This window comes from Simplicispira psychrophila DSM 11588 (assembly GCF_000688255.1).
Taxonomy (GTDB): Bacteria; Pseudomonadota; Gammaproteobacteria; order Burkholderiales; family Burkholderiaceae_C; genus Simplicispira; species Simplicispira psychrophila.
On sequence record NZ_JHYS01000004.1, the window covers coordinates 55,854 to 166,523 of the forward strand.

The 110,670-nt window shown below is 61.8% G+C and carries 113 protein-coding genes, 1 tRNA gene and 1 pseudogene (2 of these 115 running past the window's edge); 70 read left to right on the top strand and 45 right to left on the bottom strand.

Features of this window, described 5'->3' with window-relative positions:
• Positions 1-5, bottom strand: the beginning of a protein-coding gene (locus Q390_RS0105595; protein WP_342666080.1) for a restriction endonuclease. Its footprint begins 580 nt before the window's first position; 5 of the gene's 585 nt are visible here — the first part of the coding sequence; it begins with the start codon at positions 3-5; its stop codon lies beyond the left edge, outside the window.
• A 104-nt stretch (positions 6-109) separates the two neighbouring features.
• On the opposite strand from Q390_RS0105595, the gene apbC reads away from it, so the two are divergent.
• Together apbC and Q390_RS17645 are read left to right on the top strand one after the other, a co-directional pair.
• Complete coding sequence (gene apbC, locus Q390_RS0105600) at positions 110-1,201, top strand: iron-sulfur cluster carrier protein ApbC (RefSeq protein ID WP_027995182.1); 1,092 nt, start codon at positions 110-112, stop codon at positions 1,199-1,201.
• Positions 1,202-1,283: 82 nt separating this feature from the next.
• A complete protein-coding gene (locus Q390_RS17645) occupies positions 1,284-3,611 on the top strand; it encodes an FdhF/YdeP family oxidoreductase (RefSeq protein ID WP_037472332.1) in 2,328 nt (775 codons plus the stop codon).
• Between the two features lie 180 nt (positions 3,612-3,791).
• Here Q390_RS17645 and Q390_RS17650 read toward each other — a convergent pair whose 3' ends face one another.
• Positions 3,792-5,813: a diguanylate cyclase domain-containing protein gene (locus Q390_RS17650; protein ID WP_051603066.1), complete on the bottom strand. Its 2,022-nt coding sequence runs from the start codon at positions 5,811-5,813 to the stop codon at positions 3,792-3,794.
• A 304-nt stretch (positions 5,814-6,117) separates the two neighbouring features.
• Between Q390_RS17650 and Q390_RS20615 the strand changes: the two genes are divergently transcribed.
• The 5 genes from Q390_RS20615 to Q390_RS0105625 all read left to right on the top strand — a co-directional run bounded on the left by Q390_RS20615 (position 6,118) and on the right by Q390_RS0105625 (position 10,717).
• Positions 6,118-6,381 carry a hypothetical protein gene (locus Q390_RS20615; RefSeq protein ID WP_342666081.1) on the top strand — a complete coding sequence of 88 codons (264 nt, stop codon included), beginning with the start codon at positions 6,118-6,120 and terminating at the stop codon, positions 6,379-6,381.
• Between the two features lie 48 nt (positions 6,382-6,429).
• On the top strand, positions 6,430-7,476 hold the full coding sequence (locus Q390_RS17655) for an ABC transporter substrate-binding protein (RefSeq protein ID WP_342666082.1): 1,047 nt from the start codon (positions 6,430-6,432) through the stop codon (positions 7,474-7,476).
• Positions 7,436-7,624 carry a hypothetical protein gene (locus Q390_RS20620; RefSeq protein ID WP_342666083.1) on the top strand — a complete coding sequence of 63 codons (189 nt, stop codon included), beginning with the start codon at positions 7,436-7,438 and terminating at the stop codon, positions 7,622-7,624. Before Q390_RS17655 ends, Q390_RS20620 begins: the two co-directional genes overlap by 41 nt.
• A gap of 55 nt (positions 7,625-7,679) precedes the next feature.
• Complete coding sequence (locus Q390_RS0105620) at positions 7,680-10,199, top strand: ABC transporter permease (protein WP_027995183.1); 2,520 nt, start codon at positions 7,680-7,682, stop codon at positions 10,197-10,199.
• A gap of 74 nt (positions 10,200-10,273) precedes the next feature.
• Positions 10,274-10,717 (top strand): group II truncated hemoglobin, encoded by a 444-nt coding sequence (locus Q390_RS0105625; protein ID WP_051603067.1) that lies wholly within the window; start codon positions 10,274-10,276, stop codon positions 10,715-10,717.
• Positions 10,718-10,744: 27 nt separating this feature from the next.
• Here Q390_RS0105625 and Q390_RS0105630 read toward each other — a convergent pair whose 3' ends face one another.
• Together Q390_RS0105630 and Q390_RS17660 are read right to left on the bottom strand one after the other, a co-directional pair.
• Entirely contained in the window at positions 10,745-11,761 is a 1,017-nt protein-coding gene (locus tag Q390_RS0105630; RefSeq protein WP_027995185.1) for a helix-turn-helix transcriptional regulator, read from the bottom strand.
• 52 nt (positions 11,762-11,813) lie between these two features.
• Positions 11,814-13,949 carry an AAA family ATPase gene (locus Q390_RS17660; protein ID WP_051603068.1) on the bottom strand — a complete coding sequence of 712 codons (2,136 nt, stop codon included), beginning with the start codon at positions 13,947-13,949 and terminating at the stop codon, positions 11,814-11,816.
• A gap of 219 nt (positions 13,950-14,168) precedes the next feature.
• Here Q390_RS17660 and Q390_RS0105640 point away from each other — a divergent pair, with 219 nt between their 5' ends.
• Positions 14,169-14,762 carry a LemA family protein gene (locus tag Q390_RS0105640; RefSeq protein ID WP_027995186.1) on the top strand — a complete coding sequence of 198 codons (594 nt, stop codon included), beginning with the start codon at positions 14,169-14,171 and terminating at the stop codon, positions 14,760-14,762.
• Positions 14,763-14,771: 9 nt separating this feature from the next.
• Positions 14,772-15,872, top strand: a complete 1,101-nt coding sequence (locus tag Q390_RS0105645; protein WP_027995187.1) for a M48 family metalloprotease — start codon at positions 14,772-14,774, stop codon at positions 15,870-15,872.
• Between the two features lie 6 nt (positions 15,873-15,878).
• On the opposite strand, the gene Q390_RS17665 is transcribed toward Q390_RS0105645, so the two are convergent.
• Genes Q390_RS17665 through Q390_RS19875 form a run of 4 tightly spaced genes read right to left on the bottom strand, consistent with a single transcriptional unit; the run spans position 15,879 to position 17,623 of the window.
• A complete protein-coding gene (locus Q390_RS17665) occupies positions 15,879-16,619 on the bottom strand; it encodes a succinate dehydrogenase iron-sulfur subunit (RefSeq protein ID WP_051603069.1) in 741 nt (246 codons plus the stop codon).
• 48 nt (positions 16,620-16,667) lie between these two features.
• A complete protein-coding gene (gene sdhD / locus Q390_RS0105655; protein WP_084153790.1) occupies positions 16,668-17,033 on the bottom strand; it encodes a succinate dehydrogenase, hydrophobic membrane anchor protein in 366 nt (121 codons plus the stop codon).
• Positions 17,030-17,422, bottom strand: coding sequence for a succinate dehydrogenase, cytochrome b556 subunit (gene sdhC / locus Q390_RS0105660; RefSeq protein WP_027995189.1), 393 nt, complete (start codon positions 17,420-17,422; stop codon positions 17,030-17,032). Before sdhC ends, sdhD begins: the two co-directional genes overlap by 4 nt.
• Before the next feature lie 48 nt (positions 17,423-17,470).
• Positions 17,471-17,623 carry a hypothetical protein gene (locus Q390_RS19875; protein ID WP_156949837.1) on the bottom strand — a complete coding sequence of 51 codons (153 nt, stop codon included), beginning with the start codon at positions 17,621-17,623 and terminating at the stop codon, positions 17,471-17,473.
• 32 nt (positions 17,624-17,655) lie between these two features.
• Between Q390_RS19875 and Q390_RS19040 the strand changes: the two genes are divergently transcribed.
• A complete protein-coding gene (locus Q390_RS19040) occupies positions 17,656-18,108 on the top strand; it encodes a hypothetical protein (RefSeq protein ID WP_211250419.1) in 453 nt (150 codons plus the stop codon).
• A gap of 49 nt (positions 18,109-18,157) precedes the next feature.
• On the opposite strand, the gene Q390_RS0105675 is transcribed toward Q390_RS19040, so the two are convergent.
• Together Q390_RS0105675 and radC are read right to left on the bottom strand one after the other, a co-directional pair.
• The gene (locus Q390_RS0105675; protein WP_027995190.1) at positions 18,158-18,814 is read right to left on the bottom strand and encodes a Smr/MutS family protein; all 657 of its coding nucleotides are present in this window, start codon (positions 18,812-18,814) and stop codon (positions 18,158-18,160) included.
• Between the two features lie 266 nt (positions 18,815-19,080).
• Positions 19,081-19,779 carry a RadC family protein gene (gene radC / locus Q390_RS0105680; RefSeq protein WP_027995191.1) on the bottom strand — a complete coding sequence of 233 codons (699 nt, stop codon included), beginning with the start codon at positions 19,777-19,779 and terminating at the stop codon, positions 19,081-19,083.
• 57 nt (positions 19,780-19,836) lie between these two features.
• Here radC and Q390_RS0105685 point away from each other — a divergent pair, with 57 nt between their 5' ends.
• Both Q390_RS0105685 and ispH read left to right on the top strand, forming a co-directional pair.
• Complete coding sequence (locus Q390_RS0105685) at positions 19,837-20,280, top strand: FKBP-type peptidyl-prolyl cis-trans isomerase (RefSeq protein ID WP_037472288.1); 444 nt, start codon at positions 19,837-19,839, stop codon at positions 20,278-20,280.
• Complete coding sequence (gene ispH / locus Q390_RS0105690; RefSeq protein ID WP_027995192.1) at positions 20,277-21,272, top strand: 4-hydroxy-3-methylbut-2-enyl diphosphate reductase; 996 nt, start codon at positions 20,277-20,279, stop codon at positions 21,270-21,272. Before Q390_RS0105685 ends, ispH begins: the two co-directional genes overlap by 4 nt.
• Positions 21,273-21,321: 49 nt before the next feature.
• Here the strand turns inward: ispH and Q390_RS17675 are convergent, their stop codons facing one another.
• Complete coding sequence (locus tag Q390_RS17675) at positions 21,322-22,062, bottom strand: CBS domain-containing protein (protein WP_051603071.1); 741 nt, start codon at positions 22,060-22,062, stop codon at positions 21,322-21,324.
• Between the two features lie 87 nt (positions 22,063-22,149).
• On the opposite strand from Q390_RS17675, the gene serS reads away from it, so the two are divergent.
• The 8 genes from serS (at position 22,150) to Q390_RS0105735 (ending at position 32,175) form a co-directional block, all read left to right on the top strand.
• Positions 22,150-23,466, top strand: a complete 1,317-nt coding sequence (gene serS, locus Q390_RS0105700; RefSeq protein WP_027995193.1) for a serine--tRNA ligase — start codon at positions 22,150-22,152, stop codon at positions 23,464-23,466.
• Positions 23,467-23,518: 52 nt separating this feature from the next.
• A tRNA-Ser gene (locus Q390_RS0105705) sits at positions 23,519-23,608 on the top strand.
• Between the two features lie 371 nt (positions 23,609-23,979).
• The gene (locus tag Q390_RS0105710) at positions 23,980-26,064 is read left to right on the top strand and encodes a sensor domain-containing diguanylate cyclase (RefSeq protein WP_084153791.1); all 2,085 of its coding nucleotides are present in this window, start codon (positions 23,980-23,982) and stop codon (positions 26,062-26,064) included.
• Positions 26,065-26,201: 137 nt separating this feature from the next.
• On the top strand, positions 26,202-27,806 hold the full coding sequence (locus Q390_RS0105715) for an ABC transporter ATP-binding protein (protein ID WP_027995195.1): 1,605 nt from the start codon (positions 26,202-26,204) through the stop codon (positions 27,804-27,806).
• A complete protein-coding gene (locus Q390_RS0105720) occupies positions 27,793-28,875 on the top strand; it encodes an ABC transporter permease (protein WP_027995196.1) in 1,083 nt (360 codons plus the stop codon). Before Q390_RS0105715 ends, Q390_RS0105720 begins: the two co-directional genes overlap by 14 nt.
• A gap of 1 nt (position 28,876) precedes the next feature.
• Complete coding sequence (locus tag Q390_RS0105725; protein ID WP_027995197.1) at positions 28,877-29,797, top strand: ABC transporter permease; 921 nt, start codon at positions 28,877-28,879, stop codon at positions 29,795-29,797.
• Positions 29,798-29,843: 46 nt separating this feature from the next.
• Positions 29,844-30,998: a BMP family ABC transporter substrate-binding protein gene (locus Q390_RS0105730; protein WP_027995198.1), complete on the top strand. Its 1,155-nt coding sequence runs from the start codon at positions 29,844-29,846 to the stop codon at positions 30,996-30,998.
• A 124-nt stretch (positions 30,999-31,122) separates the two neighbouring features.
• Positions 31,123-32,175 carry an adenosine deaminase gene (locus Q390_RS0105735; RefSeq protein WP_027995199.1) on the top strand — a complete coding sequence of 351 codons (1,053 nt, stop codon included), beginning with the start codon at positions 31,123-31,125 and terminating at the stop codon, positions 32,173-32,175.
• A 46-nt stretch (positions 32,176-32,221) separates the two neighbouring features.
• Here the strand turns inward: Q390_RS0105735 and Q390_RS20625 are convergent.
• A pseudogene (locus Q390_RS20625) lies at positions 32,222-32,431 on the bottom strand (HIT family protein); the annotation flags it as partial.
• Positions 32,432-32,666: 235 nt separating this feature from the next.
• Here Q390_RS20625 and Q390_RS0105745 point away from each other — a divergent pair.
• The 5 genes from Q390_RS0105745 (at position 32,667) to dcd (ending at position 38,264) form a co-directional block, all read left to right on the top strand.
• A complete protein-coding gene (locus Q390_RS0105745; RefSeq protein WP_027995201.1) occupies positions 32,667-33,770 on the top strand; it encodes a BMP family ABC transporter substrate-binding protein in 1,104 nt (367 codons plus the stop codon).
• A gap of 121 nt (positions 33,771-33,891) precedes the next feature.
• Positions 33,892-35,136, top strand: a complete 1,245-nt coding sequence (locus Q390_RS0105750) for a 3-methyl-2-oxobutanoate dehydrogenase (2-methylpropanoyl-transferring) subunit alpha (RefSeq protein ID WP_027995202.1) — start codon at positions 33,892-33,894, stop codon at positions 35,134-35,136.
• 2 nt (positions 35,137-35,138) lie between these two features.
• Positions 35,139-36,197, top strand: a complete 1,059-nt coding sequence (locus Q390_RS0105755) for an alpha-ketoacid dehydrogenase subunit beta (protein ID WP_342666084.1) — start codon at positions 35,139-35,141, stop codon at positions 36,195-36,197.
• Between the two features lie 5 nt (positions 36,198-36,202).
• Complete coding sequence (locus Q390_RS0105760; protein WP_027995204.1) at positions 36,203-37,507, top strand: dihydrolipoamide acetyltransferase family protein; 1,305 nt, start codon at positions 36,203-36,205, stop codon at positions 37,505-37,507.
• 184 nt (positions 37,508-37,691) lie between these two features.
• Positions 37,692-38,264, top strand: coding sequence for a dCTP deaminase (gene dcd / locus Q390_RS0105765; protein ID WP_027995205.1), 573 nt, complete (start codon positions 37,692-37,694; stop codon positions 38,262-38,264).
• A gap of 19 nt (positions 38,265-38,283) precedes the next feature.
• On the opposite strand, the gene Q390_RS0105770 is transcribed toward dcd, so the two are convergent.
• On the bottom strand, positions 38,284-39,642 hold the full coding sequence (locus Q390_RS0105770) for an HD-GYP domain-containing protein (protein WP_027995206.1): 1,359 nt from the start codon (positions 39,640-39,642) through the stop codon (positions 38,284-38,286).
• 110 nt (positions 39,643-39,752) lie between these two features.
• Here Q390_RS0105770 and ypfJ point away from each other — a divergent pair, with 110 nt between their 5' ends.
• Both ypfJ and Q390_RS17680 read left to right on the top strand, forming a co-directional pair.
• Positions 39,753-40,622 (top strand): KPN_02809 family neutral zinc metallopeptidase, encoded by an 870-nt coding sequence (ypfJ, locus tag Q390_RS0105775; protein ID WP_027995207.1) that lies wholly within the window; start codon positions 39,753-39,755, stop codon positions 40,620-40,622.
• A gap of 182 nt (positions 40,623-40,804) precedes the next feature.
• Positions 40,805-42,352 carry a DEAD/DEAH box helicase gene (locus Q390_RS17680; RefSeq protein WP_051603072.1) on the top strand — a complete coding sequence of 516 codons (1,548 nt, stop codon included), beginning with the start codon at positions 40,805-40,807 and terminating at the stop codon, positions 42,350-42,352.
• 94 nt (positions 42,353-42,446) lie between these two features.
• Here the strand turns inward: Q390_RS17680 and Q390_RS17685 are convergent, their stop codons facing one another.
• A complete protein-coding gene (locus Q390_RS17685) occupies positions 42,447-42,908 on the bottom strand; it encodes a hypothetical protein (protein WP_156949839.1) in 462 nt (153 codons plus the stop codon).
• A 27-nt stretch (positions 42,909-42,935) separates the two neighbouring features.
• Between Q390_RS17685 and Q390_RS17690 the strand changes: the two genes are divergently transcribed.
• Both Q390_RS17690 and Q390_RS0105795 read left to right on the top strand, forming a co-directional pair.
• Complete coding sequence (locus tag Q390_RS17690) at positions 42,936-43,430, top strand: hypothetical protein (protein WP_051603073.1); 495 nt, start codon at positions 42,936-42,938, stop codon at positions 43,428-43,430.
• A 4-nt stretch (positions 43,431-43,434) separates the two neighbouring features.
• A complete protein-coding gene (locus Q390_RS0105795; RefSeq protein WP_027995209.1) occupies positions 43,435-43,620 on the top strand; it encodes a hypothetical protein in 186 nt (61 codons plus the stop codon).
• A 6-nt stretch (positions 43,621-43,626) separates the two neighbouring features.
• On the opposite strand, the gene Q390_RS0105800 is transcribed toward Q390_RS0105795, so the two are convergent.
• On the bottom strand, positions 43,627-44,469 hold the full coding sequence (locus tag Q390_RS0105800; RefSeq protein WP_027995210.1) for a symmetrical bis(5'-nucleosyl)-tetraphosphatase: 843 nt from the start codon (positions 44,467-44,469) through the stop codon (positions 43,627-43,629).
• A gap of 25 nt (positions 44,470-44,494) precedes the next feature.
• Here Q390_RS0105800 and Q390_RS0105805 point away from each other — a divergent pair, with 25 nt between their 5' ends.
• The 4 genes from Q390_RS0105805 to Q390_RS0105820 all read left to right on the top strand — a co-directional run bounded on the left by Q390_RS0105805 (position 44,495) and on the right by Q390_RS0105820 (position 50,924).
• Positions 44,495-45,805, top strand: coding sequence for a hemolysin family protein (locus Q390_RS0105805; RefSeq protein WP_027995211.1), 1,311 nt, complete (start codon positions 44,495-44,497; stop codon positions 45,803-45,805).
• Between the two features lie 112 nt (positions 45,806-45,917).
• Positions 45,918-46,217, top strand: a complete 300-nt coding sequence (locus Q390_RS0105810; protein ID WP_027995212.1) for an H-NS histone family protein — start codon at positions 45,918-45,920, stop codon at positions 46,215-46,217.
• Positions 46,218-46,710: 493 nt separating this feature from the next.
• Positions 46,711-49,644 (top strand): aconitate hydratase, encoded by a 2,934-nt coding sequence (locus tag Q390_RS0105815; RefSeq protein WP_027995213.1) that lies wholly within the window; start codon positions 46,711-46,713, stop codon positions 49,642-49,644.
• Between the two features lie 83 nt (positions 49,645-49,727).
• Complete coding sequence (locus Q390_RS0105820; RefSeq protein ID WP_027995214.1) at positions 49,728-50,924, top strand: FAD-dependent monooxygenase; 1,197 nt, start codon at positions 49,728-49,730, stop codon at positions 50,922-50,924.
• Between the two features lie 79 nt (positions 50,925-51,003).
• Here Q390_RS0105820 and Q390_RS0105825 read toward each other — a convergent pair whose 3' ends face one another.
• Positions 51,004-52,206 carry an MFS transporter gene (locus tag Q390_RS0105825; protein ID WP_037472294.1) on the bottom strand — a complete coding sequence of 401 codons (1,203 nt, stop codon included), beginning with the start codon at positions 52,204-52,206 and terminating at the stop codon, positions 51,004-51,006.
• A 315-nt stretch (positions 52,207-52,521) separates the two neighbouring features.
• Here Q390_RS0105825 and Q390_RS17695 point away from each other — a divergent pair, with 315 nt between their 5' ends.
• Genes Q390_RS17695 through Q390_RS17700 form a run of 3 tightly spaced genes read left to right on the top strand, consistent with a single transcriptional unit; the run spans position 52,522 to position 55,018 of the window.
• Positions 52,522-52,896 (top strand): FeoA family protein, encoded by a 375-nt coding sequence (locus tag Q390_RS17695; RefSeq protein ID WP_084153793.1) that lies wholly within the window; start codon positions 52,522-52,524, stop codon positions 52,894-52,896.
• A complete protein-coding gene (gene feoB / locus Q390_RS0105835; protein ID WP_027995216.1) occupies positions 52,893-54,776 on the top strand; it encodes a ferrous iron transporter B in 1,884 nt (627 codons plus the stop codon). The genes Q390_RS17695 and feoB overlap by 4 nt, the downstream gene beginning before the upstream one ends.
• Before the next feature lie 2 nt (positions 54,777-54,778).
• Entirely contained in the window at positions 54,779-55,018 is a 240-nt protein-coding gene (locus tag Q390_RS17700) for a hypothetical protein (protein ID WP_051603074.1), read from the top strand.
• A 10-nt stretch (positions 55,019-55,028) separates the two neighbouring features.
• Here the strand turns inward: Q390_RS17700 and Q390_RS0105845 are convergent, their stop codons facing one another.
• The 4 genes from Q390_RS0105845 to Q390_RS0105860 form a co-directional block, all read right to left on the bottom strand.
• Positions 55,029-55,868, bottom strand: coding sequence for a BPSS1780 family membrane protein (locus Q390_RS0105845; RefSeq protein WP_027995217.1), 840 nt, complete (start codon positions 55,866-55,868; stop codon positions 55,029-55,031).
• A gap of 26 nt (positions 55,869-55,894) precedes the next feature.
• Positions 55,895-56,848: a homoserine kinase gene (locus Q390_RS0105850; RefSeq protein ID WP_027995218.1), complete on the bottom strand. Its 954-nt coding sequence runs from the start codon at positions 56,846-56,848 to the stop codon at positions 55,895-55,897.
• A gap of 92 nt (positions 56,849-56,940) precedes the next feature.
• Positions 56,941-57,294: a hypothetical protein gene (locus Q390_RS0105855; RefSeq protein WP_027995219.1), complete on the bottom strand. Its 354-nt coding sequence runs from the start codon at positions 57,292-57,294 to the stop codon at positions 56,941-56,943.
• A 35-nt stretch (positions 57,295-57,329) separates the two neighbouring features.
• Positions 57,330-57,749 (bottom strand): hypothetical protein, encoded by a 420-nt coding sequence (locus Q390_RS0105860; RefSeq protein WP_027995220.1) that lies wholly within the window; start codon positions 57,747-57,749, stop codon positions 57,330-57,332.
• 85 nt (positions 57,750-57,834) lie between these two features.
• On the opposite strand from Q390_RS0105860, the gene polA reads away from it, so the two are divergent.
• The 11 genes from polA (at position 57,835) to Q390_RS0105920 (ending at position 71,119) form a co-directional block, all read left to right on the top strand.
• Positions 57,835-60,669 carry a DNA polymerase I gene (gene polA / locus Q390_RS0105865; RefSeq protein WP_027995221.1) on the top strand — a complete coding sequence of 945 codons (2,835 nt, stop codon included), beginning with the start codon at positions 57,835-57,837 and terminating at the stop codon, positions 60,667-60,669.
• 105 nt (positions 60,670-60,774) lie between these two features.
• The gene (locus Q390_RS17705) at positions 60,775-61,494 is read left to right on the top strand and encodes an AzlC family ABC transporter permease (RefSeq protein ID WP_245606872.1); all 720 of its coding nucleotides are present in this window, start codon (positions 60,775-60,777) and stop codon (positions 61,492-61,494) included.
• Complete coding sequence (locus Q390_RS0105875; RefSeq protein ID WP_027995222.1) at positions 61,491-61,796, top strand: AzlD domain-containing protein; 306 nt, start codon at positions 61,491-61,493, stop codon at positions 61,794-61,796. Before Q390_RS17705 ends, Q390_RS0105875 begins: the two co-directional genes overlap by 4 nt.
• A complete protein-coding gene (locus tag Q390_RS0105880) occupies positions 61,721-63,604 on the top strand; it encodes a hypothetical protein (RefSeq protein ID WP_211250420.1) in 1,884 nt (627 codons plus the stop codon). Before Q390_RS0105875 ends, Q390_RS0105880 begins: the two co-directional genes overlap by 76 nt.
• 482 nt (positions 63,605-64,086) lie before the next feature.
• Complete coding sequence (locus Q390_RS0105890; RefSeq protein ID WP_027995224.1) at positions 64,087-65,865, top strand: ABC transporter ATP-binding protein; 1,779 nt, start codon at positions 64,087-64,089, stop codon at positions 65,863-65,865.
• A gap of 99 nt (positions 65,866-65,964) precedes the next feature.
• Positions 65,965-66,780 (top strand): EAL domain-containing protein, encoded by an 816-nt coding sequence (locus Q390_RS0105895; RefSeq protein WP_027995225.1) that lies wholly within the window; start codon positions 65,965-65,967, stop codon positions 66,778-66,780.
• A 166-nt stretch (positions 66,781-66,946) separates the two neighbouring features.
• Positions 66,947-67,825, top strand: coding sequence for a glutathione-dependent disulfide-bond oxidoreductase (yghU, locus tag Q390_RS0105900; protein WP_027995226.1), 879 nt, complete (start codon positions 66,947-66,949; stop codon positions 67,823-67,825).
• Positions 67,826-67,860: 35 nt separating this feature from the next.
• Positions 67,861-68,493 (top strand): glutathione S-transferase family protein, encoded by a 633-nt coding sequence (locus Q390_RS0105905; RefSeq protein ID WP_027995227.1) that lies wholly within the window; start codon positions 67,861-67,863, stop codon positions 68,491-68,493.
• A gap of 13 nt (positions 68,494-68,506) precedes the next feature.
• Positions 68,507-69,007, top strand: a complete 501-nt coding sequence (locus Q390_RS0105910) for a flavodoxin family protein (protein WP_027995228.1) — start codon at positions 68,507-68,509, stop codon at positions 69,005-69,007.
• A 215-nt stretch (positions 69,008-69,222) separates the two neighbouring features.
• Positions 69,223-70,119 (top strand): dienelactone hydrolase family protein, encoded by an 897-nt coding sequence (locus Q390_RS0105915; protein WP_027995229.1) that lies wholly within the window; start codon positions 69,223-69,225, stop codon positions 70,117-70,119.
• 175 nt (positions 70,120-70,294) lie between these two features.
• Positions 70,295-71,119, top strand: coding sequence for a ZIP family metal transporter (locus Q390_RS0105920; protein ID WP_027995230.1), 825 nt, complete (start codon positions 70,295-70,297; stop codon positions 71,117-71,119).
• 8 nt (positions 71,120-71,127) lie between these two features.
• Here the strand turns inward: Q390_RS0105920 and Q390_RS0105925 are convergent, their stop codons facing one another.
• Both Q390_RS0105925 and Q390_RS0105930 read right to left on the bottom strand, forming a co-directional pair.
• Positions 71,128-71,916: an SAM-dependent methyltransferase gene (locus Q390_RS0105925; RefSeq protein WP_027995231.1), complete on the bottom strand. Its 789-nt coding sequence runs from the start codon at positions 71,914-71,916 to the stop codon at positions 71,128-71,130.
• Positions 71,913-72,512: a Maf family nucleotide pyrophosphatase gene (locus Q390_RS0105930; RefSeq protein ID WP_027995232.1), complete on the bottom strand. Its 600-nt coding sequence runs from the start codon at positions 72,510-72,512 to the stop codon at positions 71,913-71,915. Before Q390_RS0105930 ends, Q390_RS0105925 begins: the two co-directional genes overlap by 4 nt.
• A gap of 25 nt (positions 72,513-72,537) precedes the next feature.
• Here Q390_RS0105930 and Q390_RS0105935 point away from each other — a divergent pair, with 25 nt between their 5' ends.
• From Q390_RS0105935 to Q390_RS17715, 22 genes are all read left to right on the top strand, one after another.
• Entirely contained in the window at positions 72,538-73,089 is a 552-nt protein-coding gene (locus Q390_RS0105935) for a YceD family protein (protein WP_027995233.1), read from the top strand.
• Between the two features lie 102 nt (positions 73,090-73,191).
• On the top strand, positions 73,192-73,374 hold the full coding sequence (gene rpmF / locus Q390_RS0105940; protein WP_027995234.1) for a 50S ribosomal protein L32: 183 nt from the start codon (positions 73,192-73,194) through the stop codon (positions 73,372-73,374).
• A 114-nt stretch (positions 73,375-73,488) separates the two neighbouring features.
• On the top strand, positions 73,489-74,541 hold the full coding sequence (gene plsX / locus Q390_RS0105945) for a phosphate acyltransferase PlsX (protein ID WP_027995235.1): 1,053 nt from the start codon (positions 73,489-73,491) through the stop codon (positions 74,539-74,541).
• Positions 74,541-75,518 carry a beta-ketoacyl-ACP synthase III gene (locus Q390_RS0105950; protein WP_027995236.1) on the top strand — a complete coding sequence of 326 codons (978 nt, stop codon included), beginning with the start codon at positions 74,541-74,543 and terminating at the stop codon, positions 75,516-75,518. Before plsX ends, Q390_RS0105950 begins: the two co-directional genes overlap by 1 nt.
• Before the next feature lie 61 nt (positions 75,519-75,579).
• Positions 75,580-76,530 carry an ACP S-malonyltransferase gene (fabD, locus tag Q390_RS0105955; RefSeq protein WP_027995237.1) on the top strand — a complete coding sequence of 317 codons (951 nt, stop codon included), beginning with the start codon at positions 75,580-75,582 and terminating at the stop codon, positions 76,528-76,530.
• On the top strand, positions 76,527-77,282 hold the full coding sequence (fabG, locus tag Q390_RS0105960) for a 3-oxoacyl-ACP reductase FabG (RefSeq protein WP_027995238.1): 756 nt from the start codon (positions 76,527-76,529) through the stop codon (positions 77,280-77,282). The genes fabD and fabG overlap by 4 nt, the downstream gene beginning before the upstream one ends.
• Before the next feature lie 105 nt (positions 77,283-77,387).
• Positions 77,388-77,627: an acyl carrier protein gene (acpP, locus tag Q390_RS0105965; RefSeq protein WP_027995239.1), complete on the top strand. Its 240-nt coding sequence runs from the start codon at positions 77,388-77,390 to the stop codon at positions 77,625-77,627.
• 46 nt (positions 77,628-77,673) lie between these two features.
• On the top strand, positions 77,674-78,918 hold the full coding sequence (gene fabF, locus Q390_RS0105970; protein ID WP_027995240.1) for a beta-ketoacyl-ACP synthase II: 1,245 nt from the start codon (positions 77,674-77,676) through the stop codon (positions 78,916-78,918).
• 39 nt (positions 78,919-78,957) lie between these two features.
• Positions 78,958-79,461, top strand: coding sequence for a hypothetical protein (locus tag Q390_RS17710; RefSeq protein WP_051603075.1), 504 nt, complete (start codon positions 78,958-78,960; stop codon positions 79,459-79,461).
• 13 nt (positions 79,462-79,474) lie between these two features.
• Entirely contained in the window at positions 79,475-80,119 is a 645-nt protein-coding gene (gene rpoE, locus Q390_RS0105980) for an RNA polymerase sigma factor RpoE (RefSeq protein WP_027995241.1), read from the top strand.
• A 16-nt stretch (positions 80,120-80,135) separates the two neighbouring features.
• Positions 80,136-80,792 (top strand): sigma-E factor negative regulatory protein, encoded by a 657-nt coding sequence (locus Q390_RS0105985; RefSeq protein ID WP_027995242.1) that lies wholly within the window; start codon positions 80,136-80,138, stop codon positions 80,790-80,792.
• A gap of 160 nt (positions 80,793-80,952) precedes the next feature.
• Positions 80,953-82,452, top strand: a complete 1,500-nt coding sequence (locus Q390_RS0105990; RefSeq protein WP_027995243.1) for a DegQ family serine endoprotease — start codon at positions 80,953-80,955, stop codon at positions 82,450-82,452.
• A 241-nt stretch (positions 82,453-82,693) separates the two neighbouring features.
• On the top strand, positions 82,694-84,502 hold the full coding sequence (gene lepA / locus Q390_RS0105995; RefSeq protein ID WP_027995244.1) for a translation elongation factor 4: 1,809 nt from the start codon (positions 82,694-82,696) through the stop codon (positions 84,500-84,502).
• Complete coding sequence (gene lepB, locus Q390_RS0106000) at positions 84,502-85,476, top strand: signal peptidase I (protein WP_027995245.1); 975 nt, start codon at positions 84,502-84,504, stop codon at positions 85,474-85,476. The genes lepA and lepB overlap by 1 nt, the downstream gene beginning before the upstream one ends.
• Positions 85,477-85,511: 35 nt before the next feature.
• Positions 85,512-85,877: a DUF4845 domain-containing protein gene (locus Q390_RS0106005; RefSeq protein WP_027995246.1), complete on the top strand. Its 366-nt coding sequence runs from the start codon at positions 85,512-85,514 to the stop codon at positions 85,875-85,877.
• Entirely contained in the window at positions 85,878-86,561 is a 684-nt protein-coding gene (gene rnc, locus Q390_RS0106010; RefSeq protein WP_027995247.1) for a ribonuclease III, read from the top strand.
• Positions 86,558-87,649, top strand: coding sequence for a GTPase Era (era, locus tag Q390_RS0106015; protein WP_027995248.1), 1,092 nt, complete (start codon positions 86,558-86,560; stop codon positions 87,647-87,649). The genes rnc and era overlap by 4 nt, the downstream gene beginning before the upstream one ends.
• Before the next feature lie 9 nt (positions 87,650-87,658).
• Positions 87,659-88,447, top strand: a complete 789-nt coding sequence (gene recO, locus Q390_RS0106020; protein WP_027995249.1) for a DNA repair protein RecO — start codon at positions 87,659-87,661, stop codon at positions 88,445-88,447.
• Positions 88,444-89,241: a pyridoxine 5'-phosphate synthase gene (locus tag Q390_RS0106025; RefSeq protein ID WP_037472300.1), complete on the top strand. Its 798-nt coding sequence runs from the start codon at positions 88,444-88,446 to the stop codon at positions 89,239-89,241. Before recO ends, Q390_RS0106025 begins: the two co-directional genes overlap by 4 nt.
• Positions 89,242-89,298: 57 nt before the next feature.
• On the top strand, positions 89,299-89,697 hold the full coding sequence (gene acpS, locus Q390_RS0106030) for a holo-ACP synthase (RefSeq protein WP_027995251.1): 399 nt from the start codon (positions 89,299-89,301) through the stop codon (positions 89,695-89,697).
• Positions 89,698-89,778: 81 nt separating this feature from the next.
• Positions 89,779-90,873 carry a beta-N-acetylhexosaminidase gene (nagZ, locus tag Q390_RS0106035; protein ID WP_027995252.1) on the top strand — a complete coding sequence of 365 codons (1,095 nt, stop codon included), beginning with the start codon at positions 89,779-89,781 and terminating at the stop codon, positions 90,871-90,873.
• Positions 90,874-91,011: 138 nt separating this feature from the next.
• The gene (locus Q390_RS17715) at positions 91,012-92,061 is read left to right on the top strand and encodes a hypothetical protein (protein ID WP_211250421.1); all 1,050 of its coding nucleotides are present in this window, start codon (positions 91,012-91,014) and stop codon (positions 92,059-92,061) included.
• 46 nt (positions 92,062-92,107) lie between these two features.
• On the opposite strand, the gene Q390_RS0106045 is transcribed toward Q390_RS17715, so the two are convergent.
• The 4 genes from Q390_RS0106045 to Q390_RS0106060 form a co-directional block, all read right to left on the bottom strand.
• On the bottom strand, positions 92,108-92,761 hold the full coding sequence (locus Q390_RS0106045; RefSeq protein WP_027995253.1) for a mechanosensitive ion channel family protein: 654 nt from the start codon (positions 92,759-92,761) through the stop codon (positions 92,108-92,110).
• Positions 92,762-92,820: 59 nt separating this feature from the next.
• Positions 92,821-93,858 carry a GGDEF domain-containing response regulator gene (locus Q390_RS0106050; RefSeq protein WP_037472303.1) on the bottom strand — a complete coding sequence of 346 codons (1,038 nt, stop codon included), beginning with the start codon at positions 93,856-93,858 and terminating at the stop codon, positions 92,821-92,823.
• Between the two features lie 17 nt (positions 93,859-93,875).
• Complete coding sequence (gene lysS / locus Q390_RS0106055; protein ID WP_027995255.1) at positions 93,876-95,429, bottom strand: lysine--tRNA ligase; 1,554 nt, start codon at positions 95,427-95,429, stop codon at positions 93,876-93,878.
• An 83-nt stretch (positions 95,430-95,512) separates the two neighbouring features.
• Positions 95,513-96,151: an LON peptidase substrate-binding domain-containing protein gene (locus Q390_RS0106060; RefSeq protein ID WP_027995256.1), complete on the bottom strand. Its 639-nt coding sequence runs from the start codon at positions 96,149-96,151 to the stop codon at positions 95,513-95,515.
• Positions 96,152-96,218: 67 nt separating this feature from the next.
• Here Q390_RS0106060 and Q390_RS0106065 point away from each other — a divergent pair, with 67 nt between their 5' ends.
• Positions 96,219-96,767: a YggT family protein gene (locus tag Q390_RS0106065; protein ID WP_027995257.1), complete on the top strand. Its 549-nt coding sequence runs from the start codon at positions 96,219-96,221 to the stop codon at positions 96,765-96,767.
• Between the two features lie 92 nt (positions 96,768-96,859).
• Here Q390_RS0106065 and Q390_RS0106070 read toward each other — a convergent pair whose 3' ends face one another.
• The 19 genes from Q390_RS0106070 to Q390_RS0106160 all read right to left on the bottom strand — a co-directional run.
• Positions 96,860-97,561 carry a HEPN domain-containing protein gene (locus tag Q390_RS0106070; RefSeq protein WP_051603076.1) on the bottom strand — a complete coding sequence of 234 codons (702 nt, stop codon included), beginning with the start codon at positions 97,559-97,561 and terminating at the stop codon, positions 96,860-96,862.
• Positions 97,562-97,622: 61 nt separating this feature from the next.
• Entirely contained in the window at positions 97,623-97,832 is a 210-nt protein-coding gene (locus Q390_RS17720; protein ID WP_156949842.1) for a hypothetical protein, read from the bottom strand.
• 25 nt (positions 97,833-97,857) lie between these two features.
• Positions 97,858-98,187, bottom strand: coding sequence for a hypothetical protein (locus tag Q390_RS0106080; RefSeq protein ID WP_156949843.1), 330 nt, complete (start codon positions 98,185-98,187; stop codon positions 97,858-97,860).
• Between the two features lie 186 nt (positions 98,188-98,373).
• Entirely contained in the window at positions 98,374-98,793 is a 420-nt protein-coding gene (locus Q390_RS0106085) for a type II toxin-antitoxin system VapC family toxin (RefSeq protein WP_211250422.1), read from the bottom strand.
• A complete protein-coding gene (locus Q390_RS0106090) occupies positions 98,790-99,068 on the bottom strand; it encodes a type II toxin-antitoxin system Phd/YefM family antitoxin (RefSeq protein ID WP_027995261.1) in 279 nt (92 codons plus the stop codon). The genes Q390_RS0106085 and Q390_RS0106090 overlap by 4 nt, the downstream gene beginning before the upstream one ends.
• Before the next feature lie 192 nt (positions 99,069-99,260).
• Positions 99,261-99,614 (bottom strand): hypothetical protein, encoded by a 354-nt coding sequence (locus Q390_RS19880; RefSeq protein ID WP_156949844.1) that lies wholly within the window; start codon positions 99,612-99,614, stop codon positions 99,261-99,263.
• A gap of 119 nt (positions 99,615-99,733) precedes the next feature.
• Complete coding sequence (locus Q390_RS17730; RefSeq protein ID WP_084153805.1) at positions 99,734-100,000, bottom strand: YkgJ family cysteine cluster protein; 267 nt, start codon at positions 99,998-100,000, stop codon at positions 99,734-99,736.
• Positions 100,001-100,019: 19 nt separating this feature from the next.
• Positions 100,020-101,672, bottom strand: a complete 1,653-nt coding sequence (locus Q390_RS0106105; protein ID WP_156949845.1) for a GTPase — start codon at positions 101,670-101,672, stop codon at positions 100,020-100,022.
• 88 nt (positions 101,673-101,760) lie between these two features.
• Positions 101,761-103,506 (bottom strand): dynamin family protein, encoded by a 1,746-nt coding sequence (locus Q390_RS0106110; protein WP_027995264.1) that lies wholly within the window; start codon positions 103,504-103,506, stop codon positions 101,761-101,763.
• Between the two features lie 15 nt (positions 103,507-103,521).
• The gene (locus Q390_RS0106115) at positions 103,522-104,109 is read right to left on the bottom strand and encodes a hypothetical protein (RefSeq protein WP_027995265.1); all 588 of its coding nucleotides are present in this window, start codon (positions 104,107-104,109) and stop codon (positions 103,522-103,524) included.
• A 9-nt stretch (positions 104,110-104,118) separates the two neighbouring features.
• A complete protein-coding gene (locus tag Q390_RS17735) occupies positions 104,119-104,940 on the bottom strand; it encodes a GTPase (protein WP_051603078.1) in 822 nt (273 codons plus the stop codon).
• Positions 104,941-105,168: 228 nt separating this feature from the next.
• Entirely contained in the window at positions 105,169-105,504 is a 336-nt protein-coding gene (locus Q390_RS19885; protein WP_051603079.1) for an SHOCT domain-containing protein, read from the bottom strand.
• Positions 105,505-105,512: 8 nt separating this feature from the next.
• Positions 105,513-106,436: a helix-turn-helix transcriptional regulator gene (locus tag Q390_RS0106130; RefSeq protein ID WP_027995266.1), complete on the bottom strand. Its 924-nt coding sequence runs from the start codon at positions 106,434-106,436 to the stop codon at positions 105,513-105,515.
• 276 nt (positions 106,437-106,712) lie between these two features.
• Complete coding sequence (locus Q390_RS0106135; protein WP_027995267.1) at positions 106,713-107,018, bottom strand: addiction module antidote protein; 306 nt, start codon at positions 107,016-107,018, stop codon at positions 106,713-106,715.
• Between the two features lie 14 nt (positions 107,019-107,032).
• Positions 107,033-107,293, bottom strand: a complete 261-nt coding sequence (locus Q390_RS17745) for a type II toxin-antitoxin system RelE/ParE family toxin (protein ID WP_342666085.1) — start codon at positions 107,291-107,293, stop codon at positions 107,033-107,035.
• A gap of 196 nt (positions 107,294-107,489) precedes the next feature.
• Positions 107,490-108,362 (bottom strand): acetyl-CoA carboxylase, carboxyltransferase subunit beta, encoded by an 873-nt coding sequence (gene accD / locus Q390_RS0106145; protein ID WP_027995268.1) that lies wholly within the window; start codon positions 108,360-108,362, stop codon positions 107,490-107,492.
• A gap of 55 nt (positions 108,363-108,417) precedes the next feature.
• The gene (gene trpA / locus Q390_RS0106150) at positions 108,418-109,227 is read right to left on the bottom strand and encodes a tryptophan synthase subunit alpha (protein WP_027995269.1); all 810 of its coding nucleotides are present in this window, start codon (positions 109,225-109,227) and stop codon (positions 108,418-108,420) included.
• Complete coding sequence (gene trpB / locus Q390_RS0106155; protein WP_027995270.1) at positions 109,224-110,495, bottom strand: tryptophan synthase subunit beta; 1,272 nt, start codon at positions 110,493-110,495, stop codon at positions 109,224-109,226. Before trpB ends, trpA begins: the two co-directional genes overlap by 4 nt.
• Positions 110,473-110,670, bottom strand: partial view of a phosphoribosylanthranilate isomerase gene (locus Q390_RS0106160; protein ID WP_027995271.1) — the end only. It continues 567 nt past the right edge of the window; 198 of the gene's 765 nt are visible here — the last part of the coding sequence; its start codon lies off the right edge, out of view; its stop codon occupies positions 110,473-110,475. Before Q390_RS0106160 ends, trpB begins: the two co-directional genes overlap by 23 nt.

The following is a 110,670-nucleotide window of genomic DNA, read 5'->3' on the forward strand; positions in this document are numbered from 1 at the left end:
TTCACGAAAGTCCTTGTTTACTTTTTGGCAAAGGGGTGCCGCATTGTCAGCGGTAGGCGTGGGGTTGGGGGCTTACGCATAGACTCGCCGCAACTTAGGAGTAATTGGAATGGCTGTATCAGAACAGGATGTATTGCGGGCCTTGGCAGGCGTACTTGACCCGCACACGGGCCAAGATTTTGTCTCGACGCGCGCGCTGCGCAACCTGCATATCAGCGGCGGCGATGTGGCGTTTGACGTGGAGTTGGGCTACCCGGCCAAAAGTTTGATTGCGGCGCTGCGCAGCAGTTTGGTGGCCGCTGCCAAGAGCGTGCCGGGCGTGACCAATGTGTCGGCCAACGTCACCTTCAAGGTGCAGTCGCACGCCGTGCAGCGCGGTGTGCAATTGCTGCCCGGCGTGAAGAATATCGTTGCCGTGGCCTCGGGCAAGGGCGGCGTGGGCAAGAGCACCACTGCCGTCAATCTGGCGCTGGCGCTGGCGGCGGAAGGCGCCAAGGTCGGCCTGCTGGACGCGGACATTTACGGTCCCAGCCAGCCGATGATGATGGGCATTGCGGGCAAGCCCGAGAGCCATGATGGCAAGACCATGGAGCCGCTAACCAATTACGGCGTGCAGGTGATGTCGATTGGCTTCTTGGTCGAGCCCGACCAGGCCATGATCTGGCGCGGCCCGATGGCGACGCAGGCACTCGATCAGCTGCTGCGCCAGACCAACTGGCAAGACCTCGATTACCTGATCGTTGATATGCCGCCCGGCACCGGTGACATCCAGTTGAGCCTGAGCCAGCGCGTGCCGATCACCGGCGCGGTCATCGTCACCACGCCGCAGGACATTGCCTTGCTCGACGCCAAAAAAGGCATCCAGATGTTTGAAAAGGTCGGCGTGCCGATCCTCGGCATCGTCGAAAACATGGCGGTGCATGTTTGTACGAACTGCGGCCACGCTGAGCATATTTTTGGCGAAGGTGGCGGCAAGAAGATGGCCGCAGATTACAAAATGGACTACCTGGGCGCACTGCCGCTGGACATGCAGATCCGCTTGCAGGCCGACAGCGGCAAGCCCACCGTGGTGGCCGACCCAGACGGCGAAGTCGCGCAAATTTACAAGCAGGTCGCGCGCACTGTGGCGGTGAAAATTGCGCAGCAGGCGAAGGATTTTTCTTCCAAATTCCCGACGATCAAGGTGTCGCAGGACACCTGAGGTGTTTTTAAGTAAAAACAGCCTCTAGCCCTTGAGGTGCGTGCGCTAGTAGCTATTAATTTTGATGCCCATGCCCATGCCCATGCCCCAGCCACCAGCGCCCGCAGAAAAAATCGAGTTCTATGCCGCTCCTGCCGGTGGCTGGGGTGCGCTGAACAGCGTCAAAAATACCCTGCTGCGCCACGGCATCGCCATCAAGGGGGCGAAAACGCTGCTGTCGGCCAACCAGCCCGAGGGCTTTGACTGTCCCGGCTGCGCTTGGCCAGACCGCAACCACGCCTCGACCTTTGAGTTTTGTGAAAACGGCGTCAAGGCCGTGGCGGCGGAAGCCACGCTGCGGCACGCTGGCCCCGAGCTGTTTGCGCGCTACACGGTGGCTGAATTGGCGCAGCAAAGCGATTTTTGGCTGGAAGACCAAGGCCGACTGACGCAGCCGATGGTCTACGACGCCACCAGCGATAAATACCAGCCGATTGACTGGGACAACGCCTTTGCCTTGATAGCCCACCACCTGAACGCGCTGCCCGATCCGAACCAAGCCATCTTCTACACCTCGGGCCGTACCAGCAACGAGGCGGCATTTTTGTACCAGTTGTTTGTGCGCCAGTACGGCACCAACAACTTTCCCGACTGCTCGAACATGTGCCACGAGCCCAGCGGCAGTGGCATGAAGCCGCAGATTGGCGTCGGCAAAGGCACGGTGACGCTGCACGACTTTGAGCTGGCGGACGCCATCTTTGTCTTTGGCCAAAACCCTGGCACCAACCACCCGCGCATGGTCGGTGAGCTGCGTGCCGCCCACCGGCGCGGCGCGCGCATTGTCAGCTTTAACCCGCTGCGCGAGCGCGGGCTGGAGCGTTTTGCCGATCCGCAAGACACGCTGGAGATGGCGAGGCTGGGCTCCACACCGATCAGCACGCACTACTTTCAATTGCGCGTCGGCGGTGATTTGGCGGCTGTCAAGGGGATGATGAAGCAGGTGCTGGAGCAGGAGGACGCGCGCGGTGGCGTGCTGGACCAGGCTTTTATCGCTGAACACACTACGGGTTTTGAGGCGCTGGCGGCCGAGCTGCGCAGCGAATCTTGGGCGCTGCTGGAAGAAGAATCCGGTTTGAGCGAGGCGCAGTTGCGCGCTGCGGGCGACCTGTACATCAACGCCCGCAGCGTGATTGCCTGCTGGGGCATGGGCATCACGCAGCACAAGTACGCGGTGCAGACCATCCAGGCCATCGTCAGCCTGCTGCTGCTGCGCGGCAACATTGGCCGACCCGGCGCCGGCCCCTGCCCGGTGCGTGGCCACAGCAATGTGCAGGGCGACCGCACCATGGGGATTTGGGAGAAGCCGCCGGCAGCGCTGCTCGATCGCCTGCGCGACGTCTTTGATTTCGAGCCGCCGCGCGCACCGGGGGTGGACACGGTCGGGGCGATTCGGCTGATGCAAAGTGGGCACGGCAAGGTGTTCATCGGACTGGGCGGCAACTTTGCTGCCGCCACGCCGGACACTTACGCCACCTGGAAGGCGCTGCAGCGCTGCGAGCTGACGGTGCACGTCACCACCAAGCTCAACCGCAGCCAAGTGGTGCATGGCCAAGAGGCGCTGATATTGCCCTGCCTGGGCCGCACGGAAATCGACCTGCAAGTCGGCGGCGCGCAAGGCGTGACGGTGGAAGATTCGATGAGCATGGTGCACCTGTCGGCCGGCATCAACCCACCGGCGTCGGCACATCTGCTGTCCGAGCCGGCCATCGTCGCGCGCTTGGCCGCGGCCACCTTAGCAGGGCGCAGCCGCGTGCCGTGGCGGTGGTTGGTGGAGGACTACCGGCGCATCCGCGACTTGATTGCGCAGGTGTTTCCCGATTTTTACGATTTCAACCAGCGCGTCGCGGTGCCGGGCGGCTTCAGACTGCGCAACGCGGCCAGCGAACGCCTGTGGGAAACACCCGCGGGCAAGGCCCGCTTTTATGCGCCGGTGGTGCCGCGCGATACGCCGTCGCACCAAGCGCGGGCGCGGCACCCCCATCAGATGGTTTTCACGCTGCTGAGCACACGCTCGCACGACCAATACAACACCACCATTTACGGCATGGACGACCGTTATCGCGGCGTGTATGGCCAACGCCGGGTGGTGTTTATCCACCGGCAAGACATCCACGCACTGGGAATGAAAGACGGCGACTGGGTGGATATCCACACCGTCTGGCACGACGATCAACAGCGCAGCGCCGAGCGTTTTCGACTGGTGGCCTACGACATTCCACGCGGCAACCTGGCGGCGTATTACCCCGAAACCAATCCGCTGGTGCCACTGTCTGCCGTGGCCGATGCAGCGGGCACGCCGACATCCAAGTCCATTCCGGTGCTGCTGCGGCCGCATGGAGTGGGGGTCGCCCAGGCGGGCAGCCATGTCTGAAGACGAACCGCTGGCCTGCCGCATCCTGCGCGCCCTGGCGGAAGAATCAGCGGACGACACCGTCGGCATGTCACTGCCGCGCCTGGGCAAACGCCTGGCTCAGAGTGCCAGCGTGCTGATGACGCCCCTCTCGCTGAGGCGCGTTGATGCCGGGGCTGGCAGTGCGTCCCCCTGGGGGCCTCAGGCGGTTTCTGCACTGGGCGTCAGTACCGCCTGCAAAACGGCCCGGTTGCGGCCCTGTTGCTTGGCGGCGTACAGAGCAGCGTCGGCCTGCTCGAACAGGGCCTGGGCCAGCGCGCCATCCAGCGCGTGGGCCAGTTCAGCGTCCAATACGGCGTCATACGCCTGCGCCGTGCTGCCAAATATCGGGTGGATACAGGCCACGCCAATGCTGATGGTGACCCAGGATGCCGTCGGCGAGTCGGCATGTGTGATGCCTGCACCGACCACGGCAGCGCACATTTTTTGTGCCAGGGCCAGTGCCTGTGAGGCTTCACTGTCGGGCAGCACGATGGCAAATTCCTCGCCGCCATAACGCGCCACCAGTTCGTCGGCACGCGAGACCATGCCGGCCAGCATGTGCGCCACGCGCCTGAGACACTCGTCGCCTTCGATGTGGCCGTAGTGGTCGTTGTAGCGCTTGAAGTGATCGACATCGATCATCAGCAGCGACAGCGCCGCGTGGTTGCGCATGGCGCGCTGCCACTGGGTGGCCACATGTTCATCGAGTGCACGGCGGTTGGCCACCTGCGTCAGGGGATCGAGGCGCACCTTTTGTTCGAGTACGGCGCGGTAATCGGCCAGCTCTTGCTCGGTCTGTTTGCGCTCGGTGATGTCCTGCACGGTGCCGGTCAGGCGCGCGACCTGACGTGGCGAAGGGGGGGCTTCATATTCAGCCCACACTTGCACCCAGCGTATCTGCTGGTCATTCGCCCGGCAGATGCCGTATTGAATCTGCACGGGTTGGCGCAGCGCAATGGTCTGTTCATGCAGCGCCACTACTTCCTGGCGGTTGTCGGGGTGGATCAGCTTGATCCATTGATGCCGCAGCATGACGTTGCCGTCCTCCCAGCCAAAGATGGTGCGGGCCATCGAAGACAGGGTGAAGGCGTCAGCAGCTGCGTCATAGGCGAAATAGCCGATGGAGGCCGCTTTTTGTGCCCCTTCGAGCCATAGCATGTTGCGCTGCAGAGCGACTTTCAGGGCTTGTTCCTGCAGCCGGCCGCGCCGCTGCGCAAAAGCAAAAATAATGCCGGTGAGCAACAAACCCAGACTGACTGGCAGGCTTAGCGCCAGCCCTTCGCGCACCCGGGTATCGGCAAAAATTTCCTCGGTGTCGATTTTTGACACCATGTACCAGGGCGATCCAGGCACGGCACTGAGCATGGCCATGGTGTCTTTGCCCCGGTAATCGCGGCTGTAGAAGATGCCGCGCGCGCCAGCTAAGGCTTGCACTGCCGGGTCGCTGTGTTGCGTCAGGGGGATGCGCAAAGTGAACTCTGCCCCGGTGCGGTGGCGCAACGGGCTCAGAAACAGCACGTCATCGCCGTCGCGGCGGACGATGCTGGACTCGGCCGTTTCGCTGGACGTGGGCCAAATTTGCAGCAGGGGAAACAGGCTGGTGCGCACATCGATGACCAGCCACACCGCCCCCAAGGGGTGTGCGCCGTCAAAAATGGGCGCCAGCAGGCTGAAAAAGGGAAAGGCAAAATAATCGTCACGGCGCGGTTCGACCACGCCTGTCTGGGCGGTGGTAAAGGTCTGGTGCAAGGCTTGCAGTTCGGGCCCGGGCATCTGCCATGCCGTGTCCTGGGGCAACAGCAGCCGGCCTTGCGTGTCAACCAGATGGACAGCGGTGTAATTGGATCGTTCTTGCAATATGCGCAGCCGCTCGGTCAGCAGCACTTGGCGCGCCTGCGAGGGCTGGCGCAGCCACTGCGACAGCGCCTGGGCCAGCAGCACGTCATCGGACAGCGCCATGGCATCGGTCAGGCGCTGCTCGCGCCAGGCGCCCACGCTGTGGACCTGCAACTGGTTGATGGCCTGCAGTTCACGCTCTGCCTGGTGGCGGTAATGCGCCAAGCGCTGCTGGTACAGGAGGGTGACGCACCAGACCAGGAGCCCCAAGACGGCCGCAGCGATCAACACAATCGCCTTGCCGGCATGGCTGCGGCATTTCTTCAGCACGGTCGGCAGAAGCATGGTGGGCCTGTGGTGGAGCAGAAGTTATACAAAGGTATTTTTTCAATTTTTGCGAAATAGTTGCCATGCTATCGAATCTTCCTGCGTCTGCCCTGACGCTAAAAGGACTAGCGCCCTCGTCCCTGGCCTCTGTCTGAGTTGGGACTGACCCCGGCTGGCTTGTATCACTTGGCGCTGTCCCAGCGCGACAGGATCGCAACCAGGGCGCAAGAATTAATCTGTCGCAATTTGAAACCAAGATGGAGGGGGTAGTGGCATCGGCCGATTTTGACTGCCCCTGTCTTTTTTCATGTCAGAGGTTTCCATGCCAGTGACCCGCCGCAATGCCCTTCGCCATGCCGCCTTGTTGGGTGGGTGGGCGCTCACAGAGCTGGGTGCCGTACCGGTGCAGGAGGCCCAGACCCGCAAGACGGGCGTGGTGATCAGCATCTCACTGGAGCCCGACAGTCTGGACCCGACCACCTCGCCGACCGCGTCGATTGGGGAGGTGGTGCACTACAACGTTTTCGAGAACCTGCTCAGAATCGCTGAAGACGGCCTGCTGTCCGGGCAGCTGGCGCACGCCTGAAGCCAGGACGCCACCGGCCGGCGCTACACCTTTCAGCTGCGCAAGGACGTGGTGTTTCACGATGGCGCCGTTTTCGACGCGCACGCCGTGCGCTTCAGCCTGGAGCGCGGACGCGCCGCGCAATCGACCAACAAGGCCAAAAAGGCGCTGTTCGACAACATCGCCAGCGTGGAGACACCCGACCCTTACACCGTGGTGCTGATGCTGCACCACGCCAATGCCAGCACCCTGTTCCGACTCGGTGAGAGTACGGCGGTGATTCTGCACCCGGCCAGCGCCGCCCAGGCCGCCATCGCGCCGGTCGGTACCGGGCCGTACCAGTTTGTGGAGTGGAAAAAAGGCTGGGGCGTCACGCTGCTGAAGTCACCCCGCTATCGCCACGCCGCGCAGGTGCCGCTGGAGCAGGCGACGTTCCGCTTCATTGCCGATCCGGCTGTGCAAGCTGCAGCCGTGCAGTCGGGCGAGGTGGATGTGTTCTTCAATATTGCCACCGACAACGCGCTGCGCTTTCGCTCCGATCCGCGCTACCAGGTGCTGGTGGGTGCGTCCAGCGGCAAGGGCATGTTGGCCATCAACCATCGACGCCCCCCGTTAAACGATGTGCGCGTGCGCCGTGCCATCACCCATGCCATCGATCGCGAGGCTTTCATCAAGAGCGTGCTGTATGGACAGGGGCGCGCTATTGGCAGCCATTTTTCACCCACCGATGCCGGCTATGTACACCTGACAGGTGTTTATCCTTTCGATCCGTTGCGTGCCCAGGGGCTGCTCAAGGCCGCCGGCGTGCCATTGCCGTTGAAGCTGTCGCTGACCCTGCCGCCGACGCCCTATGCGCGCGCTGGTGGGCCGGTGTTGGCGCAAGCGCTGGCCCAGGTCGGCATCCAGCTGCACATCGAGCCGGTGGACTGGGCGCAGTGGCTGGCGGGCACCTTCAAGGGTAATTTTGACCTGACGCTGATCAACCACGTCGAGCCGCTGGACTACGCCATCTACACCGACCCGGACTACTACTTCGGCTATGACAGCGCCGATTTTCGGGGTCTGGTGGCAGGCCATGACGCCGCGCCAACAGCGCGCGCGGGTGCTGCTGTTTAACGAAATACAACGCCATCTGGCAGCCGATGCCGCCAACGCATGGATCTTCACGCCGCAGCTGAGCACCGTGGCGCGCAAGGGCCTCAAGGGCCTGTGGATGAACTACCCGATCTTTGCGCACGACATCGCTGCCATGTCCTGGGAATAGACAACCGGCTGCCCGTGGCCGCCGTCCGGCCGATTTGCGCTAAGGTGGCGCTCTCATGAACCTGTCCTTTCTTCGCCTTGGTTGGCGCACGCTGTGGCGCGATCTGCGCGCGGGCGAGTTGCGCCTGTTGCTGGTTGCCGTCACGTTGGCGGTGGCGGCCCTCACTTCAGTGGGCTTTTTTGCCGACCGGCTGCAAAGCGGTTTGCAGCGCGATGCACTGCAACTGCTCGGCGGTGATGTGGTGATCTCCAGCGATGTGCCCACGCCCGCTGTTTTTGTTCAGCGCGCGCAGGCATTGGGCTTGCAGACCGCCACCAGCATGGGCTTTCCGACCATGGCGCGGGCCAGCGAGGTGCAAGGCGGCGCAGCCAAGCTGGTGGCGCTTAAAAGTGTGCAGCCGGGCTACCCGCTGCGCGGCAGCATGCAAGTGGCCGACGCGCCCGGTGTGCCGTCCCACGTGACGCGCGACATTCCAGCGCAGGGTGAAGTCTGGGTGGACGCGCCGCTGTTGGAAGCGCTGGGCTTGCGGATGGAAGACTTCCTGTTGCTGGGGGATACCCAGTTGCGCATTGCGCGGCTGATTGCCCTGGAACCGGACCGGGGCGGTGGTTTTACCAACTTTGCGCCGCGCGCCATGGTCAACGCTGCTGACGTGCCGGCCACCGGCCTGGTGCAACCCGCCAGCCGCGTGACTTATCGTTTTGCCGTAGTCGGGGCGGCGCCGGCGGTGCAGCAGTTTGGCCGCTGGGCGGCGCTGGAGGTCAAAAAGCCCGATGTGCATGGCGTGCGCGTCGAGTCGCTCGACAGCGGCCGTCCCGAGATGAAGCAGACGCTGGAGCGCGCACAAAAATTTCTCAACCTCGTGGCCCTGCTGGCGGCGCTGCTGTCGGCGGTGGCGGTGGCGCTGGCGGCGCGCGGTTTTGCCGCCAGCCACCTGGACGCCTCGGCCCTGCTGCGCGTGCTCGGGCAAAGCCAGCGCACCATTGCCTGGAGCTACACCTTTGAATTTGTGCTGGTTGGCCTGTGCGCCAGCGTGCTGGGCGTGGCGCTGGGTTTTGCCGTGCATTACGTGTTTGTGCTGCTGCTGGCCGGGCTGGTGTCATCGGCCTTGCCGACGGCCAGCCTGTGGCCGGCGGCGCTGGGGCTGGGTGTGGGCTTGACCTTGCTGTTGGCCTTTGGCCTGCCGCCGGTGCTGCAACTGGCGCAGGTGCCACCGCTGCGCGTGATGCGCCGCGATGTCGGCGCGCTGCGGCCGGCCTCGCTGGCGGTGCTGGTGCTGGGCGTGGTCGGGTTTGCCGCGCTGCTGCTGGTGGTCAGCAGCGACTGGATGCTGGGCCTCATCGCCGTCGGTGGCTTTGCCGGCGCGGTGGCGCTGTTTGCCGCACTGGCTTGGGTCGCCGTGCAAGGCTTGCGCCGCAGTGTGCAGGAGGCCAGCGCGCCGCGTTGGCTGGTGTTGGCGACGCGGCAGATTGCCGCCCGTCCGGCCTATGCCGTGGTGCAGGTCAGCAGCTTGGCGGTCGGCCTGTTGGCGCTGGTGCTGCTGGTGTTGATCCGCACCGACTTGCTGGCCAGCTGGCGCCAGGCGACACCGGCCAATGCGCCCAACCGCTTTGTCATCAATGTGCAGCCCGATCAGGCTGAGGCGTTTCAACAGGCTTTGCGCACGGCCGGCGTGACGCAATACGACTGGTACCCGATGATTCGCGGCCGTCTGGTGGCGGTGAATGGCCAGCCCATTGACCCCGCCCGCTACACCGACGACCGCGCTCAGCGCTTGGTGGCACGCGAATTCAACCTCTCTACCGCCGCGCAGGCCCCGGCGCACAACCAGATCGTCGCTGGGCGCTGGACGCCGGACGAAAAGGGCGCCATCAGCCTGGAAGACGGCATTGCCACCACCCTGGGGCTGAAGCTGGGTGATGCGCTGCGTTTTGACATCGGTGGCGTCAGCAAGGACGCACGCATCACCAGCCTGCGCAAGGTGGATTGGGGCTCGATGCGGGCCAACTTCTTTGCCATGTACCCGGTCGAGCATCTGCAGGGCGTGGCCATCACCTACTTGGCCGCCTACCGTGCGCCCACCACGGCAGGTTTTGACAACACCTTGGTGCAGCAGTTTCCGAACATCACCAGCGTGGACCTGGGCGCCACGCTGGCGCAGGTGCAGGGCGTGCTCGATCAGGTGATCCGGGCGGTGGAGTTTTTGTTTACCTTCACACTGGCGGCCGGTCTGGTGGTGCTGTTTGCTGCCGTCACCGCCACACGCGAAGAGCGCGCGCGGGAGTACGCCATCATGCGTGCGCTCGGTGCCCGCGCCAGCCTGCTGCGCCAGGTGCAGCGCGCCGAGCTGGTCGGCGTCGGTTTGCTGGCGGGCTTTCTGGCCAGCGTGGTGGCCGTCGCCGTGGGCTGGGCCTTGGCGCATTACGTGTTTGACTTCACTTGGACGGCCCCGCTGTGGGTGCCCCTGGGGGGCAGTGTGGCGGGTGCTGTGCTGGCGCTGGCTGCCGGCTGGTGGGGCCTGCGCGAAGTGCTGCAACGCCCGGTGATGGACACGCTGCGCCGCGCAGCGGAATAAAATAAAGTCTGTTCAAACTATTATTTTGAGAGCTTTAAGCGCTTGTTGCATAAGCGTTTGAAGCACTTTTGACCATGAATTGCCCGATCAAACACAACGTACCGCCGGTAGCCCCGGCCGCCACCACTGCCGCGGCCCAAGACAGCGCCTTTGCCCTGATCGGCGGTGAGCCGGCCTTGCAGGCGCTGGTGGCGCGCTTTTATGACCTGATGGAGCTGGAGTCGCGCTACACCGAACTGCGCGCCAGCCACGGCAACACGCTAGACGACGCGCGCCAAAATTTGTTCTGGTTTTTGTGCGGCTGGATGGGCGGTCCCGACTACTACCAGGAGCGCTTTGGCCACCCGCGCCTGCGCGGTCGCCATTTGCCGTTTTCCATCGGCATCCGGGAGCGCGACCAGTGGGTGGCCTGCATGGATCAGGCGATGCTCGAGACCCACGTGCCCGAGCCACTGCGCACGCGTCTGTCGGAAAGCTTCATGACCACCGCCGACTTCATGCGCAACCGCAATAACTGAGTTGGATTCAATGCAGCTATTCATAGCTTAAATCGCTGGGTAACTGGCTGCTGCAGGTGTTTTTGGTGTTTGTTGCACCGCCTTGCGGCGCACGTTCCACACGTCCTCGCCAAAGCCGCGCAGCCACCAGGTCAGCATGGCCGAATCGACCACAGTGGCTTTGATGGTGTAGTGCTCGGCGTGCTCCTGCACGCGCTGGTCCTCGGACAGGCGCGCTTCGGTCAGGTGCAGGCCGGCTTGTTTGTCAATGCAAAAGCGTAGGCGAATGCGCTCGCCGTCGCCGTAGCCAAAGCGGCCATCGGCCTCGTAGCGCGCCAGATCGAAGTCGTCTGGGTAGCTGAAGCTGCGCAACTGCGCCTGCGCGGCGGCCATGCGGTGCAGTGCCAGATTGCGCTCGTTGTGGTAACCCTCGAAGCGGCACACCAGATACAGGCTGGTGCCTTGCTGCACCAGGCCCAGCGGCATCACGCAGGCATCGCGCTCTTGTTGCGTGGCGTTGCGGTACTGCACTTGCAGCCAGCGGTTGTCCTGCAACGCAGTGGTGACTTCTTCAAACACTTCGGCATCAATTTTGGGTGGCAGCAGCGGCTGACTGGTCGGTACCACGCGCACTTTGCGCAGCCACTGGCGGGCGCTGCGCGCTTGCGCGTCGCCAGAGTGGGCGCTGGCGTCCAGGTTGCGTCCAGCTTGCTCGAAGTACGGTTCCATCGAGCGCAACAGCCGGGGTGGCAACAGGGCCTGCAGATGCCCATGCGCCAGCTGCAGTAGCAGTGCCTCCTGTGCGGTCAGGCTGGGCAGCGACAGGGCCGGTGCCTGCTCCCTCCAGCAGTAGCCGAAGGGTTTGCTGCGCTCGTCGCGCTCCAGTCCAAACGCCGTGCTCAGGGTGTCGAGGTGGCGCTGGATGGTGCGGATATTGCGGTCGTAGCCGTGCGCGGCCAGTTGTTTTTGTAGGTCAGCGGCGGTAATGCGGCGCTGGCGTGGGATGCGCTTGAGGATTTCCATCAGCAGCAGGGCGGTGTCGAGACTGTCGTTGCGCAGGGCCATGGTCGGAGTTTGCAGGTGCTTGCAAGGGTGGGATGGGAGGGGGACGGAGAACTCAGACAAAGCCGATGCGCCGTCCGGTGTCTTCTTTCAGCGCGCATTCGGCTTGCAGCAATTTCAAGAGGGCTTGGGTATCGGCCAGCGGGGCAAAGCGGTGCTGGCGCATCGCGGCGACAAAGTCGCCGGGGGTGAGTTGCGGCAGTTGGCTCAGCGTGGCGAGGGCGCTGTCGGGCAGTGCCCAGCTTTGCGCAGTGCAGTGGCTTTGCAGCAGCGTTAAGGCCTGCTCGGGGCGCAGCGGGTCAAAGCGCAGCTTCAGGTCAAAACGGCGCAGGGCGGCGGGGTCAAAGCCGTCCATCAGGTTAGTCGAGGCAATGAAGAGGCCCTCAAACTGCTCCATCTGCGTCAGCATTTCGTTCACCTGCGTCACTTCCCAGCTGGCCTTGGCACCGCGCCGGTCGCGTAGAAAGCTGTCGACTTCGTCGATCAGCAGCACCGCGTTGTCGCGCTGGGCACTGTCAAAGGCCTCGGCAATGTTTTTTTCTGCCTGCCCCACCCACTTGGACAGCAGGTCCGAGGCGCGCTTGACCAACAGCGGGCGCTCCAACTGCTCGGCCAGCCACTGCGCAAAAGCAGTTTTTCCGGTGCCGGGGGCGCCGTACAGACACAGGCGGGCACTGCCGGCGCGCGCCAGCCCTTGCAGCAGCCGCTGTGGGTCTTGGTCGGTGTTGATCAGCGCCGGGTCGTAGTGCTCCGAGGGGCGGTGGTTGTGCAACTGGCGCAGCGTGCCGTGGCCTTGGGCCGACAAGGTCTGGTCGATCAGGCGCAGCAGCGCTGGTTCGTGCTGCGCCGGTGTCAGGGTGCTGGCGACGGTGTGCACTACGCGGGCGGCGCGCTCGACCACGGCCGGGGCCAGCACTTCGATGCCAGCCAGGCGCTCCAGTGCCGGGGCGCCCAACAGCGCGCCGGCGGCGTCGGCCAGCAGAGCGCGGCGCTGCGCGCGTGGCGGCGATGCCAGCTCAAACACCATGTCAAAGCGGCGTGTGAAGGCTGCGTCCGGCGAGCCGCTGTTGGACAGCCACACGGTGGGCACCGGGCTGCTTTCCAGCCGCTGGTTCATCCAGCCTTTGCGTTGGATAGCCGTGCTGGGGCCAGAGAACAGGCCGCCGCCGTTGTTGAAGACGTCTTCGGCCTCGTCAAACACCAGCAGTGCACGCTGGCCTTTCAGAAAAATCTGTGCCACCTGCCAGGCGCGCAGCCGACGCTCGCCGTCGATGGGGTCGCCATCGGTGTCCTCGCAGGCCACCTCGTACACCGGACAGGGCATTTGCACGCCCAGCAGGCGCGTCAGCTGCGTCTTGCCGATGCCGGGCGGGCCGTAAATAAAGGCGTTGACGCCGCTGCGCTGCACGTCCAGTGCGTGTTGCAAATAAGGCTCCAAGACCTGCAAATCGGCAGTGATGTGGGCGTAGTCCGTGCTTTGCAGCAGCCCAGCTGGGGCCAGGTGGATCAGGCCGCGCAGCACCTCGATCGGTGCCATCGGGTGGTGCACCATGCGGGCGGCAAACTCCGTCGTCAACAAATCGAACTTGCTGTTCATGAAATGGTTGTTGTGGTCCATGCGCAGCAGACCGCTGCGGTGCAATGGGCTTTGGTGCGCCACCGTGCTGCGCAGCTGCAGCACGGGTACGCCCAGCAGATGCTCCAGTATCGACAGGGCGCGGTTGTCGCTCAGGTCGCCCACGGCGCAGAAGCACTCCTCCAACTGGCTGTCGTTGGCCAGCAGCACGCAAAACGCCAGCACCTGCGCGGCGGTGTGGTCCAGCCCCAACTCTTTGGTCAGGGCGCTGATGTTGCTGGCCAAAGGCTCGGGCAGGGTGTGGCTGGCAGCGTCGGCCTCGGCGCTGTGCAGCAGGCGGCGAATCAAGGACGGAGTCAGGTCGGGAGCGAGGGGTTCGTTGTCTGCCTCGGCGTCCGGGTCCTCGTCTGGGGCGGCCTGCACTGGCACGCCCAAGTGCTGCACCAGTGCGGTGTGGTCGCTGATCTTTCTCATCATCTGGGCCCCACCCCGGCTGAGCAAACGCAAGATCCACAAACATGCGATGGGGGCGCCAATTTCTGGAGTGAATTCAGTGGACAGCGTGTTGGTCACGGTGCCAGAACGGCGACCGCGGCGGTGATGGGCAAGTGCCATGGGAGAGACTCCTGTCGTTGCAATGCCGCCATGGTGCGCTCAGGGTGCGACAGCCGGTGTCGCTGGCAGCGAGGCCTAATAATATTTATTAATGCTATTAAAAACAGAGCTATAAGCGCATGTATATATTGCGTTTAAGGCCTGAAAGGCTCTTAACAGAGACCTGTTTGCCGGCCTTTCCCCTAAGATACGCAGCCATCACACCAAAGGAAACACGACATGTCGATAACCGCTTGGATGCTGGTGGGCCTGTGGGCCGGGGTGCTGCTGTGGGCGGTGGCGGTTTACAACCGGCTGGTGCAGTTGCGCAACCGCATTACCAACGCTTTCGGCCAGATCGATGTGCAGCTCAAGCGCCGCCACGATCTGGTGCCGAACTTGGTGGAAGTGGCACGTGGTTATCTGCAGCATGAGGCATCGACGCTTCAGGCAGTGATTGCCGCACGCGGTCAGGCGCAGGGCGCTGCCCAAGCGGCGCGTGCTGCGCCGACCAGCCCGGCGGCGGTGGGTGCGCTGGCGGTAGCCGAGCAGACTCTGGGCGCCAGTCTGGGGCGGCTGATGGTGGTGGCCGAGGCGTATCCCGACCTCAAGGCCGACGCCACCCTGCAGTCGCTGTCGGAAGCGTTGACCAGCACTGAAAACCGCCTCGGTTTTGCACGCCAGGCGTTCAACGACCAGGCGCTGGAATTCAACAATGCGGCGCTGCAGTTTCCGGCGCTGCTCGTGGCGCGCCTGCTGGGCTTTGCGCCAGCGCCGATGCTGCAAGCGACACAAAACGAGCAAGAGCGCACTGCGCCCCAAGTGCAGTTTTAACCGCGCCCGATGAAGTTCTGGGACCACCAGATCAGCGCGCGCCGCCAGACACGCCGCCTGCTGCGGGTGTTTGCGCTGGCGGTGCTGCTGTTGGTGGCTGGTGTCCACAGCGCGCTGGTGTTGGCGTGGTGGCTGATGGCCGCGGTGTTGCCGGTGCACCTGGGTTTTCCGGCTGGATTTTTGGTGACCAATATCGGTGTGTCGCTGCTGCTGGTGCTGGGCGGTTGGTGGGTGGAGACCGCCAACTTGCGCGCCGGTGGCTTCCTGCTGGCGCAGCGCATGGGCGCGCGCGCAGCACGGCCCGCGCTGTCGCACGCCGAGCAGCGCCTGTGCAACATTGTCGATGAACTGTGCATTGCCGCCCACATGCGGCGCCCACAGGTGATGGTGCTGCCGCGCACTGACGCCATCAACGCCTTTGCCGCCGGCTGGGACGAGGCCGATGCGGTGGTGGCCGTCACCGAGGGTGCACTGCAATGGCTGACCCGCGACGAGTTGCAAGGCATGGTGGCACATGAACTGAGCCACCTGCATGAGGGTGATACGCGCCTGAACATGCGCCTGGGCGGCATGGTGTTCGGGCTGGAGCTGGTGTACCACTTTGGCGAAGCAGTGCGTGAGCGCGGTGGCTTGGCCTGGTGGTTTGGCTCGGCCATCATGCTGGCCGGCTTGGCCGGCTGGCTGACCGGGCGGCTGCTCAAGGCGGCGGTGTCACGCCAGCGAGAATTTCTGGCCGACGCGCGCGCCGTGCAATGGACGCGCAGCCGCGACGGCTTGGGCGGCGTGCTGCGCAAAGTGATGGCACAACGGCGCAGTACCGCGCAAGCCCCCGAGCGCAGCCACTACGGCAACTTGTCGCACCCGGCGTTGCAGCATCTGCTGCTGGTCGATGCGACCCAGCACAGCGCGTTGGAGCGCCGTCTGGACAGCCACCCGCCGCTGGAAGTGCGCGTGCAGCGCATCTATGGCCGGATGATGTCGCCGCTGCCTTTGGTGCCGGTGCCGGATACGCCGGAGCCGGCCTATGAGCGCGCCGCCACAGTTGGGATCGCCGTGCCGGGAGCGGCGTCGCTGGCGTCGCAGGCCGACCCGTTTGCGCGCTTTCTTTGAAGCGCCTTATTTGCCCGCCGGCGAGACGGAATGCGTCGGCAGTGCGCCGCTGTCGCCGGGGTCTTTGAGCATCTTCAGCCGGATCATTTCAATGGCGTGTGACGGCTCCAGCCCTTTGGGACACACCTCCGAGCAATTCATGATGGTGCGGCAGCGAAACAGCCGGTAGGCGCCGCTCAGGTCGTCCAGCCGTGCCTCGGTGGCGGTGTCGCGGCTGTCGAAGATGAAGCGATAGGCCTGGATCAGGCCGGCCGGCCCGACGAACTTGTTCGGGTTCCACCAGAACGACGGGCACTGGCTGCTGCAGCAGGCGCACAAGATGCACTCATAAGCGCCATTGAGTTTTTCGCGCTCTGCTGGCGACTGCAGGCGCTCTTTCTCGGGCGGCGGCTGGTCGTTGATCAGATAGGGCTTGATCGAGTGGTACTGCTGGAAGAAGTTGGTCATGTCAACGATCAGGTCGCGCACGATCGGAAAACTGGGCAGCGGCCGCAATACCACCGATTCTTTGAGGTCGCGCACGCGCGTAATGCAGGCCAGGCCATTGCGCCCGTTGATGTTCATGGCATCTGAGCCGCACACGCCTTCGCGGCAGGATTTGCGCATTGACAGGGTGGGGTCTTGCGCCTTGAGGCGCAGCAGCACGTCCAGCAGCATCCGGTCGCTGGGGAGGAGGTCGATCTCGTAGTCCTGCAGGTACGGTTTGTCGTCTGTATCGGGGTTGTAGCGCGAGATGGAAAATTTCATGGCGGTCTCCGATCACCTGATGACAGATGTTGGTGTGCTTGAAGGTGTTCAGGCGTGCTGGATTGCCAGCAACCAGGCGACGCTGACAGCGCAGGCGCACAGCCCCAGCGCCACCAGCCACAGCAAGGTCTTTTGTAGACCGGCGGGGCGTGCGTAATCCAGCAGCACATCGCGCAGTCCGACCCACATGTGCGACAGCAGCGCAGCAAAAAATACCGCTAGCGCCAACGTGATGGCAGGGCGTGCCACCCAGCTTTTCCACTCGGCGTACGAGTGCAGCGGGTGCACAACAAAGAAGCCGAGCAGAAACACCACGAACAGCAGCAGGTACAGCGCACTGGCGCGTTGCACCAGCCAGGCAGGCAGGCCGGTGGGGCCAGAGCGGGCCGAGCGCGTCATGGGCCGGGGTGTCATGGCAAAGCTCCCAGCGCCAGCAAGGCCACCAGCGCGCCGGCCATGTTGACGGTCCAAGCGCTGCGCCGGGCGGTGTGCAGGGTCGAGCCGATGTTGATGTCAGTCAGCATGTGGCGCACCCCGGCCAACAGGTGGTGTGCCAAAGCCCATACCAGCACGATCACCATGCCCTGAAAAATTCGGTGGTGCAGCAGTGCCATGACCTGTGCAAACCCTGCTTCGCTATCGAGCGAGCGCCACAGCAGGGTGAGGCACAGCGGCACCCCGACGGCCAGCAAAACCCCGCTCAGGCGGTGCAGGATGGAAGTGATGGCGCCGACCGGCATTCGGATCTGCAGCAGATTCAGGAACATCGGGCGTGGCAGGATGCGCGTGGGCGGTTTTTGCATCATCAACCTCGCCATGTCAAAGGATGAAAAGATCGAACAAGTGCGGGCTCAGTGATAACCCACGCCCATCACATAGGCGAACAGCTGCGACTGCTCGTACTGTCCCGCGGCCACCAGAGCGCGCAGAGCATTGCGTGCGTTGACCGTGACCAGCCGCGAGCGCGTGACGGGACTGAGATGGGTGACCCGTGTGGTGTTCATGGATGCTCTCCCAGCCATCCAGTGTCCGGACTATGCCGCCCCAAATTTGTAGGTCAATCACCCATAGTGCCGGGTCAAAAGGCAAAAACGGTGTGGATTCTTGCCAGAATGCAGGTATCAGTTTGTCCTGCCATTTTTTTGAAAGTCAGCTTATGCCGGCCCCTGTATCAAAAAACCTGGAAAACGCACTACAGCCACAAGAGGTGCTGCCGCTCAGCAACGCCGAATTGGTGCAGCTGCAGATTCGCGTGATCGCCCTGGAAAATCTGGTGGTAGCCCTGCTGGCCAATGCACCGGAGCGGCAACTGGAGCTGGTACGCGACATTGCAGCATCGATTTTTCCGCGGCCTGGCGTCGAGCACCGATTGACAGCCCAGGCTGCCGCTCAGATGGAGCACCTGGCACAGCGGTCACGGCGTTTGCAAGGCTGTCTGGCGCCGTCTCCAGACAAGGTGTCCGAGGATGATTTGCATCAAAATCAATAGCTTAAAGCGCTTGATGGGCGAGTCCTACAGGCTGATTTGACTGCTGCCATCAATAGCGACCTTGCGCCATCGGCTGCAACAGCACCAGCAAAGCGCCCGCGCCGCCGTCCATTGGGCGCGCTTGGACAAAGGCCAGTACCTCGTTTTTTTGTACCAGCCAGCGTTGCACCCGGCCTTTGAGCACCGGCGCCTTGCCAGGCGATCCCAGTCCCTTGCCATGCACCACACGCACGCAGCGTACGCCGAGTTTGTTGGCTTGGCGGATGAACTGGCCCAGTGCCTCGCGCGCTTCATCGACGCGCAGGCCGTGCAGGTCGAGCTGGCGCTGGATGCTCCAGTGCCCGGCGCGCAGGCGGTGGGTGATCTCCGCGCCGATGCCCGGTCGGCGAAAACTCAGCTGGTCGTCGGTGTCGAGCAGGGTGCTGACATCAAAGTCGTCGCTGATGGATTCGCGTAGCACCCGTTCTTCGTCTAACCAGTGTTGCACCGGCAGTGGCAGCGTCCGTTCGGGTGCCGTGTCGATCAGATTGCGGCTGCGCAGCGGTGTGATGGCGCCGATGCTGCGGGTGAACAATTGCCGTTCAGCCTGTAGCCGTGCAGCGGCTTCGCGCTGCGCTTTGGCTTGTGCGTCGGCGCGTTCCTGTTCTTCGCGCAAGCGCTGCGCCACGCCGGCCAGATCTTGCAAATCGTGCACGCGCAGGCTGATACGGCGCGGTGCGGCGGCGCTGCGCCGGGGTTTGGCTGGGGTGGGGGGGAGGCTGGGTGCGACGGTGCGCGGCCCCAGGGTGCGGCGTGCTTGTTGGGCGGCGTAGCGTGCGGTGGCGACTGCGCGTCGCAGCGTTCGGGGCGTCTCAGCGGCGGCAGGGAACGGTTGCGAGGCATTGGCGTCAGGCGCTGCGGCGCTGGCGCTGGCGCGCAGCAGCGCCGTGGCCAGTGCGCCTGACAGGGCGGCGGGCAGTTGTGGCGGCGGCATCACACCAACCCCTGTTCAGCCATCGACAGCGCCTGCCCTGGTGCCACGATGATGTGGTCGAGCACGCGCACGTCCACCAGCGCCAGGGTGCTTTTGAGCGTCTGTGTCAGCACCTCATCAGCGCGGCTGGGTTGCACACTGCCGCTGGGGTGGTTGTGCGCCAGGACCACGGCGCTGGCGTGGTGGTGCAACGCGCGCAGCACCACTTCACGCGGGTACACGCTGGTTTGCGTCAGCGTGCCGCGAAACAGTTCTTCGAGTGCGATCAGCCGGTGTTGGCTGTCCAAAAACAGCACGGCAAACACCTCGTGCCTCTTGTGCGCCAAATGCAGTTGCAGGTAGTGCTTGACGGCGTCGGGCGAGTCAAACGCCTCGCGCGTGCGCAGCTGCTGCGCCAGTGCGCGCCGCGCCAGTTCCATCACGGCGATCAGCTCGGCGCACTTGGCGGGGCCGAGGCCTTTGATGCGGGCCAGGTCGTCGCTGCTGGCCTGTAGCAGTCCGGCAATGCCGCCAAAGCCACCTGAACCGTCGTTGGCCGGCGGATCGAGCAACTCTTGCGCCAATTGCAGCACGCCTTTGCCCACAATGCCAGTGCGCAGCAAGATGGCCAGCAGCTCGGCATCGGCCAGCGCCGCCGGGCCGCGTGCCAGCAGCTTTTCGCGCGGCTGCGCGTCGGTGGGAAGGTCTTTCAGGGACATGGTGGGGCAGGGGGCAAAAGTCCAACCGTAAAATGGCGCGAGTTTATAGAGGCATCCATGACAACTGTTCAACCGGGTTCATTTTTGACCCTGCATTACCGTCTGGCCGGCCCCGCTGGCGACGTGATCAACACTTTTAACGACAAACCGGCCACGCTGACGCTGGGCAATGGCGAGCTGTCGCCAGCGCTAGAGCAGCGTTTGCTGGGCCTGGAGGACGGCGCACACGCCACCTTCGATCTGGCCGCTGGCGAGGCCTTTGGCCCACGCAACGCCGAGATGCAGCAGTGGGTGGCACGCCAGATGCTCAATGAATTGGGCGATCCCGACGAGCCATACCAGCTGGGTGATGTCGCTACCTTTCCCACGCCCGACGGCCAGGGCAGCTACGCCGGCTCGGTGATCGAGGTGCGCGAGGACGGCGCGGTGCGCTTTGACTTCAACCACCCGCTGGCGGGCCAGCCGGTGACGTTTGAGGTGCATGTGATCGGCGCGCTGTGAAGCACCCGCAAGAAGTTTTGTTGGCCGCACCACGCGGTTTTTGCGCCGGCGTTGATCGGGCGATCGAGATTGTCGAGCGCGCGCTGGAAAAATTTGGCGCCCCGATCTACGTGCGCCACGAAATCGTCCACAACACCTATGTGGTCAACGACCTGAAGGCCAAGGGCGCGATTTTTATCGAAGAACTCAGCGACGTGCCGCCCGGCGCTACCTTGGTGTTCAGCGCCCACGGCGTCAGCAAAGCGGTGCAACTGGAGGCCCAGGCGCGCGGTTTTAGCATCTTTGATGCCACCTGCCCGCTGGTCACCAAGGTGCATGTCGAAGTCGCCAAGTTGGCCCAAGAGGGTTACGAATTCATCATGATCGGCCACAAGGGCCACCCGGAAGTCGAAGGCACCATGGGCCAGCTGGACCACGGTATTCACTTGGTGGAAGACGTGGCCGGCGTGGCGTTGGTCAAGCCGCTGCAGACCGAGCGGCTGGCGGTGGTCACGCAAACTACGCTCAGCGTGGACGATGCCGCCGAGATCATGGCGGCCGTGCGCGCGCGCTTTCCGAGCGTGCGCGAGCCCAAACAGCAAGACATTTGTTACGCCACGCAAAACCGCCAAGATGCCGTCAAGCTGATGAGCCCGCAGGTCGATTTGGTCGTCGTCGTCGGCAGCCCCACCAGCTCCAACAGCAACCGCCTGCGCGAGTTGGCGGACAAGCTGGGCACCACTGCCTACATGGTCGATAGCGCCGATGAACTGCGCCCTGAGTGGTTTACCGGTATCGCCCGCGTCGGCCTGACGGCGGGCGCCTCCGCCCCAGAAATCTTGGTGCGCCAAGTGATTGAGCGCATCAAGGCGCTGGGCGCGGTGTCGGTGCGCACTATGGACGGCATCGAAGAAACCATCAAGTTTCCGCTGCCCAAGGGACTCAAGATCGATGCTGCCACCGGCCTGGAGCTGTCGCAGCGCAGCCCAGAGACCGGCAGCGCAAGCCACTAAACGCTATTTTTACAATAGCTGGTAGCGCTTGCTGCATAAGGGCTAGAGGCTATTTGACCTCAAATCGTGGCGCATTTCTGCGCCGCTCGGCGTAGCCTACAACCGGCCGACCGCCGCTCCAAATGTCCAGCGGCGGGTCGGCGGCCACGGCCTGCAAGATGTCGTTGCGCGAGATAAAGCCCGACAGCGCGCCAAACTCGTCCGTCACCGGCAGGCCCGGCAAGTCGGCATCCAGCAGCACCCGTGCCACGCGGCGCAACTCGGTGTCCGCAGACACGGTCGGCACGGGGCTGACCATCACTTCAGACACGGGGCGTCCGGCCAGTTCGATCGCTGCCTGCACTGCGCCGGGTTCGGGCAGCAAATCCAGTGGCGCCATGTCGGCGCGCAGCAGCATTCCCACCACCAAGCCCATCGCGTTGACCACCGGCGCCTGCGCAACGTGGTACTGCGCCAGCGTGTGCCATGCGTCGTTGACGCGCACCTCGGGCGGCACGGTCAGCACGCCGGTACTCATCACATCGCGCACGCGGGTCAGTTTCTGGCGCTCTTGCGGCCCTTGCGCGGTTTGAACGTAGGCCGAGACGGCGTCTTGTACGCGCGGACTGATCGGCTCGGGGGGGCGGTTGGCTGGCGGCAGCTGCACCTGCACCGGTTCGTCCTGCGGCGAACCCACGCTGCGCGTGTGCAGCGCCTGGGTGCGCGCCACCCGACGCACCGGTGCCACTTGCATCAGGGCGTCAGGGCCGCCGCGAAACATCTGCCCCGAGGGGCCAAAAACAAAAAACATGGTGAACCTCCCACATCAGGGCCAAGGTCAGCGCCTGTGCTTGCATGGTAGCGCCGCTAGTGTCTGCTGCGCCTCTAAAATCACGCCATGCTTGACATCCTCCTTCTCCGCAAAGACCTCGACACCGCCATCGCGCGGCTGCAGGCCCGCAAAAATCCCCAGCCCTTCCTGAACGTGCCCGCTTTCCAGGCGTTGGAAGCTGAGCGCAAAACGCTGCAGACCCGCACTGAAGAACTGCAGGCGCAGCGCAACCAGCTGTCCAAACAGATTGGCATGTTGATGGGCAAGGGCGACAAGGACGGCGCCGAAGCCGCCAAGGCCCAGGTGGCAGCGTCCAAAACCGAACTGGAGCAATCCGCCACGCGCCTGGAGCAAATCCAGACCGAACTGCAAACCCTGCTGCTGGCCGTGCCCAACCTGCCGCACGAGAGCGTGCCGGTTGGCGCCGGCGAAGACGACAACGTCGAAGTGCGCCGCTGGGGTACGCAGCCGACTTTCAGCTTCGAGCCGAAAGACCACGTCGATGTCGGCACGCCGCTGGGCCTGGACTTTGACATGGGCGTCAAGCTGTCGGGCTCGCGTTTCACCGTCATGAAAGGGCCGATTGCGCGTATGCACCGCGCACTGAGCCAGTTCATGCTCGACGTGCAAACGCAAGAGCACGGCTACACCGAGTGTTACGTGCCCTACGCCGTCAACGTCGATTCGCTCAAAGGCACCGGCCAGTTGCCCAAGTTCGAGGGCGACCTGTTCGCCGCCAAGAAGGGCGGGCAAGACAGCGAACCGGCGCCCGACCACGCTGCGCTCTATCTCATCCCGACCAGCGAAGTGCCGCTGACCAACTTTGTCCGCGATGTGGTGGTGCCAGAGTCTGAATTGCCGATCCAGCTGACAGCGCACACGCCGTGTTTTCGCTCCGAAGCTGGTAGCTACGGCCGCGACACGCGCGGCATGATCCGCCAACACCAGTTCGACAAAGTGGAAATGGTGCAGATCGTCCATCCCGACAAAAGCTACGCAGCACTGGAAGCCATGACCGGCCATGCCGAGGCCGTGCTGCAAAAGCTTGGCCTGCCGTACCGCGTGATGAGCTTGTGCAGCGGCGACATGGGCTTTGGTGCTGCCAAAACCTACGATTTGGAAGTGTGGCTGCCCGGCCAGAACAACTACCGCGAAATCAGCTCGATTAGCAACTGCGAAGCCTTCCAGGCGCGCCGCCTGCAGGCACGTTTCAAGAACGCCCAAGGCAAAAACGAGTTGGTGCACACCTTGAACGGCTCGGGCCTGGCCGTGGGCCGCACGCTGGTGGCGGTGCTGGAAAACTACCAGCAAGCCGACGGCAGCGTCACTGTGCCCGAAGCCCTGCGTCCCTACATGGGCGGCATTGAGGTTTTGACACCCTGAGTCGTCTGGGATAAGGCAAAAAGCCTGCTAGAATCGCAGGCTTCGACACCTAGGAGAGGTGGCAGAGTGGTCGAATGTACCTGACTCGAAATCAGGCGTGGTAGCAATATCACCGTGGGTTCGAATCCCACCCTCTCCGCCAGTATGCACAAGGCTTTGCTGCTATTTATTTAGCAGCAAAGCCTTTTTGCTTTTTGGAGCCGAGTAGCCACCATGGGCCTCCTGGGTGCTCATGGCGCGTTTTTCTCTGCACGTAAGACGCTTGCCCTGCCTTAAGTCGCATATCAGCAGCTGCTGTGGCTGGCCTGAGCCGTTTTATCTCGCTGAACCGCAGGGCTCTCAGGGTTCTCCCCCCGCGTTACTGAGGGTTCCACCCAAGGGCAGTGCGAGGATGGCTGTTTATATTGGCCAGTCCTTCTTTGGTAACCGTGGCGCCCCCATGATTTCTGTTCGTCGTGCCTGTTTGGCTGTCTGTCATGGCATCCGCTGCGCGGCGTCTGAGGGGCGCGCGTGATGCAGCTGGTCTCCGCGCCTGTCACTGGGAAGGGGGCCACGTTCAGTGTTGGCGGGTGGGGGACGCGGGCGTGGTGGCTGGCGCTCTTGGCAGCGCTGGTGGTGATTTTTGTTGGTGCCATGTCGGGCTGGCTGGTGGCACGTGCCTCGGGGCAGGAGGCGTTGCAGCGACTGCAAGGCCAGCAGGCCGATGAGGTCGAAGTGGTGGCGCGCTTGTTGGCCAGCAAAATTGAGCAGAGCCAGAAGCTGCTGCGCCAAGTGGCCACAGGCATTACCCCGCAGATGCTGCATTCGCCCTCGTCGCTGCAATGGTTGCTGCAGCAGGGCTTGCCCGCCGTGCAGTTTTTTGACTCCCTGCAGGTGGCGCGCCAAGACGGGGAATTGCGCGTCAATTTGCAATATGGGCGCTTTGACAACGCGGCCAACCTCGAACCCACCGAGCGCGACAGCTTGCGCCGTACGCTGCAGGAGGGCAAACCAATGGTGTCCGAGCTGATTGCCGGGCGCACCAGTGAGGCGCGGGTCATGTTCACCCAGCCGCTGCACCGCCCCGATGGTTCGGTGATGGGCGTGGTGGCTGGGGGCCTGAAACTGCAGTCGCAGGGGCTGTTGCCGGGCTCCTTGCTGCTGCCGGCGCGCTCGGACTCGCGGCTGCTGGTGTTTACGCGCGATGGCACCATTCTTTTGCACTCCGACCCGGCCCGTGTCATGGGCAACGTGCGCGATGAGCCGGGTCTGGCACAGGTCTATGCGCAGTGGCGCGCGCAGGAGCGCCCGGTGGAGGGGCGTGGCACAACGCAGGTGTTGTCCGGATACATCGTCAGCATGGCTGGCATGCCCTTGCCGCAGTGGTTGGTAGCGCGTGTGAGTGATGCGCAGGCGGTGCTGGCGCCGTTGCCCGGTGCCCAGCGCCACGCGTGGTGGGTGGTGGCGGGTACCACGGCGCTCAGTGCCGTGGGCGTGGCCGCTCTGCTGTTGCTTTGGCTGGTGCGCCCGCTGGCCCAGCTGCGCACGCGTGCCGTGCAGATGCTGGATAGGCACACGCCGCCCACTATGCCCTGGCCCCGGGCGGGCGGCGAGGTAGGCGCACTGGTGCAGGTGTTTCAGGCGTTGCAGGCGCAGTACGCACAACAGGCGGTGGCGCAAAAAACCATCGTGGACGAGTTTCAGGCGGTGATGGTGCACGCTTCGATCAGCATCGTCATCTTGCAGCAGGGGATGCTGCAAAAGGTCGGCAGCCAGGCCTGCCGGATGCTGGGCTACACCGAGGAGGAGCTGCGCGGCCGCCCGGTGCGCGAGCTGTATTGGTCGGATGCCGACTATGCGCAGACCAGCGCCCGTGTAAAGGCTGGTTTTGCTGAGCACGGTGCCCTGATGGGCGATGTGTGCCTGCGCCGCAAGGATGGCAGCTCTGTCTGGGTTCGCGTGCAGGGATGCAGCGTGAACCCGGCCGATGCACACGGTGCCACGGTCTGGACACTGGAAGACCTGACCACCGTCCATGCCGCACGCGAGCAGAACATCTGGCTGGCCGCGCACGACCCGCTGACCCAGCTGACCAACCGCCAGGGCTGCGAGCGGCGCCTGCATCTGTTGCTGGCCGAGCGCCTGGCGCGCCGGTGCAGTGAGACGCCGCTTGCGGGCGTGCAGCAAGGTGCGCAGGAGCGCGCAGCGGATGGCGTGTTCCTGTACCTCGATCTGGACCATTTCACGGTCGTCAACGACTTGGCCGGTCATGACGCCGGCGATGATGTGCTGTGCCATGTGGCGCAACTGCTGCAGACGCAGGTGGGCCAAAGCGGTTGGGTGGCGCGCCTGAGCGGCGACGAATTTGGCGTGGTGTTGCCAGACTGCGCTGCTGCGCACGGCGCTGAGGTGGCGGCACAACTGTGCGCCGTGGTGCGTGCCTGGGAGCCGATGTACCAGGGTCGCAGCTTTGTGCTCGGGGCCAGCATCGGCATGGTGGTGCTGGACGCCTGCACGCAAGACGCCGCCAGCGTATTGCAGGCGGCTGATATGGCGTGCTACAGCGCCAAACGCACTGGCCGCAATCGCATGGTGCTGCACGTGCCACAACGGGTGTAAAGGGCTTGGCTCTTTTGATATGGGCCGTCCGTGGTCTTTTGCAGCTATTGAAATGGTAGCTAATGGCGCACGTCTACTCTGCTTTAGCGGCCTGTTTTATTCATAAGGTAAAAGCAAACTGAGAGACAATCGGCGGCATGAATTTTTCCGCACCTCCTTCTGCCCCGAGCGCGCCGGCGCGGCTGCAACTGACCGGCATCACCAAGCGCTATCCAGCAGTGGTGGCCAATAGCGGAGTATCGCTCACGGTGCAGCCGGGTGAAATCCACGCGGTGCTGGGCGAAAACGGTGCTGGCAAATCGACGCTGATGAAAATCATCTATGGCGCCGTGCAGCCCGATGAGGGCAGCGTGTACTTCAATGGCCAAGCCGTGCAGGTGCGCAATCCGCAAGAAGCGCGCGCCTTGGGCATTGCCATGGTGTTCCAGCATTTCAGCCTGTTCGATACCCTGTCGGTGGCCGAGAACGTCTGGCTAGGGCTGGACAAAAGTCAGCGTTTGGCAGAAGTCACCGAGCGCATCACCGCCAAGGCGACTGAATATGGCCTCGATATCGATCCGCTGCGCCCGGTGCACACCCTGAGCGTCGGCGAGATGCAGCGGGTGGAAATCATCCGCGCCCTGCTCACCGAGCCCAAGGTGCTGATCCTGGACGAGCCGACCTCGGTGCTGACACCGCAGGCGGTCGAAAAACTGTTTGTGGTGCTGCGCAAGATCGCTTCTGAGGGCTGCAGCATTCTGTATATCAGCCACAAGTTGCATGAAATCCGCTCTTTGTGTACGGCGTGCACCGTGCTGCGCGGCGGCCAGGTGACGGGGGTCTGCAACCCGTCAGAAGAATCCAACGCCTCGCTGTCGCGCCTGATGATTGGCGCCGAGCCTCCGGCGTTGATGCACCGCCCGATACATGCCGGCGCAGTAGTGCTGCAATTACAGGATTTGAATTTGGCGCGCACCGATCCGTTTGGTGTCGATTTGATCGATATGCAATTGCAGGTGCGCGCCGGCGAGGTGGTGGGCATTGCCGGTGTCTCGGGCAATGGGCAAAAGGAATTGCTGTATGCGTTGTCGGGTGAAGACCAGCGCGCCGCGCCGGCGATGGTGCAGCTGATCGGGCAGAACGCCGGACGCCTGGGGCCCCGTGCGCGCCGGGCGTTGGGGCTGCATTTTGTGCCGGAAGAGCGCCTGGGCCGGGGGGCGGTGCCAAGCATGGGGCTGGCGCACAACCTGCTGCTGACGCGCAGCGACGCGGTGGGGAGCGGCGGCTGGATTCGCATGGGCCAGTTGCAGGCGCAGGCGCGCGCCATCATCGAGCGCTTTCAGGTTAAGGCCGGTGGCGTGCAGGCGCCGGCGCAGTCGCTGTCGGGCGGCAATTTGCAAAAATTCATTGTCGGGCGCGAGATTGATGCCCACCCCAGTTTGCTGATTGTTTCGCAGCCGACCTGGGGTGTGGACGTGGGCGCAGCGCAGCAAATTCGCGCCGCCATCCTGGCCCTGCGCGATGCCGGTTGTGCGGTGCTGGTGCTGAGTGAAGAACTGGATGAACTGTTTGATCTGAGCGACCGGCTGCACGTCATGGCCAAGGGGCATTTATCGCCGTCCATTGATCGCGCCGACGCCACCGTCGAGCGCATTGGCGAGTGGATGAGCGGCCTGTGGCACGCCGACGTGCAGGCGCATCTGGCACGCAACCGCGAGCAACTGCGCGCACTCGACGAGGAGATGCACCATGCTCAAGCTTGAACCGCGCCCGCAGGCCTCGCGCGCCTGGAGTTATGGTTCGCCGGTGCTGGCGCTGGCGATCACGGTGCTGATCGGCATGGCCTTGTTTGCTGCCTTGGGCAAGGACCCGGTGCGCGGCTTGCAGGTGTTTTTCTGGGAACCGATCCGCTCGTCTTACGCACTGGGCGAGTTGTTGCTCAAGGCGACACCGCTGCTGCTGATTGCGCTGGGGCTGGCGGTGTGCTTTCGCTCCAACATCTGGAACATTGGCGCCGAAGGGCAGTTCGTCATGGGCGCGATTGCCGCCGGTGGCGTGGCGCTGCTGGCCGACAAAACGACGGGAGGCTGGATCATGCCGGCGGTGCTGCTGGCCGGCGTGCTGGGTGGCATGGCCTGGGCGGGGTTGGTGGCGTTGCTGCGCGACCGCTTCAATGCCAGCGAAATTCTGGTCAGCCTGATGCTGGTCTATGTGGCCACGCTAGTGCTCAGTTACCTGGTGTTCGGCCCTTGGAAAGACCCGCTGGGCTACAACTTTCCGCAAACCAAAACCTTTGAGAAAGTGGCGCAGGTGCCGCGCCTCCTGGCCGGCTCGCGCCTGAATCTGGGCCTGCCGCTGGCGCTGGCGGCTGCGGCAGCATTGTGGGTGTTTCTGTTTCGTACCCGCGCCGGCTTTGCCTTGCTGGTCGGCGGCCTGGCGCCGGCCGCGGCGCGTTATGCGGGGTTTTCTTCGCGGCGCACGCTGTGGACGGCGCTGCTGATTTCGGGCGGTGCCGCCGGTCTGGCGGGTGCGCTGGAGGTGGCTGGACCGGTCGGCCAGCTGACGCCGTATGTGCCGGTGGGCTACGGTTTTGCCGCCATCATCGTCGCCTTTGTCGGGCGCCTGCACCCGGTGGGCATGGTGTTTTCTGCCGTGCTGATGAGCATGTTGTATATCGGTGGTGAGCTGGCGCAGTCGCGTCTGGGCTTGCCCAAATCGCTGACCGGTGTGTTCCAGGGGCTGCTGCTGTTCACGCTGCTGGCCTGCGACACCTTGATCGCCTACCGCCTGCGCTGGGTACACCGCGCGCCCGCACTGAAGAAGGGGCACTGAAATGGAGTCTTACGCGCTGCTCATTGCCGCCACCCTGAGCGCTGGCACCGTGCTGGCCCTGGCGGCCCTGGGGTTATTGATCAACGAGAAAGCCGGGGTCGTCAACCTGGGCGCCGAGGGCCTGATGCTGTGCGCCGCCATTGCCGGTTTTGCCACGGTGGTCCACACCGGCAGCACCTGGCTGGGCTTTGCCGCCGGCATGGCGGCAGGGGCGCTGCTGGCGGCGATTTTTGGCGTGTTGGTGATTTGGCTGGGTACGAATCAATACGCCACCGGTCTGGCACTGAGCTTGTTTGGCGTCGGTTTCTCGGCTTTTGTTGGCATTAACTATGTGCAGGCCAAATTGCCCGAGCTGCCCAAATATGCGATTCCCGTGCTGGGCGATGTGCAGCTGCTCGGGCCGGCGCTGTTTCGCCAGCACCCGCTGGTGTATGGCGCCATGCTGCTGGCGGCGGGACTGGTGTGGTTTTTGTATCGCACGCGCGCCGGTCTGGTGCTGCGTTCGGTAGGCGAGTCGCCCGAGTCGGCGCACGCGCTGGGTTACCCGGTGCGGCGCATTCGCCTGGCTGCGGTGATGGTTGGCGGCGCGTTGTGCGGCCTGGCGGGTGCCTATATTTCCACCGTCTATACGCCGTTGTGGGTCGAGGGCATGGTGGCTGGGCGCGGCTGGATTGCGCTGGCGTTGACGACGTTTGCTACTTGGCGTCCGGCGCGCGTGCTGCTGGGCGCGTATCTGTTTGGTGGTGTCACCATGCTGCAGTTTCACCTGCAGGCCTCCGGCGTGCAGGTGGCCAGCCAACTGCTCAGTATGTTGCCGTATGTCGCCACCATCGTGGTGCTGGCGCTGATCTCACGCAATCCCACCTGGATCCGCGTGAATATGCCGGCCTCGTTGGGCAAGGCGTTTTATCCCGGCTCTTGAAGACATTTTTTAGATATCTTTTTTCACATCTATAAGGAAACCACCTATGACCGATCTCAATAAGCGTTCTTTGCTCAAGATGGCTGCGCTGAGTGCCGTTGCCGTTGCTGCGCTGGCCGGCTGCGGCAAAAAAGACGAGCCGCCGCCTGCGGCTGCCCCGGCAGCACAGGCACCACTCGCCAAGCCCGAGCCCTTGAAGATCGCCTTTGCCTATGTCGGCCCGGTGGGCGATGGCGGCTGGTCGTATGCCCACGACAACGCGCGCAAGGCTCTGGAAAAAGAATTTGGCGACAAGATTGTCACCACGTTTGTCGAAAGCGTGCCCGAGTCGGCTGACGCCGAGCGCGTGCTGCGCGACTTTGTCGGCCAGGGCAATCAGCTGATTTTTGGCACCACCTTTGGCTACATGGAGTCGATGGTGAAAGTGGCCGCCGACCACCCGAACGTGAAGTTTGAACATGCCACCGGCTACAAGACCGCCGCGAACCTGCGCACTTACGACAGCCGCACCTATGAAGGCGCCTACCTGGCTGGTGTGATTGCTGGCGGCATGACCAAAACCAACACGCTGGGCGTGGTCGGCTCGGTACCGATTCCGGAGGTGCTGCGCAACATCAACAGCTTCACGCTGGGCGCGCTGTCGGTGAATCCAAAGATCAAGACCAAGGTGGTGTGGGTCAACGAATGGTTCAGCCCACCCAAAGAAACCGAAGCCGCCACCAGCCTGATCAACGGCGGCGCCGACATTCTGTTCCAAAACACCGACTCGCCCGCCGTGCTCAAGACCGCGCAAGAAAAGGGCGCGCGCGCCTTTGGCTGGGACTCGGACATGACCGCTTACGGCCCCAAGGCGCACCTGGGCTCGGCGATCATCAACTGGACGCCGTACTACACCAAGGCCGTCAACGACGTGCTGAAGGGCAGCTGGAGCACCGGCCAAGCGTGGTGGGGCGTCAAGGAAGGCGCCATTGACATCGTGTCCATCGCTGACGACGTGCCCGCCGACGTCAAAGCCAAGGTGGAAGAAGTCAAGAACGGCCTGAAAAACGGCAGCTTTGCTATTTGGAAAGGCCCGTTGCTGGACAACCAGGGCAAGGAAGTGCTGGGCCAGGGGGTGGTGGCAGACGATAAATTTCTGGTCGGCGTGAACTTCTACGTTCAAGGTGTGGAAGGCCAGGTGCCGGGCGGCGACAAGAAATAAAGCCATCCATCGACACCGATGGACGGGATGAAAAGGGCTGCCCACGGGTAGCCCTTTTTTGTCGGTGGGGGTGGTGCCGGCGCCGTCCTTTGCAGACAATGGACGCTTATTTTGGAGACTGCTGATGTTCACCGTCCCACCGATTGCCGCGCAGCGGTTGCCCGAATTGCTATGCACCCTGCCCAAAGCCGAACTGCATATCCACATCGAGGGCTCGCTTGAACCCGAGTTGATCTTTGCCCTGGCGCAGCGCAACCACATGCCGCTGGCGTATCCAAGCGTGCAGGCGTTGCGCAGCGCCTATGCCTTTGAGCACCTGCAAAGTTTTCTTGACATCTATTACGCCGGTGCCAGCGTGCTGCGGCATGAGCAGGATTTTTACGACATGGCCTATGCCTACCTTGCACGGGCAGCTATGGATAAAGTAGTACACGCAGAAATATTTTTTGACCCGCAAACGCACACGGCGCGCGGCGTGCCGATCGAGGCGGTCATCAACGGCCTGTACCGCGCCTGCGCTGATGCGCGCACCGAGCGGGGTATCAGCGCCTCGCTGATCCTGTGCTTTTTGCGCCACCTGAGCGAAGAAGACGCCTTTGCCACGCTGCAGCAGGCGCTGCCGTTGCAGGACAAGTTCATCGGCGTCGGACTCGACAGCAGCGAGCTGGGCCACCCGCCGGAAAAATTTGCGCGCGTCTTTGCGCGCTGTCGTGAACTGGGTCTGCACCGGGTCGCCCACGCCGGCGAAGAGGGGCCGCCGGCGTATATCTGGAGTGCGCTGGATGTGTTGGGGGCAGAGCGCATCGACCATGGCGTGCAGGCGGTGCACGATGCTGCGCTGCTGCAGCGCTTGGTGCAAGAGCGTATTGCGCTCACTGTGTGCCCGCTGTCCAATCAGAAACTGCGTGTGTTCCCTGAGCTGAAAGACCACAACCTGCTGCAACTGCTTGAAGCAGGCGTGGTCGTCACGGTGAATTCGGACGATCCGGCCTACTTTGGTGGCTACATCAACGACAACTTTACGCAATTGTTTGCCGCCGTGCCGGGCCTGACGGCGCAGCACGCCTACCAGCTGGCGCGCAACAGCTTCGAGGCCAGTTTCATTCCCGAGGCCGACAAGGCGCGCTTCATTGCGCGCCTGCAAGCGCACTGCACGGCGTTTGCCAGCGCGGCTTAACCGGCCAGCGCGGGCAGGGTCTGCAGCGCCTCGGCCAGTTGCTGCGCACAGCCCTGCAGCACTTGGGGGTGATATCGAACAGCGTGGCGGCATGGCGCTTGGTTGCCGCCAGCACATGGCCGGAGTTGACCTGGCCGATGTCCATGAAGGCGATCGTCAACGTGTCCTCGTACACCTTGGCGCAGGGGTTTTCGCTGTGCACCAGACGGCAAAAAATGCATTGTCCTGGGGGCGAGGTGTCGATGAATAGGGGTATGGTGCGTCTCCGGTAAAGCGGCGCAGAAAACCAAAGATCATAGCCAAAAGTGCCTCCAGCCCTTGCTGAGTAAGCGCGATAAGCTATGATTTTTGATTTTTATACGCCGATGCCCAGCACCACAGTGTGGGTCTGCTGCGGCTGTGCACGCGGCGTTTATGCCGATAATCACCACCCCCGGCGCTGTGCCCCAGCGCCGGGGGTTTCTTTTTTCAGGGCCATGTAGAGGACCACCATGTACAAAAACCTCGCTGCCACGCTCGTGGCCGCCTGTTTTTTCGCGCCTGCCTTGGCGCAGATCGCACCCGCCACCCCGGCGAAAATCCCCGCCCCGTTGAAGATCGGTTTTGTCTATGTCACGCCGGTGCTGGCCGCCGGCTGGACGCGCCAGCACGAGGACGGGCGCAAGGCGGTCGAAGCTGCGCTGGGCGCCAGAGTGCAGACCACGGCCGTCGATAACGTGGCCGAAGGGGCTGATGCCGAGCGTGTCATCCGCGACTTGGCGCGCACCGGGCACCAGCTGATTTTCACCACCAGTTTTGGCTATATGGAGCCGACGCTGAAGGTGGCGCAGGACTTTCCGGGCGTGAAATTCGAGTCCATCACCGGCTACAAGACCGCCCCCAACGTCGCTACGGCGAATGCACGCTACTACGAGGGCCGCTACTTGGCCGGCATTGCTGCGGGCCGCATGACCCAGACCGGCGTGGCGGGTTATGTAGCGGGTTTTCCGATTCCGGAAGTGCTGCAAGGCATCAATGCCTTCACGCTGGGCATGCGCTCGGTCAATGCCAAGGCCGTGGTCAAAGTAGTGTGGCTGAATGCCTGGTTTGACGCACCGCGCGAGCGCGATGCGGCCATGACGCTGTTCGACCAGGGCGCGGATGTGCTGTCGTTCCACACCGCCACCAATGCCGTGATGGTGGCAGCGCAGGAGCGCGGCAAGCTGGCCGTGGCCTACCACTCCGATATGCGCAACGTCGCACCCGACGCGCAGATCGTTGCCGTGACGCACCAGTGGGGCAGTTACTACACGCGGCGTGTCCGCGCCGTGCTCGACGGCAGCTGGCAGAGCGGCGATGTCTGGGGCGGCGTGCGCGAGGGCATGATCCGCGTCGGCGACTTTGGCTCTAAGGTGCCCACTGGGGTGCAGCAAGAGGTGTTGCTGCGTCAACGGGACCTCAGCGAGGGTCGGCTGCATCCTTTTCGTGCGGGGGCGGTGGCGGTGTGCGACAACGCGGGGCACGTCGTGATTGCACCAGGTCAGATGCTGACAGACGCGCAAATCCTGCAAATGAACTGGTTGGTGGAGGGTGTGCAAGGGCGTGTAAGCCAATGACCTGTTCTTGACCTTATGGGCAGCATTCCCACTGGTCAGCAGCGCGTTCGGGGATTAGACTTTTTCTTCGACTGTCCGATCGCTGAACCAGGCGCGCCCAACCCGCGCGCGGAGGCCGTGGATGAACTCGCACCCCGCACTGCAACTGCATGTTCCGGAGCCCACCGGGCGCCCGGGCCATAAGACCGATTTTTCCTATCTGCGCCTGTCGCCCGCCGGCGCGCTGCGCCGCCCGCCGACCGATACCCCAGCGGCCGACACCGCCGATGTCGCCAACGGCTTGGTGCGCGTGCTCGACGACCAGGGCCGTGCGGTGGGCCCGTGGGCACCGCCGATCCGCCCCGAACGCCTGCGCCAAGGATTGCGCGCCATGCTGCGCACCCGATTGTTTGACGCCCGCATGGTGCTGGCGCAGCGCCAGAAAAAGCTTTCTTTTTATATCCAGTGCCTGGGCGAAGAGGCGATTGCCGTGGCGCAGGCGCAGGTGCTGCAACCGGGCGACATGTGCTTTCCGACCTACCGCCAGCAGGGCTTGCTGCTGTCGCGTGATGACATTTCGCTGTCGGAGCTGATCTGCCAGCTGATGAGCAACCAGTGCGATCCGCTCAAGGGGCGCCAGCTGCCGGTGCTGCATTCCTACAAACGCGCCGGCTTTTTTTCTGTCTCGGGCAATCTGGGGACGCAGTTCATCCAGGCGGTCGGCTGGGCCATGGCTTCGGCCATCCAGGGCGACAGCAAGATCGCTTCCGGCTGGATTGGCGACGGCGCCACGGCCGAGGCTGAATTCACTACCGCGCTGACTTTTGCCCATGTCTACCGTGCGCCGGTGATTCTGAATGTGGTCAATAACCAGTGGGCCATCTCCACCTTCCAGTCGATGGCGGGAGGCGAGGGCAGCACCTTTGCCGCGCGCGGTATCGGCTACGGCATTGCGGCGCTGCGGGTCGATGGCAATGATTTTTTGGCCGTCCATGCCGCCTCGCAGTGGGCGGCCGAGCGCGCGCGCAACAACCAGGGGCCGACGCTGATCGAGTGGCTGACCTACCGGGGAGGGCCGCATTCGACCTCCGACGATCCGTCTCGCTACCGCCCGGCGGACGACTGGCAGCACTTTCCCCTGGGCGATCCGATTGCCCGGCTCAAACAGCACCTGATCGCACTGGACGAGTGGTCGGACGAGCGCCATGAGACCCTACAGCAAGAGCTGCAAGCCGAGCTGCTGGCCGCGCAGCAAGAGGCCGAAAGCCACGGCACGCTGCTCGATGGCCATGTCTTCAGTGCCGATGCGATGTTTGACGATGTCTACAAAGAACTGCCGGCGCACCTGCGCCGCCAGCGCGAACAACAACACACCCTGGGAGGCTGACGATGGCCGCACAAGCACCTGAGATGGACCGCGCCGCGCCTGTCGCAACCGTGTCGATGACCATGATCCAGGCGCTGCGCTCGGCGCTGGACGTGGCGATGGGGCGCGATGACAACGTCATCGTCTACGGCCAGGATGTGGGCTACTTTGGCGGCGTCTTCCGCGTCACCGAAGGCTTGCAAGCCAAATACGGCCGTTCGCGCTGCTTTGATGCGCCGATTTCGGAGGGCGGCATTGTGGGTACGGCGGTGGGCATGGGCGCCTATGGCCTGCGGCCGGTGGTGGAGATCCAGTTTGCCGATTATTTTTATCCGGCCATGGATCAGATTGTTTCCGAGGCGGCGCGGCTGCGCTACCGCTCGGCGGGCGACTTCACGGCGCCGCTCACCATCCGTATGCCGTGTGGCGGCGGCATTTACGGCGGCCAGACGCACAGCCAGAGTCCTGAGGCCCTCTTTGCCCATGTCTGCGGCGTACGCACGGTGATGCCCAGCAACCCGTACGACGCCAAAGGGCTGCTGCTGGCGTCGATAGAAAACGACGATCCGGTCATTTTTCTGGAACCCAAGCGCCTCTACAACGGCCCGTTTGACGGTCACCATGACCGGCCTATCGTGCCGTGGTCGCAACACGCGCTCAGCCAGGTTCCCAGCGGCCACTACACGGTGCCGCTGGACAGCGCCAGCGTGTTTCGCGCTGGTACGGCAGTGACGGTGCTGACCTACGGCACCATGGTCTGGGTGGCTGACGGCGCAGTGCGCGACACCGGCATTGACGCCGAGATCATCGACCTGCGCAGCATCTGGCCGCTCGACCTGGAGACTATCGTTACCTCGGTGAAGAAGACCGGACGCTGTGTGGTGCTGCACGAGGCCACCCGCACCGGTGGCTTTGGCGCCGAGCTGGTGGCGCTGGTGCAGGAGCACTGCTTCTACCACCTGGAAGCGCCCATCGAGCGTGTCACCGGCTGGGATACGCCTTATCCGCACGCCCAGGAGTGGGCTTATTTCCCTGGGCCGGCGCGCGTGGGCGCTGCCCTGCAACGTGTCCTGGAGGCTTGACGACCATGGGTCTATATGCAATTCGGGTGCCCGACATTGGCGAGGGCGTGGCAGAAGTCGAGCTGGTGGCTTGGCATGTGCAGCCGGGCGACACGGTGCGCGCCGACCAGCCGCTGGCCGATGTGATGACCGACAAGGCGACAGTAGAAATCCCCTCGCCGGTGGATGGAAGCGTGCTGGTGTGCGGTGGTGCCATCGGCCAGACGCTGGCCGTGGGCGCCGAGCTGCTGCGGCTGGAAGTGGCGGGCGCTGGCAATCTGCCGGCCCAGGGCGTCAGGGCGGCGCCAGCGCCTGCCGCGCCGCCAGCGACCGCACCTTTATCCGCCGCTGCACCCTTGGGGCCTGCGCCCGTAGCTGTCTCCACCGCGCCAGCCGCCCCAGCCCTAGCACCGGAAAGCCCCGCGCCGCGCCTGTCTGGTGCGCCAGCGCAGGCCGCCCCGGCCGTGCGCCAGCGCGCACGCAGCCTGGGGCTGGCGCTGGAGGACGTCGCCGCCAGTGGCCCGGACGGACGCGTTCTGCACGCTGATCTGGATGCCTACATGGCGGCGCAGAGGGCTGTGCCCCAGCAGGCCTCAGCGCCGCCGCCCGCCACCCAGCGGCTAGCCGAGCGCCACGGCGAGCACACGGTGCCGGTGATTGGCCTGCGCCGCAAGATCGCGCAAAAAATGCAGGAGTCCAAGCGCCGCATTCCGCATTTCAGTTACGTCGAAGAGGTGGATGTCACCGAGTTGGAGGCGCTGCGCGCGCAGCTCAATGCACACTACGCCGGCACGCGTGGCAAGCTGACGCTGCTGCCGTTTCTGGTGCGCGCCTTGGTGCTGGCGCTGCCGCAGTGTCCGCAGTTGAATGCCCGCTTTGACGACGAGGCCGGCATCGTCACGCAATACGCTGGCGTGCACTTGGGCGTGGCGACGCAAACCGCTTCCGGCCTGATGGTGCCGGTACTGCGCCACGCCGAGGCGCTGGACTTGTGGGCCTGCGCCGCCGGCATTGCACGCGTGGCCGAGAGCGCGCGCAGCGGCAAGGCGACACGCGGCGAGCTGTCGGGCTCGACCATCACCCTGACCAGCCTGGGGCCGCTGGGCGGCATTGCCAGCACGCCCGTCATCAACGCGCCCGAGGTGGCGATCATCGGCGTGAATCGCATCGTCGAGCGCCCGATGCTGCGCGGCGGCAGCGTGGTGGCGCGCCTGTTGATGAACCTGTCCTCGTCCTTTGACCATCGCGTGGTGGACGGTCTGCACGCCGCGCAATGCATCCAAGCGGTGCGTGGGTTGCTGGAAAACCCTGCCTTGCTGCTGGTGGACTGATCTGGCTTGTGGGGCGCTGCAGGTAAGCTGGCGCCCCGGTGCACAGGGGCTGTCCGGCCCTGCGGCGCTTTGTTGACAACCGGCGTCGGCAGAAAGACCTCATTTTTAAAGCAAAATACGGCTCTAACGCTTGGTGGTCAAGCGCTGATAGCTATCAAAACAGTAGTTTGGGCGAGGAATCAAGATGAGTATCAAGAGCGACAAGTGGATCCGCCGCATGGCCGAGCAGACCGGCATGATCGAGCCGTTCGAGCCGGGTCAGGTGCGCGAGGTCGAGGGTAAAAAAATCATCAGCTACGGCACCAGCAGCTATGGCTATGACATTCGCTGTGCACCGGAATTCAAGGTGTTCACCAATATCCACAGCACCGTGGTCGATCCAAAGAACTTTGACGAAAAGAGCTTTGTCGATTTTTACGGTGACAGCTGCATCATTCCGCCAAACAGCTTTGCGCTGGCGCGCACCCTGGAATATTTCCGCATTCCACGCAATGTGCTGACCATCTGCCTAGGCAAGAGCACCTACGCGCGCTGCGGCATCATCGTCAACGTCACGCCCTTCGAGCCCGAATGGGAAGGTTACGTCACCCTTGAATTCAGCAATACCACGCCGCTGCCGGCCAAAATTTATGCTGGCGAGGGCTGCGCCCAGGTGCTGTTCTTTGAGAGCGACAAGGACGATGTCTGCGAAGTGTCTTACAAAGACCGTGGCGGCAAATACCAGGGCCAGCATGGCGTGACGCTGCCCCGGGCATAAATAGCGGGCGAGCGGTTTTCTACGTCTCCAGCCGCTCCATCGCCAGCCGCAGCGCGGCAAAGCAGTCCGGGTCAAGGGCAGTGCCCACGGTCTTGGCCATCATCTCCAGCGTTTGTGGAATCGGTATGGCGCCGCGATAAGGGCGCTCGGCGGTGATGGCGTCAAAGATGTCGGCGGTGGTGATGATGCGGGTCTCCAGCCCAATGTCGTCGGCCATCAAACCACGCGGATAGCCCTTGCCATCGAGGCGCTCGTGGTGCGCGCCGGCCACTTTGGCCAGTTCGCGGAAGGCGCTGATTTTGGACCGAATATCTTCGGTCAGTTGTGCGTGTTGGCGCACGGCGGCCCATTCGGCTGCGTCCAGCGCGCCGGCCTTGTCCAGCACGCTGTTGCTCACCCCCAGTTTGCCCACGTCGTGCAGCAGTGCGCCGCGCTTGAGCCAGCGCCGGCGCGGCGCATCGATGCCCATGGCTTCGGCAATCAAGTCGGTATACAACGCCACGCGCGCGCTGTGGCCGCTGGTATAGGGGCTTTTGGAGCCCACCACCTGGCCAAAAGCGGTGGCGATGTCGTCCAGATAGTCGTCGTCCAGCGGCACCTCGCAGCCGATGGGCTCCAGGGCCAGCAGGGCGGTGGTGATGCGCTCGGAGGACAGCATGGCCCAAAAATCGCTCTGCGGTGCCAGTGTGTCCAGCGCATCCACCAGCGCCGGGTCAAACCACTGGCCGCTGCGCTTGCGCGCTTCGGCCAACGCGGCGCCCTGGCCATCGGCGCGGTGAAAAACGTCGATCACCTGCGCTAGCAGGGCAATGCGCGAATACAACGGAATGCGCTCGCCTCCCAGGTTGTCAGGCATGCCTTGACCGTTCCAGTGCTCGTCGAGGTGGTAGATGCCGGCGGCCACGCCTTCAGAAAAACGCAGTAGCCGGGCAATTTCGGCGCCGCGCTGGCAGCGGGTCTGGATCAACTCTTGCGCCAACTCTTGGCCGTCGCGCAGCACGTGCAACACACTGCGAAAGCGCTCGGCGAGGCCGGCTTTCAGACCAGTATGCTGCAGCACAAAACGCACTACCTGCGGCAGGCTGTCGCCGACCCGTTTGAAATCGCGTTTGAAGCCCAGGTCATCGGTCAGGTAGAGCTGGCAAATACGCGCTGCGTTGCTGCTGCAGCCCAAATCTTTCAGCAGCAGTGTGTAGTACAGCTCCCAGCGTTGCTGGTCATCCAGGCCGATGGCCTGGCCCAGGTGCATCCCTATCCAGCAACAGCGCACGCAATGGCCTTGGGGTTGGCCTTCTGTCAGGTCCAAGGCGTGGCTCAACGCGCTGATGAGCTCGGCCAGTTGCAGTCCGGCGGGTAGGAAAGAAGGGTTTTGTGACATGTTTACATTTTGATGCAAATGGCGTGGGCTTCGCTGGGCGCAGGTTATTCAGCGGCGCGCGTAAACTGCTTTTCCTTGCGGTCAAGCCCGACTGCGCCAGGAGATACAGCATGAAATGGGAAGGCAATCGCGAATCCGACAACGTTGAAGACCGCCGCAGCAGTGGCGGTGGTGGCAGTCCGCTTTTTGGCGGGCGCAGCATTGGCGTGGGCACCATCGTCATTGCCCTGTTGGGCGGCTGGATTTTTGGCATCAATCCGCTGACCATTCTGGGCCTGCTCAGCGGCGGCCAGCCGGCGCAGGTGCAGCAGGCGCCAGCGCACAAACCACCGGCCGACGACAAGATGGCAAGCTTTGTCTCCACCGTGCTGGCCGATACCGAGGACGTGTGGACGGACGTCTTTAGCAAAGGCGGCGCGCGCTACCAGGACCCCAAGCTGGTGCTGTTTCGCGGTGCCACGCCGACGGCGTGTGGCACCGGGCAGGCGGCCATGGGGCCGTTTTATTGCCCAGCCGACCAGAAGGTGTATATCGACTTGGGCTTTTACGAAACATTGAAAAATCAACTCGGCGCACCGGGCGAGTTTGCGCAGGCGTATGTAATTGCGCATGAGGTGGGCCACCATGTGCAAAACCTGCTGGGCATCAGCGAGAAGGTGGATCAGCAGCGCGGGCGCGTCAGCCAGGCGCAATACAACCAGTTGTCGGTCAAGCTGGAGTTGCAGGCCGACTGCTTTGCCGGCGTTTGGGCCAATCACGCCCAATCAGCCCGGCAGATTTTGGAAAACGGCGACATCGAAGCCGCCATGAATGCCGCCGCGAAGATTGGTGACGATGCCTTGCAAAAACAAAGCCAGGGCCGCGTTGTGCCTGAGAGTTTCACCCACGGTACCAGCGCACAGCGTGTGCGCTGGTTCAACAATGGCTTGCAAAATGGCAGCGTCAAAGAGTGCGACACTTTTTCTGCGCGCACGCTATAAGCGGCGGTTGCAGGGCTTATTTTTAAGGAAAACAACCCTGCAGCCTTGATCTGATAAGCGCTTTCAGCTATCAAAATAAAAGTAATTCAGCCAGCGCCCACGACGCTGGCAAGGCGCACTGCGCCGCCTTTCGTGTCAAGTTACACGCAAGTTTCGACGCAGGTGCGACAATAGCGGGCTAAATGACAAGTTCTTTTTCCAATTTATCGCTGGCCGAGCCGCTGGCACGCGCCGTAGCCGAAATGGGCTACGAGTCCATGACCCCCATCCAAGAGCAGGCCATTCCGGTGGTGCTGACGGGCCAAGACGTGATGGGCGCTGCCCAGACCGGCACCGGCAAGACGGCGGCATTTTCACTGCCACTGCTGCAGCGCCTGCTCAAGCACGAAAGCAGCTCTACTTCACCCGCGCGTCACCCGGTGCGCGCCTTGGTGCTCCTGCCCACGCGTGAGTTGGCTGACCAAGTGGCGCAGCAGATTGCGCTGTACGCCAAATACACCAAATTGCGCAGCACGGTGGTGTTTGGCGGCATCGACATGAAGCCCCAAACCATCGAGCTGAAAAAAGGCGTTGAGGTGCTGGTGGCGACGCCGGGACGTCTGCTGGACCACATCGAGGCCAAAAATGCGATCCTGAATCAGGTCGAATACGTGGTGCTCGACGAGGCCGACCGGATGCTGGACATCGGCTTTTTGCCCGACCTGCAGCGCATCCTGTCGTACCTGCCCAAGCAGCGCACCACACTGCTGTTCAGCGCCACCTTCTCGCCTGAGATCAAGCGCCTGGCCGGCAGTTACCTGCAAAATCCGGTCACCATCGAAGTGGCCCGGCCGAACGAAACTGCTTCCACTGTGGAGCAGCGCTTCTACAGCGCCGGCGACGACGACAAGCGTCGCGCTATCCACCAGGTGCTGAAAACGCGCGGCATCAAACAAGCGTTTATTTTTGTTAACAGTAAGCTCGGTTGCGGCCGCTTGGCGCGCAGTCTGGAGCGCGAAGGCCTGAAAACCACTGCGTTGCACGGCGACAAGAGCCAGGACGAGCGCCTGAAAGCCTTGGAGTCCTTCAAGCAGGGTGAAGTCGATCTGCTGGTCTGCACCGACGTGGCCGCGCGCGGCCTGGACATCAAGGATGTGCCAGCGGTGTTCAACTTCGACGTGCCGTTCAACGCCGAAGACTACGTGCACCGCATTGGCCGCACCGGCCGGGCGGGGGCTTCGGGCCTGGCAGTGACGCTGGTCTCTGGCAGCGATGCGCGTCTGGTGGCCGACATTGAAAAGCTTCTGAAGAAAAAGATTGACATCGAAGCGCTCGAATACGACGACGAGCGCCCGCAAGGCCGTAGCCACGACAGCGCTCGTTCAGAGCGACCTGAGCGCACCGAGCGCCCGGAGCGTACCGAACGCTTTGAGCGCCCCCAGCGCCCGGAGCGCGCGCCCTATGCCGAGCGTGCTCCCCGTGTCTCGCGTGGAGGCTTCCGTCCAACACCCGTTTCACGCGATCCGTTTTTTGAGCGGCCCTACGAAGCACCCACCGCCGCCGCCGTTGCAGCCGACTGGGAGGCTGCGGCCCGCGCTCCGGCTGGGCGGGGCGGTGTCTCGCCCAACATCAAGCACAAGCGCAAGACGGCCGCGCTGTTTCAGCCACCAGCACCTTTGCCAGCGGTGTCTGCCCCGGCAGTCGTATCGGCGCCCGAAGCGGAAGCCGAAGCATCTGCATCACAGGTCTAAATTAAGGGTTAAATAGGCCTCAAAGCCTTGTTGGATATGCGGCTTAAGCTATTTAAAAAATAGCTTAAGCCGCATTTTTTTTGGTATATCTGGCTCAGCCGGTACGCATCGTATAGCCACAGGTCAGCGCCACCCAAGGTGTCGGCAGCAGCTCGCCTGCTTTGAAAATTCCCCGGCCAAATTTTGGGTACAGCATCGTCAGCGCAAACAACGGCGCATACGGTGGACTGCCGTGGCGGGTGAAGCCGAGGTAGGTGCTGGCGTCGTCCGTGTGTGCGGCAAACGTGGCGTGGACGGCGTAGTAAAAATCATCGCTGTCGGTCACCACGCCCGCCTCACTGCTTTCATCGGCGCGCAAAAAAGCTACTTTTTTCTGCTGCGCGCCGTCGGCGCTGGCGTAAAAACCCAGCAGCGCCGGGTCTTGCAGCGGGCGTTCCGAGATGATGATGCGCACCCGGGGCGCGACCCTGCGCGCTAAATACAGCGGGAAAATGGACAGATCAAAGCTGTGGCAGTGCAGCTCTTCTTCGGTGAAGCTGCGGGTACGACCGTTCAAGGGGATGGACTTGATGTCCACCAGCAAATGTCCAATCCCATCAAGGTGCTGACCTCAGGCGTGGAGCGCCCAGGCACGGTGCCGTTTTTTTCCAGCGGCAAATGGCGTTTTGCCGAGCGTGTGAGTTGGTGGGACACCTATGACCATCCGAGGCCAGTGGTGGTGGGGCATTACTGGCGCCGATTGCATCCGGTGGACCGCGCAGTGCTAGGCAAGGGCGACCCCGATTTATTTGCCGCCATCCATCCGCACCGTTGGCATGGCCAGCGTGGCAATGTGATGTGTGTGAATTTTTTTGTCGGTGGCCGCTGGGAAGAGCGCAAGGCGGGCCGCCAAGTCGGCCAGCACTTCAAACTGGCGGCGTTGCGCTGGCCCGAAAGAACGCTGCATTTGGATGACGGCCGCCAGATCAACACCACCGGTTTTGGTGTGTTAACACAGGAGCCTGCCCATGGATGCGGAACAACTGATGTTTTTGCTCTGGCACATGGACCCGATGGGGACATGCTGCAATGTCAATGAAGACATGGAAAACATGGAAGGCGAGTATTGGAGCCAAGCCCGCGATATTGGCGAGCGCTTGGCTGCAGGTGAAGACCCGCGCAGCGCGGTGCTGGCGGTGTTTGACGAGTGGTTTTGGGAAGGCTGCTTGCTGGAAGGCGCGCGGGCTGAAGCGCTGGAGAAAATTCTGAACGAATTGAAAATTTTTTGAGCGGTGTCAACCCGGTTTTTGCGCTTGCTCGCAGTGCACTTGCAGTAGCTCGCGCTCGGCCAGCGTGGCGCCAAAGCGCACCGCGCTGAGGCAACCACCCCAGACGCAACCGGTGTCCAGTCCCAGCAGATCAGGCCGTTCCAGCCAGCCCAGCGTGGACCAATGCCCAAAGGCCACCAGCGTGCCTTCGGTGCGCCGCCCCGGCACATCGAACCAGGGCAACATACCACTCGGCGCGGCATCGGCGCTGTCGGCACTGGAAAAATCCATCACGCCTTCGGGCGAACAAAAGCGCAGCCGCGTCAGCGCATTGACGATGACGCGCAGACGATCAGCACCGGTGAGCGTGTCGCTCCAGTGGTCAGGCGTGTTGCCATACATCTGCTGCAAAAATGGCAGCAGGCCGGGGCCGCGCAGCACGGTATGCACTTCCTCGGCCAGCGCCAGGGTGTCCTGCAGGCTCCAGCTGGGCAGTACGCCGGCGTGCACCATCAATAAGGAGTCTTGCCCCAACGTGTGCTGGCGCACCAGCGGTTGCTGGCACAACCAGTCGAGCAGGGCTTCGCGGTCGGGCGCTTCCAGTACGTCGGCCAGCGTGTCGCGCCGTGACGGCGAGCGCACGCCGTAAGCGGTGGCCAGCAGGTGCAAATCATGGTTGCCCAGCAGGCAGCGCAGGGCGCCATCGCCGGCTACGCAGCGGCGCAGTACGGCGGCGGAGTCGGGGCCACGGTTGACCAAATCGCCCAGCAAATACACGGTGTCGCGGCTGGCGCAGAAGCCAATCAGGTCGAGTAAACGCTCTAGTGCGTTGTCGCAGCCTTGTAGGTCGCCAATACAGTAAAGTGCCATGCTGTTCTTTCTTTCTTTTTAATCTATGGATTTTCTGTTGATCGCGCTCTTGACCCTGCTGAATGGGGTGTTCGCGATGTCGGAGCTGGCCTTGGCATCAAGTCGTAAATCGCGCTTGGCGGCCATGAGCGAGGGCGGTGACAAGGGCGCTGAGGCGGCTTTGCTGCTGCTGGAAAATCCCACCCAGTTTCTCTCGTCCGTCCAAGTCGGCATTACCTCGATTGGCATGCTCAATGGTATTTTGGGCGAGGCTGCCTTCAGTGAGGCCCTGGCGACTTGGCTGATGACGTTCAAGATCCCCGAAGGGGTTGCCAGCGTTTCGGCCACGGCGATTGTGATCACCTTGATTACTTTCGTCACCATTGTGTTTGGCGAACTGGTGCCCAAGCGCATTGGCCAGCTCTACCCCGAGTCCACGGCCCGGTGGGTGGCGCGTCCCATGGCCTGGGTGGCCCGGGGCGCCAAACCGTTTGTTGCACTGCTGGCTTTTTCAACCCAGGCGGTGCTCAAGTTGTTGCGCGTTGACAATTCAGCCGCACGTGCGGTGACGGAAGAAGAAATTGTGGCCAGCCTAGCCGAGGGGCGGGATGCGGGGGTGATTGAGCACCATGAGCACCAAATGGTGCAAAACGTGTTTCGATTGGACGATCGACCGCTCACCTCCATCATGGTGCCGCGCAGCGATGTGCAGTGGCTCGATGCCGGCTACAGCGTGGTGCAGTGTCTGCAACTGGCCAGTACCAGTGGCGAGACAGGGTCGCATTCGTGGTATCCGGTGTGCCGTGGCTCGCTCGATGAAGTGGTCGGCATTATCAGCGTGTCGCATTTGCTGGAATTAGGTCCGCAGACTGAGGGAACAATAGAGCGGCATGTATTGCCGGCCTCTTTCTTGCCTGAAACTCTTAGCGGTATGGAGTTGCTGGAGCAATTTCGCGCGCGTTCGGGTCGTATCGTTTTTGTAGTCGATGAATATGGTGTGGTGCAAGGCATCATGACGCCGCGCGATTTGCTCGAAGCCATTACCGGTGAATTGCAGTCTGGTGCCGACACCGATGCCTGGGCCGTGCAACGCGAAGACGGGTCTTGGTTGCTGGATGGCTTGATGCCGGTTTCTGAATTAAAGGCGCGCCTGGACATTCGTGATTTACCTGAAGAAGAGCGTGGCCTCTATAACACCTTGGCCGGATTACTCATGGCCGAATCGGGCCGTTTGCCTGCGGTGGCAGAGCGCATTGCCTGTGTCGGCTGGATATTTGAGGTGCTTGACCTGGATGGCAAGCGCATTGACAAAGTGCTGGCGCAGAAGGATCCGGCTTTGACGGCGCAGTCAGAATGAACAAGGTTGCCGATGGCATATGAAACAAAAGGTTATTAAAATCGGCAATTCGCCTTCAGGGTTAATGATGTCCTTATAATGAAGCATTCTTGAACCATTCATCTGAGACACCATGTCAAACTATAAAGAACTGCTGAAACAACGCGAAGCTCTGGAGAAGCAAATCAGCGATGCGCGTCGCAATGAAATGGCCAATGCCATTGCCCAGGTGCGTGCGTTGATTGATGAGTATGCATTGACCCCCCAAGAGGTATTTCCGGCCAGCCGTGCGCGCAGTGCGGCCAGTGGCACCAAAGTGGCAGCCAAATACATTGACCCCGTCAGTGGTCAAACCTGGACGGGTCGTGGCAAGGCGCCTAAATGGATTCAAAACCAAGATCGTGCTTTATTTGCCATCCCGACTACCGCTTGATTTTTCTCTGAAGATCATGCAAAAAAGTCCGCTGTTGCGGACTTTTTTTATGGCGCTGCGGCCGAGCTGACAATAACCTGAAAGGCCTCGCCAAGCAGGGCCCGTGCCTTTTTCTTTTTGTCAGATACCATAGTGTTTCAGTGGGTATTTCAGGGGGCTCCGACAAGTCATCGCAATAGATCGGCTGTGATTATCCAAAATACTACAGCCTTGCGTTTCTAGGTCGCCGCAATATGGCAGCTGTACGTGTTCTTGGCACACCCTGGCTGTTGTCGGGATAACGGGTGCTGTGGTGTTCTCTGGTGGGTCCAGTGGTGTTTTTTGTACTCACTCGGGCAAGGCTTTCAAATAGGCTGCACTGCCGTGATTTTTGGGCTCAATAACTCTGCTGGGCTGCCATTGGGTATCTGGCAGTGTCCCTGTCCTCTGGCCTGCAGCGCGTCGGGTGCCAGAATGGTGCCCTTGTTTCCCCTCACAGGAGTCCGCCATGGCCATGCTGTTATCCCCGCCCCTCCACCACGCCTTTGCGTCCACGCGCCAAAGTTTTACGACCGCGTCAGGGACGCAGGGCCAGTTTTATTCGTTGCCCGCGTTGGCCGAACAATTCCCGCAGGTGAAACGCTTGCCGGTATCGATTCGCATCGTGCTTGAATCGGTATTGCGCAACTGCGATGGTCGCAAGGTAACCACCGATCATGTCGCGCAACTGGCCCAGTGGCAGCCCCAGGCCGAGCGCAAGGACGAAATCCCGTTTGTCGTGGCGCGCGTCGTATTGCAAGACTTCACCGGCGTGCCGTTGCTGGTGGATCTGGCGGCGATGCGCAGCACGGCGCTGCGACTAGGCCAGGATGCACAAAAAATCGAGCCCCTGGTGCCGGTGGATCTGGTAGTGGACCACTCGATCATGGTCGATTCCTACGGCCAGAAAAACTCGCTTGACATCAACATGCAGCTTGAATTCCAGCGCAACCGTGAGCGCTACGAGTTCATGAAATGGGGCATGCAGGCGTTTGACACTTTTGGTGTGGTGCCGCCGGGTTTTGGCATCGTCCATCAGGTCAATTTGGAATATCTGGCGCGCGGTGTGCACCAAACTGCCGACGGCGTGTATTACCCCGACACCCTGGTCGGCACCGACAGCCACACCACCATGATCAACGGCATTGGCGTGGTCGGTTGGGGTGTGGGCGGTATCGAGGCTGAAGCCGCGATGCTGGGTCAGCCGGTGTATTTGCTGACCCCCGATGTGGTCGGCGTCGAATTGAGCGGCCAGTTGCGCGAAGGTGTGACCGCTACCGACTTGGTGCTGACGGTGACCGAACTGCTGCGCCGGCACAAGGTGGTAGGCAAGTTTGTTGAGTTTTTTGGTGCCGGCACACGCACCCTGGCGCTGCCCGACCGTGCCACCATCGGCAACATGGCGCCCGAGTACGGCGCCACCATGGGCTTCTTTCCGGTCGATGAAAAGACCATTGAATATTTCCGTGGCACTGGCCGCACCGAGGCCGAGATCGAGGCCTTCGAGGCCTACTTCAAGGCGCAGGGCTTGTTTGGCGTGCCGCTGGCGGGCGACATCGACTACTCCCAGGTGATTGCGCTGAACCTGGATACGGTCACGGCCAGTCTGGCCGGCCCCAAGCGGCCGCAGGACCGCATTGAATTGGGCAAGGTGTGTGAACAGTTCTCCAGCCTGTTCAGCAAGCCCAATGCCGAAAACGGCTTCAACCAGCCGGCGCAACTGTTGCACACGCGCTACCCGTTCATCTGCCGCGATGAGACGGCGCTTCAGATGAACGTCACCACGCCGCCTAGCAAGCCCATGCCCGAGAACGCGCCGCGTTTTCTGCAGGAGATGGAATCGAACAAGCCCGAGCCGGCCGTGGCCCATGGCGATATCGTGCTGGCTCCCCAGGTGCCGGGCGAGAAGGTCGATCCCACCGTGGGCAATGGCGATGTGCTGATTGCCGCCATCACCAGTTGCACCAACACTTCCAACCCCAGCGTACTGCTGGCCGCCGGGCTGCTGGCGAAAAAAGCCGTGCTGGCCGGCCTGTGCGTGGCGCCGCACATCAAGACCTCGCTGGCGCCGGGCTCGCGCATTGTCACCGAGTACCTGACTGAGACCGGCCTGATGCCGTACCTAGAAAAGCTCGGTTTTGCGCTGGCCGGCTACGGCTGCACCACCTGCATCGGCAATGCCGGCGACCTGACTGCGGAACTCAATCAGGCGATCAGCAGCAACGATCTGGTCTGCGCGGCGGTGCTCTCGGGCAACCGCAATTTTGAGGCGCGCATCCACCCCAACATCAAGGCCAATTTCCTCGCCAGTCCGCCGCTGGTGGTGGCCTACGCCCTTGCCGGCACGGTGCTGAAAGACCTGACCAGCCAGCCGCTGGGGCAGGGCAGTGACGGCAAGGAGGTGTTTCTGGCCGATATCTGGCCGAGCAGCGAGGAAATCCACGCGCTGATGCACTTTGCCATGAACGGCAAAGCGTTCCGCGAGAACTACGCCAAGGTCAAGACCGAGCCCGGCGAGCGCTGGGCCCGCATCCGGGGGGTCGAGGGCGACACCTACACCTGGCCGACCAGCACCTACATTGCCGAGCCGCCGTATTTCGATCATTTTGCTATGGATGCAGGAGCTGAAAGCGCTGGTGCAGCGGGCGCTACAGGCCAAAATGGTGCATTTTCTGTGCCGGGCGCGCGCATCATGGCACTGTTTGGCGACTCCATCACCACCGACCATATCTCGCCCGCAGGGGCTATCAAGGAGAGTTCGCCCGCCGGCCAGTGGCTGCTGCAGCATGGCATCCACAAGGCCGACTTCAACAGCTACGGCGCGCGCCGCGGGCACCACGAGGTGATGATGCGCGGCACCTTTGCCAACGTGCGCATCAAGAATTTGATGCTGCCGCCGCTGGACAGCGGTTCGCGCGAAGAGGGGGGCGTGACGCTGTTCCAGAACCCTGGGCCGCTGCAGGGCGAGAAGCTCTATATCTTTGACGCTGCCATGCATTACCTGGAGCAGGGCACGCCGACGGTGGTGTTTGCCGGCGAGGAATACGGCACCGGGTCGAGTCGCGACTGGGCCGCCAAGGGCACGCAGCTGCTGGGCATCAAGGCGGTGATTGCGCGCAGTTTTGAGCGCATCCACCGTTCTAATTTGGTCGGCATGGGCGTGTTGCCGCTGCAGTTCCAGGGCCAGGATTCGTGGGAATCGCTCAGCTTGACGGGCGAAGAAACCATTGACGTGCTGCCCGATGCCGCGCTGACGCCGCAGAGCGATGCCACGTTGGTTATTCGCCGCACCGATGGCACGCAGCGCCAGGTGACGGTGACCTTGCGCATTGACACGCCGATTGAGGTGGACTACTACCGCGCCGGCGGCATCCTGCCGTACGTACTGCGCCAGTTGCTGGCGGCATAAACCCGCAGGCGCAGGCTAGTGCACAGGCAACGCAGGCGGTTGCGTTGCCTTTTTTTACGTGATCGCAGGCACAATTCGTGCCTATGAAAAAGCAGGTATTGATCGCCGGTGGCGGCATTGGTGGGTTGGCGGCGGCGCTGGGCGCAGCGCGCGCCGGGTGCGATGTGCGCTTGTATGAGCGTGCCGACATCTTCAGCGAAGTCGGCGCGGGCGTGCAACTGAGTCCTAACGTGGTGCGCTGCCTGCAGGCTTGGGGCTTGCAAAAGCCGCTGCAGGCGGTGGCGGCGTTTCCCGAGCGGCTGCAGGTGCGCTGTGCCACGTCTGGCCAGGTGTTGGCCACACTGCCGCTGGGCACGGACATGGTGCAGCGTTACGGCGCCGTTTATGCCTGCGTGCACCGCGCTGACCTGCATACCCTGCTGCTGGCAGCGGTGCTGCAGGAGGACGGGGTGCAGCTCAATCGCGGCCAAACCATCAGTGGCTACACCGAGGCCGCAGACGCCGTGCTGGTGCACACCGGCCAGGGCAAGGAGGTGGAGGGCGATGCACTGATCGGTGCTGACGGCCTGCGCAGCTACACGCGGGCGCAATTGCTCGGCGACGGGCCACCGCGCACCAGTGGCCACCTAGCCTATCGCGCGTTGGTACCACAAGGCGCCTTGCCCGCCGGCCTGCGCACCACCCAGGTCACCGCTTGGCTGGGGTCGCACCTGCACGCGGTGCAATACCCGGTGCGCGGGGGCGAAATGCAAAATCTGGTGGTCATCATCGAAGGCCCGCCGCCGGACGACCTGGACAACTGGGACCATGCCGCCAACGCCGCTGATCTGGAACGTGCACTGGCGGGCGCCTGCAGCCGCTTGCAAGACATCGTGCGCAGCGTGCCCACCTCCGGTAGCGGCTGGCGCCTGTGGCCGTTGTCGGATCGTCCGCCGGTGAGTAGTGCCGCGCAGATGGCACGCGGTCTGGTGGCGCTGCTGGGCGACGCGGCCCACCCGATGCGTCCCTATTTGGCACAGGGCGCCGGCATGGCGATCGAAGACGCGGCGCAACTGCAGCGCGCGTTGTCGATGCACGACCTGGATGTGGCGCTGCGTCTGCGCCGCTATGCCCTCAACCGCTGGGAGCGCAACGCGCGCGTGCAGGCGCGCTCGCAGCGCAACGGGCGCATCTTCCACGCCACCGGCCCGCTGCGCTGGGGGCGCGATGCTTCGCTGCGTCTCTTGGGTGCGCGCGTGTTGGATATTCCGTGGCTGTACCAGGGGGACGGATCGGTGTGAAGGTGGGGCGCTTTATGCTATTTAAAATGGAGCTATCAGCGCTTACTGGATAAGGATTTGATGGCTTTTTGCGCCTTATTTAGCCTGGCTGCCTTGGCCCGGTCTGCAGCAGCGGTGGCGCCGGTAGCCAACGAAATGCCGTCGAGCCTGATGCCAGGGCCATGGCGATGCTGGTCATCACCGCCTGGTAGGGCTCGATGCCGTGTTGCAGTGCCCATGACGCCACCCAGCCGGTGGCGGTTTGCATCATGCCAACGCCCAAAAACATGGCCATGGTGAACACCGACAAGGCGCGCCCGGTCAGGTCGGGTGCATAGGCCGAGCGCACATCGGAATACTGCAACACCGAGTAGCCCGACAGCGTGGCGATGCACAGCACCAGTCCCAGGTTCAGTGCGGCGTGGTGCGTCAGCCCCAGCGCCAGATACAGCAGTGACGCCAGCAGCGACAGGTTGACCAGCCAAATGCGTCGGCGCCCCGGGCCGGGGTCCAAGCGACCAAACAGCGCCGGGCTGAACAGCGAAATCATCGACATGGCCACGGCGGCGTTGCCGCTTTCGACCAGCGAAAAGCCGTAGCGCTGGATCAGCAGTGGTCCGATCCACAGACCGCGCAGCGCCAGAAATGCGGCGTATGACACCATCCCGAGCAGCAAAATGCCCAGCGTGTGTGGCAGCGCAAACAGCGCGCCAAAACGGCGCACTGCCATGCCCCAGCTCTCGCGCGTTGGCGTCGGGCCAGGCAGGGCCGGCTCGTGAACGCGGCGCCAGATCAACAGCCAGGCCAGCGCCGACAGCACCGCCAGCACCACAAAACCAGCGCGCCAGCCCAAGCGCTGTACCAACCAGGCCAGCGGCGTGCCGGTAAACAACAGCCCCAGCCCGCCGCCACCCATGGCAATGCCTGAGACAAAGGCAAAGCGGGCCGCAGGGAAGTGGCGTGCAATGAACACCGTGCAGGCCAGAAACGCTGGTGCGCAGCCCATGCCGATCAGCAGCTGGCCCAGCAGTAGCCAGTGGTATTGCGGCGCCCAGGCCGACAGCGCCGCACCGGCCATGGTGAGCGGAAAGGCGCTCAGCACGGTGCGGCGCAGTCCGTACAAATCCATGCCGATACCCATGAAAAACTGCGTGACGCCAAAGGCCAGCCCAAACAGTCCGGCAAAGGCGCCCAGCGACGAGGCCGACAGGCCAAAGTCGCCTTGCAGCCCGGTGGCCATGATGGCGGTGACAGTGCGGTAGGCTTGGCTCAGCGCAAACGCCGACAGCAGCGCCAGCAGCATCCACCACAGGGTGCGCGGCGCAGCAGGGGAATGGAACGCGGGGGGATCGTTGGGAGGACTGGACTGTGACACGGCAACAATGGTGAGCTCCTGGAGCGTCGAGCCTACACGCTGGCGCGTACGCTGAGGGCGGTGAAAGCAGTGTTTGTTTACAACCACAGCTATGGTCCATAACGGGCTGCACAAAACCGCACAGTTTGCGTCAGCACAAAAAAAACCTGCTTTGCTGACTTGATCCCTGGCATGGTTTTTCGATCACGCTCTAAAATGAGAACTATTCTTATTAGTGCCGGTGGTGATGTGGTGACCCAACAAATGAAGAATGCCCCGGCGGCGGTGGCCGCCGACTGTGGCTTGGCCGACGTGCCTTTGCACACCGATGTCTGGGTGTGCGCGCTGCAGTTGGATGGGGCGCCGCAAGACCACGATGTGCTGCTGCGCCTGCTGGAGATCGGCTTTTTGCCGGGTGAGCGCCTGCGCGTGGTGGCGCGCTCGTTTCCGGGCGGCGACCCGTTGGCAGTGCGTGTGGGCCGCACCACGTTTGCGTTGCGCCGGCGCGAGGCTGGCTTGGTGCGCGTCAGCACCACGCCGCCGGTGCTGGTACGGGCACAAGAGCAGGGCCAGGGGCAGGCGGAACAGCCGCAGCCGTCAGCGCAGCTGCTGCTACCGCCCCAGGAGCTGGCTGCATGAGCGCCGCCGCCCCATCTGCTGGCACTTCCGTCAGCCTGGCCCTGCTGGGCCACCCCAACAGCGGCAAAACCGCGCTGTTCAACCTGCTGACGGGCAGCCGCCAAAAGGTGGCCAACTATGCCGGGGTGACCGTTGAGCGCAAGGAAGGGCTGCTGATGACGGCTTCGGGCCAGCGCGTGCGCGTGCTGGACTTGCCCGGCGCCTACAGCCTCAACGCCCTGAGTGCGGACGAAGCAGTGACGCGCGACGTCATTACCGGCCAGCGCGCCGGCGAGGCCTCGCCCGAGCTGCTGGTGTGCGTGGTCGATGCCACCAATCTGCGCATGGGCCTGCGCATGGTGCTGGAAACCAAGACCATGGCTCTGCCGATGGTGCTGGTACTGAACATGAGCGACGCCGCCCGCCGCGCCGGCATTGCCATCGACCGCGCGGTGCTGGAGCGCGAGCTGGGCATGGCGGTAGTCGAAACCGTGGGTATCCAGAAAGGCGGCGCGCACGAACTGCTGGAGTTCTTGGATGGCTGGCGCAAGCCTGGCACCGCCACTGTCCAGGCCTGGCAGCCCCAGGGTATCGCGCAGGTGCTGCACACGCAGCAAGAAGCACGGCGCATTTTGCAATTGGCCGTGCGCGAGCCCGAAGGGTTGACGCGGTTGGACGACCGCATCGACCGCGTGGTGTTGCACCCGCTGTGGGGCATGGTGCTGCTGGCCGCCACCATGTTTTTCATGTTCCAAGCGGTGTTCAGTTGGGCCGAAATGCCGATGGAAGCCATCAAGTCAGCCTTTGCCGCGCTGGCAGAAGCTGCCAACGCGCACCTGCCCGAAGGTGTTTTGCGCAGCCTGCTGGTGGACGGCATCTTGGCCGGCGCGGGTGGTGTGCTGGTGTTTTTACCGCAAATTCTGATTCTGTTCTTGTTCATTCTGGCGCTGGAAGACTCGGGCTATCTGCCACGCGCGGCGTTTTTGCTGGACCGCGTCATGGGCACCGTGGGGCTGTCGGGGCGCTCGTTCATTCCGCTGTTGTCGAGCTTTGCCTGTGCCATTCCCGGCATCATGGCGACGCGCACCATCACCCATTGGCGCGAGCGGCTGGTGACCATCATGATTGCGCCGCTGATGACCTGCTCGGCACGCCTGCCGGTGTATGCCTTGCTGATAGCGGCCTTCATTCCCGCGCAAACCGTGTGGGGCGTTTTCAGTCTGCAGGGGCTGGTGATGTTTGCGCTGTACATGGGCGGTATCGTCAGCGCCATGGCCGTGGCAGCAGTCATGAAAATCTGGCGCGGCAAGGTGCAGCCGACGCCGCTGATCATGGAATTGCCGCCGTATCGGCTGCCCAGTCTGCGCAGCCTGGCCAGTGGCTTGTATGAGCGCGCCGCCATCTTCTTGAAGCGCGTCGGCGGCATCATTCTGGCGCTGACAGTATTGCTGTGGTTTTTATCCACTTATCCTGGTGCCCCCGTCGGCAGCACTGGCCCGGCGATCCAATACAGCTATGCCGGCCAGCTCGGCGCGCTGCTGGAAATCATTTTTGCGCCGATTGGCTTTACCTGGCAGATTGCGGTGGCGCTGGTGCCTGGTATGGCGGCACGCGAGGTGGTGGTGAGCGCGCTGGGCACGGTGTATGCGCTCTCGGCCACCGGTGACGACGTGGCCAGCAGCTTGGGTCCGCTGATTGCGCAGCAGTGGTCGCTAGCGACGGCTTTGTCACTGCTGGTGTGGTTTGTTTTTGCGCCGCAGTGCTTTTCAACGCTGGCTACCGTGCGGCGCGAAACCAATTCTTGGCGCTTGGCGGCGCTGATGGCGGCGTATCTGTTTGCACTGGCCTATGGCGCCAGTTTTATCACTTACCGGCTGGCGCTGGCCTGGGGAGGAAATTAACGATGTGGCAAGACGTTGCAGTAGGCGCCGTGGTGGTGCTGGCCGGTGTGTATGCGCTGTGGTACTGGATGCCTGCTGCCCTGCGCAAACGCCTGGGCGCCGTGCGCCCGGCGCTGGGCAAGTCGCCTTCGTGCGGGTCGTGCAGCAGTTGCGGCGGTTGTGGCCCAACCAAGAAGGGGCCCGCAGCAGATGGACTGAAGGCGCCGGCACCAGACGCCATCCAGGTGCACAAGTCGGCCTAGCCGCCGGCTTTTATACCAACGTGTCCACGATGACTCCTTCGGTCGGCGCTGGCGCCACCTCGGGGGGCTGGAAGCAGTCGCGGAAGGTGAAGACGATGGAGCTGAAGAACATCGCCGCCATCACCATGGCCAGGCCCATCATCAGGCCGCCAATGGCACTGGGGGCGGACTCGGCACTGAACACGCCCAGCACGGCCAACAGGGCCGACACCAAGCTGATGATTACGCCACCGAGCGCAAACACGCCAAACCACGCCAAGCCGTACACCGCGAAGGCGCCAAAGTTGCGCACGCAGGCGACAAAGCTGAAGAACAGGCTCTTGACCGGTGGTACGCCGTGCCAGTGGACCAGACCTGGCGCGTGCCAGAACAGCAGTGACAGCGGCAGGTACAACACCATCGCGACCCACATGGCCAGTTGGAACGAGCCGTTTTCGGCCACTTCGCGTGTCATCGGCGCGCCACCCAGATAGACCTCGGCAAATTGACCGCCGTCAAACAGCGCTGAAATGCCCATCACGGCCATAAAGCCGACGGCATACAGGGCGCCCAGCACCAGCATGTGCTGCAGATGCTGGCGCCCGGTGCGAAACGCCGTCAGCAGCACGGCTGGCGTTGGAAAACGTCCCTGGATGGCTTCGCCCGAGGCCACCATCATGGCCAGCGTGGCCGATGGCAACAACACCAGTGCCAGCGCCGGGCCAATGAACGGCACCAGGGAGACCAGCGACATGGCCGCCATGGTCATGAAGAACAACGCCGCCATGGCCATGGGCTGGCGCCAGAACACGGCAATCCCCCCTTTGACCCAGAGGACGCCGGTGCGGGCAGGAACGATATTGAGTTTCATGGATGGCTGTGATGGTAGCGCGTGGCTTACGACACCTGCACCGGGTGTGCAATGCGTTGGCGCAGCACGCGCTCAAAATGGCCTGGATCGTGCGGCGTCAGTACCTGCGCTTCGCGCGGCAGGTGGTAGTCCCACAGGCGTGAAATCCAGAAACGCAGCGCCCCGGCGCGCGCCATGGCAGGCAGCAGGCTGCGCTCGGCGGCGGTGAGTGTGCGCACACCTTGGTAGGCGCCCAGCATGGCATCGAAACGTGCGGCGTCGTGCGCGCCGCTGTCCCAGTCGATGCACCAGTCGTTCAGGCACACCGCCAAGTCGAACAAAAAGGTATCGACCCCGGCAAAGTAAAAGTCGAAAAACCCCGTGAGCTGCTCGCCATCAAACATCACGTTGTCGCGAAACAGATCAGCGTGCACCGGCCCGCGCGGCAGAGCGGTGTAAGCGGATGAGGCGGCAATGTGGTTTTGATAGGCCAATTCAGACTGCAACAGCGCCGCTTGCGCCTCGTCCAAGTGGGCCAGCACCACCGGCGCGGTCTCGTTCCACCACGGCAGGCCACGCAGATTGGGTTGTTGGCGTTCAAAGCCGTGCCCCGCCAAGTGCATTCGCGCCAGCATCTCGCCCACGGCGGCGCAGTGGACGGCCTGCGGGGCCAACTGGCTGCGCCCGTGCAGTTTGTTGACTACGGCAGCAGGCTTGCCGCAGACGCGGTGCAAAATTTCACCGTGTGGGTCGGCCTGTGGATCGGGCACCGGAATACCGGCGTGCGCCAGGTGGCGCATCAGGTGCAGATAAAACGGCAGCTGCTCGGCCGTGAGGCGCTCGAACAGCGTCAGGACGAACTCGCCCGAATCGCTGGTGACAAAATAGTTGGTGTTTTCAATGCCGCCTTCGATGCCGCGCAATTGCTGCAGCTCGCCCAGCTGCAAACGGCGCAGCAATTCGCGCGCCTCTTTCAAAGAGACCTTGGTAAAAACAGCCATTGCTCAGAACACGAAAAATAGGGAGTCAAAAAAATGGCGCCGCATCCCTGCGGGTGCGGCGCGGTGGCAAGGGCTGCGGGCCCCGGGTGGTATCAGAACTTTTTCAGGTTCCAGACACGCGAGCCGGTTTCGGTTTCAGCGCCGTTGCGTGGGCGGTTGCGCACGCCGTCGGAGGGCTGCACCTCATACTCAGGCAGGTTGCCGACCTTGGGCTGCACGGTAATGTTTTGTGTTTGCCCGCCCACACGCAGCTCGTCAATGCGGCTGCCCTCGTCTTCCACGCGGATGCGCTCGACGCGCTGGTTCAGGCGGTCGGATTTTTGCTCCGAATTTGATAGCTTTTCGCGCTCTTCTGGCGTGGGCTGGGAAGGATTTTGACTGGCATTTTGGGCCAGGGCGGAGCCGGTGGCCAAAGCCAGCAGCAAAAGGAGTGGAACAGCGCGCATGGCGCGATTGTAGGGCGGGTGGCTGTAGCAGTGGATCAGGGCTGCGGCGGGCAGACGCCAGCGTTGCACACCACGCTGCGCTGGTTGATGAGGGTTCTGACGTTTTGGCCCATCACTCCCATCTGCTCGCAAATGCCACCGCGCGCGTCAAATGCAAACCCTTGCGTGCCACTGGCGTCCAGCGCCTCCACACGCGTTAGCCCCAGCGTGGCAAAGCGCGCGGGGTTGCGCCATTGCTCGGCGCAAATGCCGTGGACGATGAAGTTGGAATACACCAACTCGTTGACTACCGGCTTGTTGATCTGCACGCGCAGTACGCCGTTGTCCAGTTGTGCCGACTTGAGCCCATGGTTGCTCAGCGGCTTGTGCATCGGCTCAGGCACATTTTTGAACTCGACGCCAGCAATAGCCAGCGTGGAGGCAGCACTGATCAATAACGCAAGCCATTTTTTCATAAGAGTTACTGGGTAAATTTTGAGCATTCAAAGGGGCCATTTTGCCGGTATTTTGGCACCCCAGGCCCCCATGCACAATTGCGCCATGACCGAACAAAAAACTCTGGTGCTGGTCGATGGTTCCAGCTACCTTTACCGCGCCTTTCACGCCATGCCCGACCTGCGTGCCGTGCCCGGCGACCCGACGAGTGTGGCCACCGGCGCCATTCGCGGCATGATCAACATGATGGGCGCGCTGCGCAAAGAGGTGCGTGCTGACTACGCGGTGTGCGTTTTTGACGCCCCCGGTCGCACTTTTCGTGACGACATTTACCCCGACTACAAAGCCCAGCGCGCGCCGATGTCCGACGACCTGCGCGCGCAGATTGCGCCCATCCACGACGTGGTGCGGATGCTCGGCTGGACGGTGCTGGCGATTCCCGGTGTGGAAGCCGATGACGTGATTGGCACGCTGGCCGTTACTGCTGCGCGCCAGGGCGTCAACGTGGTGATTTCCAGCGGTGACAAAGATTTGAGTCAACTGGTGGACGCGCACATCACCGTCATCGACACCATGAACGGCAAAAAGCGCGACGTCGCCGGCGTGACGGCGGAGTTTGGCGTGCCGCCAGCGTTGATGGTGGATTTTCAGGCGCTGGTCGGCGACACCGTGGACAACGTGCCCGGCGTGCCCAAGGTCGGCCCTAAGACCGCCGCCAAGTGGCTGACGGAATACGGCTCGCTCGACGCGCTGGTGGCGCACGCGGCGGACATCAAAGGCGTGGTCGGCGAGAACCTGCGCGGTGCGCTGGCGTGGCTGCCAACGGCGCGCCAGCTGGTCACCATCAAGACCGACTGCGATTTGACGGAGCATGTGCCCGGCTTGCCAGCTATGGAAACCATAGCTATCAGCGCAGATCAGACCGACGCTTTGCGCGATTTTTATGATCAATACGGCTTCAAAGGCCTGGCACGCGCGCTCGGCGCGGTCAGCGCCAGTGCCGCCCCGGCCGCGCCACCCGTCGGCAAGAAAAAGGACGACGGCGGCACCGCCGACCTGTTTGCCGAACCTGTCGATGCCCTCGACCCCGCAACCGCCGATCCAGTCACCGCCATCGCCGAAGCCGCGCAGCAGCGTGCCGTGGCCTATGAAACCATCCTGACCTGGGAAGCGTTCGAGCGCTGGCTGGCCCGTGCCCAAGCGGCCGCACTGGTCGCCATTGACACCGAAACCACCTCGCTCGATGCCCTGAGCGCCGAGATCGTCGGCTTTTCGCTGAGCGTGCAGCCGGGCGAAGCCGCCTACCTCCCGCTGGCCCACGCCGGCCCGGATGCGCCCGAGCAGCTGCCGCTGGCCGACGTGCTGGCACGCCTGAAACCCTGGCTGGAAGACGCGAGCAAGCCCAAGCTCGGCCAGCACATCAAGTACGACCGCCATGTGCTGGCCAACCACGGCATCCAGGTGCGCGGCTACGCGCACGACACCATGTTGCAAAGCTACGTGCTCGAAGTGCACAAGCCGCACGGCCTGGCTAGCCTGGCGCTGCGCCACACCGGGCGCAGCGGCCTGAGCTACGAAGACCTGTGCGGCAAGGGCGCGCACCAGATCCCGTTTGCCCAGGTGGCGGTGGACAAGGCCGCCGCCTATGCCTGCGAGGACGCCGACCAGACCCTGGACGTGCACCGCGTGCTGTGGCCGCAGCTGCAAGCCGATGACAAGCTGCGCGGCATTTATGCGCTGGAAATGGCCAGCAGCGAGGCGCTGTTTCGCATCGAACGCAACGGCGTGCTGATCGACGCGCCCACATTGGCCACGCAGAGCCACGAACTGGGTCAGCGCATCCTGCAGCTCGAAACTGACGCCTACGAGATCGCCGGCCAGCCCTTCAATCTGGCCAGCCCCAAGCAGTTGGGCGAAATTTTCTTTGACAAACTTGCTATGCCAGTGGTCAAGAAAACTGCCACCGGCGCGCGCAGCACCGACGAAGAAGTGCTGGAAAAGCTGGCGCTGGACTACCCACTGCCCAAGAAACTGCTGGAGCACCGTAGCCTGTCCAAGCTCAAAGGCACCTACACCGACAAGCTGGCGCAGCTGGCGAATCCGCGCACTGGTCGGGTGCACACCCACTACGCCCAAGCCGTCGCAGTCACCGGGCGGCTGTCGAGCAACGAACCCAATCTGCAAAACATCCCGATCCGCACGCTCGAAGGTCGGCGCATCCGCGCGGCCTTCGTCGCGCCGCCGGGCCGCGTCATTGCCAGCGCCGACTACAGCCAGATCGAGCTGCGCATCATGGCGCACCTGAGCGGCGATGAGGCGCTGTTGCACGCCTTCCGCGAAGGTCTGGACGTGCACCGTGCTACCGCCGCCGAAGTGTTTGGCGTGGCTGTGGAGCAGGTGAGCAGCGAGCAGCGCCGTTATGCCAAGGTGATTAACTTTGGCCTGATTTACGGCATGAGCAGCTTTGGCCTGGCCAAAAGCCTGGGTATCGAAACCAAGGCCGCTGCCGCCTACATCGACCGCTACTTTCAGCGCTACCCCGGCGTCAAGCAGTACATGGACGAGACGCGCGCGCTGGCCAAAGCGCAGGGCTACGTCGAAACCGTGCTGGGCCGGCGCCTGTACCTGCCTGAAATCAACTCGCCCAACGGCCCGCGCCGCGCCGGCGCCGAACGCGCCGCCATCAACGCGCCGATGCAAGGCACCGCTGCCGACCTCATCAAACTGGCCATGGTGCAGGTGCAGGCCACGTTGGACACAGAAAAACCCGAGGTGCTGATGGTGCTGCAGGTGCACGATGAACTGGTGTTCGAGCTGCCCGAAGGCGACGTGGACTGGCTCAAGGCAGAAATCCCGCGCCTGATGGCCGGCGTGGCCGAGCTCAAGGTGCCGCTTTTAGCGGAAGTAGGCGTTGGCAAGAACTGGGATGAGGCGCATTGAGCTATTGAATTAATAGCTGCTAGCGCACGTATTCACGTCGATTCAGCGTTTTTTATGGGTGAAGTCGTCTGAATACGTGCGCTACGTGCTATCAAAATAATTTCTGTGCTGTCTTCTTCACCACCTTGGTGGACGCCTGCCGTGCGCATGGGCCTGTCCATTTCCGTCGCTACCGGCTTGTACGGCCTGTCGTTTGGCGCGCTGGCCGTGGCTGCGGGTCTGAGCGTGGCGCAGACGGCGGTGCTGAGTTTGCTGATGTTCACCGGTGGCTCGCAGTTCGCCTTCATCGGCGTCATCGCTGGCGGGGGCGCGGCCTCGGCGGCGGTGGGTGCAGCGACCTTGTTGGGCGTGCGCAACGCCGTCTATGGGATGCAGATGAACCGCCTGTTGTTGCCCACCGGCTGGCGCCAATGGCTGGCGGCGCACGTCACCATCGACGAATCCGCCGCCACCGCCGTCGGCCAAAGCTCGCCCGATGAACAGCGGCGCGGCTTCTGGACGGCGGGCGTTGGCGTGTTTGTGCTGTGGAATTTGTTCACTCTGCTGGGCGCATGGCTGGGCGACGCGCTCGGCGATCCACGCCGTTGGGGCTTGGATGGCGCGGCGGTGGCGGCGTTTCTCGGTTTGCTGTGGCCGCGTCTGCGCCAGCGTGAATCGGTGGCGCTGGCGGTGCTGTGTGGTGTCGTTGTCGCTATGGCCGTGCCGCAAGTGCCGCCCGGTTTGCCGATTTTGCTGGCGGCGGTGGTCGGTGCCGCGTGGGGCTGGTGGGGCTGGTGGGGGCGTGACCCGGCTGCGGATGCCCCCACGCTAGAGAGCACGCGATGACGCTTTGGAGCGCGATTGTGCTGGCCAGCCTGGCCGCGTATCTGACCAAATGGGCCGGCTACGCCGTCCCCGCCCGCTGGCTACAACACCCGCGTATGGCCCGCGTGGCAGGGGCCATCACCGTGGCGCTGCTGGCCGCGCTGACGGTGATGAACACCTTTGCTGCCGGCACCAGCCTGGTGATTGACGCGCGGCTGGCTGCCTTGGTGGTTGCGGCGCTGGCCCTGTGGGCGCGGCTGCCGTTTTTGCTGGTGGTGGTGTTGGGGGCGGGGGCTGCGGCGGCGGTGCGGTGGTGGGGGTGAATGGTGAGTTTCAGGCAGGTGTCGGCGACAAGCAGTCGGATACCAGCAACGGCTTCACGGTAGGCGACAAGCACAGAAGAAGAAGGAGGCGTTTGATGGCACGAAGATTCAACATTGCTGCCCTGAAAGCAATCTCCCAAGAGCCCGTCACCGGCGGGGCTGAGTGGTTGATCGCGGCAGAAGACTCTGTAGCTTTCCTGAAGGAGAGCGCGCAGAGCGAGGAAATTGTGATTTATGCAAGCGGACCAGCGACGTATGTTCATGCCGTGCTTGCGCCGCGAAAGCAAGTCACCCCTGCGGACTACGAAGACCTCATGCATTCCGTCGTGCAGATAGATGACAGCTGGGTCATCCAAAAGAGCTACGGCGGCGGAGAAGGCCATCGTGTCTACCTCGAAGCACCGCTGAGCTTTGGGAAATCACTGTCGGGGGGTGAAAAGCTGGTCTTCCGCCGCTCATTCGATGGAGTGCAAAGGGGTGAAATCTCAATCGAACTGAGCCAGAAGATTGTGCATGCGCTCAGCCTGCATTTCGTGCCGGAACGCAATGCGTACTGCCGCTTGGATGAGTGCGGCGACATTGAAGACGTTATTCGTGTGATCCGCAACAAACTCGGCCCGGGACGGGAGAGTCTCATCGTCGTCACGATCCTCGCAAAGGATCTCTCCACCTACATGACTCTCGCGGACATGTCTCTGGTCTATTTTTTCGACTTCACTCGTTTGAAATTCGGAGAGTTCGATGGCTGGGGCGACCATCCGCGCATTGATCGCAAGGCCCCAGACCTCTTCTATCAAGGTGGCAGCATCGGGAATGCCAGCTACGTCTACGGCCGGATGATCGTCCGCTCTACCATTCCGCTGCAGCAACTTATCGACGAGTGGAAAGAGGAATCGAACCCGACAAGGAGAAAGGAATATGCGGCGTTCAAGATATTCGACCGAAAGAACAGCGTTGAAGTTGAAACGATGTGCGCGCCGGAGTTCCTCTCGAACTATTTCCAGGAATCGAATCTTCCCTGGGAAATTTCGCCGGCATTCTTCCGACCTGATGTTATGCACCGCTTTAAGGCTGATCCCGAGAAGTACAGCCTCAATGACCGATCCATCAGTTGCCGCAACGCGTGGTACCTCAAAAGCTACGACATCAACGAAGCTGGACAGATGCATGCCTATATTGGTGACCTAGCCCACCTCCCAATCGAAGAGCAACGTTACTGGCAATCGTTCAACGAGTGGCCGAAGGGAACAATCTCCACGCGGGCATATGAAAACGACATCCTCGGCGAGTTCAGTTCTGAATATGACCCGCTTCATCTCTTGAAGTACAAAATCGAGAAACTCAACGCCTCGCCACCTGACTGGTGGCAGCCAAGAGGCGAGGCGCATATGGATGCGGCTCGCTACCCAGCCACGGATTCGACCCTTGAATGGGCCAACGAAATCATGGCCTTCGATCAGTTACTTGTTGAGGGATTTCTGCTCAAACCTCTGCGAAAGTTGCTCGAGGCCAGGGGAAGGAAAGCAGAGGCAAATTGGGCCTCTCTGCGCTTGATCGCAGAAATCCTTGTTGCCTCAGGAAAGACAGTCGATGACGCCAAGGCAAATCTCATGCCGCTTAGTAGGCTTCATGCTCTGCGTAGCATCCTGAAGGCGCATAGCTCCATCGAGGAGAAGGACAAGGAAGAGCGGCAGGCGCGTGCGACGCATGGAACCCTAAGGGCCCACTTCAAGGATCTCGCCGGTCAATGCGACAAGAGCTTCGATACGATTCTGCTCGCCCTCGGAGCGGGCGATCTGAATCCATGAGCGCGAAGCGCTACCTGCTCAGAAAGGACTTCGGAGAACAACTGCTTCGGGGTGTCGATATCGATTCGGTGAACGACAGCCGAGGGCCGATGCCAATCACACTTCCTACAGTCTGCGCAATGATTTGAACAGCGGCGACAGGTGCAGCCAAAAGGTTGTCATTGGATTTTTTTGCCTAATGGCCGCACTGCGCCAGCCACCACTGCTTTGCCCTCTGAGTTCCCACACATGACTGGACACACCTTTGTCCGCAACAAAGGCGTTTTGTCAAGGAGCTTGCCGCACAGCGTACGCCGGCCGGGCGGCACTCCATTTCTTATTTGATAGCTGTCAGCGCAGACTGCATAAGCGCTAGAGGAATTTTTGACTACATAGCGCCTAACCGCGCCTCGCAGACGTCGCCACAATGCATAGGACATCGCCCAAGGCGCAAAGCGCGCGCCCCGCCTTGCGCTGTAATCCACCCCGCAGGAGACCACCCCATGCACATCCTCTGGATCTATCTGCGCCCGCACGGCAAGCTGGCTTTGCTGGCCCTGCTGCTGGCGGCCATCAGCCAGGTGCTGGCGCTGGTCGACCCGATCATCTTTGGCAAGATCATTGACGGCTATGCCGTGCACCGGGGCGGCAAAAGCGACGAAGAACTGGTCTCGGGCGTGCTGCGCCTGCTGGGTCTGGCGGTGGGGGTGGCGGTGCTGTCGCGCCTGGCCAAGGCGCTGCAGGAATACGTCACGCGGCTGGTGGTGCAAAAGCTCGGGACGCAGATCTTTAACGATGGGCTGCGGCAGGTGCTGCGCCTGAAGTTTCAGGAGTTCGCCGAAATGCGCAGCGGCGAAACGCTCTCGCTGCTGCAAAAGGTGCGGCAAGACAGCGAGCGGTTTATCAACGCTTTCATCAACACCGTGTTTGCCGCCTTTGTCGGCGTGAGTTTTCTGATCTGGTATGCGGTGACGCGGCACTGGGCGCTGGTGCCGGTGTTTTTGATTGGCGTGTTGGTGCTGGGCGGCCTGACCGGCTTGCTCAGCCGCGAGATCAAGACGCAGCAGCGCTCCATCGTGCGCGAGACCAATCGCAACTCGGGCTTCATCACCGAGTCACTGCGCAACATTGAGCTGATCAAAAGCCTGGGGCTGACTTTTCCGGAGATTCGCCGGCTGCAGGCGCAAACACACAAAATCTTTGCGCTGGAGATGCAAAAGGTCAAACGCATCCGGCTGCTGTCGTTCCTGCAAGGCACCACGCTGAGTTTGCTCAAGCTGGCCGTCTTGTTCGCGCTGCTGTGGCTGATTTTCAAGGACGTGCTGAGCACCGGCGAGCTGATCGCCATGCAGTTCATTTCGGTCGCTATTTTTGCGCCGCTGCAGGAGCTGGGTAACATCATCCTCGCCTGGCGCGAGGCCGAGGCGTCGCTGCTGAACTTTGAAGCGCTGATGAAAAAACCCGTCGAGCGCCGACCCAAGGACTCGGTGCAGGTCGGGCCGGTGCGCGAAGTGCGCTTCAGCAATGTCGTCTTCCAGCACCAGGGTGCTCCGGACAATGCGCTCGATGGCGTCAGCTTCAGCGCGGCGCTGGGCGATACGGTGGCGTTTGTCGGGCCGTCCGGCTCGGGCAAGTCCACGCTGGTGAAGTTACTGGTGGGCCTGTACACGCCGGTCAGCGGCGAAATTTTCTACAACGGCGTGGCTACCACCCAGCTGCGCTACAACGAGGTGCGCCGCCAAATCGGTTTTGTCACGCAAGAGACGCACCTGTTTGCCGGCAGCCTGCGCGAGAACCTGCGGGTGGTCAAAGCCGACGCCAGCGATGCTGAAATCATTGCAGCCATGCAGCAGGCGGCCTGCGCCCACTTGCTGGGCAAGGCCCCGGAGGGGCTGGACACGTCCATTGGCGAAATGGGTGTGCGCCTGTCCGGCGGTGAAAAGCAGCGCCTGTCGATTGCCCGCGCGCTGCTGCGCCAGCCGCCGTTGCTGATCTTTGACGAGGCCACCTCGGCGCTGGATTCGCTGACCGAAGAGCAGATCACCGACACCGTACGGCGCCTGTCCACCGAGAGCAGGCGCATCACCATCCTGATTGCGCACCGGCTCTCGACTATCTTGCATGCCCAGACTATTTTTGTGCTGGAAAAGGGCCGCATCGTCGAGTCAGGCAACCATGCCGAGTTGCTGGCGCAGCGCGGCCTGTACTACGCCATGTGGCGCCAGCAGAGGGGTGAGCGCCGGGCGCCCTGGGTTCCTGAGCGGGCTGGGCCGCAGGGGTAAAACGATGAGCCTGCCCTGTCGCTCGGTGACGCGTTGAGGCGCTGCCGTCAAAATAGGAAGCGCTTGCACCCCAGAATAGACAAAAAGTTACCATTCGCTATGACCTCCCTCACCATGGCCCGCTCCAACCCCTCCTTTCCCATTGATTTCACCCCGCTGCAAGGCACCTCGAACGATTGCGCAAACTGCGGCCAGGGCGCGCGACTGGACTTTGGCTTTGAATACGCCTACCAGCCCATCGTGGATGTAGCGCGCCGCACCATCTACGCGCACGAAGCCCTGGTGCGCGGACCGCAGGGCGAGAGCGCGGCCAGCGTGCTGGCCCAGGTCAATGAGCACAACCGCTACCGGTTCGATCAGGCCTGCCGGGTCAAGGCCATCAAGGGCGCCAGCGCCCTGGGTATGACCGAGCATTTGTCGATCAATTTCTTGCCCAACGCCATCTACAAGCCCGAACTGTGCATCCGCACCACGCTGGAGGCCGCGCGCGTCCACGGCTTTCCGCTGGAGCGCATCATTTTTGAAGTGACTGAAGGCGAGCGGGTCGAAGACGGTCCCTGGTTCGCCGAAATTTTGCGTGAGTACCAGCGCTGCGGCTTCAAGACCGCCATCGATGACTTTGGCGCCGGTTACGCCGGACTGTCGCTGCTGGCGGATTTTCAGCCCGACCTGATCAAGTTGGACATGGGCCTGATCCGCAACCTGGACGCTGACCGCGCCCGCCGCACCATCGTGCGCCACTTGGCGCGCATGTGCGAGGAAATGAACATTCAGGTAATTGCCGAAGGCGTGGAAACCGTGCCCGAGCACGACGCCCTGCGTGAGGCTGGCATCCATCTGATGCAGGGCTATTTATTCGCCCGGCCCAGCTTCCAGGCCGTGGTGCCCGTGGCGTCGGTGGTGTTTGCCGGGTAGGACAAAGACCGCTCCCCGCTCCTTCCATGCGGGTGCTGTCAAACAGGCAGCCGGACAGGGGGTGTAGCCACCCCGCCAAGCGCAGGCCCAGGTGCTTGGCTACACTCTTTTGGCCAGCGGCCGCGCTGTGACCGCACATCTCTGCTTTTCCCTGGGAGTCCCCTGCATGTCCGATCCATCCTCCTACACCCCACCCGCCATCTGGCAATGGAATCTCGGCAATGGCGGCAAGTTTGCCCATATCAACCGGCCGGTTTCTGGCGCTACGCACGAGAAAGAGCTGCCCCATGGCCGCCATCCGTTGCAGTTGTATTCGCTGGCCACGCCCAACGGTGTCAAGGTGCCAGTGCTGTTGGAAGAGCTGCTGGCGCTAGGCCACAGCGGTGCCGAGTACGACGCCTGGTTGATTCCGATCAACGAGGGCGCGCAGTTTGGCAGCGGTTTTGTTGCCGTCAATCCGAACTCCAAAATCCCGGCGCTGCTGGACTGCAGCGATGCGACCCAGCCGGTGCGGGTGTTTGAGTCCGGCGCCATCTTGTTGTATCTGGCAGAAAAATTTGGTGCCTTTGTGCCGACCAGTGGTGCGGCGCGCGCCGAGTGCCTGTCGTGGCTGTTTTGGCAGATGGGCAGTGCGCCGTTTCTGGGCGGTGGTTTTGGGCATTTTTATGCCTATGCACCAGAGAAATTCCAATACCCCATCGATCGCTACGCCATGGAGGTCAAGCGCCAGCTGGATGTGCTGGACCAGCAGTTGGCGGTGCGTGAATACATTGCCGGTAGCGAATACACGGTGGCCGACATGGCCATTTGGCCTTGGTATGGCGCGCTGGCCAAGGGGCAGCTATATGACGCCGGCGAGTTTTTGCAGGTGCATGAATACACCCATGTGCTGCGCTGGGCCGACCAGATTGCGCAGCGCCCAGCCGTGCAGCGCGGCCGCAAGGTCAACCGTACCTGGGGCGATCCAGCCAGCCAGCTGCATGAGCGCCACGACGCCAGCGACTTCGATACACAAACGCAGGACAAGCTGGCGGCATCGTCCTGACGGCCCGTCCATTCACTGCTGTAAAGGGTTTCACCATGCTCACTTTGTACGACTGCGCTACGGCGCCCAGCCCGCGCCGCGCACGCATTTTTCTGGCCGAGAAAGGCGTGGCGCACGACACCGTGCCGGTGGACTTGCGCAGCGGCGAGCAGCTGAGCGAGGCGTACCGCCAGATCAACCCGCAATGCACCGTGCCGGCCTTGCGCACCGACGACGGCTTGCTGCTGACCGACAACGCCGGCATTGCTGCGTACCTGGAAGCACGCTTTCCCGCGCCGCCGCTGCTGGGCGTCACACCCGAAGAAAAGGCCGAGGTGACCAGTTGGAACTGGCGTATGGAATTTGAGGGCTTGCTGGCTGTTGCCGAGGCGCTGCGCAACAGCGCACCGGCCATGGCGCAGCGCGCGCTGCCGGGGACGGTGAACTACGCGCAGATTCCGGCGCTGGCCGAGCGCGGCCTAGTGCGGGTCGAACAATTTTTTGACATGCTCAACCAGCGTTTGGTCGGACGCGAGTTTGTGGCTACCGAACGCTTCAGCATGGCCGACATCACCGCCGTGGTGGCGCTGGACTTTGCGCGCATCGTCAAGCGCAAGCCGCTGGAGTCGCACACCGAGCTGTGGCGCTGGCGCGCCGCGATGGCGGGTCGGCCGTCGATGGCGCTGTAGTGGAAAAGCGGCCATGGACGCACCGAAGACACTGCTGATCGTCTATCACTCGTTGACTGGCGGTACGCGGCAGATGGCCGAGGCGGCGCGTGCTGGTGCGGCCACTGAAGACGGCGTAGCAGTGCGCCTGCTGCACGCCTTTGCTGCCGGGCCGCAGGACGTGCTGGCCGCCGATGGCTATCTGTTTGCCACGCCTGAAAATCTGGCGGCGATCAGCGGGCCGTTGAAAGATTTTTTTGATCGCACCTATTACGCTGCGCTCGACCAGCTCAATGGCCGGCCCTACGCCAGCCTGATTTGCGCCGGCAGCGACGGCAGCAATGCCGCGCGGCAGATCGCGCGCATTGCCACCGGCTGGCGGCTGAAAGCTGTGGCCGAGCCGCTCATCGTCTGCACCCACGCGCAAACGCCCGAGGCCATCCTGGCAGCCAAACAGATCAGCGCAGAAGCGCTGGAGCGCTGCCGCACGGTGGGCGAAGCCTTGGCGGCGGGGCTGGCACTGGGCGTGTTCTGATCCTTTTTTTATAGCTGTAAGCGCTTGTATAGAAAGCGCTCAAGGCCGATTTGACTGGTGTTTTCGTCCTGTGCGCTGTGGTTGCTGTCAACGCCAGCCGGCTCGTCCCAGGGCGCATGGGCAGGGCCGAGCCGGTGCCCAGCGCGAATGTGCGCCAGCCCCTAGACTTGGGCGTCCATTTTCAGCGCCCACGCGCCACTTCAGGAGAAATCACCATGCCGTTTGAAGATCTCCGCTCTGATGTCCAGTCCCTGCTGCCGGGCCGTAGCACCGAAGCCGGCGCGACCCGGCGCACCGCTTTGCAGGCCGCGCTGGGCCTGGGCTACGCCGCCGCTGCCGCGCCGCTGATGGCACAAACAGCCATTACCACGTCGGCCGATAGCCTGGATGCAGGCACCGTGCACTACGAAGTCACCGGCTTCCAAGTGCCTGCCTACCGTGCGGCGCCAGCGGGCAAGACCGGTTTGCCGGTGGTGCTGGTGATCCAGGAAATTTTTGGTGTCCACGCCTATATCACCGACGTCTGCCGCCGCTTGGCGCACGCCGGTTATCTGGCAATAGCGCCCGAGTTGTATGCGCGCCAGGGCGACCCAGCGCAATACACCGACATCGCCAAACTGATGGCCGAGGTGGTGGCGAAGGTGCCCGACGCCCAGGTCCTGACCGATCTGGACGGCGCCGTGCAGTGGGCTGCGGCGCACGGCGGCGACGCAGCGCGTATCGGCATCACCGGTTTTTGTTGGGGCGGGCGTATCACCTGGCTGTATGCGGCGCACGGCCCGGTCAAAGCCGGCGTGGCGTGGTACGGGCGGCTGGTGGGCAGCGCCAGTGCGCTCACGCCGCAGCAGCCGATCGACTTGGCGCCGCGTCTCAATGCGCCGGTGCTGGGGCTGTATGGCGGGCAGGACGGCGGCATTCCCCTTGACACGGTTGATAAGATGAAAGTTGCCTTGGCGCAGGGTCCGGCCGCCGCCAAGGCGTCTGAGTTTGTGATTTATCCCGATGCATCCCATGCTTTCCATGCCGACTACCGCCCCAGCTACCGCCAGGGCCCGGCCGAGGACGGCTGGAAGCGGGCGTTGGCCTGGTTCAAGGCACACGGCGTGGCTTGAGGCGGTGCCATAGAACGCTCCTTACGCGCGCAGGCGGATGCCGCGCCATAACAGCCGCCCCGCTCCGGTGGGGCGGCTTTTTTGGTGCCGGTAGCGATGTGGCGGCAGCCCGGATGCAGATTTTTATTTTAAGTCAAATCGGCCTATAGGCCATACAGGATAAGCGCATAGAGCTATGACATTAATAGCAATTATTTTGGCCACGTTGGCGTCCGGCATTGGCAGTGTGTGGCTGGCCGCGTGGCTGTTGCGCAGCGGCTTAGGGGGGGGGTCGGGCAGCGTCGGGCCGCAACATCTTTTGAGCCTGGCCGCGGGCGCCTTGCTGGCCACGGCCTTCATGCACCTGTTGCCCGAGGCGTTCGAGAGCCAGGCCGGCGCACAAGACCTGTTTGCCACCTTGCTGGTTGGCGTGGTGTTTTTCTTCATGCTGGAAAAGGCCGAGTTGTGGCACCACGGCCACGAGCACGGCGATGCGCAGGCCGGCCACGGACATGACCACGGCCACGGCCACGTTCATCACCCTTCTGAGGTTGCGGGCGGTGCCCGTCTGGGCGGCTGGACGGTGTTGACCGGCGACAGCGTGCACTGCTTTGGCGATGGCGTGCTGATTGCCTCGGCCTTTGTCGCTGATATGCGCCTGGGACTGATTGCTGCCGCGTCGGTGCTGGCGCACGAGGTGCCACACCACATGGGCGACCTGGTCGTGATGCTAAATAGCAGCACCAACCGCAACATGGCGCTGATCAAGGTGTCGCTGGCCGGGGCGGTGACGGCGCTGGGTGGTTTGGCAGGTTACTTTCTGCTGGAGCAGTTGCACGACTGGCTGCCGTACTTTCTGGTGGTGGCCTCCAGCAGTTTTGTCTATGTGGCGCTGGCGGATTTGATTCCGCAATTGCAAAAGCGCCTGTCAGCGCGCGAAACCGCCGTGCAGATCGCCATGCTGTTGACCGGCATGGCCGTGGTGACGCTGGTCAGCAGTCTGGCGCACGGCGGCCACTGACCTGCGTATCAAGCGCCAATCGCAAACACCGCCGGCGTGTTTTTGTCCGGCCCGCCGGGTTTGTCGCGCCACTGCTGCACGCTTTGGCTGCGCGTGGCGCTGCTGGCCAGCGTCAGGCCGCTGCTGACCGACAGGCGCGTATTCGGGTGCAGCGTGTGCAAGAGCCCCTGGAGCAGGGCGGCGTTGCGGTAGGGCGTTTCGATGAACAGTTGCGTCTGGCCGGTCTTGAGCGCTAGCGCTTCGAGTGCGCGGATGCGCTGGGCCCGTTCGTCGCTGTCCTGCGGCAAATAGCCGACAAAGGCAAAGTTTTGTCCGTTCAGGCCACTGGCGGCCAGCGCCAGCAGCAGCGACACCGGCCCGATCAGCGGCACCACCGTGATGCCCAACGCGTGCGCAGCGCGCACCACCGAGCTGCCGGGGTCGGCCACGGCAGGCATGCCGGCTTCGCTGACCAGCCCCATGTCGTGCCCGGCCAGCGCTGCGGCCAGCAGCGGGCGCGCGTCAAACACGGCCGAGCCTTTGCCGCCGTGGTCACCTTTTTTGTGCACTTCGCGCGGCAGCTCGGTGAGGGTCTGCTCTTGCAGCGGCAGGGCCAGCGGGTGCAGGGCATCGACACGCTTCAGATAGGCACGGGCGCTTTTGGCGTTTTCGCAGACCCAGTGCGTCAGGCGCGCGGCGGTGGTGAGCGTGGCTTCGGGCAGGCTGCCTTGCAGCGGCATTTGCGTGTCGCAGCCAAAGTCCAGTGGCGCCGGCACCAGGTACAGCGTGCCGTGTTTTTTATCTGTCGGTGCGTTCATGGCAGCACCAATCCCGCAGCGCGCAGCATCCGGCAGGTGCGGATCAGCGGCAGGCCGATCAGTGCCGTCGGGTCGTCGCTGTCGATGGCGTCCAGCAGGCTGATGCCCAGTCCCTCGCTCTTGGCGCTGCCGGCACAGTCGTAGGGCTGCTCAGCGCGCAGGTAGCGCTCGATCTCTGCATCCGTCAGCGCGCGAAAGCGCACCGTGACCGGCGCCAGATCGACCTGTTCAAAGCCGCTGTCCGGGCAGACCACGGCGACGGCAGTTTGAAACACCACGCTGTGGCCGCTCATCTGGCGCAGTTGCGCGGTGGCGCGCTGGTGCGTGCCGGGCTTGCCCAATGGTTGTCCGGCCAGATCGGCCACTTGATCCGAGCCGATGACGATGGCACCGGGGTGCTGGGCGGCGACGGCGTGGGCCTTGGCCAGAGCCAAGCGCAGCGCCAGCGCGCGTGGAGCTTCGCGGGGCAGCGGAGTTTCGTCCACGTCGGGGGCGAAAACAGTGAAATCAAGGTGCAGACGTTGCAGCAATTGGCGCCGGTAAGGCGAGGTCGAGCCCAAAACCAGGGGGCGCTGTAGGGTGGCGGATTCATGCATAGCGTGATTCTCTTACACTGCGCGCATGACCAAGGATTACTCACCCGACCGGCTCGATGTCAAGGCTTTTGTGCAGGCAGGCGCGCACTTGAAAGGCCATGACTCGCTGTTGAAATATGAGCGCCTCGTGCAAGAAGCGCATGGCATTCATCCCGATTTGCATGTGGATTGGCAGGTGCAGGGCGAGCTGCGCGCCGCAGAAGGCCCAGCCCCAGAGGCGTGGATGCATCTGACGGTGCAGGCCACGCAGCCGCTGTTGTGCCAGCGCTGCCTGACGCCAGTCGATGTGCCGCTGGAGGTCGATCGCTGGTTTCGCTTTGTGGCCGATGAAGCCACCGCTGAAGCACTGGACGACGATGCAGAAGAAGACCTGCTAGCCATCAGCCGCGAGTTTGATTTGCATGCGCTGATTGAAGACGAACTGCTGATGGCCCTGCCGGTGGTGGCCCGCCATGAGGAATGCCCGGTGGTGGTGCCGATGGTGTCGAGCAGCGAAGACTTTGATGCGGCCGAGGCGGAAAAACCCAACCCATTTGCGGCACTGACAGGGTTTAAGGGGGACAAGTCCGGTAGTTAAATCTGCTTGAGATATAATTGCGGGCTTCACGCGAATCTCCTTGTGTCTCTTAAATGGGCTGATCGCGTTTTTACCAACCCTCTTTCAGACCAGGAGCCAATCATGGCCGTTCAGCAAAATAAAAAATCTCCTTCCAAGCGCGGTATGCACCGTTCGCACAATGCCATCACGGTACCCGGTATCGCTGTTGAGCCCACCACCGGCGAAATCCACCTGCGCCACCACATCAGCCCCAACGGTTTCTACCGTGGCCGCCAGGTGTTGAAGAGCAAGGCTGAAGCCTGACCCTGGTCAGAAGCTTCGACCGCCGAGGCCCGTAGCTACATCATTCGTAGCGCGGGCCTTTTTTTATGCATTGCGTTCTAACCTTGGCCGTACAGGCGGCCCAGCACCTCTTCCATGATTACTCTGGCTGTTGATTGCATGGGGGGCGACCATGGCCCCCGCATCACGCTGGCGGCGTGCCGCCGGTTTTTGGATGACCATGCCGATGCACGGCTGCTGCTGGTGGGTTTGCCCGAGGTATTGCAGGGGTTTGCGCACGAGCGCGCCACGCTGGTGCCCGCCAGCCAGGTCGTGACCATGGATGACCCGGTCGAGATCGCCTTGCGGCGTAAAAAAGACTCGTCCATGCGTGTTGCCATTCAGCAGGTCAAGGACGGTAAAGCCGCTGCGGCCGTGTCCGCTGGCAATACCGGTGCCCTGATGGCGATTGCCCGCTATGTGCTCAAAACCCTGGATGGCATCGATCGGCCCGCCATTGCCGGCCAGTTACCCAACGCCAAGGGTGGCTCGACCACGGTGCTTGATTTAGGTGCCAATGTGAACAGTACGGCGCAGCATCTGCTGGAATTTGCCGTCCTCGGTTCGGCGCTCGATTCGGTGCTCAAGGGCAAAGAAAATCCCACCGTCGGTTTGCTCAATATTGGTGAAGAAGCCATCAAGGGCAACGACGTCATCAAGAAAGCCGGCGAGCTGCTGCGCCAAGCTGGTCAGTCAGGCCAGATTAATTTTGTCGGTAATGTCGAAGGCAATGACATCTTCAAAGGTACGGCAGACATCGTGGTCTGCGACGGCTTTGTCGGCAATGTGGCGCTCAAGGCCAGCGAAGGCTTGGCGGGCATGGTCGGTGGTTTTTTAAAGCAAGAGTTTTCGCGTACTGTGTTCACCAAAATATCGGCCATCGTCGCCTATCCGGTACTATCGGCCTTCAAAAAACGGGTGGATCATCGGCGCTACAACGGCGCGGCGCTGCTCGGGCTGCGCGGTCTGGTGTTTAAAAGCCACGGTTCAGCCGATGAAGTGGCCTTCGGTCAGGCCATAGGCCGCGCGTATGATGCAGCCCGCAACAACCTGCTGGACCGTGTCCGCGACCGCATTGCCAGTGCAGCGCCTTTCTTGCTGCCCCCCAATGCACCTGTAGACAGCGACGCGACGCCAGCGCCACTCTGATGAAACGCTACTCACGTATTACTGGTACTGGCAGTCATTTGCCCGTGCACCGGGTGACCAATGCCGACTTGGTGGCCGACTTGGCCGCGCGCGGTGTCGAGTCCTCGGATGAATGGATCGTCGCGCGCACCGGTATTTCTGCGCGCCACTTTGCTGCGTCTGACGTCGCTTGCAGTGACATGGCGCTGGATGCGGCGCGCCATGCCTTGCAGGCCGCCGGATGCGGGCCCAAAGACATCGACCTGATCATCATCGCCACCTCGACGCCGGACATGGTGTTCCCCTCGACGGCGGCGATTTTGCAACACAAGCTGGGCGCTAATGGCTGCCCGGCGTTTGATGTGCAGGCGGTGTGCAGCGGCTTTATTTACGCCCTGACGGTGGCCGATGCCATGATCCGCGCCGGCGCTGCCACGCGGGCGCTGGTGGTGGGCTCAGAAATTTTCAGCCGCTTGCTGGACTTCACCGACCGCGGTACCTGTGTGCTGTTTGGTGACGGCGCCGGTGCGGTGGTGCTGGAAGCGTCAGACACGCCCGGTATTTTGGCCAGCGACCTGCACGCCGATGGCAAGTACGTCGATATTTTGTGCGTCCCCGGCCATGTCTCGGGCGGTCAGATCACCGGCAAGCCCTTGCTGACCATGGACGGCCAGGCGGTATTCAAGCTGGCTGTCGGCCTGCTGGAGAGTGCGGCGCTGGCCACGCTGGCCAAGGCCGGCCTGACCGAGGCCGACATCGATTGGCTGATTCCGCATCAAGCCAACATCCGCATCATGCAAAGCACCGCGCGCAAGCTCAAATTGTCGATGGACAAGGTGGTGGTGACGGTCGATCAGCACGGCAACACCTCGGCGGCATCGATTCCGTTGGCGCTGGATTACGCGGTGCGCTCGGGCCAGGTCAAACCCGGTGAAACGCTGCTGCTCGAAGGCGTGGGCGGTGGCTTCACCTGGGGTGCGGTGCTCTTGAAGCTGTAGCTTATAGCGCAGGTGTTTAAAGGGCTAGAGCCCTATTTCATTCATATTTTTAATAATTCGCATGAAATCTTTTGCTTTTGTCTTTCCCGGCCAGGGTTCGCAGGCCGTGGGCATGTTGAACGGCTGGGGCGATCACCCGGTGGTGGCGCAGACGCTGCAAGAAGCCTCTGATGCGCTGGGCGAAGACATCGCTCGCCTGATCCAGGACGGCCCCAAGGAGCGGCTGGCCCTGACCACCAACACCCAGCCGGTGATGCTAGTCGCCGGTGTCGCCGCCTGGCGCGTCTGGCGTGCCGAGGGCGGTGCGCTACCGGCGGCGGTCGCCGGACACTCGCTGGGCGAATATTCGGCACTGGTGGCATCGGGCGTGTTGACGCTGGGCCAGGCAGCGCCGCTGGTGCGTCTGCGCGCCGCCGCCATGCAGGAAGCCGTGCCGGTGGGCACCGGTGCTATGGCCGCTATTCTGGGTTTGGATGCTACAAAAGTAATAGCTGGTTGCGCAGAGGTGACGGCCGCTATAGCCGGAAATGGCGTTGAAATCGTCGAAGCCGTGAATTTCAACGACCCGGCGCAAACGGTGATCGCCGGTAGCAAGGCGGCGGTCGAAAAAGCCTGTGAAATGTTGAAAGCGGCGGGTGCCAAGCGCGCACTGCCGCTGCCGGTGTCGGCACCGTTCCACTCCAGCCTGATGCAGCCCGCCGCTGAAAAGCTGCGCGTGGCGCTGGCCGCCACCCCGCTGTCCACGCCGCAAATTCCGGTACTGAACAACATCGATGTCGCCGTGCAGCAAGACGCTGAGGCCATCCGCGACGCGCTGGTCCGCCAAGCCTTTGGTCCGGTGCGCTGGGTCGAATGCGTGCAGGCGCTGAAGGCGCGCGGCATCACCCATCTGATTGAATGCGGTCCCGGCAAGGTGCTGGCGGGTTTGGTGCGTCGCATCGATGCCGATCTGGTTGGCGCCGCGCTGTACGACCCCGCTACCCTCAACGAAGTCAAGGAACTGCTGGCATGAGCGAATCCACTGCAAAAGCCCCCGTCGCCCCTGTGGCGCTGGTCACCGGCGCCACGCGCGGCATTGGTGCCGCCATTGCGCTGGAACTGGCCACACGCGGCTACCAGGTGATTGGCACCGCGACCACCGAAGACGGCGCCGCGCGCATCACGCAGGCCCTCTCGGCCCATGCCGGTTGCCAAGGTGCCAGCCTGGACGTGAACGACGGCGCTGCCGTCATCGCGCTGATCGACCGCATCGTCAAGGAACAGGGCGGCTTACAGGTGCTGGTAAATAACGCCGGCATCACGCGCGACCAGCTGGCCATGCGCATGAAGGACGACGACTGGGATGCGGTGATCGACACCAACCTCAAGGCGGTGTTTCGTGTCAGTCGCGCCGCCATCAAGCCGATGATGAAGCAGCGCTTCGGCCGCATCATCAGCATCACCAGCGTGGTCGGCGCCTCGGGCAATCCCGGTCAGGTTAATTACGCTGCGGCCAAGGCCGGAGTGGCTGGCATGGCACGCGCCCTGGCGCGCGAGCTGGGCAGCCGGGGTATCACCGTCAATTGTGTGGCGCCCGGTTTTATCGATACCGACATGACCGCCAGCCTGCCCGAAGCGCAGCAAAAAGCCCTGCAAAGCCAGATTCCCTTGGGGCATCTGGGCCAGCCCGCTGACATTGCCCATGCCGTTGCCTACCTGGCCTCACGTGAGGCAGGTTACGTGACCGGGCAGGAATTGCATGTCAATGGCGGCATGTACATGTAATTGAAGAAAATTCGCGCCGGTTTATCCGAACGGCGGGCTGCCGGAGAGAGCCTCTTTGAAGCAGCTAGAATCGCGGATCAATTCACAACCCCAGAGATAAAAATCATGAGCGATATCGAAGCACGCGTTAAAAAAATCATTGCCGAGCAACTTGGCGTGGAAGAGTCCCAAGTGACCAATGAAAAGGCTTTTGTTGCCGACCTCGGCGCCGACTCCCTCGATACCGTGGAATTGGTGATGGCTCTGGAAGACGAGTTCGGCATTGAAATTCCGGACGAAGACGCAGAGAAAATCACCACGGTGCAAAACGCCATCGACTACGCCACCACCCACCCCAAGGCTTGAGTAGCGCACCGCGCCATTTTTCGGGTTCAGTACAAGGTTTTATTGCATGAGTCGTCGTCGCGTTGTCGTGACTGGTCTGGGCTGCGTCACTCCCGTGGGTAACACGGTGGAGCAGGCCTGGGCCAACATCCTCGCCGGTCAGTCCGGCATTGGTCTCATCACGAAGTTCGACACGTCGGATTTCTCCTGCAAGATTGCCGGTGAGGTCAAAGGATTTGAGCTGGGGTCCTACATGAGCGCCAAAGAGGCGCGCACCATGGACTCTTTCATTCATTTTGGCGTGGCTGCTGCGGCGCAAGCGGTCGCCGACGCGGGCCTGCCCACCGGCGAAGCCTTGGACGAAGAATTTGCCACGCGCATTGGCTGCGTCATCGGCTCGGGCATTGGCGGTCTGCCGCTGATTGAAAACACCCATGCCGAGTACGTCAGCCGGGGCGCGCGGCGCATTACGCCATTTTTTGTTCCGGCGTCCATCATCAATATGGTGGCCGGCCATGTGTCGATGCGCTTTGGCTTCAAAGGCCCCAATCTGGCCGTGGTCACCGCCTGCACCACCGGCCTGCACTGCATTGGTGAGGCCGGGCGGATGATCGAATATGGCGATGCCGATGTGATCGTTGCCGGCGGCACCGAGGCCACGGTGTCGCCACTGGGCGTGGGCGGCTTTGCTGCCATGCGTGCCCTGTCAACGCGCAACGACGACCCCCAAACCGCTTCCCGTCCTTGGGACAAAGATCGTGATGGCTTTGTGCTCGGTGAAGGTGCTGGGGTGATGGTGCTGGAAGAGTACGAGCACGCCAAAGCCCGGGGCGCCAAAATCTACGCTGAATTGTGCGGTTTTGGTATGAGCGCTGATGCCGGTCACATGACTGCGCCAAGCATGGATGGCCCACGCCGCGCCATGATCCACGCGCTGCGCAATGCCGGCATCAACGCCGATCAGGTTGATTACCTCAACGCCCACGGCACGTCTACGCCGCTGGGGGATCTGAACGAAACCAATGCCATCAAGGCGGCACTGGGCGATCACGCCTACAAAACGGTGATCAGTTCCACCAAATCCATGACCGGGCACCTGCTCGGTGGCGCCGGTGGCATTGAGAGCATCTTTACCGTGCTTGCGCTGTACCACCAAAAGGTGCCGCCGACCATCAACCTGTTTAACCAAGACCCGGAGTGCGATTTGGACTTTTGTGCCAATACCGCGCGCGACAGGAAGATGGACATCGCCATCAAAAACAATTTTGGCTTTGGTGGCACCAACGGCTCACTGGTTTTCAAACGCGTCTGAACGGCGCTGCGGCGCTGTTCGCTAGCCCAAACCCTTGGTATGAATCGCTCTGGCCGTGCACACTGCGCACCGCCGGTGCGGTATCCGGTAGCCCGCAGTCGCTGGCTGGCGTCTGCTCTGGCGCTGTACGCGTTCGCCGGTGGTCTGGCGCTGCTCGGCTGGGCGGCAGTGGGCGCCGGTACACATTGGCGTTGGATCAGTGCCGCCAGCGCCCTCTGGATCGTCTGCAGCGTGCTGGCCGGGTGGTTTTGGCGCACTGCGCCGTGCGGCACGCTGGTCTGGAATGGCTTGGATTGGATGCTGGAATCACCCCAAGGCGTAGCACTGTGCGCGCCCTGTACCTGTGCACAAGTGCACTTTGATCTGCAGCGGCGCCTGTGGCTGCGTTTGCAGCCTGACACCGGGCGTGCGCTGTGGCTCTGGCTGGAATGGCGCAGCCAGCCGACGCGCTGGGACGACTTGCGCCGTGCGGTATATTCGGCCGTTGGGTCTGGCGGCCCCGACACCCGCCGCTTCGCGCCGCCCGACGACCCGCAGGCGTGAAATTTTTTGATGCATGACCGTTCTTCCTCCAGCCGACCCCCCCACACCCCTACCCACCCCTGACACTGATTTCCAACTGGTGGAGCGCACAGTGGCGGGTGACCAGCGGGCCTACGAATTGCTGGTGATCAAATACCAGCGGCGCATTGAGCGCCTCATTGGCCGCATGGTGCGCGACACCGATCTGGTGCAGGACATCGCGCAGGAAACTTTTATCCGCGCTTACCGCGCCCTGCACCAGTTCCGGGGCGAGGCCCAGTTCTATACCTGGCTCTACCGCATTGCCGTCAATACCGCCAAAAAAGCGCTGATGGACATGAAGCGCAATCCGGTGGTTTACGAAGGTGCGCTGCGCGGTGGCGATGCAGATGATGAAACTTCCCGCTTTGAACGTGAACTAATCAGCGAAGAAACCCCCGAAACCGTGCTGGCGGCGCAAGAAATTGCCCAGGCCGTGAATACTGCCATGGAAGCTTTGCCCGAAGATTTGCGCCAAGCGGTGACGTTGCGTGAAATTGAGGGCTTGAGCTATGAGGAAATTGCGACCGCCATGGAGTGTCCGATTGGCACCGTGCGGTCGCGTATTTTTCGGGCACGTGAGGCCATTTCGGCGCGGGTGCGTCCCCTTCTGGAGAACCAGGTGGGTAAGCGTTGGTAATTCGACAGGTGACATCATGGATAAAAATGTGACTCAGCGTGAACAGCTATCGGCCTTGGCCGACGGGCAATTGAGCAGCGAGGCCTGGAACCAGGCGCTGCAGTTTGCCCATGAAGAGGAAGGGCGTTCTTCATGGCACCTCTACCATCTGGTGGGGGATGTGCTGCGTTCGCCCGAATTGGCACACCACGCCGACAGCAGTGAGTTTTTGCAGCGCCTGCAGCAGCGCTTGGCCGAGGAGCCGGTGCCAGGGCGCCCCGCCCAGGAAAGCCTGCAGGCCGTGGTATTGCCGCAGGCGCTGCCTCGGCAGGCTGCCAATGCATCCCTGTTTCACTGGAAGATGGTGGCTGGTTTGGCCTCGGTTGCAGCGGTGGCCGTGGTGGGCTGGAGTTCCTGGAGCAGTCTGCAAAGCTCGCCCAGCGGTGCAACGCTGGCTGCCTTGGCCAGCGCGCCCGCAGTGTCGCCTGCTGCCTCGATGACGGCGCTCACTCCCTCGCCACCCCCTGCGTCGGTACTGGCGCAGGCTGATAGCACGCCAGCAGGCCCTGTCATGCTGCGCGATCCACGCTTGGACGAGTTGCTGGCGGCACACCAGCAGTTTGGCAATACCTCGGCGCTGCAGATGCCCGCAGGATTTTTGCGCAATGCCACCTTTGAGGCGCCGGCCCGCTGAGCACGCAGCGCCGCGCAGCCGTGTCTCCGCCCGTTGGCAGCTGGAGAAGCCATTGCGCCACAGCGCTTCTCTGGGCGGCGCTGGCTGAGCCGACTGCGCTGGTGGGTTTGGTTTCTAGCGGCTTTTTCATCCCATTGATTCCCCTTTCGAAAGATCATTCATGAAAAAGATGGATTGGAAAAATTTGCACTCCTGTGCCTTGGCCGGCGTGTTGGTAGTAGCCGCCAGTGTGGCGACGATGGCGCCGTCTGTAGTGCACGCGCAACCGGCCTCGGTGCGGGGCTTGCCCGATTTCACTGACTTGGTGGAGCAGGTCGGGCCGTCGGTGGTCAACATCCGTACGCTGGAGAAGGTGTCTTCATCCAGTGTTGAAGGCGGCAGCGGCAGCGGCAGCGGCAGCGGCAGTGGGATGGATGAAGAAATGCGCGAATTTTTCAAGCGCTTTGGCCTTCCCATTCCCAATACGCCGCGCCAGCAGCGTCCGCAACGCCCGCATGCCCAGGAAGAGCAGCCGCGCGGTGTCGGATCGGGCTTCATTCTCAGTGCCGATGGTTTTGTCATGACCAATGCGCATGTGGTCGAGGGCGCTGAGGAGGTGCTGGTCACCTTGACGGATTCGCGCGAATTCAAGGCCAAAATCATTGGCGTGGACAAGCGCACCGATGTAGCTGTGGTCAAAATTCAGGCGACTGGTTTGCCTGCTGTCAAGGTGGGCGAGGTCAGCCGCCTCAAGGTGGGTGAGTGGGTGATGGCGATCGGTTCGCCCTTTGGTCTGGAGAACACCGTTACCGCCGGCATCGTCAGTGCCAAGCAGCGTGATACCGGTGAATACCTGCCCTTCATCCAGACCGATGTCGCCATCAATCCCGGCAACTCGGGTGGGCCTTTGATCAATATGCGCGGTGAGGTGGTGGGCATCAACAGCCAGATTTACTCGCGTTCGGGTGGCTTCATGGGAATTTCCTTTGCGATTCCGATTGATGAAGCCATACAGGTGAGCGAGCAGTTGCGCGTTGCGGGCCGCGTCACGCGCGGGCGCATTGGTGTGCAGATTGGCCCGGTGGCCAAGGACATTGCCGAGTCGCTGGGGCTGGGTAAAACGCAAGGCGCCTTGGTGGCCGGGGTAGAAACGGGCTCTCCGGCAGAGAAGTCAGGGATCGAAGCGGGCGACGTGATCACCAAATTTGACGGCAAAACTATCGACAAGGTGTCGGATTTGCCGCGCATGGTCGGTAGCACCAGGCCGGGCAGCAAGAGCACCATCACGGTGTTTCGCCGGGGCAGCGCACGCGATGTGCCCATTACCATTGCTGAAATCGAGTCCGATACGCCAGTGCGCAAAATCGCCACTAAAGAGGTTCAGCCAAAAAAATCATCGGCAGCGCTTCAGCACCTGGGTCTGTCGGTGGCCGAGCTGACGGAGGCGCAAAAGAAGGAACTGAAAATCAAGGGCGGCGTGCGCGTTGAGGCGACCACTGAGGCCGCAGCACGTGCCGGACTGCGCGAGGGCGACGTCATTCTGGCCATTGCCAACACCGAAGTCGCCAACCTGAAAGAGTTGGAGGCAGCCGTTGCCAAAGCGGACAAAAACAAACCGCTGAATGTGCTGTTTCGGCGCGGTGAGTGGGCCCAGTACGCCCTGATCCGGTCTGCCCATTGATGCCTGCACAGCCTGAAGCACCCCTCAAAACAACCTGATTTTCCCCGGGGATGAGGTGCTGTCTCTGCCCAATGACCTTGAAGAGGGCGCGAGCGGATACGATCGAAGCCTCTTTTTGCCTACAATGAAGTTCCAACCAGCGCCATTGCCAATGGATTGTTGGTTCAGGGCGCGTCACCACACGATGCGCCCTTTTTTCTTGCGCCCCTCCTTGCTCTTCCCTACTTGACGTTTTCCGTTGATGAATCACATCAGAAATTTTTCCATCATTGCGCACATTGACCATGGTAAGTCCACGCTGGCTGACCGCCTGATCCAGCGCTGCGGCGGCCTTGCCGAGCGCGACATGCAAGCCCAGGTTCTGGACTCGATGGACATCGAGAAAGAGCGCGGCATCACCATCAAGGCACAAACTGCCGCGCTGCAATACAAAGCCAAAGATGGTCAGATTTACAACCTGAACCTGATCGACACCCCGGGTCACGTGGACTTCTCTTACGAAGTCAGCCGTTCGCTGTCGGCCTGCGAAGGCGCGCTGCTGGTGGTCGATGCCTCGCAGGGCGTCGAGGCGCAAACGGTGGCCAATTGCTATACGGCGCTGGAGCTGGGCGTGGAAGTGCTGCCGGTCCTCAACAAGATGGATCTGCCCAACGCCGACCCGGACAACGCCCGTTTGGAAATTGAAGACGTCATCGGCATCGATGCCACCGACGCCATTCCGTGCTCGGCCAAGACCGGTATGGGCATCGATGAAATCCTCGAAGCCGTGGTCGCCAAGGTGCCGCCGCCCAAGGGCAACCCAACCGGCCCGCTGCGCGCCATGATCATCGACAGTTGGTTTGACCCGTATGTTGGCGTGGTCATGCTGGTGCGCGTGGTCGATGGCCGTTTGCTCAAGGGCGAGCGCTTCAAGATGATGGCCTCGGGTGCGGTCTATAACGCCGACAACGTGGGCGTGTTCACCCCCGCCAATGAGCCGCGTCAGTCGCTGGACGCCGGCCAGGTGGGCTACATCATTGCCGGCATCAAGGAGCTGCAAGCCGCCAAGGTAGGCGACACCGTCACATTGGAAAAGAAGCTGCCCAATAACGCCGGCCCCGCTACCCAGGCGTTGCCCGGTTTCAAAGAAATCCAACCGCAGGTGTTTGCCGGCCTGTACCCGACCGAAGCCAGCGAATACGACCAACTGCGCGATGCGCTGGAAAAGCTCAAGCTCAACGATGCGTCGCTGCAATATGAGCCTGAAGTGAGTCAGGCGCTAGGCTTTGGCTTTCGCTGCGGCTTTTTGGGTCTGCTGCACATGGAGATCGTGCAAGAGCGCCTGGAGCGTGAGTTTGACCAGGACCTGATAACCACCGCGCCCAGCGTGGTCTACCAGGTGGTCAAGGCCGATGGCGAAGTGATGATGGTCGAGAACCCCTCCAAGCTGCCCGACCAAGGGCGCATGGATGAAATCCGCGAGCCCATCGTCACCGTGCACCTGTACATGCCGCAAGACTATGTCGGCCCGGTGATGACGCTGGCCAACCAGAAGCGTGGTGTGCAGATGAACATGGCCTACCACGGCCGCCAAGTCATGCTGACCTACGAAATGCCGCTGGGCGAGATCGTGCTCGACTTTTTTGACAAGCTCAAATCGGTGTCACGCGGTTATGCCTCGATGGACTACGAGTTCAAGGAATATCGGGCGTCCGACGTGGTCAAGGTCGATATTTTGCTGAATGGCGAAAAGGTCGATGCGCTGTCCATCATCGTGCACCGCAGCCAGTCGCAGTACCGCGGCCGCGCGGTGGTCGCCAAGATGCGCGAGATCATCAGCCGCCAGATGTTCGACGTGGCCATCCAGGCGGCGATTGGCGGCAACGTGATCGCGCGTGAAAGCATCAAGGCGCTGCGCAAGAACGTGCTGGCCAAATGCTATGGCGGTGACGTCAGCCGCAAGCGCAAGCTGCTGGAAAAGCAAAAGGCCGGTAAGAAACGCATGAAGCAGATTGGCTCGGTCGAAGTGCCACAAGAGGCATTCTTGGCCATTTTGCAGGTGGAAGACTGATGCAGATCGTGCAAATTTTCACCGCGATGGTATTAGCCGCTTTTGCCGGCTATATCGGCGCCTGGTACTTTGGCGCGATTGAAGGCAATTTTGCCTTGTTGCTGTTTCTGGCGACGGTGGTCACGGGTTGCTATTGGCTGGCCGAACGCTTTTATTTTCTGCCCCGGCGCCGCCATGCCGCACAAGCCATTGCAGACGCTGCCGCGCAGCGCCGCGCCGAACTCGATCGCATGGGCATTGCCCAGGTCGATCTGGACGTGCAAGAGGCGCAGGGCCGCATCCTGATGCAGCCGTGGTGGCTGGACTGGACGGCAGGGCTGTTCCCGGTCATTGCCATCGTGTTTTTCTTGCGCTCGTTCTTGTTTGAGCCGTTCAAGATTCCGTCTGGCTCGATGATTCCGACGCTGTGGATCGGTGACCTGATTTTGGTGAACAAATTCACCTATGGCGTGCGCCTGCCGGTGTTGCAGACCAAAATCACCGACGGCACACCACCCGCACGGGGCGACGTCATGGTGTTTCGCTACCCACCCCAGCCCAACCTGGACTACATCAAGCGCGTGGTGGGTTTGCCGGGCGACGAAGTGGCTTACCTGAACAAACGCCTGACGATCAACGGTACCCCTGTGGCCACCCAGGCCGTACCCGATTTTTTTGATGAAAGCACACTGCGCTACGCCAAGCAGTTTGAAGAAAAGTTGGGTGAGCAGCCGCACCGCTTGCTCATCAACCCCGATGTGCCCGCCTTTGTGCAGGGCGCCAGTGATTTTTCGTACCGCGAAAATTGTCTCTACAGTGTTGAAGGTGTGGTCTGCAAGGTACCCAAGGGACACTATTTTCTGATGGGTGACAACCGCGATAATTCGCTCGATTCGCGTTATTGGGGGTTCGTGCCCGAAGCCAACATTGTCGGCAAAGCCTTTTTTGTCTGGATGAATTTTGGCAATCTCAAGCGCATTGGGTCTTTCCATTGAGCCGTTGCCACTCTGCAAAATCACGTAGGGAGAAGATGAATATGCATCGCACAGTTGCCCAGTCGCGCCAGCGCGGCATGTCCTTCATCGGCCTGATCGTTATGGGCGTGTTGGTGGTATCGATATTTGCTATTGGCGGGCAATCGCTGCCGATATTTATGGAATACCAGGCGATCCACAAGGCCGCCAACAAGGCCGCCCATGAAGGCACGACCGTGCCCGAAGTGCGCGCCATTTTTGACCGTGCCGGTGCCATTGACAACATTTCTTCGGTCAAGGGGCAGGATCTGGAAGTGACCAAGAACGGCGACAAGATCGTGGTGTCGTACAAGTACGCACGTGAAGTTCCGCTCGTCGGCCCAGCCTATCTGGTGTACCGCTTTCACGGACAGACCCAATAAGTGCACCCCGATCTTGTTGCGCTGCAGTCGCGTCTGCAGCACCATTTTTCTGACCCCACGCTGCTGCAGCGAGCCGTCACGCACCGCAGCTTCAGCGCGGACCACAATGAGCGTCTGGAGTTTCTCGGCGACTCGGTGCTCAGCCTGGCGGTGGCCAGCCTGCTGTACAAGCGCCTGAGTGCGCAGCCCGAGGGCGATCTATCGCGCGTGCGTGCCAACATGGTCAAGCAGGAGACGCTGCACCAATTGGCGCTGGATCTGCAGGTGGCACCGGTGCTGCGCCTGGGCGAGGGCGAAGCGCGTTCGGGCGGGCACAAGCGCCCATCTATCCTGGCCGATGCGGTCGAAGCGCTGATTGGCGCCGTCTACCTAGACGCCGGCTACGGCCCGGCCGAGGCGCTGGTGCACCGCTTGTTTGCTGCCGTCGAAATCAATCCGCAAATGCAGGCCGCCGCCAAGGATGCCAAGACCGCGTTGCAGGAGTGGCTGCAAGGCCGCAAAATGAAGCTACCGGCCTACCGCGTCGTCGCCACTGCAGGCGCGGCCCATCTGCAAACCTTTGATGTGGAATGCCACATCCCCGAACTGGCGCTCACCGAGCGCGGCATTGGTGGCTCACGCCGCGCCGGCGAGCAAGCTGCCGCCGCCGCCATGCTGGCCACCCTGAAAGTAAAAAAATTATGAATGACGCTACCAAAAAAGTAGCTGCCAACGCAGACCCTATCAGCACTGAGGCCCCTAAAGGCCTTGAGGTCAACGCGCCTGCGCAGTCCGCTGAGTCAGCCCAGCCGCTGGATCTCGAAGCCGAAGCCGAAGCCGAAGCCGAAGCCGAGGGTGAAACCGAAGGCACAACCCCGGTTGAGCCAGGCGCCGGCGGCCCGCAGCGCTGCGGTGTGATCGCCATCGTGGGCAAGCCCAACGTCGGCAAGTCCACGCTGCTCAACGCCCTGGTGGGGCAGAAGATCAGCATCACCTCGCGCAAGGCGCAGACCACGCGCCACCGCATCACCGGCATCCGTACCATCGACCAGACACAGTTTGTGTTTGTGGATACGCCCGGCTTTCAGACGCGCCACGCCACCGCACTGAACAAGTCGCTCAACAAGACTGTCATGGGCGTCATTAGCGACGTCGATCTGATCTTGTTTGTCGTCGAAGCCGGCAGCTTCACGCTGGCCGATGCCAAGGTGCTGAGCCTGTTCAAGCCCGGTATTCCGACGCTGCTGATTGCCAACAAGTTTGACAATATCCACCGCCGCGCCGAGATTGCACCCTGGCTGAAAAGCATGCAGGAGCGCCACCCGTTTGCCGAATTCGTGCCCATGTCGGCCAAGAACAAGAACGACATCCAGCGCCTGTACGGCATTTGCGCCAAGTACCTGCCCGAGGCGCCCTGGTGGTACGACGCAGATGAACTGACCGACCGCAGCGAGAAATTTCTCGCCTCCGAGACGGTGCGTGAAAAGCTATTCCGCTTCACCGGCGATGAGTTGCCCTACACCTCGACCGTGGTCATCGACCAGTACGGCGAAGAAAAGAGCAAGAAATTCAAGCGCCTGGTGCGCATTGCCGCCACCATCGTCGTCGAGCGCGACAGCCACAAGGCCATGGTGATTGGCGACAAGGGCGAACGCCTGAAACGCATCGGCATGGAGACGCGCCAGGAGCTGGAAAAGCTGATGGACTGCAAAGTATTCATCGAGCTGTGGGTCAAGGTGCGCTCCGGCTGGGCCGACGACGAGGCGCGCGTGCGCTCGTTTGGCTACGAGTAATTCCTTGCCGTGGCCACCGCGCGCCGCTTTACCCATGAACCCGCCTTTGTGCTGCACCGCTACGACTGGAGCGAGAGCAGCCTGATTCTGGAAGTGTTCACACGCCAGCAGGGGCGTGTGGCACTGGTCGCCAAAGGCGCCAAAAAACCCAGCTCCAATTTTCGTCCGGTGTTGCTGCCATTGCAGCCGCTCAGCCTGACCTGGACGCAAAGCGCTGGCGCCGCTGCCACCGGCGCCAGCGACATCCACACTCTGAAGGGCGCTGAATGGGTCGGCGGCCACATCATGCCCACGGGCGATGCGCTGCTGTCGGGTATTTACCTCAATGAATTGTTGCTGCGCCTGCTGGCGCGCGATGACCCGCACCCGGCGCTGTTCGATGCCTACGCTGGCGTGGTGCGCGTGCTGGCCAGCGCGCACGGCGATGCCTTGGAGCCGGTGCTGCGGACGTTTGAATTGCTGCTGCTGCAAGGCATCGGCCTGCTGCCGGCGCTCGATGCGCAAACCCTGACCCTAGATGCCCTGCACCCCGACGCACGCTACGCCCTGGTAGCCGAAGGCGGGCTGCGCGCCGCCGCGCCGAAAGAGCGCGCCAGCCTCAGCGGCGCGCAGTGGCAGACGCTGCAGCGGGCGCTGGACAGTGTCGGTGGCCGTGGTGTGCGCTTGGCCGCGTTGCTGCAGGCCTGCGCGCCGGTGGCGTTTGCGCTGAAACCGCAACTGCGCGCGCTGCTGCAATACCATTGCGGCAGCCCCTTGCTGCGCACGCGCCAGCTGATGATGGAATTGCAAAACCTATGACCACTGCTACCCCTTCGATCGATCCCACCTCCGCCCGCCACCGTACCGCCCTGTCGGTCAATGTCAACAAAGTGGCGCTGGTGCGCAACACGCGCCACCTGGGCATTCCCAGCGTGCTGCGCGCTGCCGAGTTGTGCCTGCAGGCCGGTGCCCAAGGCATTACGGTGCACCCGCGTCCCGACGAGCGCCACATCCGCGCCCACGATGTGACCGACTTGGCCGCGTTGCTGAAAAACTGGCCGGGCCGCGAATACAACATCGAAGGTAATCCGTCACAGAACCTGATGGACTTCATCCGCGCCGTGCGCCCGCAGCAGGCCACCTTTGTGCCTGACAGCGAAGACCAGTTCACCAGCGACCACGGCTGGTATTTTCCGCAGGACGGTGCCCGCTTGGCGCCGCTGATCGCCGAGTGCAAGGCGCTGGGCGTGCGCGTCAGCCTGTTCATGGATCCCCTCCCTGAGCAGATGGCGCAGGCCAAAGCCCTCGGCGCTGACCGCGTCGAGCTGTATACCGAGCCCTACGCCGCCGCCTGGGGCACGCCGCAGCAGGCGCAACAGATAGAGCGTTACCGCGCCGCCGCGCAGGCCGCGCTGGACGTCGGTTTGGGCGTCAACGCCGGCCACGATTTGAGCCGCGACAACCTCGCCGCCTTTGTGCGCGGCGTGCCCGGTGTGTTGGAAGTGTCGATTGGCCACGCGCTGATCGCCGACGCACTGGAGCTGGGCTATGGCGCGACGGTGCAGGCCTACCAAGCCTGTATCGACGCCGGTTTTGCGACGGAAAATATCTAAATTCATAGCTATCAGCGCTTGCCACATAAGCGCTAGAGGCACATTTGACTCAAATCCATGATTTACGGCATTGGCACCGATATTTGCGACGTGCGCCGCATCCGCGCCAGTCTGGAGCGCCATGGCGAGCGCTTTGCTGCGCGCGTGCTGGCGGACGCGGAACTGGCCACCTGGCGCCAGCGCAGTGCGCGCTGGCCCGAACGCGGCGTGCGTTATCTGGCCACGCGCTTTTCTGCCAAGGAAGCCTTCAGCAAGGCGATTGGCTTAGGCATGGTGATGCCGATGACCTGGCGTAGCTGTGAAGTCGCCAACCTGCCCAGCGGCCAGCCGACCATAGCTTTGCACGGCGCGCTGAAAGACTGGTTTGAGGCGCGCGCGCTCAGCGTGCATCTGAGCCTGACCGATGAATCTGACTACGCGGCCAGCTTTTGTGTCGTAGAAGTCAAAGAACGATAAATTTATAGTCAAATCAGCCGCTAGCCCTTTAGATAAATGCGCTAGCAGCTATCAAAATCATAATAAATAATCCTCTCCACCATGACCGAACACGCCCCCCTGATTCTTGACATTGCCGGCACCACCCTGAGCGCCACCGACCGCCGCCGCCTGGCGCACCCGCTGACCGGCGGCGTGATTCTGTTTGCGCGCAATTGGCACAACCGCGCCCAACTGCTGGAGCTGACCAGCGCCATCAAGGCGGTGCGTGACGACCTGCTGATTTGCGTAGACCACGAAGGCGGGCGCGTGCAGCGCTTTCGCTCGGACGGTTTCACCCACCTGCCGCCGATGGCGGCGCTGGGAAAAATGTGGATGAACGATGGCAAAGGTGCCAAAGCGGTGGTCGGCAGCGGCGCACTGCGCGCCACCAACGCCGCTACGGCGGCGGGCTATGTGTTGGCCAGCGAGCTGCGCTCGTGCGGCGTCGATTTTTCCTTCACGCCGGTGCTGGATCTGGATTGGGGTGAGAGCGGCGTGATTGGCGACCGGGCTTTCCACTGCGACGCGCGCGTGGTCACGCTGCTGGCCAAGAGCCTGATGCACGGTCTGTTGCAGGCCGGCATGGCCAATTGCGGCAAGCATTTTCCGGGGCACGGCTTCGTCCAGGCCGACTCGCACACCGAAGTGCCGGTCGATACGCGTAGCCTGACTGCGCTGCTGGCCGAGGACGCCGCGCCGTACCCGTGGCTGCGCAGCACGCTGACCAGCGTCATGCCAGCGCACGTGATTTACCCCAAGGTCGATAAGCGTCCAGCGGGTTTCTCCAGCAAATGGCTGCAAGACATCCTGCGCGGCCAGCTGGGTTTTGACGGCGCCATCTTCAGCGACGACCTGAGCATGGAAGGCGCGCGCCGCATTGATGGTGCACTGGTCAGCTACACCGATGCGGCGGTGGTGGCGCTGCAGGCCGGCTGTGATCTGGTGCTACTGTGCAACCAAAGTCTGGGCGAGGGCATGGCGGTGGACGAGCTGCTCGACGGTTTGTCCGCACAGCAACAACAGGGCCGCTGGCAGCCCAGCGCCGACAGCGAAGCGCGGCGGGTGGCGCTGCTGCCGCAAACCCTGCCGCTGGCTTGGGACGATCTGATGTTCCAGCCCGCCTACCTGCAGGCGCTGGAGATGCTGCCTAACTAGCCGCTAACTGCCGTGCATATCGGCCTTTGGCGCCGTGGCCGGTACGGCAAAATTAACGCGGGTAGTCCTGTCTGCAGCGCCAGCCGTGGGCCAGCGGGTGCTGTGCCATGTGCAAAAAAGTCGAGAAAGCAAGCTTGTATGTCGTATTCGTCGGGATGGGTTTCACGCTTCTGGGGGGCCATGCTGGCCGTATTGGCCTCGGTGTTGTTGCCGGGCTGGGCGCACGCGGCCGACTTCAGGGACCCGGTTGACCGGCAGTTTCTGGTCTGGCCGAATATTCCGGTGATCCGGGCGTCAGATTTTGATGAATATGCTGGCGACCGCAAGATATTTTCCAATCTGCATGAAGCGCAGGGGGATCCGGCCGCCATTCTGGCGGCGCTGCAAGCGGTGGATGCCTTGCAAACGCACCACGATCGCCGCTCGGTCAATGAATTGGGGCGCAGCCTCAATGTGCAGGTGATTGCTGAACTGGACCGCCTGGCCCGAAACATCAATACCCGCACGCCCAAACTGCGCTTTGAATTTGCCAGCATCACCCCGGCCGAACTGCAGCGCCCCGCCGCGCTGGACGCCAAGGCGCTGGACGCGCTGAAGGCCAAGGCCAGCCAGATCAACGTCGTGGCTTACCTGACTTACACCCAGTTGGGTGGCAGTTTTGTGCAGCTCACCGGCACGCTGGTGAAGCTCTCCAGCGGCGAGTCGCAAAGCTTCACCGTCACCGGTCCGGTGACGCAAGTGGGCGCCGCACTGGCGCTGGAGTGGTTCAATTATTTTTATGGCAACCGCCTGGCACCGCATAAAAACCCCATGCCCGACCGCGAATGGTTGAACGCTGCGCCCAGCCATATCAATCAGTTGGTGTCGCTGGACGTGGCACGGCGTTATTGCCAATCGCAAGGTGCTGGTTTGCCCGGGCTAGAAGAATTGGAAGTGGGCGAGACCTCGGGCATTTACCACGGTGGTGTCGAGCTGAAAAAAAACGCGCTCTACCACCTCAACTCGGGCATGTATTACTCCTCCGAGCCGCAGTTGGACAACCGGGTACGGCCCAATTTGAATCCCCACGGTAGCAATGCCTACTACTACTGCATCCGGCGTAAAAAAGCAGCGGCCACAGAGTCGGTCAAAGAACCGACCACACGGCCCGTCAAAGCAGCTGTCAAAAAGCAGGCCGACCGAGGCTAATGATCAAAAGTGCTTCAAACAGCCTGTTTGTAAGCACTTCGAGCTATTATTTGTATAGTACGTTGGCGCCGTGAACCGGCTCAGGTTCAGTTGCCGGCTTGGGTTCTGCCGTCCCGGTAGGCGTCCGCACCGGCACTTTCTGTCCAGCCTTCCAGCGTCGCACCACGCGCTGAAAAATCAGCGAATTCGGGATTTGCAGCAGTGCGCCGCAGGCCTCGGCGGTGCTGTCCTCCAGCGTGGTGTAGAGCAAGTTGATGTCGAGCACGCGGCCCCGGGCGCCGGGTTTTTCTGCGGTGTCGAGCAGCTCGATGGTGTCGCCGATGCGAAACGGGCCGACGGTAAAAATCAGCAGTGCACAAAACAGGTTTGACAGCACGCTCCAGGCGGCAAAAAAGGCCACAGCGCCGACGGTGGCAAAGCCGGTGAAGGCGGTCCACAGCACCGTGGCCGACACCCCCAGGCGCTCCAGCATCAGCAGCAGGGCGCTGATCAGAATAGTCCAGCGCAGCAGGCCATTGAGTGGCACCAGCAGTTCGCGCGGGAGCTGGTAGTGGTGGCCAGCGCGCTTGATCAGGCGACGCACAAAGTGCTGCAGCAGCATGGCCGCCACCAAGATCAGCAACATTTGCAGGCCCGGAACCAGGATGTCAAGCCAGTCCTGCGCCCATTCGGGCACGTACAACTTCAGGGAGCGTTGCATGGCCGGCCCGAAAAAAGCACCGGGCGCCGCAGCGCCCGTAAAAGAGAACGCGTTGCGCATCAGCCCGTCCGCTGCTCGAAAGTGTCCATCTGCATCTCGAAGCTGAAGAAGCGGTTGCGTCCCTGGGCCTTGGCCGCATACAAAGCCTGGTCGGCGCGCATGATCAGGCTCTCGGCACTGGTATGGCTGTCGGGTATGCAGGTGGTGATGCCGCCCGAGAGGGTCAGAAAGTTGCTCAAAGGCGAGTCCGGGTGCGCGATGGCGCGCACATCCAGAATTTTGCACAGTGCGCGGGCAAACGTCATGGCGCCTGAACGGGGGGTGTTGGGCAGGATCAGGGCAAATTCTTCACCGCCGTAGCGCGTTGCCACATCGCGCGGGCGCACGCACACTTCGCGCAGCAACCGGCCAATCTCGCGCAGACAGTGGTCTCCCTGCACATGGCCCAGTGAGTCGTTGTAGCGCTTGAAATGGTCCAGGTCGCACAGCATCAGCGTCAGCGGCGCACCATCGCGCCGCCCGGCCAGAATCTCACGGTGCAGCATGCGGTCAAAGCCGCGCCGGTTCACCAGGCCGGTGAGGGCGTCCACTTCGACCATGGCGTTCAGCCGCTGATTGGCCATGTGCAGTTCTTGCGTCATCGTCACCAGGCGCCGGCGCATGTCCAGCAAGCGGCGCATGGCGCGCAGCTTGGCCACCAGCACGATCGGCTTGACAGGTTTGACCAGGTAGTCGTCGCCGCCGGCCTCAATGCCGCGCCAGACGTCCAGGTCGCTGTCCAGGCCCGACAGGAAGATGATCGGTGTCCAGTCGCCCGGCTCGGCAATGCGCATTTGCTGTGCCACCCAGTAGCCATCGTTGCCGGGCAGCTTGATATCCAGCAGTACCAGATCGGGCCGGTGCTGGCGAAACAGCTCCAGCGCAGTATGGCCGTTGGCTGCTTCCAGCACATGGCCGACGCCGGCGTGGTGCAGCTGGCCCACCAGTACCGCGCGCACGGAGTCCTGGTCTTCCACCACCAGCACTTTGAAGGGGCCGGTGACCGGTGGATCGGATGCCAGGGCGGCCGAAGCCACGGAGGGGGTGAGGGTGGGCATGGCAGTGGCCGCTGGGCTCAGACTTCGCGGCGCAGTGCCGGGAACAAAATCACGTCGCGGATGCTGGCGCTGTCGGTCAGCAGCATCATCAGGCGGTCAATGCCGATGCCGCAGCCGCCGGCGGGCGGCATACCGTATTCGAGTGCGCAGACAAAGTCGTGGTCAAAGTACATGGCCTCGTCGTCGCCGCTGTCTTTGGCGCTGACTTGGGCATGAAAGCGTGCGGCCTGGTCTTCGGCATCGTTCAGCTCGCTAAAGCCGTTGCCAAACTCGCGCCCGGTGACGTACAGCTCAAAGCGTTCGGTGACTTCGGGGCGCTCGTCGTTGGCGCGTGCCAGCGGGCTGATTTCGGTTGGATGCTCCATGATGAAAGTGGGCTGCCACAGCTTTTCTTCCACGGTTTCTTCAAAGTACAGCACTTGCAGGCTGGCCAGCGTGCGCTCGGACAGCTTGTTTTTGGCTTCGGTCATACCGAGCTTTTTCAGGGCGTTGGTCAGCCACTCGGCGTCGTTGACGTGCGGGCCGGCCTCGGTGTGCGCGGCAATGGCTTCGCAAATCGTCATGCGGGCAAATGGCTGGCTCAAATCGACCGCGCGGCCTTGGTAGCTCAGTTGCAGCGTGCCGTTGGACTGCATAGCCGCGTCGCGCACCAGCTTTTCGGTGAAGTCCATCAGGTCGCGGTAATTCCAATAGGCCGCGTAGAACTCCATCATGGTGAACTCGGGGTTGTGGCGTACCGAGATGCCTTCGTTGCGGAAGTTGCGGTTGATCTCAAACACGCGCTCAAAGCCGCCGACCAGCAGGCGCTTCAAATACAGCTCGGGCGCAATGCGCAAGAACATTTCCTGGTCCAGCGCGTTGTGGTGCGTGGTGAACGGCTTGGCGTTGGCGCCGCCCGGAATCGGGTGCAGCATCGGTGTTTCGACCTCTAAAAAGTCGTGCTGCACCATGAAGTGGCGCAGGCTGCTGACGGCCTTGCTGCGCGCCACAAAGCGTTGGCGCGCCGTCTCGTCGGTCATCAGGTCGATGTAGCGCTGGCGGTATTTGACTTCCTGGTCGGCAATGCCGTGGAACTTGTCGGGCATCGGGCGCAGGCTCTTGGTCAGCAGGCGCAGCGAGGTCACTTTGACCGACAGCTCGCCGGTCTTAGTTTTGAAGGCTGTGCCCTCGGCGCCAATGATGTCGCCCAAGTCCCAGTGTTTGAAAGCGGCGTACAACTCTTCGCCAATCGCATCGCGCGTGATGTAGAGCTGGATGCGCCCGCCGGTGGCACCCAAGGAGCCGTCCTGCACGGTGGCAAAACTGGCCTTGCCCATGACGCGCTTGAGCCTCATGCGACCGGCCACGCTCAGGTGGACGGGCTGGGCTTCCAGCGCTTCGGCGCTGGTGTCGCCGTGCAGGGTGTGCACGCCAGCGGCTTGGTGCTGGGGTTTGAAGTCGTTGGGGAACGGTACCCCCGCAGTGCCTTGGGCGTGGGCGGCGCGCAAAGCGTTCAGCTTGTCGCGGCGCTCGGCAATGAGTTGGTGTTCCTCAGGGAGGGCGGGAGCGGGAGCAAGGTTTTGGTCAGACATGGGTGCCGTCGGTGCGGGACGTAAAAAAGAGGGCTGAGAGCAGCCAAACCGTCGATTTTATGGGTTAGATCGCAAACAGGTTCTTAGATTGGTGCAATGCCGTTGCGCTCCAGCACGTCGCTGACCAGTTCCAGCCGCACCAGGGGGCTGTCTAGCTCCATCAGTTGCTGGCGCAGGGGCAGTGCTATCGGCAGCAGCTCACACCAGCGGTTGGCAATCCAGCCGCTGTCGCGCAGTTGTGCCGGCGTGGGTGTGGTGGCTGTGCTGCCCTGGGGATCGCGTTGGCGCAAGGTGGCGAGCACTTGGGCCAGAGCGGTGGCGCAAGGCGCCAGGTCGTCGGGAATGGGGATGTGCAGATCGTCCGGCAGCTGCTCAATGTCGGCCACCCACAGGCCATGCGCCAGCAGGGTGCGCGCCAGAATCCGAAAACGCTGGCTGGCGCGGCAGCTGATGGTCAGCAGGCCCGGTTGCGGCGTTTGCAGCTGGTCGATGTGGGCCAGCGTGCCGATGCAGTGAAACTGTTCCTGGGGCGCGCCAGCGCGGCGCACTTCGGTCCCGCTGCGCAGGCTGACGACGCCAAACGGCGCGCCGGCCTGGTGGCATTTGCGCACCATGTCGAGGTAGCGCACTTCAAACACCCGCAGCGCCAACGTGCCACCCGGAAAGAGCACGGTATCGAGCGGAAACAGCGGCAAGGACTTCAGGGTGAGAGGCTGCGTCATGGATGGCTATCATCCCATGGCGCGATGCACTCGGAACGTGTCCACGTTCACAAGGACCCACCCCACCATGCTCTACCAGATTGTTTCTCTTTTACTCAATGTCGCCGCCGGCTTGCTGTGCAGTGCCTGCCTGCTGCGTATTTATATGCAGTGGCAACGCATCCCGTTCAACAACCCCATCGGCGGGCTGATTTTTGCGTTCACGGACTGGGGCGTACTGCCATTGCGCCGCATTTTGCCTACCTGGGGCCGTTGGGACTGGGCCAGCCTGGTGCTGGCAGCGCTGGTCGAACTGGCGCAATACGTGCTGCTGTGGCTGGTACTGGGCGCGGGTGCCGGCTGGCAGTGGCTGCCTTGGTTGGCCGTGTGTGGACTGGTGCAGGTGGCGCTGACACTGATGATCGGTCTGTTGATCGTGTATGCGGTGATGTCGTGGGTGCAGGCGCATTCGCCCATTTCTGTGGTGATTGCGCGCCTGTGCGAGCCCCTGCTACGCCCGCTGCGGCGGGTGTTGCCGCAGTTGGGCGGCCTGGACTTGTCGCCACTGGTGCTGCTGGTGCTGCTGCAGGTGGCGCTGATCGTGCTGGGACATGTGCAGGCCAGCCTGCTGCCTTGAGTTGGAAAATACCAGTCAAATGTGCTGGCAGTGTTTATTGCGCAAGCGCTGATAGCACGATTTCTAATAGTAAAGACTGCCGGTTCGCCCGGTCAGTTTGCTACCACCGGATAAAACGGCTTGCCTTCAAAGTGGGCCGGATTCTGCATCATCACACCCAGCATCACCGGCAGCACCCGCGTCAGCAGTTCCCGACCATCGCGCAATTGGATGCGGTTGACCGAACTGTTCCAGGTAGCGCCGCCGTGCATTAGCTGGTTGCGCAGCGTGTACAGGCGGACAAACACCTCGTACAGCACCTTTTCCGTGTCCTGCTGTGCCAGGGCGCGGTGCACACGCTGGCGCGCGTCGTCAAACACCTCGCGCCAATGCGTCGGCGTGCTGCCGTCGGCGCGTGGGTTGTTGAGCGCATCCCAAAAGGGCTGAAACACGTACTGGTTGTCCAATAAAACGCGGATCGGGCCAGGGAACACCTGCCAGACCAGCGCCGGCAGCGCTTTGTTTGCATCCAGCCGGCAGACTTCACCGACGAAGCTGCGAAATGTCTGCCGCTCCGAAGCGTTGTCGGTATGGCTGCCCGTGTCTTGTGCATAGGCGGCGTTGAAGGCAATCCACAGACACATAAAGCCCAGATCGTCGTCACCCTTCTCGGCTTCAGCGCGCTGTAGCCAGCTCAGGGCGCGGTGCATGCGCAGCGTGAAGGCATTGCGCTGCACGGCTATCAGCGCTTTGTGGCGCTGGACCAGTGCGGCAAGGTGCAGGGCGTTGCTAGAAGCAGGGGGAAGTGCAGTCATGGTCAGTCCAGAGAGGGTGTCGGGGAGGCACCATCATGCTTGACGTTTCCATGGTCAAAACCTATCGCAGCGACTTCCACAGTCTTTCGACCGATTGCCCCCAATCACCCAGCGCTGCGCTTGCCGCTGCGCGCTGCGCCTCCAGCGGCGTATGGCGGCACTTGGGACAGGCGCTGTAAAAATCGCCCGGCCCCAGCGCATCGCTGAGCGGGGCTACGGTCTTGCTCCAGCCGCAGGCGCGGCAGGTGTAGTGCATGGGGGGAGGTCGCATGGCCATGGCTTAATTTTGAAGTTCGTCAAACATGCAATTGCACCGCCAAGATGCGTAGGGTGATGGCCTTTTCCTGCATTTCGGACTCCTCCACGTCCAAATTGAAATGCTCATTTGCCGGCGTGATAGCGAGTATTTTCTTGGTGAATTCTCGAATATCCCTGAGCAGCAGTGCATAGCACTTCGGCCGGCAAATCGTCAGCTGAATGAAGTTGGCCGTGCGCAGAAAATCACTCTCTTGCAGCGGGTGCACCAAGGTGCTGCCAAGTGCGATTTGGTGGGTCTGGTGCAGCGTTTGCATCTTGCCCAGCGGCCATTGGGCTTGGTGTGCCTCTAAAAACGTTGACAAATCCATAGAGCTTCCTTGGGGTGACGCTAGCAGCTTGATTTCAGCCATAGGCGGGGGAGTCACCACTGTAAGAAGGCGGTGCGACAGCTGGTGTCGCTGTGGATGGGTGGAAAGGCTGCCTAGAGAGCTGATTTCAAGCCAAATCAGCCGCTAGCCCTTTAGATACATGCGCTAGTAGCTATCAAATTAGTGCTAAATACTTTTCCATGGATTGAGCAACGCCACGCCGGTATCGACAAAATCCTGCGTATTGCGCGTGACCACGGTAAAGCCGTGCTCCAAAGCGGTGGCGGCAATCATGGCGTCGCGCTCTGAGCGCGGGTCGGGCACATGCAGCGCGGCGCAGAGGGCGGCGGTGTCGCCGGTAAAAGGCAGCACCCGGCCAGCAAAAGCGGCGCGCACTCCCGCCAGCCAGCTGCGCAGCGCACTGCCTTGGGGCGGTACGCGCCGCTCTAGCAGCAAGATGCCTTGCTCCAATTCCAGAATGGTGATGGCCGATAAAAACAGCTGGCTGGTCACCTGCTGCGCCGCCCATTGGCGCACTGCCTCGGACTGCTGGGGCTTGCCGTGGCGCAGTTCAGAAATGACGTTGGTATCGAGCACAAACATCACTCGTCCCCCCACTCGACCGGGCGCAGTTGGATGTGGGCGGGCTGCGGCTCGAAGTCGATGTCTATGCCGTTGCCGCTGCCGCCATCAATGCCGTCCATCACGCTCAAAAACGACGGCTCGCTTTGGTGGGTGATGCGGTAGTAGTCCTCAATTTTGAGCAGCGCAAACGCTGGCCGTCCCCGGTCGGTGATGAACACCGGGCCTTGCGCTGTCGCCCGTTTAGCGGCTGACACATCGCGGGTGAAGTCTCGACTGGAAAAGGTGTGGATCGCCATGGCAAGCCCCTTTCTAAAATATGCTTGTATGTTATGACATATTTTGCGGGGCGGGGGTAATTTTAAGCAAAATAAGTCTCTAGCCCTTTAGATACGTGCGCTAGAAGCTATTTATTTGATAGTAATTGAATTGCTCCGCCAAAACAAAAACCGCCTCAAAAAGGCGGTTTTTGTTTTGGCTGGACGACTCTGTTACGCCACCGCATCCGCCGCCAGAGCTTTGTCTGCATCGAGCTGGCACACCTGCCCCACGAAATCGCGGAACGTCTGGCGCTCGGAGATGTTGTCTATACTGCCCGCCGCGTCCTGCGCGTAGGCCGCATTGAATGCAATCCACAGGCAGACAAACGCTACGTCGTCATCACCCCCAGCCGCCTCGGCGCGCTGCATCCAGCTCAGGGCGCGGTGCATACGCAGGGTGAAGGCGTTGCGCTGCCGGGTGATAAGGGCTTGGTGGCGCTGGGAAAGCGTTGCTAGGCTGTGGGCGGTATCACGGGAGGAGAGTTGTGCGGGTATGGGCAGTCCAGGTGGTGCGTTGGACTGCATAGGTTACCGGGAGGCAGGGATGTGGCTTGTCAGCTTTAGCAGCAAACAGTGGCTCTGCAAGGTGCATAAAAAGTTAATGCCAAATATGGCTCTAGGGCTTACGCATTAAGCGTAAGCAGCTATTTATTTGATGGCTTTTCCAGGCTGGCACACACCTGAAGGTTCAAGGCGACAAATTCGTCCCATGCGTACTTGTGCGCATAGCGCAGCGCATACATCCGATCCACGCGGCAAATATCTGGCCGTTCTTCATAAATGGTGCAGGATTTACGTGCCATATCGTAATGCCTGCACGTTCCATCGCCACGATCCAGAAACTGTGTTTCATCGGCAATGTGAACATGCTGGCAACATAGACCGCATTGGGTGCAGGGGAATGGAGTCATCCGGCTCTGGATGCTGTTGTCACGCACTCAATGCCTGCTGCTGGATAGTCACCCATTTTTGTAAGCGCTCGCTGGCGAGTCTTTCGGTATCGCTAAAACCTTCTCGCAGCTTGTCTACTTGAGCATTCAACTGGGCAAAAAAAACATCAATTTCTTGCAGGATGTTGGCGCGCATGAATTGTTTGAAGCCATCAGCCAGTTCTTGCGAAAAATCATCCATTTGCTGCTCTGCCCGTTCACGCGCAAGGCGTTGTGCTTCCAACTGCTGGCGCATCGCTTTTTCTTCGGGGTCATCGGAGAACATATCCCACAGAGCCGTCCCTACCGTGACGACTGTTCCAACATAAGGAATATATTTACTTATCACAGTGCCAGCCCATTTTTCCATGGTCTTGGGGCCAATGCCCTTCATCAGTGATGGCAGCAGTTCTTTGACTGTTTTCAGTGTGCTGACGATATGCTCTGGCCTGACCATCGATGCCATTTGTTTAGAAGCCTGCGCTGCCATTTCGGCAGAAATGCCGGAGGATTTTTGCGTTCGGGGCATAAGCTGCTCCAAGTCTGGTGCGCTCTCTATTGCTGGAATCTCGCCTTCACGGGTGTATTGCCCCACTTGGGGCATGGCGGCTTGCAACTCCTCAATATCTTGTTGTGCGATGGAAACAACCTCCTGTAGTCGGTTGCTCAGGTGCCTTTGCATCTGTTCGCTCGCCTGCTGCATGATGCCCTCGATTTTCTGCTGGCAATCCTCTGGGCTGGTGCGCAGGGCGCGCTTGGTTTTTTCGTAAATCGCTTGTCGTTCTCTATCGATTTCATGCACGATTTCAGACGACAGCCCTGATTTCTCCCGAACCATCTGGCGCAGAAATTTGTCAAATTTTTTGGAGATATCGGTACTGCCTTGCTGGCTACCTTGCGCTTGCACCTGTGCATTCAAAAACTCTACAAGTTGGTACTTGATACGGTTATACACATCGTCCGGCGAAATACCATCTAAGAAATCTATCAGCTGATTTTTGAAGGCGGGGTAGCCGCTTAATTCCACCAATTCAGGTTTGCCCTTCAATTGCCCGAGCAGGGCGCGTTTGGCGTTGATTTTGACAATGGGAATTTCCTTAAGGATATTGTCAAGGCCGCGCAGTGTGGCAATCCGCTGGAGTTGTTCGCGGGTCTGATTTTTGAGCTTGATGTAATCCTCATCACTTAAGCCCTTTTTGTCGTTGAATACCATGAACACCTGCTTGTGTTCCGCCAGCAAATCCACCAGCACTTCCAGCGTCTTGGCTTCTTCCACTGTGCCCAGTGGATCGACCACAAAGATGACTGCGTCTGCCTTGAGCATCTGGGCTTTGGTCACGTCTTCATGGGCAATGGGCGCATCCACGCCAGGGGTATCGAGAATGCTGTATTTATCCCAAGCGTAAGCCGTTACTTGGTCGGTCAAGGGAATGTCGTCCATTGCTGCCTCTTCCCGGCCCAGCAGCACATTGATCAAGGTGCTTTTGCCTGCGTTATAGACGCCATAAACCATGATGCAGGCATCTGGCTTACGCTTTTTTTCTTCAAAAATCTGCTCAATAGGCATGAATGGTGCAGCAGATTCTGGCGCAGTCGCGGCGAAATTTCGCGCCTGTTCGTAGGCATTGAGCAGCTGGGTGGAATTGATTTTCATGATCTTGGCATTCAATGTGAGAGTTGGGCCTTGTTAAGGATTTTTTGCAAATCTGAATCGAACTGTTCAATTTCAGCGGACAGTTGTTTCAAAAGGATTTGGATGCTGCCATCAAACTCCTGCCATAAGTCAGTAGAGTTTTTTCCAACAGCGCATTGAGCGCTTCGCAGTAGGTGTCCAGCAGCTTGCGCCGGATATCTTGCAAGTTATCGCCTACGATAATTTGAACATCGCGGTATCGAATACTGGCGCTATCGCCCGTGGCACCTCCCAGCCCGCCGCCCAACCCGGCACCGATAGCCGCACCCGCAGGCCCCCCGACCACAAAGCCAATTAATCCACCACCTATCGTCCCCAAGAGTGAATTGCGTTTTTTTGTACCCGAGCGTGTGCCAGCTTCCACCTGTTCGGTGATAGTGTCGATTTTGAAATCTGGAATCTGGGCTAACAGGCTGTGCTGGTAGGTGCTTTTGACGCTGGATTGAAATTCCTTGGTCAAATCATCCACGATGGCTTGCACTCGCTCATTAGCGATTTCCTGGAACTTTTCTCCCAACTTGTTGTTGAAATTTTTTAATTGACTGGTGATGTGATCCGCATCCCCTCGGTTGCTCTCCAAGCCGACAAAAAAGGTATCGATGAAGCGTTTCAGATCGTGTTGACCTTCACGGCTGTGCTGGGAGATTTGATTCTTCAACCTTTCATTCAGTTTCCGCAATGCCGGCCTGAAGTCAGTCATCAGCTTTTCGTAGGGCACCAAATCGTTTTCGCAGTCCCCCAGAAAATGGTGCAGATTTTTCATGGGCACACGCTGCTTGATCTTGACGCCTTCCGATTGGCAAATGTCTTGCAGTGTTGCGCAAAAGGAGCCGATACCACTGTCCAGAAAGGCAACCGGGTCATGAGCGCGCTCTTGGGCGTAGCGCGACGAGATGGATACGATTTCCAGCTTGTCGGAACCTAGCAGTTCCTTTAATTCCCCACGTACATAGTCTTGCTGCTTGGCACGCCGTTCAGCGTCTTTCATGACAATGCATTGAATCAAGTCACCGCTGTCGTTGATATCTTCCTCAATGTCATCGCTGCCCGTGAGCAACAGCAGCGTTCTTTTTTCTTTGTAGATGAGGTCTCGGATTTCAGCCAGATCGCTGGCGCGTCCCGGCGCATCTGACTTCATGGTGTAGAGGATCAAATCGGCATGATCCAAGTATTCACGGGCCAAATTGCCATTTTCTTCTTTCATAGAGTGCAAGCCTGGCGAATCCACCCAAGTTAGACCCGATAGGCTGAAACTTTGGATGGAACTGGTTGCCTCGGTAGCACCTACCCGGAATTCGCGCTTTTTTGCAGCCTCTTGATCGCTGTCTCCCCCTTCTACATTCTTCCTGTCGTGGGATTTATATGTGGGGTGGCGCTCAGGTAGAGTCTCGCGTTTGATGTCGTCTGTGGGATCGGTATGACCCCAGGCAACGTAGTTACCCAGAGAGCTTTTGCCAGACTTGACTTTGCCACTGACAAAAACCAGCAGCGAATCTTCAAATCCCTGGCGAAATTTGACACCCTTTTGACGCCCGGCCACCTTGGCATCCCACTCGCGGCTGGTCTGCGCCATGGTGACCACGAAGTGGCTCAGTGATGCTTGTAATGGATTGGATTTAGGCAGGCTTTTTTGTGCATTCTGCAAATGGCTGGAGATGGCCTCCACCAGTTTGGCACGCGAGGCGTCAAATGTTTTCTCCAGCACCTGGGTTTCTTGCAGTGAACTGGTGAATTGCGTTGCTAGGGTGCCAAACGATGCCAGTAAGGCTTCTCTGGAGATGGATTTTTCTGTCATGGTGTGACGGTCTTCTTATGCTTGCGCGGACGCTGTTTCTTTTTCCAGCTTCATGAGTTGGGCTTTGATTTTTTTCAGCGTGTCAATATCGTCATTGATGCGTGCAACCCGTGCTTCCTTTTCTTGTAATGCTGCTCCGCACTGAAATTCTGGCTTGTACAGTTCAGAGAAGATGGCCAGATTTTCAATAATCTTCTGACGCGATGCCCTCTTGGTGAGAATTTTCTCTAGGCTATCGATGGTGGCAAAAAGATAGGAATCTCTTCGGGATGCTTCTTCCATATCAATAGGCTTAGCGCCTTTTTTCAAGTCGAAATCAAGCTTAAAAGCATTCCGCGAAATGGCTTCGACCAAATCAGAAGGCAATGCCTGTGCCAAGCCTTTGCCAAAGGCACGGCCCTGCTTGCAAAAATCTTCGTATGCGGCTTCCTGCTTTTGCGCGCGATCGCGTTTCTTGCGTTCTCTTTCTGCCGCCTCCTTTAGGCGGCGCTCTGCCTCATCGCTATCGTTGTCGTTGTCGTTTTTGTCGTCATCGCTGATAGCGTAGGCAACTGCTGCGGCTGCGGCTGCGACAAGGCCACCAATCAGGAAAGGGAAGGGCATAAATGTTCCTTAAATTTTTTTGAAGTTGGATGTGCTCTCGCTCAGGAAAGCCTGTAGCTGCTCCATTTGCGTATTGAAATGGGAAAACTGCTCGTTGATGTTTTCTCGTATGAGGGTTTTTTCATTACCCAGCTCTTGTATCAAGGTGTCTATTTCAGCTCGCAGTATTTCGATGCTCGCGGCTAGTTTGTTCTGGCGTGACTGGTGTATTTTTGGAGTTATTTTTTTCAGGTGCTGTAGCAGTGTGTCAATATGGCTAGCCTGAACAAGCCCGTTTTTTTGCTGACTAATACCGGTTTTGTAGCGGGTGTTCGATATCTGGAAGGTGGTGAAAACAGTACCTAACTTTTCTTGGCACTGTTTCTGTATTTCCTTGTCGATAGCATCTATTTTGGCTGCGGACTCTTTGTCGATCTTGCTGATGACGATGGCGATACTGTGCTTGGCCGACTTTCCGAATCGGCCTTTCAATTGGCGCAGAAAAGCCAGCTCGCTTGCATCCAGTTCGCCTTGGGGTTGATGTACGAAGAGCACGATGTCGGCCTCGTCAATACCTTGATGCGCAAGAGCATCGTCTTGGGTATTGGCATCGAGACCCGGAGTATCCAAGTAGATGTAGTGCTGGGTTTCCAGCTTTTTGTTTGCAGTAGTTTCACGCTGGTCAGCAGTTTTGAAATATTCTTGCTCAATATGCTGGGTAAGCATATTGAGCAAATAGCTCTTTCCCGCATTCATGAGCCCGCAAACTGCGATGATAGGTTTGCTGGGCGTTGAGTACGCACTCAGCGCAAGCTGCTCTGAGCGATTTTTAAGATCGAAGGTTTTTTTCATAAATAGTGGATTTCAGATTTTTGTAAACCAATTGCGAAGGCTTGCGTAGGTGGAGGAGACAGGCTCTGATTGCGACGGCTGATCGTGTTTGCATTTCGGGCAGACACCCGGTTTTTGGTGCAAAACATCGCTGATCGGCGCAAAAAACCAGCGATGGGCGCAGCGGCCACAGGTGTATCGAACAGGACTGGGACGTATTGGCATGACTGATCCTTAACTGTTGTGGCGTTACTTCATCTCTGCCAAAAGGCGTTGCTTGAGTTGCGCAAACTCTTCCGCCGTCAGCGCACCGCTCTGATGCAGGGCAAACAGGGCTTGGAGTTCAGTAACGTAATCTCGGCTGATTTTTGGGGGCATCTCTGCGCCATTGGTCAATGAATAGGGCATCGACTCCTGCTCCTGCTCCTGCTCCTGCTCCTGCTCCTGCTCCTGCTCCTGCTCCTGCTCCTGCTCTTGGTCGCCTATGCGCGCACCGATTCGCCCGATGGCAGAAACGCCGGCGTAGATGCCGTACAGCAAACAGCCCACCACAAACAGCACGATCAGTAAAAAAATCAGTTGCATCACACCTCTCACAATGCCAGCGCCTGCCGCAACCCCGCCACCAACTCCTCATGCCACTGCACCGGCTTGACGATGCGCACGTTGGGCAGCCAGTAGCGCACCACAGGCAGTAACTGATTCGGGTGGTTGATGTGCGTGGTCACCAGCAGCGAGCCGTCGGCGTCGGCGCGCTGCTGTTGCTGCGGTAGCAGGGCGCGGCGGGCGAAATAGTGAGCCACCTCGGGTGCTACGCGCAGTAGCACTTCGGTGGTGCCTTGGGTGAACCACACGTCGTCCTTGGCGTTGATGTAGTCCTGATGCGCCGGGTCAGGAGTAAAGCGGCTGGTCTCGTTCACGGTCAGTTCAGTGATCAAGGCGACGCTGAAGTTTTTCAGCAGACCGCCCTCGATCGCGGCCAAATACCACACGCCGTTTTTGTGGATCAGGCGGTAGGGTTGGGCGTGGCGCGGCTTGGCTTTGTAGGCGAACTGGCATTCATGGCGCTGCTCGATGGCGTCTTGCAGCAGGGCAAAGATGTGCGTGGTGTGCGGGCCTTGGGCGCGCAAATCCTCTTGCGGCGTGGCTTGCACTTGCATGGCGCGCTTGGGTTCCGGGGTTTCTAGCTGCTCTAGCAGGTAGCGCAGGCTGGCATCGGGAAACAAGCGCTCGGTGCCGGCGAGGCGGGCGTAGTCGTGCAAATGCCGTGTGGGAATGGTGCTGCGGGCGGCGTGCGCCAGTTGCCAGTGCCCGTTGGGGCCGCGCTCGGCGATGCCATGCAGGCGTTCGCCCAAATCGCGCTCGATGGTGCGTACGTCCACGTTGAACGCCTGCGCCAACTGGTGTTTGTCCAGGCTGTCGCCTTGGTGCAGCAGCGCCAAGATGTGGGACAGGCGCTGGGCCAGTTTTTCTCCTTTGGCGCTGGCGCGGTGCGGGGTGGTGGTAGCGGTGGGCATGGGTTGAGGTTTACAAAATGATGCTCAGTGTGTCAAAGAGTGTGCGGTGCTGGGCTTGCGTACCGCTTGCAAGGGAGGATTAATGGGGTGTTGGCCCGACTGTAGAAGGCAGGTGCGACAGGTGGTGTCGCAGCGCAGTGCAGCGGCATTTTTTAAGCTAAAACAGCCTCTAGCCCTTTCCAGTCAAGCGGTAGCAGCTCTTAAAAAATGAGCATAAAAAACCGCCTCGAGGGCGGTTTTGGTGGGTCGCAGCGGCGCGGCCTAGTCAATACGGCGTTATGTACCCGCAGGCACAGCCACCAACTTGACCCCCAGCGCCTTGCAGACGCGGGAAATAGTGTCAAAACGCGGGCTGGCGTTGGGGCGCAGTGCTTTATAAAGCGCCTCGCGGCCAATGCCGGCATCTTGCGCAATTTGCGTCATGCCACGGGCGCGGGCAATGTCGCCTAGCGTGGCTGCCAGCAAAGCCGGGTCGCCGTCTTCAATCACCAGACTCAGGTACTCAGCAATGTCTTGCTCGGTTTGCAGCATTTCGGTGATGTCGAAGTCCGGCAGCTTAACAATGTCAATCTTGTGGGTCATATCGGGTCTCCGGTTCAAAGGCATTTCGATAAATCAATCGCTTTGGCGATGTCATCAGGCTGGCTGGACTTGTCGCCGCCGCCGAGCATCACGATCAACAAACCGTTGTGCTCCACGTAGTACATCCGCCAGCCAGGGCCAAAAAATTCGCGCATTTCCCAAACACCGCTACCTACAGGCTTGCAGTCGCCCAAGTTTCCCATCTGTGCTTTACGCAAACGCAGGCCTAAGCGTTTGCGGGTAGATGCTGTCTTTAATGCTATCCAGCCAAGCATCAAATTCGGGCATACGTTTGATCGTGTACATCTTTTGATTGTAGTTGAACGAATACAAAATGCAGGCTGATTTGTAGCTGATTTTTAAGCCAAAATAGCCTCTAGCCCTTTCCAGTCAAGCGGTAGCAGCTCTTAAAAAATGAGCAAAAAAACCGCCTCGAAAGGCGGTTTTGACTGGGCGCGGGGTGGGTAACTGTTACGCCACCGCATCCGCCGGCAAGCGTTGCAGCATGGCCAGGCTGTTGGCGATGGTGCTGCGCAGTTCGCGGCGGTCGCAGATGAAATCGACCGCGCCTTTGGTGAGCAAAAATTCGGCGCGCTGGAAGCCTTCGGGCAGGGTGACGCGCACGGTGGATTCGATCACGCGCGGGCCGGCAAAGCCGATCAGTGCCTTGGGTTCGGCAATGACGATGTCGCCGAGGAAGGCAAAGCCGGCGCTGACGCCACCCATGGTCGGGTCGGTCAGCACGCTGATGTAGGGCAGGCCTTTTTTGGCCAAGCGTGTCAGGGCGGCGTTGGTTTTGGCCATTTGCATCAGCGATAACAGGCCCTCCTGCATCCGCGCGCCGCCGGTGGCGGTAAAGCAGATGAAAGGCACTTTTTGTTCGATGGCGTTTTCGACGCCGCGCACAAAGCGCTCGCCGACCACGCTGCCCATGCTGCCGCCCATGAAGTCAAATTCAAAGCAGGCCACCACGACGTTGATGCTTTTGACGGCGCCGCCAAAAACGATCAGGGCGTCGGTTTCGCCGGTGCTTTCCAGTGCTTCTTTCAGGCGTTCGGGGTACTTGCGGCTGTCCTTGAACTTGAGCGCATCGACGGGGATGACTTCCTGGCCGATCTCGTAGCGCCCTTCGGGGTCTAGGAAGGCATCGAGGCGGGCGCGGGCGCCAATGCGGTGGTGGTGGCCGCATTTGGGGCAGACGCTCTGGTTGTGCTCCAGGTCGGTTTTGTAGAGCACGCTTTCACAGCTGGGGCATTTGATCCACAGGCCTTCGGGCATCTGGCGGCGCACCGTGGGGTCAGTGGGCTGGATTTTGGCGGGCAGGAGTTTTTCAAGCCAGGACATGGGGTTTCCTTTTTAATGCTTTAACAGTGCGCGGGGCTCAAGCGGATCATGCAGATCAGGCGTCGAGCGCCTTGCGCACACCGCGCAGAAAGCTGATGGCCAGGGGCACGATTTTTTCGTGCGGCTGGTCTTCCAGCAGTTGGATGATGCGGCTGCCAATCACCACGGCGTCGGCCACGCGGCCCACCGCCTGGGCGGTGGCGGCGTCGCGGATGCCAAAGCCGACACCGACGGGGATGTGCACATGTTTGCGGATGCGCGGCAGCATCTCTTCGACGGCGCTGGTGTCCAGCGCGGCCGAGCCGGTCACACCTTTGAGCGAGACGTAATAGACATAGCCGCTGGCCACGCGCGCTACTTCGGCCATGCGCTCTTCGGTGCTGGTGGGGGCCAGCAGGAAGATCAAGTCCATGTTTTTGGCGCGCAGCTTGGCGGCAAAATCGACGCATTCTTCGGGTGGGTAATCGACGATGAGTACGCCATCGACGCCCGCAGCAGCGGCGTGGTTGACGAAGGCATCCGTGCCGTGCAGCTGGTCGTAGCGCTCCACCGGGTTGGCGTAGCCCATCAGTACCACCGGGGTGGTGTGGTTGCGCTTGCGAAATTCTGTGACGTGCGCCAGCACCTGCACCATGCCTACGCCCAGGGCCAGGGCTTTTTCTCCGGCCTTCTGGATCACCGGGCCGTCGGCCATCGGGTCAGAAAACGGTACGCCCAGTTCAATCACATCGGCACCGGCTTCCACCATGCCGTGCATCAGGGCCGGGGTGATGTCGGCAAACGGGAAGCCCGCCGTGACGTAGGGAATCAGGGCTGTGCGGCCCTGGGCCTGGAGTTGCTCAAAAGTGGTCTGGATGCGGCTCATGGTTTGCTTTCTGCGCCTTTGACCGCCAGCCCGCGCATAGAGGGGCGGTCGTAAAAATCTTCGCCCGAGAGGTCGGCCACGGTACCGATGTCTTTGTCGCCCCGGCCTGAGAGGTTGACCAGGATGGATTGGTCAGGGCGCATTTCTTTGGCCAGCTTCATGGCGTAGGCAAAGGCGTGGCTCGATTCGAGTGCCGGAATGATGCCTTCGGTGCGGCACAGGTAGTGAAAGGCCGCCAGCGCTTCTTTGTCGGTGATGCCGACGTATTCAGCGCGGCCAATTTCTTGCAACCAAGCATGTTCGGGGCCGACGCCGGGGTAGTCCAGGCCAGCGCTGATGCTGTGCGTTTCCATGATCTGGCCGTTGTCGTCTTGCAGGATGAAGGTGCGGTTGCCGTGCAGCACGCCGGCGCTGCCGCGTTGCAGCGAGGCCGAGTGCTTGTGCGTGTCCAGACCTTCGCCGGCGGCTTCGACGCCGATCAGGCGCACGTTGTCAAACGGAATATAGGGATGGAAAATGCCCATCGCATTGCTGCCGCCGCCGACACAAGCCATCACCACATCGGGCTGCTGGGCGGGCAGGTTTTGCTCGGCCAGCACCAGCGGCATTTGCGTCAGGCATTCGGTGCCGATGACGCTTTGGAAGTCGCGCACCATCATCGGGTAGGGGTGCGGTCCAGCCACGGTGCCGATGATGTAGAAGGTGTTGTCCACATTCGCTACCCAGTCGCGCATGGCTTCGTTGAGCGCATCTTTCAGCGTCTTGCTGCCCGATTCGACCGGCACCACGGTGGCGCCCAGTAGCTTCATGCGATAGACGTTGGGGCTTTGGCGTTTGACGTCTTCTGCGCCCATGTAGACGATGCATTCGAGGCCGTAGCGCGCGCAGATGGTGGCGGTTGCCACGCCGTGCTGGCCGGCGCCGGTCTCGGCAATGATGCGCGGCTTGCCCATGCGTTTGGCGAGCATGGCTTGGCCGATGACGTTGTTGATCTTGTGCGCGCCGGTGTGGTTCAGGTCTTCGCGCTTCAGGTAAATCTGCGCCCCGCCCATTTCCTGGCTGGTGCGCGCCGCGTGGTAGACCGGCGAGGGCCGGCCGACAAAGTGCGCCATCTCGTAATTGAATTCAGCGATAAACGCTGGATCGTGCTGGTAGCGGGCATAGGCCTCGCGCAGCTCTTTGAGAGCGAAGGTCAGGGTCTCGCTGGCAAAACTGCCGCCGTAGCGGCCAAAGTGGCCCGAGGAGTCAGGGTGTTGGTAAGAAGCCATGGTGGGTATTCGCAAGTTGGGCATCGGCCGCACGCACGGCGGCTACGAAGCGATAGATCTTGTCGGCGTCTTTGAGGCCCTTGCGGGGCTGGCCATCGGGGCCGTCCAGTTCGACGCCGGAGCTGACATCAACCGCCAGCGTTTTGCAACGCGGGCGTACCTGCAAAATGCCATC

Excerpts from the sequence above, each read along its gene's own strand:
- apbC (WP_027995182.1), top strand. The coding sequence starts at position 110 with ATGGCTGTATCAGAACAGGATGTATTGCGGGCCTTGGCAGGCGTACTT.
- Q390_RS17645 (WP_037472332.1), top strand. The coding sequence starts at position 1,284 with ATGCCCCAGCCACCAGCGCCCGCAGAAAAAATCGAGTTCTATGCCGCT.
- Q390_RS17650 (WP_051603066.1), bottom strand. The coding sequence starts at position 5,813 with ATGCTTCTGCCGACCGTGCTGAAGAAATGCCGCAGCCATGCCGGCAAG.
- Q390_RS20615 (WP_342666081.1), top strand. The coding sequence starts at position 6,118 with ATGCCAGTGACCCGCCGCAATGCCCTTCGCCATGCCGCCTTGTTGGGT.
- Q390_RS20620 (WP_342666083.1), top strand. The coding sequence starts at position 7,436 with ATGACGCCGCGCCAACAGCGCGCGCGGGTGCTGCTGTTTAACGAAATA.
- Q390_RS0105620 (WP_027995183.1), top strand. The coding sequence starts at position 7,680 with ATGAACCTGTCCTTTCTTCGCCTTGGTTGGCGCACGCTGTGGCGCGAT.
- Q390_RS0105625 (WP_051603067.1), top strand. The coding sequence starts at position 10,274 with ATGAATTGCCCGATCAAACACAACGTACCGCCGGTAGCCCCGGCCGCC.
- Q390_RS0105630 (WP_027995185.1), bottom strand. The coding sequence starts at position 11,761 with ATGGCCCTGCGCAACGACAGTCTCGACACCGCCCTGCTGCTGATGGAA.
- Q390_RS17660 (WP_051603068.1), bottom strand. The coding sequence starts at position 13,949 with ATGGCACTTGCCCATCACCGCCGCGGTCGCCGTTCTGGCACCGTGACC.
- Q390_RS0105640 (WP_027995186.1), top strand. The coding sequence starts at position 14,169 with ATGTCGATAACCGCTTGGATGCTGGTGGGCCTGTGGGCCGGGGTGCTG.
- Q390_RS0105645 (WP_027995187.1), top strand. The coding sequence starts at position 14,772 with ATGAAGTTCTGGGACCACCAGATCAGCGCGCGCCGCCAGACACGCCGC.
- Q390_RS17665 (WP_051603069.1), bottom strand. The coding sequence starts at position 16,619 with ATGAAATTTTCCATCTCGCGCTACAACCCCGATACAGACGACAAACCG.
- sdhD (WP_084153790.1), bottom strand. The coding sequence starts at position 17,033 with ATGACACCCCGGCCCATGACGCGCTCGGCCCGCTCTGGCCCCACCGGC.
- sdhC (WP_027995189.1), bottom strand. The coding sequence starts at position 17,422 with ATGCAAAAACCGCCCACGCGCATCCTGCCACGCCCGATGTTCCTGAAT.
- Q390_RS19875 (WP_156949837.1), bottom strand. The coding sequence starts at position 17,623 with ATGAACACCACACGGGTCACCCATCTCAGTCCCGTCACGCGCTCGCGG.
- Q390_RS19040 (WP_211250419.1), top strand. The coding sequence starts at position 17,656 with ATGCCGCCCCAAATTTGTAGGTCAATCACCCATAGTGCCGGGTCAAAA.
- radC (WP_027995191.1), bottom strand. The coding sequence starts at position 19,779 with ATGTCCCTGAAAGACCTTCCCACCGACGCGCAGCCGCGCGAAAAGCTG.
- Q390_RS0105685 (WP_037472288.1), top strand. The coding sequence starts at position 19,837 with ATGACAACTGTTCAACCGGGTTCATTTTTGACCCTGCATTACCGTCTG.
- Q390_RS17675 (WP_051603071.1), bottom strand. The coding sequence starts at position 22,062 with ATGTTTTTTGTTTTTGGCCCCTCGGGGCAGATGTTTCGCGGCGGCCCT.
- serS (WP_027995193.1), top strand. The coding sequence starts at position 22,150 with ATGCTTGACATCCTCCTTCTCCGCAAAGACCTCGACACCGCCATCGCG.
- Q390_RS0105710 (WP_084153791.1), top strand. The coding sequence starts at position 23,980 with ATGCAGCTGGTCTCCGCGCCTGTCACTGGGAAGGGGGCCACGTTCAGT.
- Q390_RS0105715 (WP_027995195.1), top strand. The coding sequence starts at position 26,202 with ATGAATTTTTCCGCACCTCCTTCTGCCCCGAGCGCGCCGGCGCGGCTG.
- Q390_RS0105720 (WP_027995196.1), top strand. The coding sequence starts at position 27,793 with ATGCTCAAGCTTGAACCGCGCCCGCAGGCCTCGCGCGCCTGGAGTTAT.
- Q390_RS0105725 (WP_027995197.1), top strand. The coding sequence starts at position 28,877 with ATGGAGTCTTACGCGCTGCTCATTGCCGCCACCCTGAGCGCTGGCACC.
- Q390_RS0105730 (WP_027995198.1), top strand. The coding sequence starts at position 29,844 with ATGACCGATCTCAATAAGCGTTCTTTGCTCAAGATGGCTGCGCTGAGT.
- Q390_RS0105735 (WP_027995199.1), top strand. The coding sequence starts at position 31,123 with ATGTTCACCGTCCCACCGATTGCCGCGCAGCGGTTGCCCGAATTGCTA.
- Q390_RS0105745 (WP_027995201.1), top strand. The coding sequence starts at position 32,667 with ATGTACAAAAACCTCGCTGCCACGCTCGTGGCCGCCTGTTTTTTCGCG.
- Q390_RS0105750 (WP_027995202.1), top strand. The coding sequence starts at position 33,892 with ATGAACTCGCACCCCGCACTGCAACTGCATGTTCCGGAGCCCACCGGG.
- Q390_RS0105755 (WP_342666084.1), top strand. The coding sequence starts at position 35,139 with ATGGCCGCACAAGCACCTGAGATGGACCGCGCCGCGCCTGTCGCAACC.
- Q390_RS0105760 (WP_027995204.1), top strand. The coding sequence starts at position 36,203 with ATGGGTCTATATGCAATTCGGGTGCCCGACATTGGCGAGGGCGTGGCA.
- dcd (WP_027995205.1), top strand. The coding sequence starts at position 37,692 with ATGAGTATCAAGAGCGACAAGTGGATCCGCCGCATGGCCGAGCAGACC.
- Q390_RS0105770 (WP_027995206.1), bottom strand. The coding sequence starts at position 39,642 with ATGTCACAAAACCCTTCTTTCCTACCCGCCGGACTGCAACTGGCCGAG.
- ypfJ (WP_027995207.1), top strand. The coding sequence starts at position 39,753 with ATGAAATGGGAAGGCAATCGCGAATCCGACAACGTTGAAGACCGCCGC.
- Q390_RS17680 (WP_051603072.1), top strand. The coding sequence starts at position 40,805 with ATGACAAGTTCTTTTTCCAATTTATCGCTGGCCGAGCCGCTGGCACGC.
- Q390_RS17690 (WP_051603073.1), top strand. The coding sequence starts at position 42,936 with ATGTCCAATCCCATCAAGGTGCTGACCTCAGGCGTGGAGCGCCCAGGC.
- Q390_RS0105795 (WP_027995209.1), top strand. The coding sequence starts at position 43,435 with ATGGAAAACATGGAAGGCGAGTATTGGAGCCAAGCCCGCGATATTGGC.
- Q390_RS0105800 (WP_027995210.1), bottom strand. The coding sequence starts at position 44,469 with ATGGCACTTTACTGTATTGGCGACCTACAAGGCTGCGACAACGCACTA.
- Q390_RS0105805 (WP_027995211.1), top strand. The coding sequence starts at position 44,495 with ATGGATTTTCTGTTGATCGCGCTCTTGACCCTGCTGAATGGGGTGTTC.
- Q390_RS0105810 (WP_027995212.1), top strand. The coding sequence starts at position 45,918 with ATGTCAAACTATAAAGAACTGCTGAAACAACGCGAAGCTCTGGAGAAG.
- Q390_RS0105815 (WP_027995213.1), top strand. The coding sequence starts at position 46,711 with ATGCTGTTATCCCCGCCCCTCCACCACGCCTTTGCGTCCACGCGCCAA.
- Q390_RS0105820 (WP_027995214.1), top strand. The coding sequence starts at position 49,728 with ATGAAAAAGCAGGTATTGATCGCCGGTGGCGGCATTGGTGGGTTGGCG.
- Q390_RS0105825 (WP_037472294.1), bottom strand. The coding sequence starts at position 52,206 with ATGCTGCTGGCGCTGCTGTCGGCGTTTGCGCTGAGCCAAGCCTACCGC.
- Q390_RS17695 (WP_084153793.1), top strand. The coding sequence starts at position 52,522 with ATGAAGAATGCCCCGGCGGCGGTGGCCGCCGACTGTGGCTTGGCCGAC.
- feoB (WP_027995216.1), top strand. The coding sequence starts at position 52,893 with ATGAGCGCCGCCGCCCCATCTGCTGGCACTTCCGTCAGCCTGGCCCTG.
- Q390_RS17700 (WP_051603074.1), top strand. The coding sequence starts at position 54,779 with ATGTGGCAAGACGTTGCAGTAGGCGCCGTGGTGGTGCTGGCCGGTGTG.
- Q390_RS0105845 (WP_027995217.1), bottom strand. The coding sequence starts at position 55,868 with ATGAAACTCAATATCGTTCCTGCCCGCACCGGCGTCCTCTGGGTCAAA.
- Q390_RS0105850 (WP_027995218.1), bottom strand. The coding sequence starts at position 56,848 with ATGGCTGTTTTTACCAAGGTCTCTTTGAAAGAGGCGCGCGAATTGCTG.
- Q390_RS0105855 (WP_027995219.1), bottom strand. The coding sequence starts at position 57,294 with ATGCGCGCTGTTCCACTCCTTTTGCTGCTGGCTTTGGCCACCGGCTCC.
- Q390_RS0105860 (WP_027995220.1), bottom strand. The coding sequence starts at position 57,749 with ATGAAAAAATGGCTTGCGTTATTGATCAGTGCTGCCTCCACGCTGGCT.
- polA (WP_027995221.1), top strand. The coding sequence starts at position 57,835 with ATGACCGAACAAAAAACTCTGGTGCTGGTCGATGGTTCCAGCTACCTT.
- Q390_RS0105875 (WP_027995222.1), top strand. The coding sequence starts at position 61,491 with ATGACGCTTTGGAGCGCGATTGTGCTGGCCAGCCTGGCCGCGTATCTG.
- Q390_RS0105890 (WP_027995224.1), top strand. The coding sequence starts at position 64,087 with ATGCACATCCTCTGGATCTATCTGCGCCCGCACGGCAAGCTGGCTTTG.
- Q390_RS0105895 (WP_027995225.1), top strand. The coding sequence starts at position 65,965 with ATGACCTCCCTCACCATGGCCCGCTCCAACCCCTCCTTTCCCATTGAT.
- yghU (WP_027995226.1), top strand. The coding sequence starts at position 66,947 with ATGTCCGATCCATCCTCCTACACCCCACCCGCCATCTGGCAATGGAAT.
- Q390_RS0105905 (WP_027995227.1), top strand. The coding sequence starts at position 67,861 with ATGCTCACTTTGTACGACTGCGCTACGGCGCCCAGCCCGCGCCGCGCA.
- Q390_RS0105910 (WP_027995228.1), top strand. The coding sequence starts at position 68,507 with ATGGACGCACCGAAGACACTGCTGATCGTCTATCACTCGTTGACTGGC.
- Q390_RS0105915 (WP_027995229.1), top strand. The coding sequence starts at position 69,223 with ATGCCGTTTGAAGATCTCCGCTCTGATGTCCAGTCCCTGCTGCCGGGC.
- Q390_RS0105920 (WP_027995230.1), top strand. The coding sequence starts at position 70,295 with ATGACATTAATAGCAATTATTTTGGCCACGTTGGCGTCCGGCATTGGC.
- Q390_RS0105925 (WP_027995231.1), bottom strand. The coding sequence starts at position 71,916 with ATGAACGCACCGACAGATAAAAAACACGGCACGCTGTACCTGGTGCCG.
- Q390_RS0105930 (WP_027995232.1), bottom strand. The coding sequence starts at position 72,512 with ATGCATGAATCCGCCACCCTACAGCGCCCCCTGGTTTTGGGCTCGACC.
- Q390_RS0105935 (WP_027995233.1), top strand. The coding sequence starts at position 72,538 with ATGACCAAGGATTACTCACCCGACCGGCTCGATGTCAAGGCTTTTGTG.
- rpmF (WP_027995234.1), top strand. The coding sequence starts at position 73,192 with ATGGCCGTTCAGCAAAATAAAAAATCTCCTTCCAAGCGCGGTATGCAC.
- plsX (WP_027995235.1), top strand. The coding sequence starts at position 73,489 with ATGATTACTCTGGCTGTTGATTGCATGGGGGGCGACCATGGCCCCCGC.
- Q390_RS0105950 (WP_027995236.1), top strand. The coding sequence starts at position 74,541 with ATGAAACGCTACTCACGTATTACTGGTACTGGCAGTCATTTGCCCGTG.
- fabD (WP_027995237.1), top strand. The coding sequence starts at position 75,580 with ATGAAATCTTTTGCTTTTGTCTTTCCCGGCCAGGGTTCGCAGGCCGTG.
- fabG (WP_027995238.1), top strand. The coding sequence starts at position 76,527 with ATGAGCGAATCCACTGCAAAAGCCCCCGTCGCCCCTGTGGCGCTGGTC.
- acpP (WP_027995239.1), top strand. The coding sequence starts at position 77,388 with ATGAGCGATATCGAAGCACGCGTTAAAAAAATCATTGCCGAGCAACTT.
- fabF (WP_027995240.1), top strand. The coding sequence starts at position 77,674 with ATGAGTCGTCGTCGCGTTGTCGTGACTGGTCTGGGCTGCGTCACTCCC.
- Q390_RS17710 (WP_051603075.1), top strand. The coding sequence starts at position 78,958 with ATGAATCGCTCTGGCCGTGCACACTGCGCACCGCCGGTGCGGTATCCG.
- rpoE (WP_027995241.1), top strand. The coding sequence starts at position 79,475 with ATGACCGTTCTTCCTCCAGCCGACCCCCCCACACCCCTACCCACCCCT.
- Q390_RS0105985 (WP_027995242.1), top strand. The coding sequence starts at position 80,136 with ATGGATAAAAATGTGACTCAGCGTGAACAGCTATCGGCCTTGGCCGAC.
- Q390_RS0105990 (WP_027995243.1), top strand. The coding sequence starts at position 80,953 with ATGAAAAAGATGGATTGGAAAAATTTGCACTCCTGTGCCTTGGCCGGC.
- lepA (WP_027995244.1), top strand. The coding sequence starts at position 82,694 with ATGAATCACATCAGAAATTTTTCCATCATTGCGCACATTGACCATGGT.
- lepB (WP_027995245.1), top strand. The coding sequence starts at position 84,502 with ATGCAGATCGTGCAAATTTTCACCGCGATGGTATTAGCCGCTTTTGCC.
- Q390_RS0106005 (WP_027995246.1), top strand. The coding sequence starts at position 85,512 with ATGAATATGCATCGCACAGTTGCCCAGTCGCGCCAGCGCGGCATGTCC.
- era (WP_027995248.1), top strand. The coding sequence starts at position 86,558 with ATGAATGACGCTACCAAAAAAGTAGCTGCCAACGCAGACCCTATCAGC.
- Q390_RS0106025 (WP_037472300.1), top strand. The coding sequence starts at position 88,444 with ATGACCACTGCTACCCCTTCGATCGATCCCACCTCCGCCCGCCACCGT.
- acpS (WP_027995251.1), top strand. The coding sequence starts at position 89,299 with ATGATTTACGGCATTGGCACCGATATTTGCGACGTGCGCCGCATCCGC.
- nagZ (WP_027995252.1), top strand. The coding sequence starts at position 89,779 with ATGACCGAACACGCCCCCCTGATTCTTGACATTGCCGGCACCACCCTG.
- Q390_RS17715 (WP_211250421.1), top strand. The coding sequence starts at position 91,012 with ATGTCGTATTCGTCGGGATGGGTTTCACGCTTCTGGGGGGCCATGCTG.
- Q390_RS0106045 (WP_027995253.1), bottom strand. The coding sequence starts at position 92,761 with ATGCAACGCTCCCTGAAGTTGTACGTGCCCGAATGGGCGCAGGACTGG.
- Q390_RS0106050 (WP_037472303.1), bottom strand. The coding sequence starts at position 93,858 with ATGCCCACCCTCACCCCCTCCGTGGCTTCGGCCGCCCTGGCATCCGAT.
- lysS (WP_027995255.1), bottom strand. The coding sequence starts at position 95,429 with ATGTCTGACCAAAACCTTGCTCCCGCTCCCGCCCTCCCTGAGGAACAC.
- Q390_RS0106060 (WP_027995256.1), bottom strand. The coding sequence starts at position 96,151 with ATGACGCAGCCTCTCACCCTGAAGTCCTTGCCGCTGTTTCCGCTCGAT.
- Q390_RS0106065 (WP_027995257.1), top strand. The coding sequence starts at position 96,219 with ATGCTCTACCAGATTGTTTCTCTTTTACTCAATGTCGCCGCCGGCTTG.
- Q390_RS0106070 (WP_051603076.1), bottom strand. The coding sequence starts at position 97,561 with ATGACTGCACTTCCCCCTGCTTCTAGCAACGCCCTGCACCTTGCCGCA.
- Q390_RS17720 (WP_156949842.1), bottom strand. The coding sequence starts at position 97,832 with ATGCGACCTCCCCCCATGCACTACACCTGCCGCGCCTGCGGCTGGAGC.
- Q390_RS0106080 (WP_156949843.1), bottom strand. The coding sequence starts at position 98,187 with ATGGATTTGTCAACGTTTTTAGAGGCACACCAAGCCCAATGGCCGCTG.
- Q390_RS0106090 (WP_027995261.1), bottom strand. The coding sequence starts at position 99,068 with ATGGCGATCCACACCTTTTCCAGTCGAGACTTCACCCGCGATGTGTCA.
- Q390_RS19880 (WP_156949844.1), bottom strand. The coding sequence starts at position 99,614 with ATGCAGTCCAACGCACCACCTGGACTGCCCATACCCGCACAACTCTCC.
- Q390_RS17730 (WP_084153805.1), bottom strand. The coding sequence starts at position 100,000 with ATGACTCCATTCCCCTGCACCCAATGCGGTCTATGTTGCCAGCATGTT.
- Q390_RS0106105 (WP_156949845.1), bottom strand. The coding sequence starts at position 101,672 with ATGAAAATCAATTCCACCCAGCTGCTCAATGCCTACGAACAGGCGCGA.
- Q390_RS0106110 (WP_027995264.1), bottom strand. The coding sequence starts at position 103,506 with ATGACAGAAAAATCCATCTCCAGAGAAGCCTTACTGGCATCGTTTGGC.
- Q390_RS0106115 (WP_027995265.1), bottom strand. The coding sequence starts at position 104,109 with ATGCCCTTCCCTTTCCTGATTGGTGGCCTTGTCGCAGCCGCAGCCGCA.
- Q390_RS17735 (WP_051603078.1), bottom strand. The coding sequence starts at position 104,940 with ATGAAAAAAACCTTCGATCTTAAAAATCGCTCAGAGCAGCTTGCGCTG.
- Q390_RS19885 (WP_051603079.1), bottom strand. The coding sequence starts at position 105,504 with ATGCAACTGATTTTTTTACTGATCGTGCTGTTTGTGGTGGGCTGTTTG.
- Q390_RS0106130 (WP_027995266.1), bottom strand. The coding sequence starts at position 106,436 with ATGCCCACCGCTACCACCACCCCGCACCGCGCCAGCGCCAAAGGAGAA.
- Q390_RS0106135 (WP_027995267.1), bottom strand. The coding sequence starts at position 107,018 with ATGACCCACAAGATTGACATTGTTAAGCTGCCGGACTTCGACATCACC.
- Q390_RS17745 (WP_342666085.1), bottom strand. The coding sequence starts at position 107,293 with ATGCTTGGCTGGATAGCATTAAAGACAGCATCTACCCGCAAACGCTTA.
- accD (WP_027995268.1), bottom strand. The coding sequence starts at position 108,362 with ATGTCCTGGCTTGAAAAACTCCTGCCCGCCAAAATCCAGCCCACTGAC.
- trpA (WP_027995269.1), bottom strand. The coding sequence starts at position 109,227 with ATGAGCCGCATCCAGACCACTTTTGAGCAACTCCAGGCCCAGGGCCGC.
- trpB (WP_027995270.1), bottom strand. The coding sequence starts at position 110,495 with ATGGCTTCTTACCAACACCCTGACTCCTCGGGCCACTTTGGCCGCTAC.